The sequence below is a fragment of the Streptomyces lateritius genome (assembly GCF_014649715.1).
Classification (GTDB): Bacteria; Actinomycetota; Actinomycetes; order Streptomycetales; family Streptomycetaceae; genus Streptomyces; species Streptomyces lateritius.
In genome coordinates, this window is sequence record NZ_BMTO01000005.1 from 291,383 (window position 1) to 396,213 (window position 104,831).

The following is a 104,831-nucleotide window of genomic DNA, read 5'->3' on the forward strand; positions in this document are numbered from 1 at the left end:
GAAGGGCTGCAGGTCGGACGGCTTGCGCGAGGTGATGAGCCGGTAGCCACCGGACTCGTCGACCACGACATTCCGGTCGACCCAGGTTCCGCCCGCGTTCGTCACGTCCGTACGGAGCGTCGGGTACGACGTCAGCTCCCGGTCACGCGCGAGTCCGCTGTCGATGAGCAGCCATGGCCCGTGGCAGATGGCGGCCACCGTCTTTCCGGCCTTGGCGAAGTCCGTCAACAGCCGCTGGGCCGTCGTGTCGACGCGAAGATGGTCCGCGTTGATGGTCCCGCCGGGGACGATCACCGCGTCGTACCGGTCGGCCGAGACCTCCGCGTACGTCGTCTCGGGCCGTATCGCCTCGCCCGGCCTCTCGTCCGAGACCAGTGTCCGGATCGGCTCGGGCTTCTTCGCGGCCACGGTGACCCGGGCGCCTGCCTCGCGCAGCGCCGCGACCGGCTTTTTCAGCTCCTCCTGCTCCGTGCCGTAGTTCGTCGTGATGACGAGGACGTTCTTTCCGTCGAGGGACACGGCCGCTCCTCCCTTTCCATGGCGTCGGTACCTCTCCAGGCGTCTCACCGGAGTGCGCGCCGCTAAACGGCCCTGCCGAACTCAACGGGCTCACGGAGGGGAACGCTCCGGAAATGGGTGGTGATCCGCCCTTCGTCGAGGACGTGAAAGGCGAGCGACGGTGCCATCTCGTCCCGGTAGACATGGTCGTTCGGGTGCTCGTACGGCTCCCAGGGGAGCTTCGACGACGAGATCACGCCGGGTGCCACCAGCAGCGGGCGGCCCGCGAACGTGGTCGCGGCGGCGGTGTGGGCGTGCCCGCAGAGGAACGCGGCGATGCCGGGCCTGCTTGCGGTCCGCTCGGCGAGCCGGTCCTCGCCGAACTGTCGGATGCCGTCGACGAACGGCATCCCCAGCGCGGTCGGCGGATGGTGGAACCCGACAAGGACGGGCACCCCGTCGGGCGTCTCGTCCAGCACGCCGTCCAGCCAGTCGAGCGTCTCGTCCGCCAGGAACCCCTCGTCCTCGCCAGGCACGGACGAGTCGCACAGCGCAAGGACGAAGCCGTCCCGGCGCAGCACCTGGTTCACGGGCGTGCCCGGCCGGGCGGCGGGGGGCGCGCCCAGGAGCACCTCGCGGAAGGCGTCGCGCCGGTCGTGGTTGCCGGGGCAGACCAGCAGCGGATGCCGGGTGCGCAGCAGCTCCCGTACCCGTGCGTACTCCGACTCCAGGCCGTGGTCGGCGATGTCGCCGGTCACCACGACCGCGTCCAGGTCCACGTGCAGCGATTCCAGATAGGCCATCACGGCCCTGGTCCGCTCGGCGCTGCGCGGCGAGCTGTCGATGTGGATGTCACTGAGATGCGCGATCACGATCACGGTGGTGAACCCCTCTCCGGCGCGGAGACGCGCGAGTCGGCGGACGGCCGCTCCGTCCCCGCGCGAACCTATGACGCGGCCCGCGGCCACCGCGCGGGCCACACACACTCCGGTGGCCTGCCCGGAAACCCGCCCTGGCGACGCGCCACCCGCGCTCGGCTCGGGCGCTACCATCGCGCGACGCACACCAAGTCCCCCGCCGGAGATGGGAGCATCACGATGCTGAAGGAATTCGCCGACCTCTCCACGCCCCTCGTCGCCGACGCCTGCGTGCGGCTCGGTGAACCCCTGAGGGCCGCTCCCGCCGGTGTCGCTCCCGTCGTCCCCGGGCAGCGCGTCGCCGGTCGCGTGCTGCCCGCCCGCCACTACGGCAGCGTCGACGTGTTCCTGGAGGCGTTCACCGGTGCCGAACCCGGTGACGTCCTCGTCATCGACAACGGCGGCCGCGTGGACGAGGCGTGCGTCGGCGACCTCGCCGTCCTGGAGGCGGAAGCCGCCGGTGTCACCGGCCTGGCCGTGTGGGGTCTGCACCGTGACACGCCCGATCTCGTGGAGATCGGGCTGCCCGTCTTCTCTTACGGCCGCCACGCGCCCGGCCCCGTCCGGGTGGACGCGCGCGGGCCGGAGGCGCTGCGCACCGCACGCTTCGGCGAGCACCTCGTCAGCTCCGCCGATGTCGTCTTCGGCGACGACGACGGTGTGCTTTTCGTGGCGGCGGACCGGGTCGACGCCGTCCTGGAGGCGGCGCACGCCATCCACCGTACGGAGCGCGAACAGGCCCGTCGGATCAGGGCCGGTGAGACGTTGCGCGCCCAGACGCGGTTCGACGACTACCTCGCCCGCCGGGACGCGGACCCGTCGTACACCTTCCGGCAGCACCTGCGCCGGATCGGCGGCGCCATCGAGGAGTGACCACGCTGCCGGAAGCGCACGACGGGTCCGGAGCCGGGGCTGGGGGGCTCAGCCGGCCCGGAAGCCGACCGTCCCGTCCGGGAGCACCGCCTCCACCGCCGCCCCGTGCTCGACCGTCCGGCTCACGGTGCAGAACTTCTCGTGCGTCAGCCGCACCCCGCGCGCGAAGACCTCAGCCGCCCGGGGATTGCTCTCGGGCAGCTCGAACTCGTAACTCACCCTGATCCGCCCCACCCGGCCGTCGTCCTCCGGCCCCGAGACCGACTCCACCACGATCTTCAGGTCCTCGTGCTCGACCGCACGGGCCGTACGGTCCACCACCATGCCCCCGCAGCCGCCCATCGCCGCGAGCAACAGCTCGACCGGAGTGAACGACGGCTGCGCGTCCGGGTCGTCCGCCGCCCCCATCCGCACCTCCGCGCCGCGATCGTTGCGGGCGGTCCACTGCCGGTAGCCGTTGCGGACGGTCTCGATGCGGTAGTCGGCCATGGCGACGGGGGCTCCTTCGTTCATCTGCGTACGGTGCGATCGACCCGATCCATGAGTATGGGGGACGGGCGGACTGAGTACCTCGTACGATGCCCGCGGCGGGCCGTTCCGGTGGAATGGTGACCATGACCTCGGACGCCCGGCGCAACCGCCGTATGCAGCACGTCACCACCACCGGCTCGGCGCTGGCAGTGGCGCTGTTCCCGCTCGTCGTCGGTGTGCTGCTGGCCAAGTCGGTGGGCGCCGACCCGATGGCCCCGGTGAACGCGCTGATCACCAGTGGGGGACAGCGAGCCCGTCTCTCCCGCTCCCAGCTGCGCACCTGCGGCGGCCGGGCGCTGCGCACCGCGCGGGTGCGTCGCGGCGTCCCCGCACGGTCCCTCGTCTCCCTCCCCGGCCTGCGTGGTCGGTGAAGATTTCCTCAACCTGAGTACAACTCTGCGCGCAGGCCTGCGTGTTGGGGTCACCATGCGTAGCCTTGAGGGGTGGGAGTCGGCTGGGCGGGGGTGGGGCGTGTGACTGCTGGAGCCAGGGCGGGCCGGCGGGTGCGGGGGCCGGCGGGGAGGCGGGCCGCACTGTGGGCGGCGCTCCTGTCGTCGGTGCTGGTCGCGGTGCCGGCCGCCGCCGTGACGGCCGAACCGCCCACCGTCCGCGAGGAGACCGCCCGGCCCTTGGCAGCTCCGGCCGCCCGCGCGCCGTCCTGCGATCCGAGGCGGGCGAGTCCGCGCCCCTCGCGCGTGGACGGCCCGGCCGTGAGGCGCATCCGCGAACGGGGCCATCTCGTCGCCGGTGTCGACCTGAACAGCTACCTCTGGGGTTCGCGGGACCCGTACACCCGCGAACCGGTCGGCTTCGACGTCGATCTCGTCCGGGCGATCGCCCGCGACATCCTCGGCCCCGACGCCACCGTCCGCTTCGTCAGCATGCCACCCGGCCAGCGGATCGCCCGCCTGAAGGCCCGGCAGGTGGACGTCATCGTGCGCACCATGAGCATCACCTGCGAGCGCCTGACCGAGGTCGCCTTCTCCAGCGTCTACTTCGAGACCGGGCATCGACTCCTCGTGCCCGAAGGCTCACCGATCACGGGATTCGACGAGCGGCTGCGCGGTCGCCGGGTCTGTCTCGGCAAGGGCAGCTCGGCCGCCGAACTGCTGCGCACGTCCGGCACGGGCGCCCGGGCCGTCGAGACCGCGAGCCATCTCGACTGCCTCGTCGAGCTCCAGCAGGGGAAGGCCGACGCCATCCTCACCCACGCCACCCTCGCCGCCGGGCTCGCCGCACAGGACCCCACGGTGCGACTGGTCGGGCCACGCCTGGACACCGCGCTGTACGGGGTCGCCATGAACAAGGACGACACCGACCTGGTCCGCCGCGTCAACGCGGTCCTGGAGGACTACCGCGAGGGCGGCGGGCGCAGCCCGTGGATGATCTCGTACGACAAGTGGCTCGCACCGACCCTGGGGGCCCGCCCCCAGGCACCACCGCGCGCCCAGTACACCGATTGACACGGCGCCCACCGGCCGTGAGCGGCGCTCGATCGGGGGGCGTGCCCGTCCCAGTCGGCTCGTGGCGGAGCCGCTGGGGGGCTTGTGGGTCTTGTCGGGCTCGGCCTGATCCACAAGACACCCCTCGGTCGTGTCCGGAAAGTAGCGCCGTCTGCCCGCAGGCCAGGCGGGACTTTACGGACACGGCCTAGCCTCGGAAGGCCTCCAAGCGCTCCGGGGACGCGTCCGCAAGGGCGTTGGTGACCGCCTCGACACCGCCGCGCAGGCCGTAGACGGGGGTGCCGGGCTGCTGGCGCCAGGACTCGTCGATGCCGCCCGCGTCGACGGTGTCGAAGCCGAGCTCGTCGATGAGGTTCCGTACGGCCTTCTTGGCCACCTCGTCGTCGCCCGCCACCGGCAGGGCGATCCGCTCCGGGTCGCCGGCAGGGCGCGGCTTGTCGAGGATGTCGTCGGCGTAGGTGCCGTTGAAGGCCTTGATCACGGGGTGGCCCAGGTGCCGCTCGGTCCAGCGGCTCTCGGTGAGGCCGTCGTCCTCGATCGCGGCGATCCGGCCGTCGCGCTGACGGGGGTAGTAGTTCCCGGTGTCGATGACGGCGAAGCCCTCCGCCGCGCCGTCGAAGAGCCCGGACGGCAGGTCGGGGACCGCCTTCAGCGGGACGGTGACCACGACGATCTCGGCGCCGCGCGCCGCCTCGGAGACGGTGACCGGGGTGGCGCCGGTCTGCTCGGCCAGCGCGGCGAGGGTCTCGGGTCCGCGGGAGTTGGCGACGGAGACGTCGTGCCCGAGGGCCGTGAGACGGCGGGTGAGGTTGCCGCCGATGTTGCCTGCGCCGATGATGCCGATCTTCATGGGAGCTTCCTTCCGAGCGGGTGCGGCGGAGTGCCACGCCAGGGCAGAACTGCGGGCCCCCTGCACCTATTCCCGCGCGCCGCCGTCGGTGACGGTGAGAGCGGTCGTCGAGGCGCTGGCCAACTGCGCGGTCGCGGACGTACGGGAGGGCCCGGCCGAGATCCGGGCGAGCCCGCCGGTCGCGTCCCGCTCACCGCGTCCCGCTCACCGCGTCCCGCAGGACCCGGCACGCCTGCGTCATGTCGGCTCCCGCGAGCGACGGTAGCTCGCCGACTTCGGGGTCTGACAACGCGGTGTGGTGGGGACGCGGCCGCGCTCGCCGCGCGACGGTGGCCGCCCTTGCTCACCACCGAGGGGCGGTCAGGCGACCAGCGCCCGGATCGGCATGACGATGTAGAGGGTCAGCAGACCGAAGCCCGCCGTCACGAGGGGAACGGCGCCATGGGAGAACGTTCCCGAGAGGTAGGGCAGGGTCGCCAGCAACACGCCGGTGACGACGGTGGCGTGCACGGTCTGGGCGATCGGGGACCACGCCTGTTCCTGGAGGCTGTCCGCCTCCGCCCCGATCGCTGTCGGAAGCATGAGAGCAAGCACCAGGATCAAGGGCAACACCAGGACGGCCGCCCCGGTCAGCGTGAGTCCCCAGTCGCGGTCCGGGTAGCGGCCGAGGGGTTCGCCCGCCTTCACCACGCCGCCCAACTCGGGTGCGGTGGGTGCCCAGAGCGTCTTGACCCGGTCGCCGGGTTTCGGCCTGTTCTCCGTGTAGGCGCCCTGCGAGCGGATCCGGTTGCCGTCCGGGAGGGTCAGGGTCAGCGTGGCGTAGTGGCCCGTCACTTTGTCCTCGTCGTCGCGCATCACCGTGAGGTCGGCGACCTCGGCCACTGTGGCTGTCGAGTAGGCGGCTCCGGCCTGGACCACCGAGCGGACATACTGCGACGCGTGTGACTCGCCGAGCGCGCTCAGCGCCGCGAGGGAAACCAGCATCAGCAGCCAGACGGCGGCCTGCCGCGAGTACACCCAGGGCACGCTCTCGTACTCGTACGCCGCCGGCCGCCGGAGCACGGACATCCGCTGCCGACGTCCGTCGCCCGTGCCCTTCTCCAGGGAATCCGGCCGTGCCCCGGACCTCTTCGCGTCGGACCACTGATGCGGCATCCAGTAGTAGTTGTCGTCGGACCACCAGATCCAGAGCGCGACGACCCGCAGCCAGATCAGGCCGATCACGGTCCAGGCCGTTGCCACGAGCCCGGAAGCGGGCAGCGGGACGTCGGCCGGCAGCCCCGCGACCCACAGGCTCAGCGACGCTGCCCCCGTGAAGGCGAGCGCACTGGATATCCGTACCCCTCAGGTCAACACGTGACGCTCCCCCTCGAACGATGACGGCCGAGTATCGCAGGGGCCCGACGCCGGCGGCCACGCTTCCCCCGATTTAGCCCGCGCTTGCAAGTAAATGCGCGTGCAATTATGGTGGACGCAAGTAAAGCGCTCCCGCAACGAAGAGGTGCGCGCGACCCCACTCGTACGGAGAAGGTGGACCCCTCCATGCCTCTCGCCCTCCTCGCCCTCGCGATCGGAGCCTTCGGCATCGGCACCACGGAATTCGTGATCATGGGGCTGTTGCCCCAGGTCGCCGCCGAATACGGGGTGTCGATCCCCGCCGCCGGACTCCTGGTGACCGGCTACGCCCTGGGTGTCGTCATCGGCGCCCCGCTGATGTCCGTCCTCGGCACCAAGATCTCCCGCAAGCGGATGCTGATGCTGCTGATGGCGCTGTTCGTCGTCGGCAACGTGCTCTCGGCGCTCGCGCCAACCTTTGGGGTGATGCTCGCCGGCCGGGTCGTGGCCTCGCTCGCGCACGGCGCGTTCTTCGGCATCGGCTCCGTCGTGGCGGCGGAGCTCGTGGCGCCCGAGAAGAAGGCCGGGGCCATCGCGATGATGTTCACCGGGCTGACGGTCGCCAACGTCGTCGGTGTCCCGGGCGGCACGTTCGTCGGCCAGGCCGTCGGCTGGCGCGTGACCTTCCTGATCGTCGCCGCGCTCGGTGTCGTCGGACTGCTCGGCATCGCCAGGCTCGTCCCGGACCTGCCCCGCCCCGAGGGCGTGCGGCTGCGCCACGAGCTGGCCGCGTTCAAGAACGCCCAGGTACTGCTCGCCATGGCCATGACCGTGCTCGGCTTCGGCGGTGTCTTCGCCGCGATCACCTACATCACACCGATGATGACCGAGGTCGCCGGTTATGCCGAGCCCTCCGTGACCTGGCTGCTCGTCCTCTTCGGCCTCGGCATGGTCCTCGGCAACCTGATCGGCGGCCGGTACGCCGACCGCCGGCTGATGCCGATCCTCTACGTGTCCCTGGGCGCCCTCGCCCTTGTGCTCGGCCTCTTCACGGTCACCGCGCACCACAAGGTTCTCGCCGCCGTCACCGTCACCCTGATCGGCGCGCTCGGCTTCGCGACGGTGCCGCCGCTGCAGAAGCGGGTCCTGGACCAGGCCCTCGGCGCCCCGACGCTGGCGTCCGCGGTGAACATCGGCGCCTTCAACCTGGGCAACGCGCTCGCCGCCTGGCTCGGCGGCGTGGTCATCGCCGCCGGCCTCGGCTTCACCGCCCCGAACTGGGTGGGCGCCGTGCTCGCCGGCTCCGCACTGGTCCTGGCCGTGGTCTCGGCCGCTCTGGAGCGCCGCTCGGGCCCGGCCGGACAGGTGCCGGACGCACCGGCCGGCGGGGCGGTCGCCGAGCCCGCCCTGGCGGCCCGCGGCTGACGCCTTTCCCCTGCCCCCGGCTCCCCTGGAGAGGCCGCGCCACCCCACCCATCGGGCGGGGTGGCGTCGTACGGTCCGCGACTTCTGCCCCACCTACGTCTTGTGGTGGGCGCGACAACTCCTTACCGTCGGGTAAGTTGCCCTCGCTGGAGGGGCAGTTGAGGTCGAACGGTCTCCCGGAAGGAACAACGATGTCCGCTCCCCGGACGCGTATCGCGCGTCGACTCCTCCTCGGCTCGCTCACCGCCGCGCTCGCGCTCGCCCTCGGCAGCGGGGGGACGGTGACCGCGGCCCCGGCCCCGGCTCCGGCCCCGGCCGGGCTGCGAGAGGTGATGTTCGTGGGGAACAACTGGGACGGCACCGCCGACGTCATCGAGTCCACCGGCGACTTCTCCCGCATCGCCCGGATCGACGTCATCCCCGACCGCAACCGCCGCATGTGGGAGATCGGGCTCAACCCGGTGAAGCTCGCGTTCTTCCTCGGCATCCGTCAGGGCCCCGGCGAGGGGCACGACCAGTTCGTCGACGACATGTACGCCACGCCGGACGGCTCGGCCATCGTCGTCTCCCGCCCCAGCTTCGCCGACGTCGTCTCGATCGACCTGCGGACGGGCGCGCTCAACTGGCGCTTCCCCGTGTCGGGTTTCCGAGCCGACCACATGGCCGTCTCGCCCGACGGCACCCGTGTCGCCGTCTCGGCCTCCACCTCCAACACCGTCCACGTCCTCGACATCGCCACGGGCAAGGAGCTCGGCTCCTTCGCCACCGGGGACAAGCCGCACGAGAACGTCTTCACCGCCGACGGCCGGCACCTGTGGAACATGTCCATCGGTGAGGTCACCACGGCCCTCGACGCCCCCGCCCTCGACTGGACCAAGGGCGACCGCCGCATCACCGTCGTCGACGCCCGTACCTTCGAGCAGGTACGCGTCATCGACATGCGGGCGCGGCTCGACGCCTTCGGTCGCAAGGACCTGTCCGACGCCGTGCGGCCGGTCGCCTTCACCCCGGACGAGTCGACGCTCTACTTCCAGGTGTCGTTCTTCAACGGTTTCCTCGAGTACGACGTCGCCACCGACCGCATCACCCGCGTCAAGACGCTCCCGCAGAACCCGGCCACCGACCCCGACCGCACCACCTGGGTCAACGACTCCCGTCACCACGGCATGTCCATGAGCCCCGACGGGGAACGGCTCTGCGTCGCCGCCACGATGGACGACTACGCCACCGTCGTCGACCGCACCACGCTGCGGGAGGGGCCGCTGGTCCAGGCCGCGAAGCCTTACTGGGCCACGGTCAGCGGCGACGGCCGCGCGTGCGTCATCTCGGAGAGCGGCGCCGACCGAGTGACGGCGATCGACTTCGCCACCGGACGCGCCGTCGCCTCGGTCGCCGTCGGCGACCACCCCCAGCGCGTCCGCCTCGCCCACGTCCCGGCCGACTGGACCGGCCCCGCCGCGCGCTGAACCCGCCGCTCACGCCGCACATGCAGAACCCTTCCACCGCGAGCCCCTTCGCGCCGAGCCCGCCGCGTGGTGACGTCATCCCGCGGCGGGGGACTGTGCCACCAACTTCTCGCGTACCGCGTCCAGATACTCGGCCACCGCGTCACGGTTGCGGGTCAGGAACCGGATGCGCTCCGTCATCCGGTCCCGCTCGCTCTCCAGGGTGGCGAGCATCTCCGGGGTGGCGTCGGAGAAGTGGATGATCCGGGGTTTGTCGAGGCACGGCAGGATCTGCTTGATGATGCGTGTCGGCAGCCCCGCGTCGAGCAGGCCTCGGATCTGCAGGACCCGGTCCACGTTCGGCTCGTCGTAGGCGCGGTAGCCGTTCGGCGTGCGATCGGCGACGATGAGGCCCTGCTCCTCGTAGTAGCGCAGCAGCCTGCGCGGAGTTCCGGTGCGCTCCGACAGCTCTCCGATGCGCATGTGGTCCACCTCACGTGATGTCGCTTGACCTTCACATCAATGTGAAGGTTTCAGCATACGTGGCATGAGCAACCACACGGTACAGAAAGCCGGTTCCTCCGGACGCGCCGCGCGGGCCGCGGGCGCCGAGACCGTCCGGCCCGCCGGAAAACTGCCACTCCCCGCCCTCCTCGCCCTGGCAACGGCCGTCTTCACCACGAGCCTGACCGAGACCCTGCCCGCCGGCGTCCTGCCCGCGATGAGCGCCGATCTCGGCGTCGGCGAGGCGGCGATGGGCCAGTCGGTCACCATCTACGCCGTCGGGACCGCGCTCACCGCGATCCCGCTGGCCGCGGCCACGGCCGGCTGGCGCCGCAAGCGTCTGCTGCTCACGGCGGTCGCCGGCTTCGCGGTCGCCAACACGGTCACCGCCGTCTCCACCCACTACCCGCTGACGATGGCCGCCCGGTTCCTCGCCGGCGTCGCCGCCGGTCTGGCCTGGTCCCTGCTCGCCGGCTACGCCCGCCGCCTGGCGCCCGTGCACCTCCAGGGCAAGGCGATCGCCGTCGTCATGACCGGCATTCCGGTCGCCCTCGCCCTCGGCGTTCCCGCCGGGACCTTCCTCGGCGCCGCGCTGGGCTGGCAGGTGACGTTCCTCCTCATGACCGCCCTCGCCCTCGTGCTGATCGCCTGGATCGTGCTCACCGTCCCGGACCATCCCGGCGAGCCCAGGGGCGGCCGGGCACCGCTCCGGCGTACCCTCGCGCTCCCCGGCGTGGCAGCGGTCCTGTTCGTCACCCTCGTCCTCGTCCTGGCCCACACCGTCCTCTACACCTACGTCGCCGCCTTCCTCGACCACCTCGGCATGGGTGACTCCACCGGGCTCGTCCTCCTGGTCTTCGGCGGCGCCTCACTCGTCAGCATCTGGTTCACCGGCCTGCACATCGATCGCCGGCTGCGGGCCCTGACCCTCGCGGGCACGGTCCTCTTCGCCGTCGCGGCCGCCGTCCTGGCCGTACCGTCCGGCAACGGCGTCCTGGTGTACGGGGCGGCGCTGCTGTGGGGGCTCGGGTGGGGAGGAGCGCCGACGCTGTTGCAGACCGCCGTGGGAGACGCGGGCGGCGACGCGGCGGACACCGCCCAGACCATGCTGGTCAGTCTCTGGAACGCGGCCATGGCGGGCGGCGGAGTGGCCGGCGGGCTCCTCCTCGACCGCCTCGGAGCGGGCGCCCTGCCGTGGAGTGTGCTCGTGCTCCTGCTGCCGGTCCTGATCGTGGTGACGGCCGCCCGTACCCATGCGTTTCCCGCGCGGCGACCCCGAGACGAGGGATGAGCCGAGCGGATGCGGCCAGGGCGTGAGCCGAGGGACGAGCCGCGGGATACGGCGAGCGGCCACGGCCCGTCCTCGAGGACGAGCCGTGGCCGCTCCCCGCTCATGTCAGACGGCCGGCGGTACCCGGGAAGGGCGCCCGGAGCCGCGGGTCAGCGCGTGCCCGCCGATCCCGGCCAGTGCGCCGAGCACACCGCCCACCGCCGTCCAGACCCAGCGGTCCGACCACCAGCCGGAGGACCAGCCGTCCTCAGGAGCCCGCGCCTCGACCGCCGACGGCGTCGAGGCACCGGCCTCCGCCTCCGCCGCGTCCTCGGTCGTGGCACCGGGCACCAGCGGCGCGGCGAGCGAGCCGCCGCCCGCGTACGCGCCACCCTGGTCGACGGAGACCGCGCCGATCCTGGCCGCGAACGGCTGGCCGAGATCCTCCTCCGGAAGTCCCGTCACCGTCAGCCGTACGTAATAGCTGCCCGGCAGTGCGTCGTTGTCCCACGCGTCGGCCCAGGGGCGGACCGTACGCAGCGTGCAGGACAGCTCCACGGCCGGCGCCTCCTTCGGCACGGTCCGCGACTGCATCCCGTACATACAGGGCTGACGGCGGCGCAGACCGTCGTAGACGTCGATCCGCCAGGTCGAGGAGCCGTGGCGGGCGGCGGCCTCGGGCAGGGTGACCGAGGCCGACACGGTGGGGCGCTGTCCGGTGTCCGCGGGGAAGACCCAGTAGAGGTAGTCGCCCGTCGACGCCTCGGCGGTGGCCTGCCGGCCCTGCCGGAAGGCGGCGGCGGTACGGAAGGTGGTCCCCGCCTCCGTCGGCCCCGCGGCCGCTTCCGCGGCGGTGCTCGCGCTGCCGCTCGGGGAGGGCGTGTCGGCGAGCGCGGGAACGGCCGGGCCGAGCAGCCCGGCTCCCGTCAGGAGACCGGCTCCTGCCAGCAGTGCGGCGGTCAGCGCGCGTACGGTACGCATCAGTTGGTCCTCCAGACGGCGACGCGCCAGCGGGACAGCCAGCCCCACAGCAGACCGCCCACGAAACCGGCCAGTACCAGCACGGCCAGCAGCCACCAGCCGCGGCCGAGACCGAAGGCGGCCACGTCGGAGGCCTCCTCGGGCGCGTCGACGAGGTCGACGGCGAGCTCGATCGGCATGCCGGGAGTCGTCTTGACACCGGGCGGCGCGGAGAACGAGTTGCTGACCTGGAGGCAGACGGTCTCCGCGGCCGGCTTCGCGTCCCCGTCGGCGTCGTCGAGCGGCGGCTTGGGGTAGCGCAGCCCGGTCGAGATCACGTCCGTGCGGCCGTGGCCCGCCTCGGAACCCCGGACGATCTCCCGGCCGCGCACGGTCACCGCGCGCAGCAGGACGCCGTAGTCGTCGTTGACGGCGCGGTCGGCCGACACGCTCACCGAGGCCCGCAGCTCCTGCCCGGGCAGGACGTCCACCCGGTACCAGCGGTGCTGGCCGAAGGTCTCCCGGTCGGTGAAGAGACCGGGCTTGAGCTGCGGGGCGTCGGTGCACCGGTCCGTACCCTCGGTGGCCACCGGGGTGACGACCGGGTCCGCCGCGCGTTCCACCAACTGGCGTACTCGCTTGGAGAGTTCCTCGGTGTGGCGGACGGAGGTGTAGGTGCCGCCGGTCGCCTCCGCGATGCACGTCAGCTGCTGCCGGATCTTGGCGTTCGGCACCAGGCCCAGCGTGTCGATGGTGAGGTGGATGCCGCGAGCGGCGATGTCACGCGCCACTTCGCAGGGGTCGAGCGGGGCGCACGTGTCCTCCCCGTCCGTGATGAGCACGATCCGGCGGGTGGCATCACCGCCCTTGAGGTCCTCCGCCGCCCCCAGCAGGGCCGGGCCGATCGGGGTCCAGCCGGTGGGCGCCAGCGTGGCGACTGCGGTCTTCGCCTCGGTCCGGTCGAGCGGGCCGACCGGATACAGCTGCCGGGTGTCCTTGCACCCCTTCTGCCGGTCCTGCCCGGGGTAGTCGGCGCCGAGGGTGCGTATGCCGAGCTGAACCTCTTCGGGCACCGCGTCCAGCACCTCGTTGAACGCCTGCTTGGCGGCAGCCATCCGGGACTGGCCGTCGATGTCCCGCGCCCGCATCGAGCCGCTGACGTCGAGGACCAGTTCCACCTTGGGAGATTCCTTGGCCGCCGGTTCGTCGGCGGCCGCGCCGGTGGGGAAGAGCCCGGCGGCCAGGGCGGCGAGCAGGGCGCATGCTCCGGTCGCCAGCCGTTTTCTCGTGATCATCTGCCGGATCGTAGGGATGATCGTCCGACAATCCAAAACGGTGTCCAGCAGCGGGACGGATGTACGCGCCGGCGCCCGTTCGGGTGGGCGGTCGGCCGGACGGTCGCGACAGCGTCCGTGTCAGCGGTGTTCGGGGTTCGGGAAGTCGGCACGGCAGCCCGCGTCCCAGGCGGTGCGCTGATTCCCGTGCGCCGGAACGCCACCCGCCCGCTTGAGCATCGCCGCCAGATGCATCAGGTTCCACGCCATGAAGGAGGTGTTGCGGTTGGTGAAGTCGTTCTCGGGGCCTCCGGAGCCGGGATCGAGATACGACGGCCCCGGCCCGGCCTCGCCGATCCAGCCCGCGTCCGCCTGCGGCGGGATGACATAGCCGAGATGCTGCAGGCTGTAGAGCACGTTCATCGAGCAGTGCTTGACCCCGTCCTCGTTCCCGGTGATCAGACACCCGCCGGCCCGGCCGTAATAGGCGTACTGACCCCGGCTGTTGAGGAGGCTGGAGCACGCGTACAGCCGTTCGATCACCTGCTTCATCACCGAGCTGTTGTCACCGAGCCAGATCGGACCGCAGAGCACCAGGATGTCGGCCGCCATCACCTGCTCGTACAGCGCGGGCCAGGCGTCCGACGCCCACCCGTGCTCGGTCATGTCGGGCCACACCCCGGTCGCGATGTCGAGGTCGACGGCCCGCACCAGCGAGGTCCGCACGCCCTGCCGCTCCATCACGGACCTGCTGCGCTCGATCAGCCCCTCCGTGTTGCTGACCTCGGGGGAGCGCTTGAGGGTGCAGTTGAGGTAGAGGGCGCTCAGGTCGTCATAGCGGTACGCGGTCGCGGACATCGGCCGTCTCCTGGCGGGTGGGGCGGGCGGGGGCGGGAGCGCGGAGCGCATCTTCAGCCTCCGTGCGACCGCCCGGCCGGGCCACCGGGGGGCACCCGAAGGCATGAGCCCCGGACAGCGGTCTCAGACGCGGCCAGGGAACCGGACGTGCGCGGCCACGGGCAGGTGGTCGCTCCCCGTGGCAGGCAGGGCCCAGGTCGCGGTGACCTCCGCGCCGCGCGCCAGGACGTGGTCGATACGCGCCAGCGGCACGCCGGCCGGCCAGCTGAAGGCCCACTCCTCGCGGTTGCCGCGCACCTGGGACAGGACGGGAGCCAGCCCGCGGTCGTCGACGGTGCCGTTGAGGTCACCGAGGACCAGTACCGCGCGGGACCGTTCCTTCTCCAGCGCCCGCCCCAGCAGCGCAGCGCTCTCGTCCCGCCGCCCCGTGGCGTACCCCTGGGTCGGCCGTATCCGGACCGACGGCAGGTGCGCCACGTACGTCGCCACCTCCCCCCGCGGGCCGCGTACGACCGCCCGCAGGCCGCGGTCCCAGCCGGTGCCGACCGACCGCGGCCGGAGATCGACGCGGCCGATGTCCGTCAGCGGGTACGCCGACCACAGCCCCACCGTCCCCACGGTGGCGTGATGCGGATGGGTCCGGCCCAGCTCCAGGCGGTAGGCGGGCAGGCTCGTCGGCGTCAGTTCCTCCAGGGCGACGACATCGGGGTCGGCGGCCAGGAGGATCCGGGCGACGCGGGACGGGCTGGTGTTCTCGTCGCTCACGTTGTGCTGGACGACGGTCAATCCCCAGGGGTCGCGGGAGGCTGCCGCCCGGGGCGGCAGCACCTCCCGGAAGGCAACCGCCCAGACCGCGGCGACCACCACGCACGCCACGGCGACGACGGCCGACCGGCGGACCGCGGCCACGACGAGCCCGGCCGGCACCACCAGGCCGAGCCAGGGGAGGAAGGTCTCGAGGAACCCGACCGCGTTCCCCGGCAGACGGGGCCACATGTGGTGCGTGAGGAGCAGCCAGCCGACGGCCGCGACGGCGGACGCGACCGCTCCGGTCAGCGGACCTCGTCGCCGAGGCGTCCGCGAAGAACCGTCACTCCGCTCGCTCATGCCTGCCCCCTCGCGGCTCTGGGATCTCCGACTCCAAGCGCGCCGGACCATGTGGTGGGGACGCCGGAGAGGGAGATCCAGTTCCCCGTCATCCGGTCGGGGCCGGCGCCAGGACCGTGATGCCGAGAGGACGGTCACCGGCGGCGAGGCGGTGGGCCGTTCCGAGGCTGGGTGCTCGCCCACCCCGGGAGGGCTTCCGGCTCGCCCACGGCGACCCCGTGCCCGGCCACCGCGCACCCGAGGGGGAGCCGCCCCTGAGGCCGCCCGCCGCGTCCGCACCGGCCCGGCCGGCCTCGCCGACGCGGCCTGGCCGTACGCGAAGGGCTCCACGCGGACGGCGCGTTCGACTGGTCCGACTTCGAGGGCGGCCTGCTCGACAAGGTCCGGCCCGCCTTCCCGGACCTCCCGCCCGCCGGTGTGGCGCCGGCTCCGCGGATCTGGGGCCACCTGCACGGACTGGTCTCCCTGGAGGTCTACGGTCACCTCCGGTCCCAGACCGTCCGCCCCGACAAGCGCTTCGACCAGAAACCGACCGCTCTCGTCCGCTCGTTGAACGTCCCCCACGAACTGAAGCGATCGCGGCCGAGCGCGGCCCGGGAAAAGCAGTGTTCCCCCGGACCTCCGGCAGGTGACAATGAGTCACCAAGACCAGGAGGAACCCATGAGCCAGGCGTACCTGACTCTCCAGGAGCTGCTGCCCCCGCGGGAACTGGCGGCGGCGCTCGACGCCGGCCACGTCACCCGCAAGTCGCACCCCGAGCTGCCGCTGTCCCTCTACACCTACACGCGGGCGTGCCAGTACGAGCGGATCTGGAATCAGGTCACCACCCGGTGCCGTGGACTCGTCGCCGACGACACCACCGGAAGGATCGTCGCACTCCCGCTGCCGAAGTTCTTCAACGTCGGGGAGCACGAGGCCGGTCAGCCGTACGCTCCCGCCCTGCCGGACGAGCCCTTCGAGGTCTACGACAAGGTCGACGGCAGCCTGGCCGTGATCTTCCACTACGCGGGCCGCTGGCAGGTCGCGTCCAAGGGATCCTTCACCAGCGCCCAGGCGACCTGGGCCCAGCGCCGACTCGCCGCCAGGGACACCCGCGCCCTGACCCCCGGCGTCACCTACCTCGCCGAGATTCTGTACCCGCAGAATCGTATCGTCGTCGACTACGGCGACCGCCGCGATTTGGTGCTCCTCGCCGCTTTCGGACAGGACGGCACGGAACTGCCGCTCGCCGAGGCCGCCCCGGACTGGGCGGAGATCGGCTCGGTCGTCCGCACCTGGCCCGCCATGCCGATGACCGAACTGCTCGCGCTCACCGAGTCGAACACGCTCCCCGGTGGCCGCGCCGCCACCGGCACCGACGCCGAGGGCTTCGTGCTGCGGTACGCCTCCGGGGTGCGCGCGAAGGCCAAGCTGGCTGAGTACGTACGGCTGCACAAGGTCCTGACCGGGGTCACCGAGCGGGACATCTGGCGCAGCCACGGCATCCAGCGCTTCGCCGGGACGTCCGCGAAGCGGCTCGCCCAGGGCCTGGGCTGCTCGCTCGCCGAACTGGGCGGCATCCGGGCCACCGGCGGGCGCCTCCTGGACGCCCTCCTCGAACAGGTACCGGACGAGTTCGACACATGGGTACGCGAGGTGATCGCGCGCCTGGAGGACGCGGCGGCGGCGCACGAGCGCGCCATCGACGAGGCGTACCGGAGCATCGTCCACCTGGCCGGCGACCGGGGCGCGTTCGCCCGGGCCGTCAAGGCGCTGCCCGCCGACGACACCGTCCGCTCGGCCATGTTCCTGCGGCTCGACGGGCGCCCCACCGACCTCGTCGTCTGGCGCGCCGTCCGTCCCGAGGCGTCCGACCCGTTCACGACCGATGTGGAGAACTGACCCCGTGCCCGTAGTACACGTCATGACGGGACTCCCCGCCTCGGGGAAGACCACCGCCGCCCGGCGGCTGCAGGCGGACTCCGAGGGGCGCTTGCGCCGCGTCAACCTCGACGACCTGCGCACCATGCTCGACGTCCCCGCCCCCGAGCGAGGCCGCTCGCACGCGCACGAACGGACCGTCCTCGACATCCAGGACGCGGCCGTCCGGTCGGCCGTCGAGGGCGGCTTCGACGTGGTCGTCGACAACACGCACCTGACCCCGCACATTCCCAAGCGTCTCAAGGCCGCCGTCACCGGCCTCGGCGCGAGCTTCGTCGTGCACGACTTCACCGGTGTGCCGGTGGAGGAGTGCGTACGGCGCGACGCCGCGCGCGAGCGGTCCGTCGGCGAGGAGATCATCCGGATCCTCGCCGACAAGCACGCGAAGGCCACCCGGGGCGGCTGGCGGCTGACGGCCGAGTGGCTGGGCGCCCAGCCGGCCGCCGAGCCCTACGTGGCCGACCCGGCCCTGCCCTCGGCCGTCATGTGCGACATCGACGGCACCCTCGCCCTGCGCGGCGATCGGGGACCGTACGACTTCACCCGCTGCGACCTCGACCTGCTCAACGTCTCGGTGCGGCAGGCCCTGCGGGCGTTCCGCGCGGCCGAGAACGACACGATCGTGCTGCTGTCGGGGCGCAGCGAGGACCACCGGCGGATCACGGAGGAGTGGCTCGCCCGGCACGAAGTGCCGTACGACGAGCTGTGGATGCGGGCCTCTGACGACGGCCGAAGCGACGACATCGTGAAGGCCGAGCTCTTCGACGCCCATGTCCGCCACCGCTACGCGGTCCGCGTCTCGCTCGACGACCGCGACCGGGTGGTCGCCGTCTGGCGCCGCATGGGCCTGCCCACCTGGCAGGTCAACTACGGCAACTTCTAGACCGAGTCGAGGCCGGCCGCCTCCCACCCCCACCGGGAGCCGGCCGGTACCTCGGGACCATGGGCATCCCGGCCATGTGTCGTCACGCCCCCGGCGACGCCGCATCCAGGAGGACGCGGGCCAGCTCGCGCGGCCGGGAGAACATAGGCCAGTGTCCGGTCTCCATCGTGACCAGCCGCCAGCGCTCGCTCTTCAGCAGCACGGCCACGTCGCCGTTCGGCTCGGCGCCGTCGAGCAGACACTTGACGTACGTCACCGGCAGCTCACCGAGCGGTCCGGCCAGCACGGCCGGCTCCGTCAGCGTGGCGCCCGGGTGCGGGGTCGATCCGCCGACGATCCGGGCGATCTGTTCCTCGTCCAGGCCCTGGCCCTGGAAGTCGTCCGCCGCGAGCGGCGCCCAGAAACCGCCGTTCGCGGCGATCGAGGCCTCCACCGTCGCCCGGCCGTCGGGCCAGGCGGAGACGAACGACTCACCGTCGGCCGGAACGTTGGAGTCCACGAAGACCACGCGGGACAGCCGGTCGCCGATCCGCTCGGCGGCCTGACCGACCGGGATCCCGGCGTAACTGTGCCCGACGAGGACGACATCGCGCAGATCGAGGCGCTCGACCACGTCCACGACGTCCTGAACGTGCGTCTGCTGCCCTGCCGCCACGCCCTGCCTCTCGGCGAGCCCGGAGAGCGAGACCGCGTGGGCGCCGTGCCCGGCCGCCCGCAACTCCGGCACCACCTCGTCCCACGCCCACGAGCCGAGCCACGCGCCTGCCACGAGTACGAAATCCGTCATGCCGGCAACGTATCCGAGGGGTCTGACATTGATACTCGTAGCGGGTTCCGGTGGTCGTGGCTCAGGGTCTGACTGACGCCCTGCTGGGCTGTCCTGCGACTGTTCTGTCCGTCCGCCGGGACCCGTTCTCCATGGCTCCGGCCAGGTGGAACATGACCTGATAGGAGCTTGGCCAGAGGCCCCCTCAATGTCCTGTCTGACCCACCCGGCCGGCGTCACCGCAGACCAGGGAAGGCAGCTGACAGGATGACAGTGACGATCACGCCCACCACCGAACTGGATGCGGTGTTCGGCGGAGTGGACTCCCACGCGGACACGATCCACGTCGCTGTCATCACCGACCGGGGCGGCCACGTCGCCGACGCCGAGTTCCCCACCACGGCAGCCGGATACGCCGCGGCGATCGCGTTCCTGAACGCCCACGGCACGGTGACCGCCGTCGGCGTCGAGGGAACCTCCTCCTACGGCCTCGGGTTCACCCGCGCTGCCCGCCGCGCGGGCCTCACCGTGGTCGAGGTCAACCGGCCCGACAAGGCCGAACGGCGCCGGATCGGCAAGTCGGATCCCATCGACGCCTATGCGGCCGCCCGCGCCGCCCTGTCCGGCCGCGCATCGGTGATCCCGAAGGACGACACCGTCAGCGGCATACGCGCGTTACACAACGCCGCCCGGTCCGCCGTCAAGGCCCGCACCGCAACCCTGAACCAGATCGCACACATCCTCATCACCGCCCCGGACGACATCCGCGTCAAGTACACCGCCCTGCGCGGCAAGACACAGGTCGATGCCCTCTCCCGGCTTCGTCCCACTGGCGACGGACCGCGCGTCGCCCTCCTGACCGCGCTGAAAACCCCCGCCCGCCGGGTCCAGGCCCTGACCGCAGAACACGACACCCTCACCGCCGCCCTGGACGCCGCCGCCACCGAGAACAACCCCGGCCTTCGCGCGGCGTTCGGTGTCGGTCCGGACACTGCGGCTCAGCTCCTGGTCACCGCCGGAGGCAACCCCGACCGCCTGCGCACGGAGGCATCCTTCGCGGCCCTCTGCGGCGTCGCACCCGTCCCCGCCTCCAGCGGCAGGACCAACCGTCACCGCCTTTCCCGCGGCGGCGACCGCAGAGCCAACGCCGCCCTCTACCGGGTCGCCCTCGTCCGTATGTCCAGCGACGCCCGCACCCGCGACTACGTCGCCCGGCAGACCGCCGCCGGACGCACGAAGAAGGAGATCATCCGCCTGCTCAAGCGGGCGATCGCCCGGGAGATCTTCCGCTACCTCACCACACCGGTCAGCGTCCCGGACGTCTCCGACCTCCGCCCGGCACGCCAGGCCAAGAACATCACCCTCACCACCGTCGCCGAACACTTCGGCGTCTGGCCAGCCGTGATCTCCTGCATCGAACGCGGCACACGCCGCGACGACGACCTCGCAGACGCCTACCGAGACTGGCTCACCGCGGCCTGACCGCTCCAGAAGTGGATTCACTCATAGACGGTGGCGGCCTGAAGGGCTCTGGCCAGGAAGGTCCAATCCCCTTGTTCCGGAAGCTCCTTCCCGAAGTTTCGGTACCAGCCCGGCGAGGCATCCATCCACGCCGCCAGGGCTTCCAGGAAGTGATCGAGGCTCTGGTTCTCCCATTCGTTCCCCCGGCGGAGGTAGTCCTGATGCAGTTCTCGGACGAAGGCGACCAGCTCGTCGCGGCTGCTGACCTCGCTGTCGGGAGTGAGTGACATGGAGTGAAGGTACCTCCCATCCGGCAAGCGCCCCCACGCTTGACGACCAATAGGAGCATCAGCGGGGCGGGCGACGTACCCCCTCAGGGCAGGTGGAAGACCTCGCCGAGAGACTTCATCGCCTCGTCGGGCCGCGTGCCGTCGAGGGACTCGAAGAACGGTGCCATCTCCTTCTGCCAGCGGGCGTTGACCTCGGTGGCCTCCATCGCGCGCCGGCTCCTCTCGAAGTCCTCCGTCTCCAGATAGCCGACGAGCAGGCCGTCCTCGCGCAGGAAGAGGGAGTAGTTGTGCCAGCCCGAGGCGGAGAGCGCGTCGAGCATCTCGGGCCAGACGGTGGCGTGCCGGACCCGGTACTCGGCGACGCGGTCCGCACGCACCTTGAGCAGAAAACACACGCGCTGCATCGATGCCGCCTCCGAGTCCTTGATGAAAGGTTTCATACGCACACTCCGGCGACGCTAAACGCCTCATCGAGGGCGGGTCAATGGGGTTGACAGGGGTGTGGGCGACTCATAACTTCTGGCGTCTGAATCGTTTCACACGCTGCTGTCGCCGTAGGAGCCCGCATGACCGACGCCCTTCCCGCAGTGAAGGACGCCCTGAGGACCCAGGCCGTGGAGACGCCGTCGTGGGCGTACGGGAACTCCGGCACGCGTTTCAAGGTGTTCGCCCAGCCGGGAGTTCCCCGCACCCCGCGCGAGAAGCTGGACGACGCGGCGAAGGTGCACGAGTTCACCGGCGTGACCCCGACGGTCTCGCTGCACATCCCCTGGGACCGGGTGGAGGACTACGCGGCGCTCGCCGCGTACGCCGGGGAGCGCGGCCTGAAGCTCGGCGCGATCAACTCCAACACCTTCCAGGACGACGACTACCGTCTGGGCAGCATCTGCCACCCGGACGCGAAAGTGCGCCGCAAGGCGCTCGACCACCTGCTCGAGTGCGTCGACATCATGGACGCGACGGGCTCGCGCGACCTGAAGCTGTGGTTCGCGGACGGCACCAACTACCCGGGCCAGGACGACATCCGGGCGCGCCAGGACCGCCTCGCCGAGGCCCTGAGCGCGGTGTACGGCCGGCTCGGCGACGAGCAGCGGATGCTGCTCGAGTACAAGTTCTTCGAGCCCGCCTTCTACACCACCGACGTGCCCGACTGGGGCACGGCGTACGCGCACTGCCTCACCCTGGGGCAGAAGGCGCGGGTCGTGGTGGACACCGGACACCACGCGCCGGGCACCAACATCGAGTTCATCGTCGCCACACTGCTGCGGGCGGGGAAGCTCGGCGCCTTCGACTTCAACTCCCGCTTCTACGCGGACGACGACCTGATGGTGGGCGCCGCCGACCCCTTCCAGCTGTTCAGGATCATGTACGAGGTCATCCGGGGCGGTGGCTTCACCCCGGACACCGCCTTCATGCTCGACCAGTGCCACAACATCGAGGCGAAGATCCCGGCGGTCATCCGCTCGGTGATGAACGTGCAGGAGGCCACCGCCAAGGCCCTGCTCGTCGACCGGGAGACCCTCGCCGCCGCCCAGCGGTCCGGTGACGTGCTCGAGGCGAACGCGGTCCTCATGGACGCGTACAACACCGACGTACGGCCGCTGCTGGCCGAGGTCCGCGAGGACCAGGGCCTGGACCCCGACCCTGTCGCCGCCTACCACCGCTCCGGCTGGGCACGGAAGATCGCCGACGAGCGTGTCGGCGGACAGCAGGCCGGCTGGGGCGCGTAACCCCGCCCACCCGCCCCGCCTCGCCGCTGCCCGCCCGGCACCCGCCCCGCCTGCGACCCGCCACGACCACCCCCGAAGGACTTCCCATGCCCTCCGCCCTTCCTCCCGAAGCGGCCGCCCTGCTCGCCCGCTCCCACCGCCTCGGCGCCGACCCGCGCACCACCAACTTCGCGGGCGGCAACACGTCCGCGAAGGGCAGCGGTCCCGATCCCGTGACCGGCCGGGACGTCGAGCTGATGTGGGTCAAGGGATCCGGCGGCGACCTCGGCACCCTCGGCGCGGACGGGCTCGCCGTCCTGCGCCTGGACCGCCTGCGCGCCCTGAGGGACGTCTACCCCGGCGTCGAGCGCGAGGACGAGATGGTCGCCGCGTTCGACCACTGCCTGCACGGCAAGGGCGGCGCCGCCCCCTCCATCGACACCGCCATGCACGGCCTCGTCGACGCCCCGCACGTCGACCATCTCCACCCCGACTCCGGTATCGCCCTCGCCTGCGCCGCCGACGGTGAGAAGCTGACCGCCGACTGCTTCGGCGACAGCGTCGTCTGGGTCCCCTGGCGCCGCCCCGGTTTCCAGCTCGGTCTGGACATCGCCGCGGTCAAGGCCGCCCACCCGCAGGCGATCGGCTGCGTCCTCGGCGGCCACGGCATCACCGCCTGGGGCGCCACCTCCGAGGAATGCGAGGCCAACTCCCTCCACATCGTCCGCACGGCCGAGACCTTCCTCGCCGAGCGGGGACGGCCCGAGCCGTTCGGGCCGGTCGTCGAGGGGTACGAGCCGCTGCCCGAGGCCGAGCGCCGCGCGCGGGCCGCCGCGCTCGCCCCGCACATCCGGGCGCTCGCCTCCCAGGACCGCCCCCAGGTCGGCCACTTCGACGACTCCGCGCCAGTCCTCGACTTCCTCGCCCGCGCCGAACACCAGCGCCTCGCGGCCCTCGGCACCTCCTGTCCCGACCACTTCCTCCGGACGAAAATCCGGCCGCTCGTCCTCGACCTGCCGTCCACCGCCCCCGTCGGCGAGGCCGTCGCACGGCTGCGGGTGCTGCACGACGCGTACCGGGAGGAGTACTCCGCCTACTACGCCAGGCACGCCCGGCCCGACTCGCCCGCCATGCGCGGCGCCGACCCGGCGATCGTCCTGATCCCGGGCGTGGGCATGTTCTCCTTCGGCAAGGACAAGCAGACGGCCCGGGTGGCCGGCGAGTTCTACGTCAACGCCATCCACGTGATGCGGGGCGCCGAGGCCGTCTCCACGTACACGCCGATCGAGGAGTCGGAGAAGTTCCGCATCGAATACTGGGAGTTGGAGGAGGCCAAGCTCCGTCGCATGCCCGCGCCCAAGCCGCTCGCGACCCGGGTCGCACTGGTGACGGGCGCGGGCAGCGGGATCGGCAGGGCGATCGCGCACCGGCTGGCCGCCGAGGGCGCCTGCGTCGTCGTCGCCGACCTCGACGGGGAGAAGGCCGCCGCCGTGGCGGAGGAACTCGGCGGGCCGGACAAGGCCGTCGCGGTCACCGTCGACGTCACCGACGAGGAGCGCGTCGCCGCCGCCCTCGACGCGACGGTCCTCGCCTTCGGCGGCGTCGACCTCGTCGTCAACAACGCGGGCATCTCCCTGTCCAAGCCGCTCCTGGAGACCACCGCGCGCGACTGGGACGTCCAGCACGCCGTCATGGCACGGGGCTCCTTCCTCGTCTCCCGCGAAGCGGCCCGCATCATGATCGATCAGGGCCTGGGCGGCGACATCGTCTACATCGCCTCCAAGAACGCCGTCTACGCCGGCCCGAACAACATCGCCTACTCCGCCACCAAGGCCGACCAGGCCCACCAGGTGCGCCTGCTGGCCGCCGAGCTCGGCGCCCACGGCATCCGCGTCAACGGCGTCAACCCCGACGGCGTCGTCCGCGGCTCGGGCATCTTCGCCGGAGGCTGGGGAGCCCAGCGCGCGGCCACGTACGGCATCGAGGAGGAGAAGCTCGGCGAGTTCTACGCCCAGCGCACCCTCCTCAAGCGGGAAGTCCTTCCCGAGCACGTCGCGAACGCCGTCTTCGCCCTCACCGGCGGCGATCTCACCCACACCACCGGCCTCCACGTCCCCGTCGACGCCGGCGTCGCCGCGGCCTTCCTGCGATGAGCCGACGCGCCGAGGCGTTCGCCGCGGTCGACCTGGGCGCCTCCAGCGGGCGGGTCATGGTCGGCCGCGTCGGCCCCGACACGCTGGAACTCACCCAGGCCCACCGCTTCCCCAACCGCCCCGTCCTTCTCCCCGAAGGCCTGCGCTGGGACGCCCTCGCCCTCTACACCGGCGTCCTCGACGGACTGCGCGCGGCGGGCCGGGTGGCGTCCGTCGGCATCGACAGCTGGGCCGTCGACTACGGCCTCCTCGACACCGACGGGAACCTGCTCGGCAACCCCGTCCACTACCGCGACGACCGCACCCGGGGCATCGCCGAGAAGGTCCGGGCGACGATTCCCGCCGAGGAGCTCTACGCCACCACCGGACTGCAGCACGCCCCCTTCAACACCCTCTATCAGCTCGTCGCCGCCCAGGGCACGGCCCCACTCGCCGCGGCCCGGCGCCTGCTGCTGATCCCCGACCTCATCGCGTACTGGCTGACCGGTGAGCAGGGCACCGAACTCACCAACGCCTCCACCACCCAGCTCATCGACCCGCGCACCCGCGACTGGGCGCGCCCCCTCGCCGACCGCCTCGGCGTCGACCTCTCGATCTTCCCGGCACTGCGCCGGCCCGGCGACCCGGCCGGGTTCCTGTCGCCCGCCGTGCTGGAGGCGACCGGACTGACCGGCCCCGTCCCGGTCACCACCGTCGCCTCGCACGACACGGCGTCCGCCGTGGCCGCCGTCCCCGCGACGAACGGTGAGCGGTTCGCGTACATCTGCACCGGCACCTGGTCCCTGGCCGGCCTCGAACTCGACGCGCCGGTCCTCACCGAGGAGAGCCGCGCCGCCAACTTCACCAACGAACTCGGCATCGACGGCACCGTCCGCTACCTGCGCAACATCATGGGTCTCTGGCTGCTCCAGGAGTGCCTGCGCGACTGGGGCGACCCCGACCTGCCGGCGCTGCTGCGCGAAGCGGCCTCGATCCCCGGGCCGCGCGCGGTCGTCGACGCCGCCCACCCCGCCTTCCTCGCCCCGGGCCGCATGCCGGAGCGCATCGCGGAAGCGTGCCGCACCACCGGGCAGCAGCCGCCGTCGACACGCGCCGGCCTCACCCGCTGCATCCTCGACTCCCTCGCCCTCGCCCACCGCCGAGCGATCGAGGAAGCCCAGCGTCTCGCCGACCACCCGGTCGACGTCGTCCACGTGGTCGGCGGCGGCGCCCGCAACGAGCTGCTGTGCCAACTCACGGCCGACGCCTGCGGGTTGCCGGTCGTCGCCGGGCCGGCGGAGGCGTCGGCGCTCGGCAACGTCCTCGTGCAGGCCCGCGCCCAGGGATTCGTCGGCGAACGCCCCGCGGCGCGGCAACTGCTCTCCCGGACCCAGTCGCTCCCGCGCTACGAACCGCGCGGTGACCGGGCGCCCTGGGACGTAGCCGCCGCACGGCTCGCCGTGTGATGATCGACCGGCGCCGGGCGGACGGGGACCACACGCCCCGGCACACCGGCGCGCCGACCGCCCGATACGAAGGAGCCGCTATGCGTGTCGCTCTCTTCCTCACCTGTGTCAACGACACGCTCTTCCCCGACACCGGACGTGCCGTGGTCACGCTGCTCAATCGGCTCGGCGTCGACGTCGACTTCCCGATGGGACAGACGTGTTGCGGGCAGCCGCAGTACAACACCGGCTACCGGCACCAGGCCGAACCGCTCGCCCGCCGCTTCGCGGACGTCTTCGGGGAGTACGACGCGATCGTGACGCCCTCCGGCTCGTGCGGGTCGATGGTGCGCGAGCTGTACCCGCGCATGGGAGCCCGGGCGCGGGCGGAAGGCCGCGGCGACTCGCTCGCCCGGGCCGTCGCCCCCGTCGTGCCGAAGACCTTCGAGCTGACGGAGTTCCTCGTCGACGTCCTGGGCGTCACGGACGTCGGCGCGTACTACCCGCACACGGTCACCTACCACCCCACCTGCCATGGTCTGCGCGGACTCCGCCTGGCCGACCGGCCGCTCCGGCTCCTCCAGGCCGTCAAGGGACTCGAACTGCGCGAGCTGCCCGGCGCCGAGGAGTGCTGCGGCTTCGGCGGCACCTTCGCCGTGAAGAACGCCGACGTGTCGGCCGCGATGGGTGCCGACAAGGTACGACACGCCGTGTCGACCGGCGCCGAGGTGCTGTGCGCGGCCGACAACTCCTGCCTGACCCACATCGGCGGCACGATGAGCCGGCTCAGGGTCGGCATGCGGCCGGTGCACCTCGCGGAGATCCTGGCGAGCACGGAAGCAGAGCCCCTGCCATGGGAGACCCAGCCACAGGAGAGCCGGTCATGAGTGACGAGAAGGCGCCCCCGCCGACGCACGCCGACGCGCCCCCGCCCGCGCTCGCCGAGGCGCCGACGCCCGCGCCCATGCCGGGCGACGCCCCCGCCTTCGTCGGCATGCCGTCGTTCCCCCGGGCGGCACGCGACGCCGTGCGCGACACCACGCTCCGCGCGAACCTGCGGCACGCCACCCACACCATCCGCGACAAGCGTGCCGTGGCCGTCGCCGAACTCGACGACTGGGCCGCGCTGCGCGAGGCGGGACGGCAGATCAAGGACCACACCCTGCGCCACCTGGACCGCTACCTGGAACAGCTGGAGGCTTCGGTGACCGCCGCGGGCGGCACCGTCCACTGGGCCATCGACGCCGAGGAGGCCAACCGCATCGTCGCGGATCTCGTCAAGGCCACCGGCGAGACAGAAGTCGTCAAGGTCAAGTCGATGGCCACCCAGGAGATCGGCCTCAACGAGGCCCTGGCCGACGAAGGCATCCACGCCTACGAGACCGACCTCGCCGAACTCATCGTGCAGCTCGGCAAGGACCGCCCCTCGCACATCCTCGTCCCGGCCATCCACCGAAACCGCGACGAGATCCGCGACATCTTCGCCCGCGAGATGAGCGCGTGGGGGAGGCCCGCCCCCGAGGACCTCACCGACGCACCCGCCGCCCTCGCCGAGGCCGCGCGCCTGCACCTGCGGGAGAAGTTCCTGCGAGCGAAGGTCGGGGTCTCCGGCGCCAACTTCATGGTCGCCGAGACCGGCACCCTCGTCGTCCTGGAGTCCGAAGGCAACGGCCGCATGTGCCTGACCCTCCCCGAGACGCTGATCTCGGTCGTCGGCATCGAGAAGATCGTGCCCACCTGGCGCGACCTGGAGGTGTTCCTGCAGACCCTGCCCCGCTCCTCCACGGCCGAGCGCATGAACCCGTACACCTCCATGTGGACCGGCATCACCGACGAGGACGGCCCACGGTCCTTCCATCTGGTGCTGATCGACAACGGCCGTACCGACACGCTCGCCGACGAGGTCGGCCGCCAGGCCCTGCGCTGCATCCGCTGTTCGGCCTGCCTCAACATCTGCCCGGTGTACGAACGGGCCGGCGGCCACGCCTACGGATCCGTCTACCCCGGCCCCATCGGCGCGATCCTCAGCCCCCAACTCCGGGGCACTGGCAGCGAGATCGACGCCTCCCTCCCGTACGCCTCCTCGCTCTGCGGCGCCTGCTACGACGTGTGCCCGGTGGCCATCGACATCCCCGAGGTGCTCGTCCACCTGCGCGAGCGGGTGGTCGAGGGCGGCCCGGTGACCCGCGGCGGTACGAAGACGGTGATCAGGCCCGCGCGGGGGCACGCGGCCGAGCGGGCGGCGATGCGCGCGGCCCGCTGGGCCTCCACCCACCCCGGTGTCCTGCGCGCGGGCCAGCGGCTGGCTTCGCGGACCCGGCGGCTGCACCCGCGCACGCTGCCAGGGCCGGGGAAGGCGTGGACCGCGACCAGAGACCTGCCGCCGATGCCCCCGGAACCGTTCCGGGACTGGTGGCAGCGGACGAACGGCGGAAAGGACGGCCTGCGGTGAGCAGCAGGGACCTGATTCTCGGCCGGGTGCGCGCGGCCCTGACCGACGTACCCGCCGACGACCTTCCGTACGAGCGGGCGGTCCAGCGCGGCTACCGGCAGGAGCACGGCGAGCGGACCCTCGCCGACACCGTCGACCTGCTGGCCGAGAACCTCGCCGACTACCGCGCGATCGTGCACCGCACCGACGAGGCCGGACTCCCGGAGCTGCTCGCCCGCCTCCTCGCCGAGCACGGCACGCGCTCCGTGCTGGTCCCGAGGGGCCTGCCGCCCCACTGGCTCGCGGCGAGCGCGGCCGAGCAGATCCAGGACCGGGCCGAGGACACCCCGCGAGAGCTGGACCGGATCGCCAGTGTGGTCACCGGCTGCGCGGTGGCCGTCGCCGAGACCGGCACCCTCGTCCTCGACGGAGGTCCTGACCAGGGCCGCCGCCGCATCACCCTCGTCCCCGACCACCACATCTGCGTCGTACGCGTTCCCGAGCAGGTCGTCTCCTCCGTGCCGCAGGCACTCGGCCGAATCGACCCCACCCGGCCCCTCACGTGGATCTCCGGGCCCTCCGCGACCAGCGACATCGAGCTCGACCGGGTCGAGGGAGTGCACGGCCCGCGCCGGCTGGAGGTGATCCTGGCCGGGTGAACGCCCGAGGGGCACCGGCCCGGTGCGCGTTCCGCCCCGGGCCCGCGTCCTACCCTGGGTGTATGGGCAGTGACCCGGTCGGACTGTTCCTCTGCGGAGACGTGATGCTCGGCCGTGGGGTGGACCAGATCCTTCCCCATCCGGGGGATCCCGCTCTGCGTGAGCGCTTCGTGCACGACGCCCGGAGCTACGTGGCCCTCGCGGAGTCGGTCAGCGGCCCGATTCCCCACCGCGTCGACTACGCCTACCCGTGGGGTGTCGCGCTCGGCGCTCTGGCCGAGGCCGCACCCGACGTCCGGATCGTCAACCTGGAGACGGCCGTGACCGTGAACCACGAGTTCGCGCCAGGCAAGGCGGTGCATTACCGGATGCACCCGGACAATCTGCCGAGTCTGGCGGCCGTCCGTCCCGATGTGACGGTCCTGGCCAACAACCACGTACTGGACCACGGCCGGCGCGGCCTCGACGACACCCTCGCCGCGCTGCACGGCGTCGCGCCGACCGACACGGGGCCGGGGACGGGCATGGGACCGGGTCTGCGTACGGTCGGCGCGGGGCGGGACGCGCAGGAGGCGGAGCGGCCCGCGGTCGTGGACCTCCCCGGCGGCGTTCGCGTCGTCGTGTACGCCATCGGAATGGCATCCAGCGGCATCCCGCGCGACTGGGCCGCCACCGCACGGCGCGGCGGAGTCCACTTCGCCGCCTCGCCGACCGGCACCACGGCCGCCCGCCTCGCCGCCCGCGTGCGGGAGGCCAAGAAACCGGGCGACATCGTCGTGGTCTCGGTCCACTGGGGTTCGAACTGGGGCTATGCCCTCTCACGCGCCGACGTCGACTTCGCCCACACCCTGATCGACAACGGCGCCGACATCGTGCACGGACACTCCTCGCACCACCCCCGGCCACTGGAGGTCTACCGGGGCCGGCTCGTCCTGCACGGCTGCGGCGACCTGATCAACGACTACGAGGGCATCACGGGGTACGAGCAGTACCGCGACGACCTGCGTCTGCTGTACCTCCCCACGGTGACCCCCGACGGCACACTCCAGGAGGTACGCATCATTCCCCTGCGCGCCCGCCGCATGAGGCTGGAGCACGCCTCCCGCCGGGACGCGCGGTGGCTGCACGACGTTCTCGGCCGGCACAGCCGGCCCTACGGCGCGCACGTCGACCTCGACGAGGACGGAACCCTCGTCGCCTCGCCCGCCTAGCGGGACGACACGACCCGGGCCCGGCGGTGCGCCCCTTGCGGAGCAGGGAGACGAGCGGGACATGTACTTCACCGATCGCACGGACGCCGGACGGCAGCTCGCCGCCCGCCTGGAACATCTCAGGGACCAGGACGTGGTGGTCCTCGGACTGCCCCGCGGAGGCGTGCCGGTGGCCGAACAGGTCGCCGACCGCCTCGGCGCTCCCCTGGACATCTGTCTCGTACGCAAGCTGGGTGTGCCCTATCAGCCCGAGCTGGCCATGGGTGCCATCGGCGAGGGCGGCGTACGGGTCGTCAACGACCGGGTCCTGCGGGAGACCGGAGTCTCCGACCGTGATGTCGCGGCCGTCGAGGAGCGGGAACAGGGGGTGCTACGGGAGCGTGTGGGGCGCTATCGCGGGGCGCGGCGGCCGGTCCCGCTCGACGGCCGCACGGCCGTGGTGGTGGACGACGGCCTGGCCACCGGGGCGACCGCGCTCGCCGCCTGCCGGGTGGTCCGCGCGCGGGGGGCCGCGCGGATCGTGCTCGCGGTGCCGGTCGCGCCCCACGGCTGGCCGGCCCGGCTGGGCGGAGAGGTGGACGAGGCCGTGGCCGTGCGGGAGCCGGAGTTCTTCTACGCGATCGGCCAGTTCTACACGGACTTCTCCCAGACCGCGGACGAGGAGGTCATCGCCTGCCTGGACCGCGGTCACGCCGCGCACGGCGGCGCGGCACGCCAGGCCGACGAGGACCCGCGGGGCTGAACGCCACAGGTCCTCGCCGGCAGGTGAACGCCGTGGGGGTTTAGTACGGCCCGTTGACGTTGTCGATGGAGCCGTACCGGTCCGCGGCGTAGTTGCACGCGGCGGTGATGTTGGCGACCGGGTCGAAGAGGTCCATCGAGGTGCCGGGCACGTGGTAGGCGAGGAACGTCGGCTCGATGACCTGGAGGAGACCCTTGGAGGGGGTGCCCTTGACGGCGTTGGAGTCCCAGAGGTTGATGGCCTGGGGGTTGCCGGACGACTCGCGCATGATGTTGCGGTGGATTCCCTCGTACGAACCGGGGATGCCGTACCGCGCCATGACGTCCAGCGACTCCCGGATCCAGCCGTCGAGGTCGTTGGTGTAGCTCTTCGCGGCGGCCGGAGCGGCGGCCGGAGCCGCGGGGGCGGTCCGCTGCTGCGAGCGGCTGGCCCGGTCGGTGGTGGTGCCGGTGTCCTTCGACGCCTTGGCCTTCGGCTTCGCCGTGGTCTTCGTCTTCGGCTTCGCGGCGGGCTTCGGGTCCGTCTTCGGAGCGGTGACGGTCAGCGGGCGGATCGTCAGTTCGAGACCGGGGTGGATAAGTGACGGGTTGTCACCGACGACACTTCGATTGGCCCGGTACAAAGCCTTCCAGCCACCCCGCAGACGCTGTTCCTGAGCGATCGCGGAAAGCGAGTCACCGGATACGACGGTGTACGTCTTGCGGACCGAATCCCGCCCGGCGGGAATTGCACTCTTGATCTTTTCCACCGTGTTGACGACGGTCTTCTCCGTGGCGACCGCGGGAGCCTTCGCGGGGGTGGCGTGGGCGGCGGCCGTGGCGACCAGGGGCAGGGCGAGGGCGGCGCCACCCGTGCTCGCCAGGGCGATTCCGCGGCTGAGCGGACGGGGACGGGTCTTGGGGCGCCGGTGCTTACCGTGTGCGGGCATGTGGGATTCCTCTCCGGCGCCTGCGGGGTGAGCTGTCGGGTTCGGGCTGGAGATGCCCGGCCGCACACGTGCGACTTCACCCCGAGCCGCTCCGGGGAATCCGGACCGGCGGAATACCTGGGTCCCCCGCTCCTGCCGACGGGTGTAATGATCGGGTTTTCGGACGGTGGCAGGATTCGGCGATCCGTCCGAATGAAGGTGACCGTAGGCGAGAAATGCCGACGGAAACAAGACACGGTGAGTGGCTGTTATTCACGTCCCGCTTTCCCTGGCTCCGAACTTCCTTGAGGTGCAAGGGGGTGCGGTCGGGTGAGGGCCTCGGATTGACCTGAGGGTGATTCATGTCACCGGCAGGGAATGTCGGTCATCGTCATGCATCACCACTGATGGGCGATATGGAGAAGGAAGGGTTAGGAGGAGCGCATCTGTCCTATTTGGTGAGTTGTGCCTGATTTGCCTTCGAGTTTTTCCCCGCGGATCTCAGCCCCGCTCGGGGCGTCCGTCTCGATGGGGCCGGTGCGGCGCCGGGACCAAGTGCGCGGCGCGGGAAGCGGTTCGGGCCCCCTCATCGAGATGTCGTACCTCCCCGGCCCCCCGCCCCGGGCCGCCCCGGGTCCACGGGGGACATGACGATCATGGGGACACGGAAGCCGAGGCCGACCGGCACGCCGTCGATGTACTCGTCCGGGAGGCCGGGAGGCGCGGCGGGCGGCGGGCGGGACGTGGTCGAAGAACCCGTCGTTCCGCCGTGGCTTTCCCGCCCGGACCGCCCCGGCTCTCGTCCGGTCGGCCCTCCTGGCCGGCAGGGATGCCGCCGTCGCGGGGCGCGGCTAGGCTGCGTCGAGGCAGCTGCCCGCTGACGCCGACTGCGAGGCGCGATGACACAGCGTGGAGAGCACGCGGGACACGGCGGCCGCGGCGCGCGCGAAGGGCCCGGCGCGGGCCCCCTCGCCGTCCTCGACGAGCGGGGCGTGGTCCTCGAATGGAGCCGTACGGCCGAGCGGCTGCTGGGCGTGGACCGCGCCCGCATCGTCGGCCGCCCCGTGACGGACCTTTTCGCGCGGGTGGACTCCCGCACCCTGCGGGAGGGAGTGACCGTCGGGCCGGTACGGGCCGAGGGCGGGCCCGGACGCTGGGGCCTGTGGGCGGCCGGACCCCTGCCCGGAGGTATGCGCTCCGGCGTCCTGGAAGCCGTGTTCACCCAGTCCCCGGTCGGCCTGCACGTTCTCGACACGGACCTGCGCGTCCTGCGGGTCAATTCGGTGGCCGTCGGGATGCGGGGCATCCCCGAGGAGCGGATCGTCGGCCGCCCGCTCCACGAGATCTACGCCCGCTACGATCCCCTGTCCATCGAGAGCACGGCCCGCGACGTCCTGGCCACGGGGGTCCCGGTCTTCGACAAGCAGCTCCGGGGTCACCCGCTCGCCGACCCGCGGCGCGAGCACGTCTTCTCCGCGTCCGTGTTCCGTCTGGAGGACGCCACCGGCCGGCCCCTCGGCCTGGTCGCCGCCGCCGTCGACGTCACCGCCCGCGAACGCGCCCAGCAGCGCCTCGCCGTCCTGCACCGCGCCCACGAACGCATCGGACGCAGTCTGGACCCCCTGAAGTGTGCCCAGGAACTCACCCGGACCGCCGTGCCCTCGCTCGGCGACGTCGCGGCGGTCGCCCTCAGCGACGCCGTCCTGCGCGGCCCGGACTCGGAGACGCACCCCGAGCGCGACCCGACGATGCGGTGCTCCGCCGTCTTGCCGGAGGACTCCGAGGACCTCCCGGCGGTGGGCGCCGTCTTCGACCCGGACATGTTCGGGGGCCCGGCCGACCGGCTCGCGGCACGGCTCGTACCCGCCGGGGCGGCGGGCCCCGCGCTCGTCGTGCCCCTCGCCGTCCGGGGAGTCCTCCTGGGTGTCGCCTGTTTCGCCCGGCCCCGTCGGACGGACCCCTTCGAGGAGGACGACATGCGGTTGGCGAAGGACCTCGCCGCCCACACGGCCGTCTGCGTCGACAACGCCCGACGGTACGAACACGCCCATGCGGTGGCGCTCGCCCTGCAGGGGAACCTGCTCCGGCCCGCGCCCCGCGACCGGAGCGACGGACAACTCGCCGCCCTGGAGACCGCCCACCGCTATCTGCCCACCGGTCGCGGCAGGGGCGCCTGGTTCGACGTCATCCCCCTGGCGTGCGCGCGCGTCGCCCTCACGGTCGGACAGGTCGACGGCCGCGGCCCGGAAGCCACCGCGGCCATGGTGCAACTCCGGGCGGCCGTCCACGCCCTGTCGGCGCTCGACCTCGATCCGCACGAGCTCCTCGCCCGGCTGGACGACACGACCCACCGCCTCAACGAGGAACGCACGACGTTCGGGGAGGAGGGGCGGCTGACCGCCCAGTGCGTGTACGCCGTCCACGATCCGGTGACGGAGACCTGCGCGATGGCCCGGGCCGGTCGTCAGAGCCTCCTCGTCGGCCTGCCCGACGGGTCCTGGCGGCCCTCGCCGCTGGAGGAGTCCGCCGTACTGGGCGCGGAGGGACCGCCGTTCGCGGCGGACGAGTTCCCGCTGCCGCTCGGCAGCACGCTGCTTCTCCTCTCGGGCAGCCTGCCCGAGGACGCCACGGTGTCGGGGGCGCCCGGTGAGCTACGGCTGGACGAACTGCCCCTCTATCAACTGCCCCTCGACCAGGCGGCCGTGCTCGTGGCGCGCACGAGAGCGCTCGACCCGGACGACGTGGCGTCGTGGGAGATCACGCCCGAACTCAGCTCCGTCTCCGGAGCGCGCCGCCGCACCACCCACCGCCTCGAACAGTGGGGCATAGGAGTCGACCTTCGCCGCCGAACTCATCGTCAGTGAGCTGGTGACGAACGCGATCAAGTACGGCACACCACCGATCCGCCTCCGGCTCATCCGTAACCGGGCCGATCAGACCCTGACCTGCGAGATCTCCGACGCCGGCTCCACCGCCCCGCACCTGCGCCACGCCCGCGCCGGGGACGAGGGCGGTCGCGGTCTCTTCATCTCGGGAGAACTGTCCGAACGGTGGGGCGTGCGCTGGGCGGACCAGGGCAAGACGGTGTGGGCCGAGACCTCGCTCGACGACTGACGCGCGGCCCGCCCGCCGCCGGTCAGCGGCGGCCGCGCGGCCTGCCCACCGTCCCGGTCCTCCCGGCCGGTCCGACCGCTCCCGTACGGGAGTCGTCCCGCGCCCACAGGGAGCGCACGTGGCTGAGATGGCGGACCATGCAGGCCTCGGCGCCCATCGCGTCGCCGGCCAGCATGAGGTCGAGCAGCTCCAGGTGCTCCTCGGCGGAGGGCAGCAGCTCTCCGCGCTCGTCCAGCGCGGTCAGACCGTAGAGCCGGGAGCGCTTGCGCAGATCGCCGACGGTCTCGACCAGACGCTCGTTGCCGGAGAGGCCGAGCAGCGTGAGGTGGAAGCGCCGGTCGGACTCCAGGTAGCCGATGAGGTCGTGGGCTCGGGCCGCCGCCACGATCTCCTCGGCGATCGGCCGCAGCGCGCGCAGCTCCGCGCGGTCCGCCGTGAGCGTGACCCGGCCCACCGTCGGCACCTCGATGAGCAGCCGGATGTCCGTGTACTGGTCGAGATCGCGTTCGTCGACCTCGGTGACCCGGAAACCCTTGTTGCGCACCGGCTCGACCAGGCCCTCGCGGGCGAGGTCGAGCATGGCCTCGCGTACCGGGGTCGCGGAGATCCCGAAGTCCTCGGCCAGGCCGGGCGCCGAGTACACCTCGCCGGGCTTGAGTTCGCCGGAGATCAGTGCGGCCCGCAGGGCGTGGGCCACCTGGTCGCGCAGCCGCTCGCGGGTGGTGATGAGATGACTCTGCTTCAGGTGGCCCATGTGCCGTTCTCCGACTTCCGCTTGTCACGCCGCCCGGCTGCCGCGGGAAGGCGCCGCCGCACCAGCGTACAATTTCACGTTTTCACGGCGGGAGACAGTGCCGGGGACGTACGGCGGGACACGAGGTGGGCTTCGCGTCGCGATGGCCGGCGGGACCCGCGCCGGCCGTGCGGCGTCACAGCAGGAACCCGCCGGGGAACGGGTCGTCCGGGTCCAGGAAGTACTGCGCCGTACCGGTGATCCACGCCCGGCCCGTGATCGTCGGCACCACGGCCGGTACCCCGCCCACCTCGGTCTCGCCGACCAGTCGGCCGGTGAAGCGGGTGCCGATGAACGACTCGTTGACGAAGTCCTGGTGCAGCGGAAGCAGTCCCCGCGCGTGCAGTTGCGCCATCCTGGCCGACGTCCCGGTGCCGCACGGGGAGCGGTCGAACCAGCCGGGGTGGATGGCCATGGCGTGCCGTGAGTGGCGCGCGTCCGAGCCGGGCGCGGTGAGATGGACGTGTTTGACGCCGCCGATCTCCGGCCGGTCCGGGTGGACCGGCCGGTCGTCCGCGTTGATGGCCTCCATGATCGCGAGACCCGCCTTGAGCAGGTCGTCCTTGCGGTCCTGGTCGAACGGGAGCCCGAGCGCGTCCAGTTCGACAAAGGCGTAGAAGTTCCCGCCGAAGGCCAGGTCGTAGGGGACCGTGCCGTACCCCGGCACCTTCACCTCCCGGTCCAGGGCGGCGCAGAACGCGGGGACGTTGGTGAGGGTCACCGCCTTCGCGGCACCGTCCTCGACCCGTACCTCCACCCGCACCAGACCGGCGGGGGTGTCGAGGCGGACGGTGGTCACCGGCTCGGTCACCGGGACCATCCCGGTCTCCACCAGTACGGTCGCCACCCCGATCGTGCCGTGCCCGCACATCGGCAGCAGCCCGGACACCTCGATGAACAGGACGCCGACGTCCGCGTCCGGCCGGGTCGGGGGCTGCAGGATCGCGCCGCTCATGGAGGCGTGGCCGCGGGGCTCGTACATCAACAGCGTGCGGACGTGGTCCATGTGCTCGATCACGTGCAGACGGCGTTCGGCCATGGTGGCCCCCGGGATCACCCCCACGCCGCCGGTCACGACACGGGTGGGCATCCCCTCGGTGTGCGAGTCGACGGCGTGGAACACATGACGGGTGCGCACGGTGGGCTCCTCTCAGCGCCGGCCGTCGGCGACGGCCTTCTCGGTGGCCGCCCGGACCTCGGCCTCGACGGCACCGGTGAGCGGGAGGCGCGGCGGGCGGCAGGGGCCGCCGCGGCGGCCTGCGATGTCCATGGACAGCTTGATGGACTGGACGAACTCCGTCTTGGAGTCCCAGCGCAGGAGCGAATGCAGGCCGCGGTACAGGGGCAGGGCCCGGTCGAGATCGCCGGAGACCGCGGCCCGGTACAGCTCCGCGCACGAGGCCGGGAAGGCGTTCGGGTAGCCGGCGACCCAGCCGACCGCGCCCGCCACGGCCAGTTCGAGCAGCACGTCGTCGGCGCCGATCAACAGGTCCAGCTCCGGGGCGAGTTCGGCGATCTCGTACGCCCTGCGGACGTCACCGCTGAACTCCTTCACCGCCACGACGTGGCCGTCCGCGTGCAGTGCGGCGAGAAGGGCTGGGGTGAGATCCACCTTGGTGTCGTGCGGATTGTTGTACGCGACGACCGGTAGGCCGGCGGCGGCCACCTCGGCGTAGTGGGCGCGTACGGCGGAGGCGTCCGCGCGGTAGGCGTTCGGCGGGAGGAGGAGGACCGAGCCGCAGCCCGCCTCGGCGGCCTGGTCGGCCCAGCGGCGCGACTCGGTGCTCCCGTAGGCCGCGACTCCCGCCATGACCCGTGCGCCGTCCCCCGCCGCCTCCACGGCCGTACGGACGACCCGGGCGCGCTCCTCGGCGGTGAGCGTCTGGTATTCGCCGAGCGAGCCGTTGGGCACCACGCCGTCGCAGCCGTTGTCGATCAGCCACCGGACGTGCTCGGCATAGGCGTCGTGATCGACCGAGAGGTCGTGGTCCCGGAAGGGGAGGGCGGTGGCGACCATGATGCCGCGCCAGGGGCGGGCAGCGGTCCACTGGGCGGGGGGAGGAATGGAGGTCACGTCGAGCCCTTCGTGAGTGAGGTGTGACATGGCACTGATGGTTGGTCGGATATGCGGTACGCCGACGGAGTCAGTCCTCGCCGGGGTCCGGATCGAGCGCGGCCAGGGTGCTCAGCCGTACCGGAACGGCCGGTGACCGGCGCTCGGGGGAGGCGGGCAGCGGACGCTGTTCCGCGCCGCGCCCGCCGCGCGTCGCGAGGCAGGCGACGGCCGGCCCGCAGACTCGCCCCTGGCACCAGCCCATGCCCGCGCGGGTCAGCAGCTTCACGGTGCGGGCGTCGCCCGCACCCAGGTCCTCCACGGCTTCGCCGATCCGGCCCGCGGTGACCTCCTCGCAGCGGCAGACCTCCGTGTCGTCGTCGAGCCACGCCGGCCACCCGTCGCCCGGCCGGTGCGCGGCGGCCATCAGATCCGCGAAGGCCCGCAGCCGCGCCCGGGTGCGCAGCAGTGAGCGGGTCCGGGCGGAGGGACGCGCGACCGACACGCCGCGCAGCCGCGCCGCCACCGCCGTCCCCGCCAACTCGCCCTCGGTCATGGCGAGCAGGGCGCCACCGACCCCGGCCGTCTCGCCCGCCGACCACAGACCGGGAACCGAGGTCCGCTGGGCGGGGTCGACGACGAGCGCCACCGCGCCGTCCACCGTGCGGCGCGTTTCGCAGCCGAGCGCGGTGGCCAGGTCGATCCGGGGCACGAGGCCGTGTCCCACGGCCACCGCGTCGCAGGGGACCCGCCGCTCGGTACCGGGTACCGGCCGCCAGTCGCCGTCCAGGCGGGCGACCGTCACCGCCTCCACGCGCTCCGTGCCGTGCGCGCGGACCACCGCGTGGCGCGGATACGGCCGCGCCCCCCGGCCGAGGAGGCGCGTCACGAGCCCGGCCGCCTCCACCAGTTTCCCCGGACCGGTGGCGAGGACGTCCGGGCGCCGCGCGTAGCCGAGATATCCGGACGCCTCGACCAGGGCGGGCACCCGGGCCCCCGCCGTGACCATCGAGGACGCGACGGCGAGCAGCAGAGGTCCGCTGCCCGCGACGACGACCCGCCCGCCGGGCAGCACGAGCCCGGACTTCAGCATCGCCTGGGCGCCACCCGCCCCGATCACCCCGGGCAGGGTCCAGCCGGGGAAGGGGAGATGACGCTCGGCCGCACCGGTCGCCAGGAGGACCGCCCTGCCCCGTACCGCCACGGACCGCTCGTCGTCCCCGTCCGGGCCGGTGACCGCGTGCACCACCCACGACGCGCCGTCCGCGCCGGCCCCCGGCGTGGCGGCCCGCTCGCCCGCCACGGTCCACACGTGGTGCTGCGGCAGATGGACGCCGCCGCTCCCCTCCCATCGGCGGCGCAGGGCGTCGAAGGCCGCCCATCCGTGGTGGAGCGCCTCGGGTGCGGCGGCTCCCAGACCCGGGGCGGGGTGGCGGTAGAACTGGCCGCCGAGCTGGGCGTCGCCGTCGAGCAGCGCCACCGAGAGACCACGTTCGGCCGCTGCCACGGCGCCCGCGAGGCCCGCCGGACCGGCTCCGACGACCACGAGGTCGTACGACTCCGTCCTGCCGGCGGGGGCGCCGGGGTCATTGGGGGTCGAGAGCGGCACGGCCGTGTCCCTCCTGCGTGGTGACGACGTCTCCGGGAGCGGCCGGGACGAGACAGGCCCGCCGGTTGGGGCGGCCGTTGACCGTGATCAGGCAGTCGAAGCACTGGCCGATCCCGCAGAACGCCCCGCGCGGACGCCCGCCCCCACGTGTGGTGCGCCAGGAGGTGATGCCCGCCGCCCACAGCGCGGCGGCGAGCGACTGCCCCGGGAGCGCGGTGAGGGCCCGTCCGTCGAAGGTGAACTCGACCGGCGGTCCCGGCCGCGCGTCGACGAGGGAGAGCGGTGCGGGAGGGCGGGGATCGGTGGACCTGCCCAGGCGACGCGGCATGTTCTCTCCCGGCTGGAGGCGGACGGTGTACGGGATGTTCCTGGTCACGCCGTCTCTCCGAGGAGCTCTGGCGAGAACCGCTCCGGCCGGAAGGGACGGATGTCGAGGCCGGGCGCGGTCCCGGTCAGGAACCGGGAGACCAACAGCCCGGTGGCCGGGGCCAGTCCGATCCCGGCCCCTTCGTGGCCGCAGGCGTGGAGGAGCCCGGGAACGCGGGGATCGGGTCCGATCGCGGGCAGATGGTCCGGCAGGTACGGGCGGAAGCCGGCGTAGGCGCGCATCACCCGCACGCCGGCGAGCACCGGGAAGAGCCGCGCGGCCCCCAGCGCGAGCCGGCGCAGCGCCTCGGTCGAGGGCGTCCGGTCGAAGCCCACCCGCTCCCGGGTGGCGCCGATCAGCACCGGGCCCGCCGGCGTGCCCTCGACCACGGCGGAGGTCTGCAGCGCGGCCGAGTCGCTGGCCACGTCGGCGACGTAGTCCGCCGCGTACACCTTGTGGCGCACCAGGCGCGGCAGCGGCTCGGTGACCAGGACGAAGCCGCGGCGGGGGAGGACCGGCAGCTCCGTGCCCGCGAGCCGGGCGAACGCGCCGCCCCAGGTTCCGGCGGCGTTCACGACCCTGGGCGCGTGCAGGCGGGAGCCGTTGGCCGTGCGGACACCGCGCACGGCCCCGTCAGGGCCGGTGAGCAGCGCGGTGACCTCCTCGCCGAGGCGGAGGCGGGCGCCGGCGGCGCGCAACAGGTGCGAGGCGGCGAGCGCCGGCTGCACCTGGGCGTCCTGCGGGTAGTGGAAGGCGCCGGCGAGACCCTCGGCGAGACGCGGCTCCAGATCGTGAAGCCGGTCGCCGGGGATCTCGACGGTCACGACGCCCGCGTCGCCCTGGGCCTTCGCGAACCGGCGCAGGGCGTCGAGGCGTGTCTCGTCCGAGGCGACCACCAGGCCGCCCTTGGGCTCGAACTCGGCCTCCGCCCGCAGTGCGGGGGCGAGTTCGAGCCACAGGCGGTGTGACAGCAGGGCGAGGTCGAGTTCCGGTCCCGGCTCCTTGTCGGAGACCAGGAGGTTGCCCTCGCCCGCCCCGGTCGTCCCGCCCGCGACGGGACCGCGGTCGAGGACGGTGACGGAGAGGCCCGCGCGTGACGCGTAGTAGGCGCAGGCGGCGCCGATCATTCCGGCGCCGACGACGATGACGTCGGACGCCGCTGTGGGGTGTCTCGTGGGCACGGCGGTAATATTTCACATGACACTGTGCTTGCCAAGAGGCCCAACATGCCTGGCCGCAAGCGGACTTCAATGGTCCAGTTCACCCCGTGAGTCCCTCGTGGTCAGCCGTCCAGCAGGGCGCCCATCCACGACTCGATCGCCTCCGGAGTGCGCGGGAGCGCCCCGGACATCAGCCGGGCCCCTTCCTCCGTGATCACGAGGTCGTCCTCGATCCGCACGCCGATCCCGCGCAGTTCGGCGGGCAGGGTCTCGTCGTCCGGCTGGAAGTACAGCCCCGGCTCGACCGTGAGGACATGGCCCTCCGCAAGGGCCCCGTCCACATAGGCGTCGGACCGCGCCTGGGCGCAGTCGTGCACGTCGAGGCCGAGCATGTGCCCGCTGCCGCAGAGGGTGTAGCGCCGGTGCAGGTCGCCTTCAAGACTCTTGAGGACGCCCCAGTCGGCGAGCCCCTCGGCGATGACCTTCATGCCCGCCCGGTGGAAGTCCCGGAAGGAGGCGCCGGGGCGCAGGGCCGCGATCCCGGCCTCCTGCGCGGCCAGGACCAGCTCGTACACCTGGCGCTGTACCGGCGAGAAGCGGCCGGAGAGCGGCAGGGTGCGGGTGATGTCGGCGGTGTAGAGGGTGTCCGTCTCCACGCCCGCGTCCAGGAGCAGCAGGTCGTCCCGGTCGAGCCGCCCGTCGTTGCGCGTCCAGTGCAGGACACAGGCGTGCGCCCCGGACGCCGCGATGGTCTCGTACCCGGTCCCGTTGCCCTCGGCCCGGGCCCGCAGATCGAAGACGCCTTCGATCCACCGCTCGCCCCGCGGGTGGGTGAGGGCGCGGGGAAGGGCCCGTACCACGTCCTCGAAACCGGTCGTGGTGTGATCCACCGCCGCCTGGAGCTGCGAGACCTCCCAGACGTCCTTGACCAGCCGCAACTCGCTCAGTGCCGAGGCGAGTTCTGCGTCGTGTGCCGCGTCGCGCCCGGGCGGGAGCCGCCTGAGGTCGTCGAGGTGGACACAGCGGATGCCGGTCAGCCGCTCGGCCTCGGCGAGGTCGGGGCGGCGACCCACCCAGAACTCGCCGTATCGGCGGTCGCGGTAGAACTCCTCACCGCCGTCGCGCGCCGAGCGCGGCCGCAGGAAGAGCACGGCCTCGTGTCCCCGCGTCCCGTCCGGCTCCAGGACCAGGACGTGACCGGCCTGCTCCTCGCCGGTCAGACCGGTGAGCCAGGCATACGCGCTGTGCGGGCGGAAGCGGTGGTCGCAGTCGTTGGAGCGGACGCGCGGTTCACCGGCCGGGACAATCAGCCGCTCACCGGGGAAGCGGGCGGACAGCCGGGCCCGCCGGGCGGGGGTGAGGCCGGACCCGGGGACCCGGGCGTCGTGCGGAAGCGGCGAGGGCGCCCAGCCGCTCGCCATGAACGCGGCGAGCTCCGGGGAGACCGGCAGGTCATGGCTGCTGGTGCGGGGACGTACGGACACCTCGGTCATGAGGACTCCGGAAGGGGAGAAGGGGCGTGGGGTGAGTGCGCGGGCGAAGCCGCAGAGGCCGAACGGCCGGCCCGTGTAAGGAAACTGATGGCGCACGAGGCTTCTCAGTGCAATTTCACATTGCTATGTTACACGGCATGCCTCGAGCAGGGGCAGCTCAACGCCCTTGCGGCCAGAGGCTGTTCACACCCCGGTTTCCTTCGACCGGAACCGTCCCGCCTCTCACCAACCCCCCATACCAGGAGACTTCGTGTCCCAGCACAGAGCCGTGCGCACGACCCTTCTCGCCGTGGCGCTCGCCGCCACCCTCACGGCGCCCCTCGTTTCCACGGCCCAGGCCGCCACCCCCGGTACCGTGCCGGCCACCTTCGCCTCCCCGAAGACAGGCGCGACCGCCCCCACGCCGCTCGTCGCGAATCCGCGCGACGAGGTCGAGCGCCTCGCCGAGGCGCCGGCCGTGCGGACCGGCCCCGCCACCGCACCCCGCGGCGTCATCGCGGGCCGCGTCCCCGGCCCCCAGAGCGCCGCCGTCACCGGCGACCGGGCGCGGTCCGCGGCCGCCGCCACCACCCTGGCCGGCGTCGACTGCACCCTCGACGGCATCACGAAACTGTCCCCCACCCAGCTCGCCGACTTCCTCGCCGACCCCGCCGTCCAGGCCGACGGATGCCTGCGCGGACTCATCTGGACCTGGGACGCCCGCCTCGCCCCCGTGATGTCGGACGCCCACGTTCAGGCCGTCGCCCAGCGGATCACCCACCTCGCGGCCGGCCACGACGGCAGGAACTCCACCCATCTCCTGGAGATGTTCACCTACCTCCACGCGGTCGCCTACCACGACTTCGGCCGCTCCGAGATAGACATCACCGACGCCCCCACCGTCGCGGCGATACGGGCGGCCACCAGCGCCTACGCCACCGCCTCACGCACCTTCGACGTCACCCCGCAGAACGCCCAGACCCTCCGCGAGGCCCTGTACACCGGCAGCGCGCCCGGCCTGCGGCAGCACCAGCTCGGCCTGATCGTCAAGGTCCTCGCCCGGATGGGCGCCGACCACCCGGCGACCGCCGGTGATCCCGGCTGGGCCGGCGCGGCCCTGGCCGCCCTCTCCGTGAACTACCTCGGCGTCTACCCCGGCAACCAGGACCGGGCCTTCCACGCGGCCGTAGCCCAGGACCCCGCCTACCGCGCCGCCTTCAAGGTCTTCTCCGGCCACACGCATCTCAAGAACACCGCCAACGCCTGGGTCGTCCGCGACGCCCTCGCCGAATACGGCCGATTCGGCCAGATCGACGGTCTGCGCTCAGGCGTCGTCGCCGACCTCGGCGCGCTGCTCGCCCCCGTGGAGCGGGACTTCGGCACGGGAAGCGCCCCGTGGGCCTCCCTCGTCAACTGGCTCAACCACTACGACGCCTGCGCCGCCTACGGGGTCTGCAAGGCCGACATCGAGGCGCGGATCTTCCCCCACACGTACACCTACGACAACGGGGCGATCAAGGTCCGCACCGGACTCGACCGGGCCACCGTCGACCAGCTCTACTACGCGAGCAAGCAGGTCAAGGCACAGTTCCACCGGGTCCTCGGCACCGAGCAGCCACTCGCCGGAGACCCCAACACCGTCCTCACCGTCGTCCTCTACGCCTCCCGGAAGGACTACGAGACCTACCACCCCATCCTGACCGGCATGGGCACCGAGAACGGCGGCATCTACATCGAGCGCGGGGCCACCTTCTACACGTACCAGCGGCGCGTCCCGCAGGACTCCAGCCTCACCCTCGAAGAACTCTTCCGCCACGAGTACGTCCACTACCTCAACGGCCGCTACGCCGTCCCCGGCTTCTTCGGCGAGGGCCCCTGGTACGAGAACGACCGCACCACCGCCATGGACGAGGGCACCGCGGAGTTCTTCGACGGCGCCACCCGGGACAACGGGATCGCCGTACGCAAGTCACTGGTGCAGAGCGTCATCCGGGACACCGCGTCGGGCGGCCCCCGCATGACCGTCGACCAGATCCTGCACGCCACCTACGACGGGGACGGCTTCCGCTTCTACGCGTACGCCGGAACCTTCTTCGAGTACCTCTGGACCGAACGCCCGGCCCTGCTGCGCGCCATGTACGGCTACCTCCGGGCGGGTGACGTCCGCGGCTACGACACCTGGCGCGACATGATCGGCAAGGACCCTGGCACCCAGCGCGCCTACGACGCCTTCCTCGACCGGCAGATCGCCCAGGTGGACGACCTCTTCGTGCCCGCCACCACCCACCAGCCGACCGCGACCCTGCGGCACGCCACCCCGGCGCAGATACGCGCCGCTTTCGCCGGCGCCACGAGCAACACCCCCACCTGCACCGGCAGCGGCGGCACCGATCTGCCGCGCTTCGTCTGCACCGGCAGGATCACCGCCGGCCTCGCCGACGCCACCGACCCCGACCAGGTCTTCAAGGACATGTCCGAGACCGTCGACTACTTCGTCCTCGACCGCAGCCTGACCGGCGGTAACAACTTCAACGACATGAACTGCTCCTTCGGCACGGTACAGATCTGGTCCGGAGGCCGTGCCGGAACGTCCACGTTCAGCTGCGAGGGCCCGCTGCGCCGCTGAGCGGCCGGCCCCCCGTTCGCGCGGGCCCGGACAACGCAAACGCCGGCCTCCCCCTCGATCGGGGAGGCCGGCCGTACGCGAGCGAGACGAGACGTCTGGCGGTCAGATGCCGCTGCCGGTCATACCGCCCTGCTGCTCGCTCTGGTCCCGCAGCTTGCGTGCCTTCTCCTGCAGGCGCTGACGCTCCTGCGGATCAGAGGCACGCTCGGCCTCCTCCTGCAGCTGCTTCGCCTTGTCGCGCATCTGCTGGGCCCGGCCGCGCATTTCATCGGACATGCTCATGGTCACTCCTTGTCATTGGGGGAGGGTGGGACCTCCTTCAGAGAACCAGTACGGCCGCGGCTTCGCATCTCGAACCGTCACGCTCTGTGGTCGATGGGGGGCAGGCGTCGCGGGCAAGGAGGGACCTCACGGACACGGCCTAGTCCGGGGGCTCCGTGACCGGCTCCGACGGGCCGCCGGGCCCGGGATCCGACTCCGGCTCCGGAGTGGGGGTGGTGCGCGGATCGCGCGGTACGGGATCGGGCGTGGTCGGGACGGGGCCGGGGCCCTCAGGCTCCGGCTCGGTGGGTGTGGACTCGTCGGTCATGCGTCTCCCCTCCGTTCTGTGTCGTGGGCCGGACGGCCTCCGCCGGCCACCGCTGCGTGCGGATCTTCTTCTCGCTCCTCCAGGGGGCGTGTGGCCGGCCCCTGCAGGACGCTGCCGTCGGCCGCGAAACGTGAGCCGTGGCAGGGGCACTCCCAGGTGTTCTCGGCGTCGTTGAAGCCGAGTTCACACCCCATGTGCGTGCACCGTGGCGGGTGCCGGGCGAGCACGTGCCGTGCCACCTGGGCCTGCGACCTGACCACGTCGGGGATGTCCCGCAGCGGCAGATGACGACGCGGATCGAAGAGTTCGGTCCAGTCGGGCCGCGGCGCGCCGTTCACGTGCGCGGCGAGCAGACGGCCGGCCATCACTCCGTTGCTCATGCCCCAGCCCCCGAAACCCGTGGCCACGAAGACGTGTTGGGTGTCGGGGTGCTCATGGCCGACGTACGGAAGACGGTCGGCGGACATCACGTCCTGCGCCGCCCACCGGAAGACGGTCCCCGCCTCCCCGAACCCGGGAAACCACCGGGCGGCCCACGCGGTGAGCCGTTGGAGCCGCTCTCGAGCGTGGCCCGCTCCCGGCTCGAAGGCCTCGCCGGTGACGATCAGCAGCCGGTGGCCGTCGTCGTAGGGGGCGGTGCGCACCGAGCGGGTGCGGTCCTCCGGCGTGAGGTACATGCCCTCGGGCGCGGCAGCGGTGGCCACCGGAGCGGCGACCACCAGTTCCCGGCGCACGCTCAGCCGGGTCAGGAGCGAGGCGTGGGTCGTGAGCGGGAAGTTCGTGGCGATGACGACGTCCTCGGCCCGTACCGTCGCGCCGCCCCCGGTTCGCAGCCGGCAGTGCGCGTGTTCGCGCAGCGAGGTGACGCGGGTGTGCTCATGGATCCTGCCGCCTCGCGCGACGAGATCATCGGCGAGAGCGAGGAGGAACTTACGCGGATGGAACAGCAGTTGCTCCTCCACGCGCACGGCGGCGGCGACGGGGAAGGGCAGGTCCGTCCGTGTCACGAGGGCGGCGTCGAGCCCCGCCTCCCGGGCGGCCGCGTACTCGGCGTGGACCTCCTCCGCCCGTCGTTCGTCCACGACGTACGTGAAGGCCGGGGCTCGCTCCAGTTCCGCGTCGACGCCGGTCTCGCCGCACAGTGCGACCACCCGCTCCAGCGCCTCCTGCTGGGCGCGGGCGTACCGGGCGGCCGCGAAGGGTCCCTGAGTCTCACGGAGGTCGGCGTAGAGCAGGCCGTGCAGCGAGGTGAGCTTGCCCGTGGTGTGCCCGCTCACCCCGCGGGCGATGAGGTCGGCTTCGAGCACCACGACCTCGCGCCCGGCCCGGACCAGCTCGTCCGCGGCGCACAGACCCGCGATGCCCCCGCCGATCACGACGACGTCGGCGGTGAGGTCGCCGTCGAGAGGGGCGTGGTCGGGGGAGGGGGTGCCCCGCATCCAGTACGAACCGTCACTGATCGCGGCGCGGACCGTGTCCGTCGGCATGGCGCGCTCCTTCCGGCGGGCTGCTGCCTCGCGCATGCCCGTGCGACCCGGGACTATGCGCGTCGGCCCACGCCCTTGCCCCTCACGCGATCGATTGAGCCGACCGGGGTGTGAGGGCCCGCAACGCCGGCAGCCGACGGGTCACCCGCGAGGCCACCGAGGCGAAGACCACGCCGACCAGCAAGGCGGCGGGGAGGGCGAGCAGAGGGTACGCCTCCAGGCGGGGGAAGACCTGCCAGTGCGTGACGTAGATGTAGAGGGAGCTGCCCGCCAGCACGCCCGCGAGGCGGTTGACGGAACCGAGGCTCGGCAGCTTCCGCACCCAGATCAGCAGCACGAGCCCGCCCACGACGACCGCCTCACGTGCGGGCTGCCCGAACAGGCCGGGGACGGTGAGCAGCAGGACGGCCGTGACCGCGAGCCGTTGCGCCGTGCCGCCGGCCCGGGCGGCCGCCCAGCCCAGAGCGAAGAGCCAGAAGAGGGTGGCGGCGAGCGGGACATGGCCGCGCGCGTCGAGACCGAACAGGTCGTAACGGCCGACGAGTCCGGCACCGGCCAGGGCCAACGGGAAGGCGAAGGGGAAGCGGCGTTCGGCGCGGTCGGTCCCCGGCAACGCCAGGAGCGCCGTGACCAGCAGCAGGATGTAGACGAGGGCCTCCAGGAACCAGAAACCGTCGTTCGGGCCGAGCAGGCTGGTCAGCAGGAAGACCGTGAGCACGCCGTAGTCGTCGGTGAGCAGCATCATCAGCGCCAGCCACGCCGAGCAGGGCAGGACGATGCGCAGGAGGCTCCGGCCGATGCCCCGCAGCCGGTCCGCGCGGGGCGCCGGAGTGAGGTGGAAGCGGGCGAAGTTGTACCCGGCCACACCGAGCAGCACGTGGGCGCCGCCCTTGACGGTGAAGAGCTGGATGTGCGACCCCACGATCAGGACGATGGCGACGGCGCGCAGCGCGATCCCGGTCTCCACGGCCCTGGTCCGCGCACGGACGCGGGAGAGACGGCCGGCCGGACGGGGGCCGGCCGTACCGCCCGGGCCGCCGTCGCCGCCCCTGCCGCTGCCGCCGCGTGAGGACGCGGCGGTGCCCAGCTCACGGATCGGCAGGAGGTGCCAGTCGTCCGGCAGCGAGCCGAGGCACTCCTCCAGGTTGAGGGACATCTCGACGTAGCTGAGCGAGTCCCCGCCGAGGCCGACGAAACTGCTGTCCAGGGTCACGTCGTCCCGGTCGAGAACCGTCGCGTAGAGACGCAGCAGGTCGTCGTCGGACGAACCGCCCGCGAGGGGAGCGGGCACCGTCGCCTGCGCGCCCGGTTCCGGGTGCGGTTCCGGTTCCCGCAGGGACTCACGTACCGTCTCCCGTACCGCTCCGTAGTCGATCTTGCCGGTGGCGAGCCGCGGCAGCGCGGGCAGCACCGCGACGCGTACGGCGCGCGCCGGCAGTCCGCACAGACCGGTGACCCGCCGCCGTACCGCACTCGCGTCGCGGGCCTCGGAGGTCCCGGGGGCCCCTTCGACGGCGACGAGGAGTTCGTCGTCCGCGCCCGCACAGGCGGCCGTGACCCCCTCCGCGCTCAGCACGGACTCGACCTGCTGCGGGTCGATGCGCAGGCCGAGGATCTTCGCGAAGCTGCTCGCGCGTCCGATCACCTCGTACAGTCCGTCGGCGGCGCGTCGGGCGACGTCCCCCGTGCGCAGCTCGCTCACGGTGCGGCCCAGGGCGAGGTCCCGGGGGCTCTCCGCGTAACCGAGCATCACGTTCGGGCCGGAGTAGACGAGTTCGCCGGTGTCCCCGCCGGGCCAGTCGGGCAGCGGCCGGAGCCGGAAGGTGCCGCCGGGTATGGGGACGCCCACCGCCTCGGGCCGGCTCTCGGCGAGGGCCGGCGGGAGGTAGGCCATTCGCGCGGTCGCCTCGGTCTGCCCGTACATGACGGTCAGGTCCCAGCCCCGGGCTCGGCCGAGCGCCGCGTAGTGCGCGACCCGGTCGGGAGCGAGCCGCCCACCCGCCTGGGTGATGTACCGCAGGTGGGGCAGATCCATCGAGGCGAAGCCGACGCGGTCGAGCAGGTCGAAGGTGTACGGGACGCCGGCGAACGTGGTCGCGCGGGCGGCCCGGAAGCGGTCCCAGAAGCAGGAGTCGGACACGGAGAGGCCGGTGAGGAGCAGGCCGGCGCCCCGCAGCAGGTGGCTGTGGACGACGGAGAGGCCGTAGCAGTAGTGCAGCGGCAGGGTGGTCGCGGCGACGTCCGTGGCGCGGATGTCGAGGTAGTCGGCGATCGACGCGGCGTTGGACTGCAGGTTGTCGTGCGAGAGACGGACCAGCTTGGGTGAGCCGGTGGATCCGGAGGTGCTCAGGAGCAGCGCCAGATCGGGGTGGAGGTCGTGCGCGGAGGTGGCGCGGCGCTCGTCGAGCACCCAGCCGGAACCCGTGTCCCCTTCGGCCTCGTCGCCGTCGGCCGGTCGGGCGACGACGTCCGGGTCGTACGCCTCCACGAGCGCCCGCGCCGCCTCGGGGTGGTCCCCGGGCACGAGGAGCAGCGGATGGCCGGAGGAGAGCGCGGCCAGATGGACGACGAGGGCGTCGAGCGTGTTGGCGGCCACGAGGAGGACCAGGCGGCGGGCGGGCCCGAGCCGCGCGGCGACGGCCCCGACGCGGGCGGCGAGCTCGCGGTACGACACCGCCGCGTCGGCCGTGAGGACCGCGGTGCGGTCGCCGTGGGACGCGAGGTCTGCGGCGAACGGGACGGCCCGGGTGCCGGGGAGGAGGAGCGGTGGTGCTGTCACGGACGCATCGTAGGAAAGCCTTACCTCATTGCCCAGTCACAGAAGCATCACAGGTGATCCACAGGCTGCGCAAACGTGTCATCGCGCCTCAGGCGTCTCACGGCCCGGTCTCGATGTCGTCTCACCTGCGGGACATCGCCCCCGATCTACTTGACCTTTAGGTTAGCTTTACCTTATTCCTAAGGCGTTCCGTAGATTTTCGGCCGCGGACGGCAGGCCTTCGCGGCCCTGTGCGTGGCACCGGTAGGAAGGCCCCCTGATGCGACGCCCCCTGATTCGACGTCTCACCGCGTTCGCCGCGGCGGCGCTGCTCGTGCCCACGCTCGCGAGCTGCGGCAGTGACGAGGACGACGCCGGGCTCGTCATCTACTCGGGGCGCAACGAGAACCTCGTCAAGCCGCTCCTCGACGAGCTGGAGGAGGCCGTCGGCACCACCGTCGCCGTCCGCTACGGAGACAGCGCGGAGCTCTCCGCGCAGATCCTCGAAGAGGGCGACAGGACGAAGGCGGGCCTCTTCTTCTCGCAGGACGCCGGAGCGCTCGGCGCTCTCTCCAAGCAGGGCCGGCTGCAGAAGCTCCCCCCGGCCACCCTCAACCAGGTGGAGCCCGCCTTCCGTGGCTCGAACGGTGACTGGGTCGGTACCTCGGGCCGTGTGCGGGTGCTCGCGTACGACCCGAAGCAGGTCACGAAGGTGCCCGACAGCGTGCACGAGCTGGTGAAGCCGGAGTGGAAGGGCCGGATCGGCTTCGTCCCGACCAACGCCTCCTTCCAGTCGTTCGTCACCGGCATGCGCGTCCTGGAGGGCGACGAGGCCACCCGCACCTGGCTCAAGGGCCTCAAGGCCAACGAGCCGAAGGCCTACGAGAACAACCTCAAGGTCATGGACGCCGTCGGGTCCGGCGAGGTCGCCCTCGGCCTGGTGAACCACTACTACTGGTACGAGCAGGTCGCCGAGAAGGGCGAGGACAAGGTCGGCGCGAAGATCCACTTCCTGCCGGGCGGCGACCCGGGCGCGCTCGTCAACACCGCCGGCGTAGGCATCGTCAAGGGCAGCGACCAGGCCGACGTAGCCCAGAAGGCCGTGGACTTCCTGCTCTCCAAGAAGGCGCAGACGTACTTCGCCGACGAGACGAAGGAGTACCCGCTCGCCGCAGGCGTCACCACCACGACGAAGGGCCTGCCGCCCCTGAAGTCCCTGGACGCGCCCAAGATCGACCTCGGCAAGCTGGAGTCCCTTCAGGAGACGCTGAAGATGCTCCAGGACGTCGGACTGGTCTGAGGGGAATGAGACCCGAGCCCTCGAAGGAGCGCGACGGCCGCCGCCCGGCCGGCCTCGCGGCGACGGACCCCGGGACGGCCGCCGCCGAGGCGGCCGTCCCCGGACCGCCCCTCGGCCCGCCCGGTGCACGGACGCGGGGCGCACGGACGCAGGCGGGACGGGGCGTCCGGCGCCCGCCCGCGGTACTCGTCGTCCCGGCCTGCCTCGCCGCGCTCCTCGCGCTCCTGCCCCTCGGCTATCTGGCGGTCCGCGCCCTCGAGCGAGGCCCCGGCTTCGCCTGGGACGTCGTCGTCGGCGACCGCAGCGCCCAGCTGCTCGGCCGCAGCCTCGGGCTCGCCGCACTCGTCGTCGCCGTCTGCCTCGTCCTCGGCGTCTCCCTGGCCTGGCTGACCGTCCGCACGGCGCTCCCCGGCGCCCGCGCCTGGTCCGTCCTCGCGACCCTGCCGCTCGCCGTGCCCAGCTACGTGGCGGCGTTCACCTGGCTGTCCGCGTTCCCTGGACTCGCCGGCTTCTGGGGCGCCGCGCTCGCCCTGACCCTGGTGAGCTTCCCGTACGTCTATCTCCCCGTCACCGCCGCCCTGCGCGGCATCGATCCGGCGCAGGAGGAGGTGGCGCGCTCGCTCGGCCTCGGCCCGGTGCGGACCTTCGTACGGGTGATCCTGCCGCAGCTGCGGCACGCCGCCGCGGGCGGCGCGGTCCTGGTCGCGCTGTACGTGTTCTCCGACTTCGGCGCCGTTTCCCTGATGCGGTACGACACCTTCACCCGCGGCATCTACACCTCGTACCGCGCCAGCTTCGACCGCACCCCGGCCGCCGCGCTCAGCGTCGTCCTCGTCGTCATGACCGTGGCCCTCGTCTGGGCGGAGGGCCGCACGCGCGGTCGCGCCGGACAGGCGAGGACCGGGGCGGGCACGGCACGGCCCGCCGTGCCCCTGCCGCTCGGCCGTGGAACAGCACCGGCCCTGATCTGGTGCGCGGCGGTCGTCACCGTCGCCGTCGCCGCCCCGCTGGGCACCCTCGGCTACTGGCTGGCCGTCGGTTCGTCAGCCACCTGGGACCCGGCCGCCCTCGCCGACATCGCCGCCACCACGCTCGGCGTCGCCGCCGCGGGCGCCGCGCTGACCACCCTGCTCGCCCTGCCCGTCGGGGTGATCGCCGCCCGCCACCAGGGCCGGCTCGCCCGGCTCCTGGAACAGTCCGCGTACGCGGGTCACGCTCTGCCCGGCATCACCGTCGCGCTCTCCCTCGTCTTCTTCGCGGTCCGCTACGCCGAGCCCGTCTACCAGGAGCTGCCCCTGCTGGTCTGCGCGTACGCGGTGCTCTTCCTGCCCGTCGCGGTGGCGGCGACCCGGGCCGCCGTCCTCCAGGCGCCGCCCGTCCTGGAGGACGTGGCGCGCTCGCTCGGCCGCTCCCCGCTGCGGGTCCTGCGCGAAGTGACGGTCCCGCTGGCCGCGCCGGGCGTGGCGGCCGGCGCCGCGCTCACCTTCGTGGTGTGTATGAAGGAGCTGCCGGCGACGCTGCTGCTGCGCCCCACCGGCATGGACACCCTCGCCACCCGGCTGTGGACCGAGACCGGTTCCGGTTCGTTCGCCGCGGCCGCGCCCTACGCCGCCACGCTGATCCTGCTCGCCGCCGTCCCCTCGTACCTCCTCGGGAGACACCGCACATGACCGACCTGCAGATCTCCGGGGTGTCGAAGGCGTACGGCTCCACGACCGGCGCCCCCCGCGTCCTGGACGGGCTCGACCTGAGCGTGCCGGGCGGCTCGTTCGCCGCGCTGCTCGGCCCCTCCGGTTGCGGCAAGACGACACTCCTGCGGATCGTCGCCGGGTTCCTGCGCCCGGACGCGGGCACGGTCACGGTCGGCGGGCGCACCCTGGCCGGCCCTGGCACGCACGTGCCGCCCGAGCGCCGGCGCGTCGGCATCGTCCCCCAGGAGGGCGCGCTCTTCCCGCACCTCAGCGTCGCCCGGAACGTGGCCTTCGGGCTCTTTGGACAAGGACACGGAGAGGGACGCGGACAGGACCGGGCAGGCCGCCGCGACCGTACGGAGCGGATGCTGGAGCTCGTCGGGCTCGGCGGCTACGGCGACCGGATGCCGCACGAACTCTCCGGCGGCCAGCAGCAGCGGGTCGCTCTCGCCAGGGCCCTCGCGCCGGGGCCCCAGCTGGTGCTGCTCGACGAGCCGTTCAACGCCCTCGACAGCGCCCTGCGCGCGGGCGTGCGCGCGGACGTCCGCGCGGCGCTGAAGGCCACCGGAGCCACCGCCCTGCTGGTCACCCACGACCAGCAGGAGGCACTCTCGACCGCCGACCTCGTCGCGGTCGTCCGCGACGGCCGGGTGGCCCAGTGCGCCACCCCGCAGGAGCTCTACCGACACCCCGCCGACCCCTGGGTCGCCGGTTTCGTCGGTGACGCGGTCCTCCTGCCCGGCACGGTCGCCGACGGCGCCGCCGACACCGCCCTCGGCCGCCTCCCGCTGGCCGGCGAACACGCCCCGGCCCGGGGGACGGTGCTCCTCCGCCCCGAACAACTGCGACTCGTGGCGCCGGAATCGGCACCCGCGCACGGCACCGTGACAGAGGTCAGCTTCCACGGTCACGACGCCATGGTCACCGTCGCCGTCGACGGCGTGGCCACCCCGGTCGACGTCCGCGTCGCCGGCACCGTCACGGTGCGACCCGGCGACCGTACCGGCGTGGCCGTCACGGGCGCGGCGACGCTGCATCCCTGAACACCACTACTTCGACCCGCGGGGCCCGGGCCGGGACGGCTCGTACACGGCCCGGTGCGCGCCGAGCGCCGGAGCACCGCCCGCCGGTCACGCCCTCGCCGCCGCCTCTGCTGTCGCCGCCGCGTAGTCGGCGAGGGTGCGGTGCGCCGTCCACCCCTGGGCCTGCGCCCTGGACACGTCGAGGACGACGGTGTGGGCGAGCTGGTCGACGGCGTACCGGGTCAGCGGCGGCTCGGCGTACGGCCGTAGGCGGGACAGGGCCTCCGTCGCCACGGCGGCGGTCCGCGCCACGGACAGGGGGAGGTGGCCGAGCCGCGCCCGCACCCCATGGGCCCGCAGAACCGTCCGTACCGCCTCGTCACGCTGGTACGGCACCGGGTCGGCGATGTTGTACGCCCCTGGCGGCCAGCCCCCGGCCGCCAGGCAGGCGTCCGCCAGGTTCTCCACGGCGGTCAGGCTCAGCCGGACGTCACGGCCCGGCAGCAGCAACACGCCCCCGCGGACCCGCGCCAGCAGCCGGGGCACCAGGTGCGGATCGCCGGGCCCGTAGACCGCGCGGGGGCGGATCACCACCGCCCCGGCCGCGAGCGCGAGCGCCTCGCCCGCCGCCTTCGTACGGCCGTAGGCGTTCAACTGCCCGCGCACCGGATGCTCCTCGGTGATCCGGGCGCGGCCGGGGCCGGGGGCGTACACACTCGCGCTGCTCACCCAGACGACCGGGCGGCCCGCGGCCGCCTTCAGCAACCGTGCGGTGCCGTCGACGTTCACGGCCCGCATCGTGGCCTCGGCCGGTGACCCGGGGACCGGATCGCCGACGGCCGCCGCGCAGTGCACGACGAGGTCGGCGCCCGCCAGCTCCGGCACGGCGCTCCCGGCGTCCCAGGGGATGTGCCGGCCCACCGGCCCGGGCCGGCGCCCCACGCACAGCACCTGCGCGCCGCGCGCCGCGGCGAGCGCGGCGACATGGGAGCCGCAGAAGCCACTGGCGCCGGTCACGGCGATGGTCCTCATGCACCTCTCCGTCCGTATCCGGATCCGTCATCGGCGCCCGTCCGGTCGGCGGCCGCGCGGAGTGTCAGGCTGCGCCAGCCCGGCAGCGCCGCCCGCCGGTCCACGCGGGCCCGGACCACGACCGGGCGGTACGGGGCGAGTGCGGCGAGCACGTCGTCCAGTTGCGCGCGCGCCAGCGCCGCGCCGGGGCAGGCGTGCGGACCCGCTCCGAAGACGAGGTGGGCGACCGAGGGCGGCGCCGGACGCCGGGCGTCCGGCGCATCGCGGTACGCCCCCACGGCGTGGCGTGCCACCAGCAACAACCGGTCACCCGCCCGCACCCGGCAGCCGCCGAGCCCGGAGTCGGCGGCGGCCACGCGTGGCAGCAGCGGCGAGGGCGCGGTGACCCGGAACAGTTCCGAGACGAGGGACGGCCGCAGGCGTTCGTCCTCGGCCTGCTCCCACCACCCGGCGTCCGCGCACCAGGCCGCGGCGCGCGGCAGCGCGGCGACCGTCGTGTTGACCGCGGCGACGACGAGCATGGCCCGCAGCCCCGCCTCCTCACCGCTCGCGCCGGTCTCCCCGCCTGCGAGCAGGGCCTCCAGCCGGGCCGTGGCCTCGGCAGCGTGCCGCGCGGAGCCGGGCGGGCGGGGGCCGGGCAGATGGTCCCGGACGGCGGCCGCCGCCGCATCGCCGGCCGCCCGTGCGACGGCGACCGGATCGGCCGTCGTGTCCAGCAACGCGCACACGGTCTCCCCCGCCAACTCCCGCGCAAGCGGTACGAGATCGACGGCACGGCCCTCGCCGAGCGGCGCGAGCCCCCGGGCGAGCACCGACCGCCAGACCGGACGCAGCCGCGTCACCCCGGCGGCGCCCAGGTCTCCCGCGACGGCCCGCCGGCTCTCACGGTGACCGGCTCCGTCCTGGTCGAACAGCATGCCGCCACCGCCCAGTTCGCGAGCCGCGCCCCCGGTGGTCCCGGCGGCGGTCCGGTCCAGGGGGATGCGGGTGAGCGCCCGGCGGTACGGCTCGGAGCCGCTCACCAGCACCGTGCGCCCGATGCGGACCACGGGCCGACGGCGCACCGCGGCGAGCAGCGCGAACAGCAGCGGATGCGACCGCGTGTACACGCGCCGGTCCCGGCGGCGTGCCGCACGGACGGCGGGCGTCATCGGACGCACGGGCAGCGGGCCGGGCACCGGCACAGGCGTCGGCTCCTCCGTCACTTCATCGGTCACGGGCTCCGCGGGGCGGGGAGAGAGGGCTCTCGCGGAGGCGGAGCCACAGCCGCCCACGGACGCCGAACCCGCCCCGGTTCCCGGCCTGGATCCCGGCCCGGTTCCCGCCGCGGGCGTCGTGGTTCCCGCCCCGGATCCCGCCCCGGGTCGTTCCGCGGGGCAGCCGGTGGTGGCGTCGGCGCCGGCAGGCGGCACCGCTGCCGGCGACGCTGTGCTCGAAGGCAAGCGCGGAGCCGTACTCGGATCAGAGGTCATCGGCCCCGGCCTCCCGCCCGCTCCGCCGTTAGCCGCACGGCCGCCAGGGCCGCCGTGGCCGCGCGATCCGGCTTCAGCGAGCGGCCCGAGAGCGGGATGTCGGCGAACAGCAGCGCGTCCGGCCGGGCGCCGCCCATGCGCTCCAGCGGTGCGGCGAGCGCTGCGCGCACCCGGGCGCGGTCCGCTCCCCGGCGCGGCTGGACGACGGCGACCAGCCGTTCGTCACCGTCCCCCGCGGGAACCCCCACCAGCAGCGCCAGTTCGACGCCGGCCACGTGCAGGGCGGGTTCGTACAGACCCGGGTAGATGTTCTCCGCCCGCCTGAGCACCATGTCCTTGCAGCGTCCCTCGAGCACGATCCGCCCGTTCTCCAGGCGCGCCCGGTCGCCGGTGTCGACCCAGGGATCGGCCGCCTCTCCGAGGTAGCGGTCCCGGACCGCCGGGCCCGACAGCAGCAGTTGGCCCGCCGGCCCGGTCTTGGCCTCGACGCCGGGCAGGGGCGCGCCGACCAGGTCGCCGTCCGAGGCGAAGGCGGCCTTGTCCGCCTGTTCGACGGCGGCGGCGGGGAACAGTTCGGTGAGCGCGTACACCCCCCACGCCTCGTCCGCTCCCGCCTCCTTGACCCGGGTGAGCAGGCCGGCGCTCGCCGGGGCGGAGCCGGTCCACACGCGCCCGGTGAACCGGGCGTTCTCGGCCAGCGCCGCACGGAGGTGAGGTGGTGTCAGATACGTGGCTTGAGGGGAAAGCCGGCGCATCTGCCTCGCCAGGACGCGGGGCGAGCGGGCGGGCAACGCGACCGGCGCGCCGCTCGCCAGGGAGGGGACGAGGACGAAGAACGTCCCGCCGAGGACCGGTCGTCCCGGCTCGGGCCGCACCAGATCCGTCACTGTGGCCATGCCGGCGGCGAGCGAGGACCGGGTGTGGACCACGGCACGCGGCAGCGAGGTGGTGCCCGAGGTGAAGACGATGACCGCGTCGCCGTCCTCGTCCACCGGACGCGGCAGCCCCAAGGCTCCGGACGCGAGCCCAGCCCCGCGGCCGCCCCCGGACAAGGACCTCGTCCTCGCCCCGGCCTCCAGCGCGGGCGCGGAACCGGGCAGCCTCCGCCCCACCGTGGCCACCGGGCCGCCCAGTTCCCCGAGGTCCGGCAGCGCGAGGCGGACCCGGCGAGCGAGCGGCCGGGCCCAGCCGGCGACCGCCTGTGCCGCGGCGTCGGCCAGGACGAGGTCCGGGCGCGCCAGCGCGAGCCGGGCGCGCAGCACATCGGGGCCCGCCCCGGGGTCGAGGACCGCGACCCGCACACCGAGCCGGTGCGCGGCCAGCATCACGGCCAGCGCCCGCGGCCCCGGCCGGACCGCGACCCCGACCGTGGCACCGCGCTCGACGCCGCGCGCGTGCAGGGCGACCGCGTACCGGTCGGCGAGATCCGCGAGTTCGCCGCAGGTCGCCCTGGTACGTACGGCGCCGGTGCGGGTGGTGCCGAGGACGGCGGGGCGGCCGGGGATCGACCGCAGGGTGTGGGCGAGAGCGTCGAGCATCAGCGCGGGTCCTCCCCGTGACGCCCCGGGCCCTTGTCGAGGTACCAGCGGGCGGTTCCGACGATTCCGTAGGCGCGCAGGCGCCGGGTCGAGTTCTCCACGACCATGTCCCGCGCGTGCGTGATGGCGGTGGTGTGGCGCCGCACCCGGTTCAGGAAGAGCCGGTCGGTGGGGGAGGGGCGGCGGGGCATCCCGCCGACCGCCTCGTACAGACGGGCCGTGATCGCCATGTTGTTGCCCGCGTGCATCCGGTACGGAGCGAGGTAACCGTGCCGACGCCGGTGCGCGGGGCGGATCCGCCCGAAGAACGCGGCGGTGGCGACGAGCGTACGGAACACGGCGCGGCCGAGCGGGCCGTGCTCGTCGCGGCGGGCGTCGATCCGCCCGCACACGAGGCCCGCCCCGCCGTGCAGCGCGGCGCGGGCCGCCGCCGTCCAGCCAGGGCGCGGCAGACAGTCGGCGTCGGTGCGGGCGAGCAGCGTGGCCCCGCGCCCGATCGCGTACCGGAAGCCGGTGTCGACTGCGCACCCCACCCCCTTGTCCCGCTCGTCGAGCACATGCACCGGGAACGGAGCGCGCTCCGCGAACGCGCGGGCGATTCCGGCGGTGTCGTCCTCCGACGCGTTGTCCACCACGACGAGGTGGAAGTCACGGTCCCGCTGCGCGGCGAGCGCCTCCAGGGTGTCGCCGATCCGCGCGGCCTCCTGGTGGGCCGGCACCACCACCCACAGCGCGCTCATGCCTTCTCCCAGACCATCGTCATGATGCTGACACCGCCGCCGAGGCCGACGAACAGCACCCGGTCGCCGGAGTCCAACGTGTCATGTATGCGGTCGAGTTGTACGCCCAGGCTGGCGCTGGCGACATTGCCGAGCTCGGGGACGGTGACGACCAGCCGGTCCTCGGGCACGCCGGTGATCTCCACGAACCGTTCCAGGTACGGCACGGTGACCTGGTGCACCAGGACGTACCGGAAGTCGGTCCAGTCGAGCCCCGTGCGGTGCCGCACCCGGTCGAGGACCGAGGTGCCTACCTTCTCGAACACCTCGCGCAACTCGCCGCCGTCGCCGTGGAAGTAGGTGTGCTCGTCGCCGCGGGGGTGACGCGAGCCGCCGCCGGATATCCCCCCGACGCTCCAGTGCTCGGAGTGCGTCTGGCTGTCCACGTCGAGGATCCCGCCGCGGTCCACCTCTGCAAGGACGACCGCCGCCCCCGCGTCCCCGAAGGTGTAGCCGGCGAAGCCGTCCCGGAACTGGGCCAGATCGGCGGGATCGTGCCGCACGGCCCGGCTCGGCGTCTCCCCGGTGACGACGAGGGCCCGCCGGGCGCGCCCCGCGAGGATCACGGAGCGGGCGAGATCCATGCCGTTGACGAAGCTGTTGCAGGCGTTCGTCACGTCCAGGGCGTGCGCCCTGGAACCCAGTTCGGCCTGGACGATGTGCGCGGTGGCCGGTTCGACCATGTCGCGCGACGCGGAGGCGAACACGAGAAGGTCGATGTCCAGCGGGTCGGCGCCGGCCCGTGCCAGCGCGCCGCGCGCGGCGCCCACCGCCAGGGTGGAGGCGTACTGGTCCGGCCGGGCGATCCGGCGGGTGAGGATGCCGGTGGCCCGCTCGAACACTCCGGCCGGCAGCGCGAACCCGCCGGCCTCGGACACCCGCTGACGCAGCCGCTCCGAGCCCATGACCCGCTCCGGCAGGCAGGCGCCCACCCCGGTGATCCCGACGCGCACGGAGCCGTCGACGACGGCGTTCTGACTCTTCATGGCTGGGAGACTACGGTCGGACAGGGCTCAGGGCCTGAGCGCCGGTACTCAGCCGCACTGAGCGAAAGCCCCCGTGCGCGCCTGCTCGCCGGCCGGCGCCGGGGGGGCCGCCGGAGAGACGCTACGGTGGTCGGGAGATCGTTCCGGACGGAAGTGACGGGGACATGCGACCGATGCAGGATGTGCTGCTGCGCACCGATGGGCGAGCGGGCTTCGTCACCCTGAACCGGCCGAAGGCCATCAACGCCCTCACCCATGCCATGGTGCGCCGCATCGACGAGGCGCTGACCGCGTGGGCGGACGATCCCGCCGTCGAGACCGTCGTCCTCGAGGGCGCGGGTGAGCGCGGGCTGTGCGCCGGCGGTGACATCCGGGCCATCCACGACGACGCCCGGGCCGGCCGCACCGCCTCCGTCGACTTCTGGCGCGACGAGTACCGCCTCAACGCCAGGATCGCCCGCTACCCCAAGCCGTACGTGGCCTTCATGGACGGGATCGTCATGGGTGGCGGTGTCGGCGTCTCGGCCCACGGCTCCGTCCGGATCGTCACCGAGCGCTCCCGCGTGGCGATGCCCGAGACGGGGATCGGCTTCGTCCCCGACGTCGGCGGTACGTACCTCCTGGGCAGGGCCCCAGGCGAACTGGGTACTCATCTGGCCCTCACCGGCGAAGGGGTGGGCGCCGCCGACGCCCTGCTGACCGGCCTCGCCGACCACTTCGTCCCCTCCGAGGACCTGCCGCGCCTGGCCCTGGAGCTGACCCGGGCGCCCGCGCGCGAGGTGCTGCCCCGCTTCGCGCGGCCGGCCCCGGCCGGCGACCTGGCCGCGCGGCGCGCGTGGATCGACGCCTGCTACACGGCGGACACGGTCGAGGACATCGTCGACCGGCTCCTCGACTCCGGTGTGCCCGAGGCCAAGGAGGCCGCCACCACCCTCCTGGCCAAATCGCCCACCGCGCTGAAGGTCACCCTGGCCGCGATCCGGCGCGCCCGGCTCCTCGACTCCCTGGAGACCGTCCTGAACATGGAGTTCCGGCTCTCCTGCGCCGCGCTCTCCTCCGCCGACCTCGTCGAGGGCATCCGCGCCCAGGTCGTCGACAAGGACCGCACTCCCCATTGGTCCCCGGCCACGCTCCCCGAGGTGACGGCCGACGCCGTCACCCGGTACTTCGCCGCGCCCGCCACCGCGGAGCCCTTCAGGTCCTGAGTCCGGCCCCCTTCACCCGGTCCGAGGCGCGGTAAATCGGTGTCGCGATCCCGACAGGGCTCCCTAGACTCGCCGCGCGCGCCGACGACGTTCCGGCGCGCCGATCGACCGACTGACCGACCGACGAGGGGGGAGCCCGACCGTGCGTTGCCGTACCGCTGTCGTCGCTCCCCGGTCCCCCCGGTCCCGGTTCGACGTGATCCTGATGTCCCGCGCCGCCCGATGCCGGCTGCGCGGCCGCCATCGGATGCCCGTGACGCATTCCTGACCCCTGCCCGCCCGATGTGCCGGCGGGGCGCCGCGTCCGGAAATCGCGCCGCCCTCTCCCGTACACGTCGAAAGGCCCTGGGCCGTGCGTACCCACCTCCAGCTTCCCCCGACCACCCCGCTCGACCGCGTCCGTAACCTCGGCATCCTCGCCCACGTGGACGCGGGCAAGACCACCGTGACCGAGCGGATGCTGTACCTCACCGGCGCCACCCACAAACGCGGCGAGGTCCACGACGGTACGACCGTCACGGACTTCGACCCACAGGAACGTGACCGCGGGATCACCATCTTCGCGGCGGCGGTCAGCTGTGACTGGGACGGTCACCGGATCAACCTGATCGACACCCCCGGCCACGTCGACTTCTCCGACGAGGTGGAGCGCTCGCTCCGTGTCCTCGACGGCGCCGTCGCGGTGTTCGACGCGGTCGCGGGTGTCGAGCCGCAGAGCGAGACGGTCTGGCGGCAGGCCGACCGGCACCGGGTCCCGCGGATCGCCTTCGTCAACAAGATGGACCGCGCCGGCGCCGACCTCGACACCGCCGTGGCATCGATCAGGGACCGGCTGCACACCGCCCCGCTCGTCGTCCAGCTGCCGATCGGTCAGGAGGACGGCTTCACCGGAGTGGTGGACCTGGTCCGTATGCGCGCCCTGATCTGGGCCGCCGGTCACGACACGTTCACCGACGTGCCGGTGCCTCAGGCCCTGCGCGAGGAGGCACGACGGCGCCGCCGAGCCCTGGAGGAGGCCGTCGCCGAACTCCATCCGCGCGCCCTGGAGGAGTTCTGCGCCCGGCCGGCCTCCGACGGGTCCCGGGACCCCGACGGCTCGCCGGCCCTGGGGGAGCGCACGCTGACCGCGGCGCTGCGCGATCTGACCCGCAGTGGTGACGGTGTGGTCGTGCTGTGCGGATCCGCCTACCGCGACCGGGGGATGGAGCCGCTGCTCGACGCCGTCGTCTCGTACCTGCCCTCGCCGCTCGACGCACCCCCCGTGCGCGGCACCGAGGACGGTGAGGAGCGGGAACGGGCCGCCGACCCGGAAGCGCCGTTCGCCGCCCTGGCCTTCAAGGTGCACTCCACCGCCACCGGACGACTCACCTATCTCCGGGTGTACTCCGGAACGATCGAGAAGGGAGACGTCGTGCTCGACGTGGCCGCACGGCGCACCGAGCGGATCGGCCGCATCCTGCGGGTGCGGGCCGACCGGAACACCGAGGTGGACCGGGCACGGGCCGGGGACATCGTCGCCGTGGTCGGACCGAAGACCGCCCGCCCCGGCGCCACGCTGTGCGTGCCCTCGGCGCCCCTGCTGCTCGAACCGCCCGCGGCGGCCACCCCGGTGGTCTCCGTCGCGGTCGAGGCCCGCAGAAGCCTGGACAGCGACCGGCTGGCGTCGGCGCTGGCACGACTCGTCGAGGAGGACCCCTCCCTCGCGGTCCGTACCGACCCCGAAACCGGTCAGACGGTGCTGTCGGGGATGGGCGAACTGCACCTGGAGGTCGCGGTGGAGAAGATCCGCCGGGCCCAGGGTCTGGACATCGGTGTCGGCAGACCGCAGGTGGCCTACCGCGAGACGGTCGTCCGCGGCGTGTCCGGTCATATCCACCGGCACGTCAAACAGGACGGCGGCGCGGGCCAGTTCGCCCATGTCGTGATCGACGTCGAGCCACTCGGCGTCGGACCACTCGGCACCGGCGCGGCCATGGGCGGGGACGGGGAGTTCGCCTTCTCCTCCACCGTCACCGGCGGCCGCGTGCCGCAGGAGTACGTCCGAGCGGTGGAGGCCGGCTGCCGGGACGCCCTGGCGGAGGGCCCGCTCGGCGGCCACCCGGTGACGGGCGTGCGGGTGACGCTCACCGACGGAGCCACCCACTCCAAGGACTCCTCGGAGATGGCGTTCCGTACGGCGGGCCGCTCCGCGCTGCGCGAGGCGCTGCGTGCCAGTGCGATGACGCTGCTCGAACCGGTCGTCGAGATCACGGTCACGGTGCCCGACAGCGCCGTGGGCGGTGTGCTCGGCGACCTGGCGGCCCGTCGTGGCCGGGTTCACGGCTCGACCTCCCGGGCCGGTACGGCGGTGATCACCGCGACCGTGCCGCTGGCCGAACTCTTCGGCTACGCGTCCCGGCTGCGCGGTCGCACCCAGGGCCGCGGCACCTTCACGACCCGGCCCGCCGGTTACGCCCCCGCACCGGCCGGCGCGACCGGAGGAACGCCGACCCGGTAGCGACGGCCTCCGTACGACCGGCCCGGTAGCGACGGAAGCGGTACGACGACGGGCCCGCCCCACCTCCGGGGCGGGCCCGTCCCGGCCGCACCGCCGGACGCCCGGTCAGGCCCCGGCGGCCGACCGGCCGCCGGGGCCGTGCGGCAGGCACACCGCACGCGGCCGTGCAGCGCTACCGGGCCGAGATCAGCCCGGCCCGTCGACCGCGCTGCCCCTCGCACACCGGGCTGTTCCACGTACGCCGTCCAGGCCCTGCGGCGCCAGGGCGCGCTGGGCGGCGTGCAGCCGGTCCTGGGCCGGTCGCCGCGGTGTACGCGGGACGCGGCGCGCCGTCGTGAATACCCGGGACCCCGTCCCGGACCGAGGGAACGACGGCGCGTCAGCGGACCCTCTCGCTGAGCACCGCGAAGGCGCCGCGCCGCTCCCGGCCCTCCGGAGTGCGCCAGCCCGCGACGACCCCTCCCAGAGCCCCGGCGGACACGCCGTCGGCTTCGGACCCGTCCGCGCGCAGGACCCGCGTCACCGTGAGGGTGAGCGGGGACGCCGCCGACTCCGGGCCGCCCGTCGCGTCCACGAGCAGGTCGGTCGCGTCCGGCCCTTCCGCGACGGTCGCCGGCGCGCTCAGGCCTCCGCGGCCGCTGAAATGGCGGGTGACGGTCGGGTCGGGCGTACCGGACTCACTCTGCGCCTGCGGCTCGGCACGTCCCTCGACCAGCGCGAGCAGCTGCGCCACGAGCACCGGGTCGTGGGTCCCGTCGTACACCCACCGCCGTCCCAGCACACCGTGTTCGGAGGTGCCGACCAGGGCGTGCTCCGCACCGGCGAGCGGCGCCCCTCGGTAACTGAGCGGCAGGTGGTAAGCGACGGCGTCGTCACCCGGGCCGTCCGTGACCACCATGAACTCCATGCCCACCTCTCCTTGGGGGTCGTCGAGCCGGAAGCCTCCGGCCTTGGCGAGCTCCGGCCCCCGCTCCGTGGGGACGTACCAAGGCCGGGAGGGGAGCCAGGAGGTGAGAAGGTCCAGCTTGCCGGGGTTCATGGTGGTGCGGTGAATGACAGCCATGCCTGCCCAACTTCCCTCACCCGTGTTCGGTTCCCACCCGGGCCCGGGGGAGGGGCGCGCGGCACCGAACGGCACAATGAGGATCATGCTGCTGTCGTTCCAACCCGTCCTCGAGCGCATCGCCGAGGAGATCGGGGACCTCGTCGGCCGGGGCCGGCCCGCCGACTACATCCCGGCGCTCGCCGCAGGCGACCCGGGCCGCTTCGGCATGGCCGTCGCCGAACTCGACGGCACCGTCTACGGCGTGGGGGAGTGGCAGCAGCCCTTCTCCACCCAGTCCGTCACCAAGGTGTTCACCCTCGCCCTCGCCCTTGCCCGCGAGGGCGACACGCTCTGGGAACACGTCGGACGGGAGCCGTCGGGCAACCCGTTCAACTCGCTGGTGCAGCTGGAGTACGAGAACGGCATCCCCCGCAACCCGTTCATCAACGCCGGCGCGCTGGTCGTCACGGACCGGCTGCACGGCCTGACCGGGGACGCCTCGGGCACACTGCTCGACCTGCTCCGGGCCGAGAGCGGCAACCCGGACCTCGACTTCGACCGGGACGTGGCCGCGTCGGAGACCGCGCACGGGGACCGCAACGCCGCGCTGGCCCACTTCATGGCCTCGTACCGGAACATCTCCACCCCCGTGCCGACCCTTCTGCGCGAGTACTTCCGGCAGTGCTCGGTCGAGGCGTCCTGCGCCGATCTCGCGCTCGCCACCGGGTTCCTCGCCCGCCACGGCATACGGGCCGACGGCTCACGGCTGCTCACCCGGAGCCAGGCCAAGCAGATCAACGCGGTCATGCTCACCTGCGGGACGTACGACGCGGCCGGCGACTTCGCCTACCGCGTGGGGCTGCCCGGCAAGAGCGGGGTCGGCGGCGGCATCATCGCCGTCGTCCCGGGCCGCTGCACCCTCTGCGTCTGGAGCCCCGGTCTGGACGAGCGCGGCAACTCGGTCGCGGGCGTCGCGGCCCTGGACCGCTTCACCACGATCACCGGCCTCTCCGTCTTCTGAACCGACGGCCCCCCCGACGAACCCTGAACGGCGTTCAGCCGCGCACCGCGTTCAGCCGCCACCGCGCGCCGCGTTCAGCCGTCACCGCGCACCGCGTTCAGCGGTCCGCGGCCGGAAGGAACGGAACCAGCGCGTCCCACCGCCCGATCTCGCACCCGTTCTCCCGCGTGAAGTCCGCGTTCACCGGCCGCCCGGCCCAGGTCCCCTCGACGTGCGCGACGGCGGGACCGCCGTGCTGCATCGTGCACAGCGCGTCTTCGGGCACGGGCGCGAAGGGGCCGGGGCCGCCCCAGACGGTCAGCGCGTCGAGCCTCTCGCAGGCCGCCCGCGCTTGGGGGTGATCTCCGTCGGCGGGGTGGCAGTACAGCTCGTACGTGCCGTCACGGGCCGGATCTCCGGACTCCGAGACCATCACCGTCAGACGGTCGCCCCGGTCCGTCCGGTCGCCGGGCACCGATGGCGCGGCTGTCGCCGTCCCGCAGAGAACGGCGGCGCTGAGCGCTGTGACGAGCGCCGTGGTGAGGGCGGTGGCGCGGGCGGGACGACGACAGAGCATGGAGCGATCCGTTCGGAGAGGAGGGCGCGGGCAGGCGGAGCCGGCCGACAGACCAACGCGGCACAGCGCGGAACGTCACCCTGACATCCCCCGAACGCACGCGGACCCGGGGGACCTCCACCGGAGATCACGGGACGTCCGCGCACTCTCCGAGGCGCCCGCGAGCCACGGCGCGGATAATGGGGCTCATGGTTCCGCCCGGGCCACGCCGGTCCGTGAGGGCGGAGCGGAGCAGAGGGGCTCTGACGGCTGGAGGTGCCTCGTGACCAGCACGGCCCGTCCGGGCGAGGGCGCCGACGAGCTGGACGCCGCGCTCGCGGAGACCGTGCGGCGGACCGGCGCCTCCATCGGCGCCGTCTACCTCCTGGCACCGGACGAGCCCGTGCTGCTGCTCGAGGCGCTGTACGGGGCGCCGGCGGATGTCGCCGCACCGTGGTCGAGGGTGCCGCTCGCCGCGCCGGCCCCGGTGGCCGAAGCCGTCCGCGACGAGCGCCTGATCTGGGTGGGCAGCCAGGAAGAGATGGCCCGTTCGTACCCCCGTACGGCCGTCGCGCTTCCCTACCCGCTCGCGCTCGCCGCCGCACCCGTCGTCGGCAACCGGTGCTGGGGGTCGCTGCTGCTGATGTGGCCCGCCACGCGGCCCTCTCGCATGACCCGGCGCGAGCACGGCCACGTCGCCGCCTGCTGCCGGCGACTGGCCCGGCTCCTGGAGGAGGCCGCCGAGGCCGGCCGGCCCCTGGTCACCGCGGACCGGCCCCGGGTCCTTCCCCCCGCCACCGGCGACCGGCAGGCCGGCCCGGCCGGGGCCGCCGCCGACTTCGCCGAGCGTCTGCCGGGCGGCTGCTGCTCCCTGGACCTGGAGGGGCGCATCACCTACCTGACCTCCGGCGGCGCGGAGCTGCTGGGACGGGACGCGGGCCGCCTGCTCGGAACCCTGCCGTGGCAGTCCCTGCCCTGGCTCGACGACCCCACGTACGAGGACCGCTACCGCGCGGCCGTGCTCAGCCGTGAGCCCGTCTCCTTCACGGCCTGCCGCCCGCCGGACCAGTGGCTGGAATTCCATCTCTACCCGGACGCCAGCGGCATCAGCGTCCGCATCGTGCCCACCGGCGCGCTGCCTCCGCCGGCCCCGGCGCCCCGCAGAGCGCCGGGCAGCACCACCACGCCGGCCCGCGCGGGGCAGCTCTACCAGCTCATGCATCTGGCGGCCGGGCTCACCGAGGTCGTCGGCGTACAGGACGTCGTCGACCTGGTCGCCGACCAGATCATGCCCGCCTTCGGCGCCCATGGCCTGGTCCTCTCCATGGTCGACTCCGGCAGGCTGCGGATCACCGGCCACCGCGGCTACCCCGCCGAGGTGATCGAGCGCTTCGACGGACTGCCGCTCGACACCACCTTCACCCCCGCCGGGCAGGCGCTCAGCAGCGGCATCCCTTCCTTCTTCGGCGATCCGGAGGAGATGCGGCGCATCTACCCCGAGGCCCCGCTGGTCAGCGGAAAGCAGGCATGGGCGTTCCTGCCGCTGATCATCTCCGGCCGGCCGGTCGGCTGCTGCGTCCTGTCCTACGAACGGCCTCGTAACTTTTCGGCCGAGGAACGCGCGGTCATGACGTCGCTCGCCGGTCTCGTCGCGCAGGCCCTCGACCGGGCCCGTCTGTACGACACCAAGCACCTGCTCGCCCACGGGCTCCAGCAGGCACTGCTGCCGCACAGCCTCCCGGCCGTCGCCGGCCTCGACGTCGCCGCCCGCTATCTGCCCGCCACCGCCGGCATGGACATCGGCGGCGACTTCTACGACCTGATCCGGCTCGGGGACACCGGTGCCGCGGCCGTGATCGGCGACGTCCAGGGGCACAACGTGGCCGCCGCCGCACTGATGGGCCAGGTCCGCACAGCCGTCCACGCCCACGCGACCCTCGCCACGCCCCCGGACAGAGTGCTCGCCGCGGCCAACCGGCTCGTCTCGGACCTCGATCCCGGCCTGTTCACCAGCTGCCTCTACGTCCGCCTGGACATCGCCCACCGGCGGGTGACCCTCGCGAGCGCGGGCCACCCGCCGCCGCTCGTACGCCAGCGCGACGGCCGCACCGCACCCCTCGACGTCACCCCGGGGCCCCTGCTCGGCATCGACCCGGACGCCGAGTACCCCGTCACCGAGACCGACCTCACCCCCGGACTGATGCTCCTGCTCTACACCGACGGGCTCGTCGAGACACCCGGCACCGACTACGACGACTCCGTGTCCGACCTGGCGCGCCATCTCGCCGAGGCCGACGACCGGGACCTGAGCCTCCTCATCGACTCCCTGCTGCGCAAGGCGCGGCCGGCCCGGCTGCGGACGGACGACATCGCCGTCCTCGTCCTGAAGGCCGCCTCCGGCCCCTCCTGACAGCCCTCTCCCGCCTGCCGGCCCCCTTCTCCCCGCCGTGTGCTGCCGCTCGGCTCGACGACGGCCGTCAGACGGCGTCGGGGGACTCGTCCAGGGTGAACAGCGCGCCCTCCGGATCCCGCAGGGTGACCTGGCGGTGGCGGCCGCCGCCCCACTCGGGTTCCGGCACGGTGTGGCCGCCGTTCTCGACGGCCAGCGCCGTGGCCGCCTCGAGGTCGCGGACCTTGAAGTGGACCAGCCAGCGGGGCCGCAGCTGCGGCTTCGACGCCGCCTCCTCCACAGGCCCGCTGTTCAGCCGTGCCACCGGCTCGCCCGCGCGCCGCAGGACGACCTGATCGTCCTCGTAGGAGACCTCGCAGCAGCTCCCGCCGTCGGTGTCCCACTCCAGCACCTCGCCGTAGAAGACGGCGGCGTCGAATGCGTTACGGGTGTGCAGTTCCAGCCACGCGGGCGCCTTCCCCTCGCCGACGCTCCACTCGGAGAGCACCCCGCCCTCCCAGATGCCGAACGTGGCCCCCTCCCGGTCGGCGACCAGGGCGGCGCGGCCTCGGGGAGGGTACGAGACCGGCCCCACGCCGACCGTCCCTCCGCGCTCCCGAACCCCGGCCACCGCCTGATCCGCGTCCCCGACGGCGAAGTACGCCGTCCAGGCCACCGGCACGGCCAGCTCCCCTGCGACCGCGCCGATGCCCGCGACGGGCACCCCGTTCCGTTCGGCGACGGAGAAGGCCCGCCCGAATCCGCCCGGCCGGAACGTCCAGCCGAGCACCGAGCCGTAGAAGCGCTGCGCCGCCGCGAGATCGCGCGCCACGAGACTCAGCCAGCACGGCGCTCCCAGCACATCCGCTGCCACCAGCACCACGGCTGCCTCCTTACCGCTGTCCGCCTTGTCGCGGTCCGTACCGCGGTCCGCCGTCGTCGATCTCGGGCCCCGGGATCGTGCTCTGCCTGTTCCCATCCCAGGGGCGCCCATGCGCCGGGCGGCGGACGGAGCGCGCGCGGGTCAGGATGGAACGGTCGCCACGACAAGGAGACGTCATGCTCGCTCACGACGCGGCCTCGGGACCAGCTCGCCGCCGCAGTTGGGGCAGATGTCCCGCAGGGACTCACCGCAGGGCACACAGAACGTGCACTCGTACGAACAGATGCGGGCCGGTCCGTCCTGCGGCAGGGCCGCGGTCTCGCAGCGCTCGCAGCGATCACGCATCTCCAGAGCCATCCGTCTTCCTCACCTTGTGTCCAGGATCCACGGGCACGGGCCACCGGCCGGCCTCCCGCCCAGCCTCCCGTCGGCCCTCTCCCCTCCACCAGCGCGCGCAGAGCCAAAGATCAACACGATCGGGTCCGGTCGTGCCGGCGCCCGTAGCCGAGGAACCGCATCATGACCGTCACCCGTGAGCTGCTGATCGGCGGCCGGAACGTACCCGCGGCCTCGGGGCGAACCGCCGAGGACGTCGACCCCTTCACCGGCGAGGTGTACGCGCGCGTGGCCGCCGCCGGCCCCGAGGACGTCGCCCGGGCGGTCGAGGCCGCCGACGAGGCCTTCCCCGCATGGGCCGCCTTCGCCCCGTTCGCCCGCCGGGAGGTCTTCCTCAGGGCCGCCGACCTCCTCGACTCCCGGGCCGAGCAGGCCGTCGCCGTCATGGCCCGTGAGACGGGGGCCACCCGTGCCTGGTCCCTCTTCAACGTGTCGCTCGCCGCGAACATCCTGCGCGAGGCCGCCGCGGCGGTCACCGCACCGCGCGGCTCGGTGCTCACCGCTCAGGAGGAAGGCGCGCTCGGCCTCGCGGTCAGCGAACCGCTGGGTGTCGTCGCCGCCTTCGCGCCCTGGAACGCGCCGCTCATCCTCGGCGTCCGAGCCGTGGCCTCGCCCCTCGCCGCGGGCGACACGGTCGTGGCCAAGCCGAGCGAGAACGCGCCGATCGCCGCCGGACTGTTCGTCGCCGACGTCCTGCGCGAGGCCGGGCTGCCCGCCGGGGTCCTGAACGTGGTGACCAACGCGGTGGAGGACGCGGCCGGGACCGCGGAGGCCCTCGTCACCCATCCACGGGTGGCCGCCGTCAACTTCACCGGATCCACCCGGGTCGGCCGGGTCGTCGGAGCGCTGGCGGCGCGGCACCTCAAGCCCGCCGTCCTGGAACTGGGCGGAAAGAACGCCGTGGTGGTCCTCGACGACGCCGACGTGGACTACGCCGTCGACGCCGCCACGTTCGGGGTCTTCATGAACTCCGGCCAGATCTGTATGTCGGGCGACCGGATCCTCGTCCACGAGTCCCTCGCCGACACGTTCACGCGGAAGTTCACCGCCAAGGTGGCCTCGCTCCCGGCCGGCGACCCGGGCCACCCGCACACCGTGATCGGCCCTTTGGTGAGCGCCGAGGCCGCCCAGCGGGTCGCCTCCCTCGTGCGGGACGCGGTCGACGCGGGCGCCACCGTGCTGGTGGGCGGCGGATCTCCGAAGGGCGCGGTGCACCCGGCCACCGTGCTCAGTGGTGTCACCGCGGAGATGGAGCTCCACTACGCCGAGGCGTTCGGACCGGTCTGCGTGATCGACACCTTCGGTGACGACGAGGCCGCCGTCACCCTGGTCAACGACACGGAGAGCGGCCTCACCTGCGGCATCATCACGGAGAACGCCACCCACGGCCTCGCGGTCGCCCGCCGGGTCCACTCCGGCATCGTCCACATCAACAACCAGTCCGTCGCCGACGAGCCCCACGCCCCCTTCGGCGGCGTGAAGGGGTCCGGCTACGGCCGCTTCGGCGGGCGTTGGGGCATCGAGGCCTTCTCCCACACCCGTTGGGTGACGATCGCCACGCAGCGGGCCCGCTTCCCCTTCTGACCGGGGGCCCACGCCTCTCCGTGGCCACGGCAGGGGCCCCCGGGGCGGAGCGACCAGGGTGGGGGACTGGTCCGCGCGCCGCAGCGCATCGGCGACGAAACCGTCGGACTTCAGCTCCTCGACGACGTCGCGCAGGAACGCGACGGTCTCGGGCCGCCGCGACCGCGTCGTCCCCACCGCCTGCCGGACCTCCATGAACCGCTCGTCGATCAGCCGGAGTTCGGGATGGGCCGCGACGAACTCGGGCATCGGCTGCCGGATCCGGCCGCGACCTCCAAACTCTCGGCGAGGAACGTGTCGGCCCCTTCGTCCCCGCGCACGACCGTCGCGTGCCGCAGGTGCGGGAGAGGAAGAGGCCGTAGGCGGACCCACGCTTCACGCCGATCCGTACGCCCGGACGGTCGACGTCGGCGACGGAGGTGCGGAGTTCAGGACACGCTCCCGACCCGGCGAGGCGGGGCGATCAGGCGTGCGCGGCACGGCGGGCGATCAGGCGCCCGGCACGAAGAAGTTGTGCACCTGGGACATCTTCGGCATCGGTCCCTCCGGGAAGCCGACCTCCGCGGCGAGCGGCATCACGGTGTCGGCGAAGCGCCGCATGTGCTCCTCGGACTCCCACAGGTCGAAGATCCGCAGGCCCGAGCCGGTCGGGACGGCCGCATGGGACAGACAACCCTCGAAGGGGTTGCCGGGTAGCTGCTGGAGCCTGGCGTTGAGTGCGTCGTACTGCGCGGTCGTCACGCCTTCGAGCTCGGCCTGGACGAAGATCGCCACGGCGTCTCCCTGCTGTTGAGTCCGGTTCCCCCTCCACCGCCACGTGTGACGGCCCGTCGGTCGAGCCCAGCAGACCACGCCGACCTGCCGACGGCATCCCGCCCGGGCCGTACGGGCGAGGTTCGACGGAGCCGATCTGGGCATGCCCATGTCATCGCGCTCCCACCTCCCACGCACGGTCACCCAGGAGGACGCAGTTGAAGACGAGTTCGCGGATCCGCAGGGCTCCGCTCAGTGCCTCTCTCAGGGCCTCGTTCAGGGCCTCGATCGTCACCGTCGGCAGCATCGTGCTGGTCGTCGCCCTTCCGGGCAGCGCGCTCGCCGCGCCGCCGACGGCGTTGCCCGCCCTCGCCGACGGGCTTGAACGGACTTTCCAGCCCGCCTACGACTACGACACGGACGGCTGCTACCCCACGCCCGCCATCGGCCCGGACGGCACCGTCAACACCGGCCTCAAACCGTCCGGCGCCCTCAACGGGCAGTGCCGCGACTCATGGGACCTGGACAACACCAACGGCTACGCGCGCTACAAGTGCAACAACGGCTGGTGCGCGATCCTCTACGGCCTCTACTTCGAGAAGGACCAGGCGCTGGCCGGCAGCGGGCTCGGCGGCCACCGTCACGACTGGGAACACGTCGTGGTCTGGGTCCAGAACAACGAGGCGCGGTACGTCTCCACGTCCGCCCACGGCAAGTTCGACGTCCACGGCCGCGACCGGATCCGCTGGGACGGGACGCACCCCAAGATCGTCTATCACAAGGACGGCTTGAGCACGCACTGCTTCCGCCCCGCCAACTCCAACGACGAGCCGCCGGAGAACCACGACCACCAGTGGCAGTTCCCCGCACTCGTCGGCTGGAACGGCTACCCCGCCGGCATCCGCGACAAGCTGACCCGAGCGGACTTCGGCAGCGCCGTCTTCGGTCTCAAGGACGGCAACTTCGCCTCCCACCTCGAGAAGGCCAAGCCCGCCGGCATCCCCTTCGACCCCCACGCCTGACGCACGCCCGGCCTTCGAACCCTCGTAGCGAGGGACCGAAGGCCGGACCACCCCGCGCACCACCGCGTACGCCCAGGAATTCGCCGACCCGAACCACCCCCGTAACCGAGCTTCCGCGGTCACGCGGGGCCGGCCGGGTCAGCGGGGTGCGCCCGCGAGGGCCGCGGCCAGGGCGGCGAGGACCGTGACGGCCGCCAGTCCGGCCATCACGAGACGCACCACGGACAGGAACCGGCCCGACCCCGCTCGTCCCCGGCCCGGGCACCGCGGACAGGTGCCGTGATCGTCTCGGGCGGGTTCCAGCCAGTAGGCGCCGAGGAGGGCCGCGGGATGGGTGTGACCTTGGGTTCCGTCGAGGCAGCTCACGCCCGGATCAACGCCGCGCACGCCGGTGCGGCACGTCTCCCGCCCGGAGCGTGACCGGATCGACACCTTCTCCGAGATCACTTGACCCGACCCGGGGGCGGCGACGGACAGTGCCGACACTGATCACGTGAGAGAGGTAAGTCCTGTGGCTCTGCCCTGCGTCGTTCTCGACATAGGTGGCGTACTGGAGATGACACCCGAGACGGGATGGGTGCCACGCTGGGAACGGCACCTCACGCTCCCACCGGGAACCGTCCACGCGCGGTCGGGAGATATCTGGCGGGCCGGAAGTGTCGCGGCGGCATCGGCGAGGACGAGGTCCGAGCGCGCGTCGCGACCGACCTCGGCCTCGACGCGTCGCAGGTCGACGCCTTCATGGCCGACCTGTGGCACGAACACCTCGGAACCCCCAACGACGAACTCATCGGCTATGTGCGCGGACTGCGCCGGCGATGCACGCCCGGCATTCCGAGCAACAGCTTCGGCGGAGCCCGTGAGCGGGAGACGGCGTCGTACCACTTCGACGAACTCGTCGAACACATCGTCCACTCCCACGAGATCGGGATCAACAAGCCCGACCCGCGAGCGTTCCACCTCACGTGCGACCGCCTTGGCGTCCGCCCGGAGGACTGCCTCTTCATCGACGACGCCGAGGGTCAACGTCGAGGCGGCACGCGGGATGGGCATGCAGGGCCACCTCTTCGAAGGCAACGCCGAGACCGTCCGACGTATCGAGCGCCACCTGGAAGGCCGTCTCTGAGCCCCGGCCCGTATTCACCTCACCCCCTCGATGCCGAAACCGTCGTCGACGAGGTCGTCGACGACGTGGTCGTCTGGGCGCGGTAGCGGCCCGGTGTGGTGCCGAACTCCCGGCTGAAGGCGTGGGAGAGGGCGTACGGGCCGGCGTAGCCCACGCGGTGAGCGACGGTGGCGAGGGTGTCCTCGGTGGTGCGGAGGAAGGTGGCGGCGAGGGTCAGGCGCCACCAGGTGAGGTATGTCATGGGCGGACGGCCGGTCAGGGCGGTGAAGCGCCGGGCGAGGGTGGGTCGGGAGACGCCCGCCGTGGCGGCGAGACGGTCGTTGGTCCAGGGCGCGGCCGGGTCGGCGTGCAGAGCCCGCAGGGCGGTCGCCGTGACGGGGTCGCTGAGGGCGGCCGGCCAGGTGCCGGCGCTTCCCGCGGCGTTCCGGTCGATCCAGGACCGGAGCATGTAGACGAGGAGGAGGTCCAGGAGGTGGGGGAGCGCGACGGCCGTCCCGGGCCGATGCGCGTCGAGCTCGCTGCCGAGCAGCTCGATGGCGGCGCGCAGCTCTCCGCCGCCGACGCGGGCCGGCAGGTGGACGACTGCCGGAAGTTCGGCGAGGAGCGGGTGCACGCGACGGCTGTCGAGGCGGTACTTCCCGCACAGCACCTCCACCTCATCGCGCGCCGCAGGCGCGTGCGGGGGCCGCGACCGGGGACTCTCGGCCCATCGGTCGAACGGCACCGCCCGCGCGACGGCCGCCGCATCGACGGGCGTGTCGGCGATCACATGTCCGGCGCCGTGGGGCAGCAGGACCGCGTCCCCCGGACCGAGCGTGACCGGAGAACCGCCGTCCGGCAGCAGCCAGCAACTGCCCCTGAGGACCACATGGAAGCCCGCCCCGTCGTACGGGGCCAGCCTCGTGCACCAGCTCCCGCCGATCCTGAACCTGTCGGATGAGGGCCGTCCGATGCGCACGGTCGAGATCGCGTCGCTCACGACATCCATCGGCGCAGGTTACCCCGGTCGATCCGGCCACCGCGGCCTCCGACGCTGCCCCAGTGAGACGTACGCGCATCCACGTGAGCCGTACGCGCATCGAGACACTCACCCGCCATACCTAGGGTCGACTTCATGGAGAACCAGAACACCCAGCGCACGATGCTGGGAGAAGTCGAAGTCGTCCGGGTCCTCGAATGGCAGGGGTCGTTCGCGCCCGCCCGGGAACTCGTCCCCGAATCCCGCGCTGAGGTATGGAAGGACAACGAGGACTGGCTCGCCCCCGACCACTGGCACCCGGACAGCGACACCGCCGTGATGGCCCTGCAGACCTGGGTGCTGCGCAGCGGCGGACGCACGATCCTGATCGACACCGGCGTCGGCAACGGTCGCGAGCGCCCCGGCATGCCCCACTTCCACCATTGGCAGGGCGACTTCCTTGGTCACCTGGCTCGGGCCGGCGTCCCGCCGGAGGACGTCGACATCGTGGTCAACACACACATCCATGCCGACCATGTGGGCTGGAACACCATGGATGTCGACGGCCGGTGGGTCCCGACCTTCCCGAACGCCCAGTACCTCATCCCGGCCGCGGACGACCTCCACTTCGGAACTCCGCGCGCCGGCGCGCCCGGCGACGGCGGCCCGACGGACGACGACCTCGTCTACGCCGACAGCATCGCGCCCGTCCACCGGTCCGGGCAGGCCGTCCTGTGGGACGGTGAGCACCGCATCGACGACCATCTCACCCTGGAGTCCGCCCCCGGCCACACGCCCGGCTCCAGCGTCCTGCGGCTGGCCTCCGGCGACGACCGGGCGGTCTTCGTGGGTGACCTGCTCCACAGCCCGGTACAGATCCTCGCCCCCGCCTGCAACAGCTGCTTCTGCCTGGACCCGGAACAGGCGGCCGCCAGCCGCCATCGCGTCCTCCGACGGGCCGCCACCGAACGAGAACTGATCATCCCGGCCCACTTCGCCGGCACCGGAGCCGTCCAAGTCCACCGGAACGGCGGCGCTCTGGCCCCGGGCCCCTGGCTCCCGCTCGGCGTCACTCCCTGAGAGCACCGGGCCCGGGGGGCGGTCAGGTGCCGGCGATGCGCGATCATGAGCGGTCACGTGCCGGAGACATCCGGCACCTCGAAGCACGGCCCGTACCGTGCGTCACCTCGCTCGAAGGAGAAGACGTGGGCCATGTCCTCGCCCGCCTCGCCGGGTTCGGAATGACGCTGACCCCTCGGCGGCCCTACAGCTTCGAGCGGGCGTCGGACACGCCGCCCGCGGTACGCGTGACCACGGGGGAGGGGGAGACCGCCCGCATCGCGTGCGTCACCGCGGTCACCGGCCCCCCGCGCGTCGAACTCACGAACGCGCGTGACGTGGACGACGTGGTCGACGTGCAGCCGGGGCCCGCCGAACCGCACTGGCGGATCGAGACCTCCGCCTACGCGTTGGCCTGGCCCGCGGGCTTCACCGTCGAATCCCCTCCCGCGGACGACTTCTCGCCGTTTCTCCTCTGGGGCCCCGACGACGCTCTCCTCCACGTCCAGGGTCCGGTGGACCGCGAACGGATCCCCCCGCCGCCCCAGCTCGCCGGCCCGGGCCAGAGGCTGGTCGACCACCGGGCGGACCCCGCGTTCGAGGCCGTCGAACTCGCCTACCGGCACGAGGGGGACGAGTGGCGGCAGTGGCACCACCTGGTGGCCCTGGACGAGAAGCAGGCCCTGGTCGTCACCTCCCAGTGCCCCGCCCGCCACGCCGAGCTCGTGCGCTCCGCGGCGGAGACCGTAGCCCGCTCCCTGACGACCTCCCCGGCTCACGGAGCGAGCCCGCCCGAAGCGGGCCGCGAGGTGACCGCCGAGGAGCACGAATGAGCGGCAGGTGCACCATGGTCGCGTGACGAAGACGAACAGTGGGCCGACCCTCGCCTCGCCCGAGACCGCCCTCGGCCTCTCCCCGTACCAGGAAGAGCTTCGGGCCCGGATGCTCGAAGCCCCCGTCGTCCGGGCGCCCGCGCCCTGGCGGCCGGTCTTCGGAAGTGGCGTCGCCGTCGGCGGGCTGCTCGGGATCGGGTTCGCCACCCACCCCGACACCGGCGACGACCTCGTCCTGGCCGTCTCCGGCAACGGGCACGGACTCTTCGACGCGGCCACCGGGGAGAGAATCGCTCGGGACCGGGAACCCGACCCCGAGGACGGCACACCGGACATGACGCCCGACCTCACCTGCCCCGGTCTGGGACCGATAGCCGGCAGCCGGATCCATGTGGCCGGCCTGTACGGCGGCGGATTGCACACCACGACCTCCGACGGGTGGACCCTGGAGGTCGTCAACCCCGCCTGGCCCCACGACAGGGTGCTGCTCTCCACCGACGGCGGCCTGCCCCACTCGGGCCCGTACGGCGAGAGGTGGTGGCACATCTTCCACTCCACCCACTCGGAGCTGCGCGCCACCGGCTTCTCGCCCTCGGGTCGTACCCTCGCGGTCGCGACGAGCAGCGACCTCGTCCTCTGGACGCGCCGCTAGGCGGCGTCCGTGAAGGGGAAACGTACATCGGTGAGCCGCTCCGAGATCTCCCACAGACGGTCTCCCGTCCCGGCGTCGGCGGCCGCAGGCGACAACTCCACCCGCGTCGGGTACCCGCGCAGCTCGCCCAGGCCAGCCGGCCCGATGAACTCCCCGCTCTCCACGTCCGGCGCCGTTGCCGCGTACAGCTGGGGCAGCGCGCCCCGCTCCGCTGACTGGGCGAGGGGGGCGAGGACGCGGCCGAACAGCAGCTTCACCATCCCCGTCGGCGCGCTCGTCTGGAGGTTGGTGGCGGTGTAGCCGGGGTGGGCGAGCAGGCTGCGCACCGGACTGCCGGCCGCGGTCAGCCGCCGGTGCAGCTCCCGGCCGAAGACGGCGTTGGCGAACTTGGACTGGTTGTAGAACTTCATGGGCGCGTACGAGCGCTCGCCGGCGAGGTCCTCGAAGAAGAGGCGTCCTTGACGATGGTTGGTCGAACTGACCGTGACCACACGGGGATCCCTCCCGAGCGCGAGCCGATCGAGCAGCAGCCCGGTCAGCGCGAAGTGGCCGAGATGGTTGCACGCGAACTGCAGCTCATGGCCCTGGGCGCTCAGCGAACGGGGCGGCGCCATCACCCCTGCGTTGTTGACGAGCACGTCCAGGCGCGGATGGTCGGACCGCAACCGGTCGGCGAAGGCGCGCACGGAGTCGAGGTCCGCCAGGTCGAGAGGGCGTACCTCAAGACGCGCGCCCGGCCGCTCGGCGCTGATCCGCGCGGCCGCCCGGCGCCCCTTCTCCTCGTCGCGCACCCCGAGAACCACGTGTCCGCCGGCGCGGGCGAGCGCCCGCGCGGTCGCGAGTCCCAGGCCGCTGTTGGCTCCGGTGACGACGAAGGTCCGCTCGCTCTGGTCCGCGATCCGCTCGGCGGTCCACCGCTCCCGCTCCTGATCCTGATGTCGTGTCATGCGGCAGACGTTGCCGTTCATGGCACTTGGTGTCAAGACGCATCCAAGTGTCACGCGGGGCATGGCGCGTTACCATGACCGGGTGACCACACCCCGACCGGACCTCTCCATGGCCCAGCGCAAGCGTCAGCTCGTCTCCGACGAACTGACGCGGTCCGCGCTGCAGTTGCTCGCCCTGAGGGGCTTCGACGCGGTCACCGTCGACGAGATCGTGAACGCCGCGGGCGTGTCCAAGCGGACGTTCTTCCGGTACTTCGCGTCCAAGGAGGACGTGGTCGTCCAGTTCCTGGCCGACATGGGCGCAGGCATCCACGCCGAGCTGGCGGCCCGGCCCGCAGGAGAGCGACCTTCCGTCGCCCTGTTGCACGCGGTCTCCGTCCCCCTCGCCGCGTGCGGCGACCATTCCGAGCGGGCGCTGCCCGTCGTCCAGCTGATCCTGCGTACGCCCGCCCTCCTGGCACGCTTCCTGGAACGCCAGGAGCAGTGGCGAAATGACCTGGCAGCGGAACTGGCCCACCGCCTGGGCCTCGACGCCCTCGCCGACCTGTACCCGCGGTTGGCGGCCGGGACGGCGCTGACCGCCTTCAACACCGTTCTGCAACGGTGGAGCGAAAGTGACGGCGCCCAGAACCCGGCCGAACTGACGGACCAGGCCTTCACCGTCGTCGCGCCGGCACTGGACGCCTTCGCGCTGGACGCCGTATAGCTGAGCCCCGAGTCCGGCCTGCCCCCTGCCGCTCACGGTCTTCCTCACCTCGCGCCGCGCGGATCGACCTCGCGGGAGGTGGCGAGGAGGGATTCCGCGACGGACGTACGGGCGTGCAGCACCGAGCGGCCGGCTCGATGGGCGCTCACCAGGCCCGCGTCGCGCAGCGCGGTCAGGTGCTGGGACACCCCGGCGGTCGACAGCCCTGTTCGCAGGGCGAGTCCGGTCGTGGAGGCCGGACTCTCCAGCTCCGTCAGCAACAGCGTCCGGGAGCGGCCGAGTACGGCAGCCAGCGCCCTGCTCCCGGTCGCGGCGCCCCGGGGCTGCCACAGGGAGCCGGTGCCACGCGCCGGATACGCCAGCTGCGGAGGCTCGGGCGGCGTCACGCGGGTGAAGGGACCCGGCCCCGTGAAGACCGAGGGAATCAGCACCAGCCCCGCCCCCGCCGCCCTCCGGGACGGCATCGGCGTACGGCCCGAGCAGGACGCGCTCGTCCGTACCTGCGGCGAGAAGGGAGTCGCGTTCGTGCCGTTCTACGCCCTCGCCGGCGCCGGGCGTGAGAGCGGCCCGACCGGAGTCGAGGACGAGGAGGTACGGGCCGTCGCACGGGCACACGGCGCGAGCGCGGCACAGGTGCGCCTCGCGTGGACGCTGCACCGAGGGCCGCACGTCCTGGCGATCCCCGGCACCGGCGACCCGGACCACCTCGCCGCCAACGTGGCCGCCGGCGCACTCCGCCTCTCGGAGGGCGAACTGGCGCTCCTTGACCGCCTCCACCAGAGCCGGAGCCGTACGTGACGCCGGACGGCGAAAAACAGCTCCTCGCGGTGTTGGACCCCGGGGCGGCGACAGGCGAGTGTGTTCAGGGCACACACGACCACGTACGCGAGGGGCGGCCGGCCCACGCCCCCGCCGCATACGCGTCCCGGAGGACCTCACGATGCACCACACCCGTGCCGCCCGGCGCACCCTGCTGGGCGCCCTCGCCACGCTCGCCCTCCTTCCCGTCGTGGCCTGCGGCCGGTCCGCCTCCCCACCCGCGTCGGCGCCGCCGGTGCCTTCCACCTCCTCGCCTTCTTCGGCGACGCGGCCCCATGCGTCGCCGAAGCCGTTCGCCGGCGAGTTCGCCGAGCTTGAGCGCACGTTCGACGCGCGGTTGGGCGTCTACGCCGTCGACACCGGCACCGGGCGCGAGGTGGCGTACCACGACGGCGAGCGGTTCCCCTACGCGTCCACGTTCAAGGCCTTGGCCGCCGGCGCCGTCCTGCGCACGTACTCCCTCGGTGGGATGGGACGAGTGGTCACGTACTCGACGAAGGACCTGGTCGCCCATTCGCCCGTGACCGAGAAGCACGTGAAGACCGGGATGACTCTCGACGCCCTGTGCGACGCCGCCGTCCGCTACAGCGACAACACCGCCGCCAACCTTCTCCTCGATCAGCTGGGCGGGCCCAAGGGTCTGGACGCCGTCCTCGAGGAACTGGGCGACGACGTCACCCATATGGAGCGCCGCGAGCCCGAGCTGAGCCGATGGACCCCCGGCTCCGCACCGGACACAACCACACCGAGGGCACTCGCCGGCGATCTGCGCGCGTTCGTCCTCGGAGACGTCCTCGGCCCGCCGGAGCGCGCCCGGCTGACGCACTGGCTGCGGACCAACACCACGGGCGACGAGACCATCAGGGCCGGGATCCCCAAGGGTTGGGCCGTCGGCGACAAGACGGGAACCGGCAGCGGCTACGGAGCCCGCAACGACATCGCCGTGGTGTGGCCCCCCGGACGCGCGCCCATCGTCATGGCGATCATGTCCCGCCGCGCCGAGGCGGGCGCCGAGCACGACGACAGACTGATCGCGCGGGCTGCGTCCGTCGCCGTCGCCACCCTGTCGTAGCGGCAGCAGACGCCTCCGCACCACACGGACTCCGGACAAGATCGGACGAGGGAGTGTAGATCTGGGGGCACCCGGGAAAGACTGCAGCGGGCGCTCGAGGAGGGCGCCACGACAGCTCGACCCTGGGCTGTTCGGTTGGATGGATACAGAGGGACAAGCATGGCCAGAGGCACAGTGAAGTGGTTCAACTCCGAAAAGGGCTTCGGATTCATCGCCCAGGACGGAGGCGGCCCGGACGTCTTCGCCCACTACTCCAACATCTCCGGCAACGGGTACCGGGAGCTGACGGAGGGCGAGACGGTGACCTTCGACATCACCCAGGGTCAGAAGGGCCCCCAGGCCGAGAACATCATCCGCGGCTGAGCCCGGCCACACTCTCGTCGGGGCGGCGCCCGCGCGATGCGGGCGCCGTCGGCGTGTGCGGCCCCTGCAGGGGGTGACGCGAACCCGTCCCCTCCCAGCCAGGGACGAACCGGCACCCGTTGCGGACGGCGGCCGGTTCGCGAAGCCGGCCGGACCTCCGAAGTGACTTCGCCAGGGCGCTCCGGGCGCGGCCCGGCCCGGACGGCATCGTGGTCCTGACCGACGGTCGGACACGCCGGCCGGCGACGCGGCCCCGTGCCGGAGCGGGGGCCGGTCTGTTTTCCCGGCACGGCGGAGTCGGTCGTGGGCCGAGGGCGATCCCGATGACGTCCCCCGGCCGCCCGTGTGGGCGCGCGTGGCCGCCATCGGGTCCGGGCCGCGAGCCGGTGAACCCCCTCGGGCCGTGGGCGTGGTCGGCGGACGCGTCCTCACCCGTCCACGGCGTCCACGGCGTCCAGGGCGTCGTCGGGCTCCGCCGCGTTCTCCGGTTCCCAGCGCAGCAGGTCTCCCGGCTGGCATTCGAGCGCCTCGCAGAGCGCGGCGAGGGTCGCGAAGCGCACCGCCTTGGCGCGACCGTTCTTGAGCACCGCCAGGTTCGCGGGCGTGATCCCGACGCGTTCCGCGAGCTCGCCCACGGACATCTTCCGCCTGGCCAGCATCACGTCGATGTCGACCGCGATCGGCATCAGATCACCTCGTCCAGTTCGGCCTTCATCTGCGCCGCCTCGACATCGCGCGCGACGGCCTGGGCCAGCAGCATCCGCAGGACCAGCACGATGAGCGCGACCCCCAGGATGGCGAGGACACCCCCGCCCATCAACAGGATGATGCCGGGCGGGACGGCTTCTCCCGGCGCCAGGAGGACCCCGAGCGTGAAGAGCAGGAGGGCGGCCGCCACCATCGCGCCGATCACGATGTGCACGTACCGGAACGCGCCGTGTGAGAACACGGTTCCGCGGCGCACCATCGTCACCAGCCGCCACACGGACACGAGGGTGACCTGGACGGTCAGGAGGCCCAGGACCGTGATCACGAGGATCGGGGTGCGCAGATGTGCGAGGTCCCCGTCGAGATCCTCCAAGTCGTTGGCGAGGAGTGCCACCATCACCGTCTGCACGAACACCGAACCGGCGAGCAGCACCACGAGCACGGCACGCAGTGCAAGCACCGTCACTTTCCCCATCGTCTCTCCTTCGATCGACCTGCGATGGAAATCTATCGAGATTCGATAGGTGTAGCAAGTGGGTAGTCCGCCGCTTCGACCTTCCACGGCCCAGCTCCCTCGCTGTGCGACGAAACATGCGTCGGCCCACCGTGGCCGCCCCCTTCAGCACGGTCCTGGCGGACACCGGCATGGGCGTGCAGGGCGAGCGGAGCACCCCCGACCCCCTGCGGATCAGGCAGGTGGCCGGAGGCAGGGGTCTACGGACGCCGCGCCGGTTCTGGGAGTCGCGCGGGCCGCAGTCGGGCGTGGCGTCAGAGGAGGCTGGCTCCCTGCGAACGGAGCTCCCGCTGAACAGCGCTCGCCGGGATGTCCTGGGGGAGCTTCCCCTGGGCCGCCGCGAGAGCCGCGCAGACGCCCGCCGCCTGCCCCGTGGCCATCGAGATCGGCATGACCCGGTACGAGGAGTGGGCCACGTGGTCGCCGGAGATGCAGCGGCCCGCGACCACCACCCGGTCCACGCCGCGCGGGAAGAGACAGCGCAGCGGGATGTCGTACGACTCGCCCTGGGGCAGTCGCCTCAGCGTGGTGCCCCGGCCGCTCGGGTTGTGGATGTCCACCGGGTACGCGCCCCGGGCCACGGCGTCGTCGAACTTACGGGCGGTCAGCACGTCCTCGCCCGTCAGCTGGTACTCGCCCACGATCCGGCGCGTCTCGCGGACGCCGACCTGGACGCCGCTCTGGACGACGTACGACTCGGCGAAGCCCGGCACGCGCTCCCGCAGGAAACGGGCGATCTGCGCCATCTGACGGTGCGCGGCGAACTCGGCGCGGGTGAGATCCCAGACACTGGTGCCCAGCACCTCCGTCACGCGCGTGGAGTTGACCGCGATCTCGCCGGTGTTCGGAGTGGCGAAGAAGAGGATGTCCTCACGAGGCAGGTCCAGTTCCCCGGCATCGGTGGCGGCGCGGACCAGGTCCCACAGCCCGTGCACACCCTTCCACTGGTCCGGGTGGGCGCGCGCGTAGGCGGCGAACCGGTCGTGGTCGAAGCCGACCATGCGGAACATCAGCGTCATGGGCTGGGTCCAGCCGTCCTCCGGCCGGCCGAGGTCGTACGCGGCCCCGGCCGCCGCGGCGACGTCACCGTCCCCGGTGCAGTCGACGATCACGTCCGCGTCGATGACGACCGGTCCCGACTTGGTCTCGAACACCGCCCGCGCCCGGTCGGGAAGCATCTGGACGTCGGAGGCGAACGCGTGCAGCAGCGTGCGGACCTCGTGGGTCTCCAGCAGGTCGTAGAGCACCAGCTTGAACAGCTCCGCGTCGAAGGGCACCGTGTAGCCGGTCTCGAGCGAAGGCCGGATCGCCGCTCGCGCCCGTACGAGCTGCTCCAGCAACACCCACAGCACCCCGGCGACGACCGGTTCGCCCTCCCCGTGGTCGGGTGGCAGCAGTCGTGCCGCATCGCCGGCCGCGGCCTGCTTGACCTCGTTGTGGAAACTCATCAGCGGCATCACCAGCGCCGCGGTGGCGTTGCCGCCGAGGAATCCGTACCGCTCGACCAGCACCACCTGGGCACCTGCGCTCGCGGCCCCCAACGCCGCCCCGATCCCGGCCGGTCCGCCACCGATCACCAGGACCTGCGCGGTGCCGGCGTGCAGTGCCTGACGCGGGGGCAACTCCACGTTGTGAGGCACACGAGGCGGCATCAGATAGGTCACGGTTCCTCCGTGGAGTCAGGGGCTCGTGCGGCGCGCGCGGCTCATGTGGTCAGCCGGTTCCGGACACCGACGCCGGCGCGGTGCTGTGGTCGAGCGGACGCGGAGCGGTGTAGTCGAGGAAGGTGAGCAGCCGATCGGCGGTCTCGGCCGCGCGCAGCTTCATCGACGCCGTACGCGTGGCGATGCGAGCCACCCGGGTGGGCCGCTCGTCCCACAGCCGGTCCACTTCGGCCAGGAGGGGGCCCGTGGCCTCCCTGACCACCCCGCGCAGGGCAGGGGCACCGATCTGCTGGGCGAAGTCGAAGACCTTTCCGGCGTACGGCAGTGGCAGCAGAGGGATCCCGGCGAGCGCGGCGAAGATCAGGAAGTGCAGCCTCATGCCGATGGCCAGGTCGAGCTGCTTCACGATGTCGAGCACCTGCTGCGGGCGGTACGCGCCGTGCAGCACGTGGCTCCGATCGGCGTTGATCATGTGTGACACCACCGCGTGCGCGTGCCGGATGTCGTCGCGTTCCATCGGGACGAAGACGACATGGGCGTCCAGCCGGTGGGCGAGGAAGTCGCCCACATTCGCGAGGAGGTGATGGTAGCCCTCCTCGTCGAGATGCTCGGCCGCGCGGCCGGGCTCACGCACGCTCATTCCCACGAGGCGCACTCCAGCCGGGACTCCTTCGGCGCGGAGCAGCTCGACGCCGGTGTCCCCGGGTTCGAGCAGCAGCGCCGGGTCGGCGGTGACGGAGACGGGCCGGGCAAGACCGGCCTCCTCCAGGACCAGCTGAGACTCCTCGTCACGGACCGTCACCTCGGCCGCGTCGGAGAGCGTCGTACGGATCCAGGCGCAGTCGGCCTCGTCGGTGAGGGGGCCGGCGCCGACGGCATAGACGAAGACGGGGACCCCGAGATCCTGCGCGGTCCGGACCAGCCGCAGGTAGCGACGTGCCTCGGTGTTGTAGAGGATCCCGCCACCGCCGAGCACGAGCGCGTTCAGCCGGCGCAGATGCTCGGAGATCCGGTCCCTGCACACACCTTCCCAGCCGACCACCTCGACGTCCGGATGCGCCTGGCGGCTGTAGGCGGGGTTGCGTGAGAACAGCAGCACGCGGACGTCGGGACGCCCGAGCCTGAGGCTGTCCAGCATGGCGGTGAGGATCGCCTCGTCGCCCACATTGCAGCCGCCGTACGAGCCCAGCACGCCGACGGTCACGTCGCTTCGGTCGCCCATGATCGACCCCCTGGCCCTTCCCACGCCTCACCGTGCCCGCACCATTCGCGCGCCTCTCCACCAGTTCACCCCATACGGGGCCTTTACGCCTCTCAAGGGGGAAGTCCCGGCCCGCCGTGCCGGAGCCCGCCGGCGGCCGCGGTGACCACGGTGCCCGGGCGGTCGTTGATCACCGCACCGGATCCCAGTCGGAGAGTGAGGACATCCTGTGAGTGACACGCAGCGCGACAATCGCACCGACCAGCACGACCAGCAGAACAGGCACGGCGGGCGCGGCGGCCGGTGGGCCTACATCGGTTCGTTCACGTCGGGCGGCGGCCGCGGCATCACCGTCGCGGCCGTGGATCCGACGACGGGGGCGCTGACGCCGCACACCACCGTCGATCCCTTCGTGAACCCCTCGTGCCTCGCCCTCGGCCGGGACACCGGCGTGCTCTACGCGGTGAGCGACACGGAACAGGGCGCGGCCGCCGCCTTCCGGACCGGCGCCGAGGGGAGCCTGACGGCTCTCGGTCCGCTCGTCGAGGTGGGCGCCTCCGGACCCGCGTACGTGAGCCTGGCCGGGAACCGGCTGCTCACCGCGAACTACGGCTCGGGCAGCGTCAGCAGCCTCCCGCTGGCGGACGACGGCAGCCTTTCGGGGGCGCCCGCGAGCGTCTTCGCGCACCGGGGCTCCGGCCCTGACGCCGAGAGGCAGGAAGGGCCGCACGCCCACCAGGTGCTGCCCGATCCCAGCGGCCGGTGGGTGGTCAGCGTGGACCTCGGGACCGATTCGCTACGGGTCTGCGCGCCGGACCCGGCCACCGGCGAGCTGGGGAGCCACGCCGAGATCGTGCTGCGCGCCGGATCCGGGCCGCGTCATCTCGCCTTCCACCCGGACGGCGAGACGGTCTACGTCCTGCACGAGCTCGAACCCCAGATGACCGTCTGCCACTGGGATCCGGCCACCGGACACCTCGTACCGCTCGCGGAGGTCGCGATCGACACCGACGGTGTGCCGGAGGACGTACGGGTCTACCCCTCGGTCGTCCGCGTCGCGCCCGGCGGGCGCTTCCTCTGGGCCGCGGTACGGGGCAGCGACACGATCCTCACCTACTCCCTGGCCGACGGCGCAGCCAAGCCACAGCTCACGGACGGGGTGTCCTGCGGTGGCAGCTGGCCGCGCGATCTCGTGACCGACCCCACGGGGCGCCGTCTGTACGTCGTCAACGAGTGGTCGGGGGACATCACCTGGTTCGACATCGACCCGCAGACCGGCCGGCTGCGACCCGCCGGCGCGCTGCCGGCACCGGCCGCCGCCTGCCTGGTCTTCTCCTGAACGGCATACGGGACGACCTGCGGCGGAACCCCATGGAACGGGGCGCCGCCGCACGAGCGGCCGCGCGGCCCGTCAGCTCAGCGACCAGCTGAAGTCTCCGGGCAGACCCCCCGCGCCGTCGCTGAGTGAGGTGAGGAAGGCCGACGCGTCGAAGAGCTCGCCCGCCGACGCGGCTCCCACGAACGCGGCTCCGGCGACCCGGCCGTTCCCGCTCTGTTCGTTCCCGCCCCGTCCGTCGCCGATCCGGCCGTCGAGGATGCGGGACACCGCCTCCACGGCCAGGGGAGCGCTGATCGCGTAGATGTCCCGGCCGCGGGCCACGGCACGCCGCTCCTGGTCGCCGGAGCGTACGACGACCTCGACCAGGAAGGTCTGGTCGGAGCGTCCGCGCTCGTCGACGGCCGCCGGGGGCGGCGTGTCCGCGGACACCAGGTCGCCGACCGCGTCGGCGGTCATGAACGTCCGGATCTCGTCCGTGCGCACATGACGCGGTACGGTCACGCTCTCCGCCATCGTGAACTCCCCGATCACGGCCCGCTCGCCGACCGGCTCGGGGAACGGCCAGCGGGACAGGGGCTGTTCCCCGGTGAGGAACTCCAGGCGCCCGTTCGTGTAGAGCCGACGGCGGCCGTCCCGGCGCTCCCGCGAGACCCGGCCCGCCGCCCGTGTGCCGGCCGTCGGGTGCCAGCTGCTCAGCGCGTAGGCCACGAGCACCTCGTTCACCTCCGGCAGGTCGCCCACGGCCGCGGCGACCAGAAGATCGCTCAGGCCGCCGTAGAACGCCATCGCGGGCACGATCACGGTCCCCGCCTCGCGGGCGCGGTCGGTGAAGCGGGCGAACGTGTCCGCGATGGCCTCCAGCTCCGCGGCCACGTCCACGTACGGGATCCGGGCGCGCAGCGCCGCCTCGATCACCGGAGCGGCCGTCGAGGCGAACGGGCCGGCACAGTTGACGACCGCCGCCGCACCGGACAGCGCGCGGTCGAGCGATGCGGGGTCGTCGATCGTCGCCGGCCGTACGTCGAGTCCGTGGTGTTCCTTGGAGAGCGTCCGGAGCCTGTCGGCGTCGCGGCCCGAGAGGACCGGTGTCCACCCCCGGTCCAGCAACTCCGCCACCACGAAGCGCCCGGTGTGCCCGTAGGCGCCGTAGACCACGACCTCACGGTCCGTACGCGCCGGACCCTTTCGCGACGATGTTTCGTTCATGCCGCCATCCTGTCGGCGCGAGGTGTGCGGCCGTGAGTGGCGGCAGTGCCATGGCTCGTACACTTTCGGACATGATCAGCGTCGCACTGGCCGTCACCGAAGGCGTCCCCCACTTCGAACTCGGGGCGGCCTTCGAGGTCTTCGGCGTCGACCGGTCCTACCTCGCCGACCCCTGGTACGACTTCATCGTGTGCGGCCCGGCCGCCGTACGGGTCGGCGACCGGTTCCGGCTCGAACCCGACCAGGGGCTCGACGGGATCGTCCACGCGGACACCGTGATCGTTCCGGCCTGCGCCGATCCCGACGAGGAACCGCCCGCCGACCTGGTCGAGGCCGTGCGCGCCGCGCACGAGGCGGGGGCGCGCGTGGCCTCGCTCTGCACGGGAGCGTTCGTGCTGGCCGCCGCGGGCCTGCTGGACGGACGACGGGCCACGACGCACTGGTGGCACGCCGAGGCGCTGGCCGCCCGGCACCCCCGGGTGCGGGTCGACCCCGACGTCCTCTACGTCGACGACGGCAGCGTCCTGACCTCCGCAGGCAAGGCGGCGGCGATGGACCTGTGCCTCCATCTGGTCCGGCTCGACCACGGTTCGGCGGTCGCCAACGCGATCGCCCGCCGCCTCGTCGTACCGCCCCACCGGGCGGGCGGCCAAGCCCAGTTCGTGACCACCCCCGTACCGGAGCCTCGCGGCAACTCCCTCGACGCGCTGTTCAGCTGGGCGTTGGCGCGGCTCGACCGGCCGTTGACGGTGGAGGACCTGGCCCGCCGGGCGAACATGAGCTCGCGCAACCTGGCGCGCCACTTCCACGCCGTCACCGGCACCACTCCGCTGCGCTGGCTCGCGACCCAGCGGATGCAACGGGCCCAGGAACTCCTGGAGACCACCGACGACGGCATCGACGCGATCGCGACAGCCACCGGCATGGGGACGGCGGCCACATTGCGCCGTCACTTCCACCGCACGCTCGGCGTCCCGCCGGACGCCTACCGGCGTACGTTCCGCAGCGCGCGCCCCGTCCAGACGGCCGAGTCCTGACGGCCGAGTCCTGACGGTCCCCGACACTCCTGACGGCCCTGGCCGACGTCGCCGGAGGCGCGGCATACGCTGAGGCGCATGCGGCTGCTGCTGACCTCCGACACGCATGTGCCCGCCCGGGCCACGAGTCTGCCCGGCGCACTACTGGCGGGCATCGACGAAGCCGATGTCGTGATCCACGCGGGGGACTGGACCGACGAGGCGACGCTCGACCTGTTCCAGTCCAGGACCCGCCGGCTGATCGGCGTCTTCGGCAACAACGACGGCCCGCCCCTGCGCCGGCGGCTCCCCGAAGTCGCGCGCGCGGAGCTGGCCGGGCTGCGGTTCGGCGTCGTGCATGAGACCGGAGCGGCCGGCGGACGCGAGCGGCGGTGCGCCGATCGCTTCCCGGACCTGGACGTCCTGGTCTTCGGCCACAGCCACATTCCGTGGGATTCCGTCGCGCCCGGCGGCCTCAGGCTGCTCAACCCCGGCTCTCCCACGGACCGCAGACGTCAGCCCTTCTGCACGTTCCTCACCCTGAACGTCTCGGACGGGGCCCTTCACGACGTGACGTTGCACAAGCTTCCGCCGAGACGCTGACCAGGGCCGACGGGGTGAGGGGACCGGTCAGGTCACCGGCCCCCTCGACCTCGGTGGCCCCGGTACCGCGCCATGCGTCAGCCGTCGGTGTCCAGTACGTGGCGCAGAGCCTTCGCGAACTCCTCCGGGGCGCCGTGCCGGCCGAACTCGCCCCCCAGGAAACCGCCGTGGTGACTGGGGAACACCGCGAGTCCGGTGCCGAGCGTGGCGGCGATCTCGGACGCGGCGCGGGCGGCGAACTCGCCCTCGGACTCCCGGCCGGCCGCGATGACGATGCGCGTCGACGCCGCACGCAGGGCGGCGAAGTCGGGCCGATAGCCGGTGCAGCCACGCATGTTCTGCCCCAGCAGCGGGTCGTCGCGCGAGCCGTCGTCCTCGGTCGGCAGGCCGAAGTCGGAAGGCGACGGCACAGGCTCGTTCGCCCAGGTCGCCGGGAAGGGTCCCTTCCGGCTCGTCACCGCGATGAACTTCGCCATCGCCGGCCCCATCCCGTCGCGAAGGTAGGTCGCGTGGATGTCCGCACACACCTCCAGCGCCGCTTCGCGGTCGGGGAGCACCTGAGCCGACGGCGGCTCGTGCGCGACGAGGGTGCGCACCAGGCCGCCGTGCCGCTCCACCAGAGCGAGCGCGTTGACAGCACCACCGCTGCTCGCGAACACGTCCACCGCTCGGGCACCGAGCGCCTCGATCACGCGCCGCAGGTCGTCGGCGTGCTCCTCGGGCGTCGTCTCGGCCGAACCGTCGGTCCGGGGGCTGCGGCCCACCCCCCGAGGGTCGTAGGTGACGACGGTCCGGTCCGTGAAGTGAGAGGCCAGGGTGGCGAACCCGCCGGCGTCCATGGGCGAACCGATCAGGAAAAGGACGTCCTCGGAGGTCTCTCCGTCGGTCGGGCTGCTGCGGATGTCGTAGCGAAGGGTGGCCCCGGTCGCGGCCAGTGTGCGGGTCTCCACCTGGGTCTCGGTCATCGCCGGCTCCTCGGTCGTCGCGTCGTTGTCGTCGAGGTGGACCGCCCGCACCACCGAAACTCATCGCTCATCGTGGCTTCGGTAAAGTCGCCTGCCCAGGCGCCGGGGAGGCTGCCGTACGTCCGGTCAGGCGAGCAGATTCACGGCGTGTTGGAAGAGGCCGGGGAACCGGGCCGCGGCCGGGGGGATCAGGGGTGCGAGCGGGGGCTGGTTACGGGCCCACAGCAGGGATCTCGTCAGCAGACGGTAGCTGCGGGACAGGCGGCACCACGCGCGTTCGTACGCCTGCGGGCGGCCCTCGCGGACGCAGCGCACCAGTTCGGCCGCCGCCGTCAGCGCGAGGGTGAGGCCCTCACCCGTCAGCGCGTCGACGTATCCCGCGGCGTCGCCCACGAGCAGAACGCGGCCGGACACCCGGGACCGGGCCTGCTGGCGCAGCGGCCCGGCGCCCCGGACCGGGGTGCCCTCCGCCGTACGGAGGCGGGAGGCCAGAAGGGGGAAGCGGGCCAGCTGAGCGTCGTAAGGGGCCTGCCGGGACGTGAGGACGGCGACGCCGACCTGACGTGGGCCCAACGGGGTGACGTACGCCTCGCAGTCGGCCGACCAGTGCACCTCCACCAGGTCGCTCCACGGCTCGACCGCGTAGTGCCGGCGCAATCCGTACCGCGGCTGCCGCCGGCCGGCCTGCCGCACGGTCAGGCCGAGCGCGCGCCGGATGGGCGAGTGCAGTCCGTCGGCCGCGACGAGGTAGCGGGCGGCCGTCCCGTCCGCGGTGACGTGCGTGTCGTACTGGCGCACCTGGAGAACACGGCGCGGGACGACCTCAACCCCGAGCTGGGCGGCCCGGGCGGTGAGCGCCTCGTGCAGCAGGGTGCGGCGCGCACCGAGGCCGTACCCCTCGCGGAAGAGTGCCTCGGCCTGCCGGGCGCCGAAGGAGTCCAGGTAGCGGATGCCTCGAAGAGGCAGCCCTGCCACGTCCACGTCGAGGTCGCGCAAGGCGCTCACCGCGCCGGGCATCAGTCCCTCTCCGCAGGCTTTGTCGACCGGCGCGGGCCGTGGTTCGGCGACCACGACGTCGAGACCGGCCCGCGCCGCGTGGATCGCCGTGGCCAGACCCGCGGGTCCACCGCCGACGACGAGGAGATCGATCACGGGGCCGCGCCGGGGGAGGAGAGGGAGCGTGCCGGTGCCAGCGCGTCGTTCTCGCAGCGGATACGTACGGTCAGCAGCGCGGCGTTGAGGAGCGAGAAACCCAGGGCGGTCACCCAGGCGGTATGGACCAGGGGAAGGGCCAGGCCCTCGACGACGACGGCCACGTAGTTGGGGTGGCGCAGGTACCGGTAGGGCCCGGAGGTGACCAACGGAAGGCCGGGCACGATCAGGACGCGGGTGTGCCACCGGGGGCCGAGGGTGCTGATGCACCACCAGCGCAACCCCTGGGCGGCGAGCGTGAGGACCAGCGCCGGCCAGCCGAGCAGGGGCAGGAAGGGACGGTCGGCCGCCCACGGCTCCACGAGGCAGCCGAGCAGGAGCGCGGCATGGAGGGCCACCATCGTCGGATAGTGCCCGCCGCCGTGTTCGAGGCCGCCCCGAGCTCGGCTCCACGCGCCGTTGCGGCGGGCCACGGCCAGCTCCGCGAACCGCTCGGCGATCACCAGCAGGACCAGGACGGCGTACGGCGTCATCACTCCACTCATCCCGTTCACCAGGCCAGCAGGACGAGTTCGGACGAGAAACCGGGCCCGAAGGCGAGCATCAGACCGATCGTTCCCGGCGGCGGTGCTTCGGTCCGCGTGTCGCGCAGGATCTGCAGCACCGAGGCGGAGGAGAGGTTTCCCGCCGCCGCCAGGGCCCGGCGGCTGGGGGCGAGGGCGGAGTCCGGCAGGCCGAGCTCCTCGGCGAGCGTGTCGAGAATCCTCGGGCCGCCCGGGTGGCAGATCCACGCCGTGACGTCCCGCGGCTTCAGGTCGTGTCCGGCGAGGAACGACTCGACCTCCTCGGTCACATGCAGCCTGACCAGCTCGGGGAGCTCCCGGCCGAGCACCATCCGGAACCCCCAGTCGCCGACGTCCCAGCCCAACAGGTCCTCGGTCCCGGGGTACAGGCGGCTGCGCGTGGCCACCACCGTCGGCCCGTGGCCGCCGGTCCCGCGTGATGCGGCGGAGCCGCTCCCGGGCGAGGTGGTCGGGACGGGTGACGGGGAAGCGTCGGGGGCGGCGCCGACGGCCACCAGGGCGGCGGCTCCGTCCCCGAACAGGCTGCCCGCCACCAGGTTCGCCGGTGAGGTGTCCGCGCGCTGCAGGGTGAGCGAGCACAGCTCGGTGGAGAGGAGCAGCGCGGTACGGCCGGGCCGGCCCGAGAGGTAGTCGTGGACGCGCGCGAGGCCGGCCGCTCCGGCGGCGCAGCCGAGTCCGAACAGCGGCAGGCGTTTGACGTCGGGCCGCAGGCCGACCCGCGCGGCCAGTCGGGCCTCCAGCGACGGGGCCGCGATGCCCGTCACGGTCGTCGAGACGACCAGGTCGACCTCCTCCGCCCGTACCCCCGCCTCCTCGAGAGCCCGCTCGACCGCTTCGGTGCCCAGGGCGACGGCCAGTTCGACGAAGAGACGGTTGGTCTCGCCGAAGGCGCCCAGCCCGCGATAGCGGTCGAGGGGCAGGACGAGATGACGGGTCTCCACCTGGGCCGCCGCGTGCATCCGGCGCAGGAGACCGCTGTCGGCCCCGGGCGCCAGGCAGGAGACGAGGGCTTCGGTGATCTCTTGCTGCATGTAGCGGTGCGGTGGGAAAGCCGTGCTCACCGCAAGGACGCGAGTCATTGCTCCAACATAGGGACAGCGGGACGCCGGGGCCCTGAACCGGGCCCCCACGGGCGCGCCGTCGCCTAGCGTGGTGCGATGCCCGCCACCACCGATGAAGGCCCCCACGCGCACCCGGCGCCCCCGGCCGGGTTCCCGGCAGCGGAACCGCCGGTCTTTGTCTCGCTGCTGAAGGCGAGTCACCCGTTGCCGGCGGCCGCTGTCACGGTCCTCACCGCGCTGCTGGCGGCCGCCGTCGGGCTGGGCCCCGGCGCCGGCGCCAAGGCGGTGGCGGCGGTCGCCGTCGGCCAGTTGTCGATCGGCTGGTGCAACGACCGGCTCGACGTCGGGCGTGACCGGGCGGCCGGACGCCGCGACAAGCCGCTGGCCGCCGGCACGGTACGGCCCGCGACGGTCGGTACGGCCGCGTGCGCGGCCCTGCTCGCCTGCGTCCCCCTGTCACTGGCCTGCGGGGTCCTGGCCGGCGGCGTCCACCTCGGCTGCGTCGCCGCCGCCTGGTCCTACAACCTCTGGCTCAAACACACGATCGCCTCCTGGCTGCCGTACGCCGTCGCCTTCGGCCTGCTTCCGGCCTTTCTGACGCTCGCTCTCCCCGGCAACCCGTGGCCGCCCCTCTGGTTGTCCGCGGCGGCGGCCCTGCTGGCCACCGGCGCCCACTTCGCCAACGTCCTGCCGGACATCGAGGGGGACCTCGCGAGCGGTGTGCTCGGACTGCCGCAGCGACTGGGGCGGCACCGATCGATCGCGGCGGCCGCGCTCCTGGCCTTCGCCTCCTGTGCGGTGCTGACCGTGGGGCCGACGGGACCCGTGACCGTGGGAGGCGGGGTGCTGCTCGCGGCGACGCTCGCCCTGTGCCTGCTGGCGGTCGCCGGGCCGGCCGCCCTCGCCCGCGGGCGCCTGCCCTTCGTGGTCGTCCTGGCCATGGCCGGAGTGGACGCCGTCCTGCTGGTGCTGGCCGGCCGCGCGCTCGCCCCGGGACACCTCTGAGCGTCGACGCCGAGGGGCGCCCCGGCCCTGCGGCCCCGGCCCCGCGGCCCCGGCCCCGCGGCCCGGGCGCCCCGGCCCGTCGCCGCCCGTGGGTCAGCCGTTCCGGCCGCTGTCCTCCAGGTACGCGAGGACCTCCCGTACCTGCTCGACCGGACGGTCTCCCACCGGGCGCAGCACGACGGTGTCCGCGCCCGCGTCCCAGAGTCCGCGCACCCGGTCGGCCGCCGTGCCGGCGGAGCCGGCGGCGAGGAAGACCTCGCCCGGCGGAACCTGAAGCCAGTTCGCGTACTCCTCGACGATCGGGGCGGTCGCCGCCGCGACCCTCGTCGCGTCGTCGCCGACGCACAGGTGGGTGAGGACGACCAGCTCGTGCGGGCGCGGCTCCGTGGCCGCCGCCCGGCCCCTGCCGATGTGCTCCAGCGCGGCGGTGACGGCTCGCGGCCCGTGCCCCTCCGCGACGACGGTCCCGTCGGCGGCCCGCCCCGACAGCTCCAGCGACCGGGGACGTACGACACCGGCGACGACCGGCGGGGCCTCGACCGGCGGATGGACCAGCCGTACACCGTCGATTCGGACGATCCGGCCGTCCACGTGCGTGGTGCGGCCGTGCAGCAAGTTGCGCACGGCCTCGATCGTCTCCTCGAGCAGCGCGAGCTTGTGAGGGGTCTCGGCCCCCACCTGCGCCATCCAGGGCGGCGCCCCGTGCCCGATCCCCGCGATGAGCCGCCCCGGGAACACCCGTGCCAGCATGGCCAGTTCCATGGCGAGCAGGGCCGGATTCCGCAGCGGGGCAGGCGCGATCCCGATACCCACGCGCACCCGCTCGGTCGCGGCCAGGGCGAGCGCCGCGGAGGCGATCGATCCCGCCCACGCGAGGTCCTCCACCACCCAGAGGTCGTCCGCACCGCACGCCTCCACCGCCTTCGCGAACCCGGCGAGCTCCTCGGGCCTGCGCTCCCTGTCGAACATCACGCCTATGCGGCGCCGTGAGGACGTACGGTCAGCTGACATGGCCTCATTCCTTCCGCGAAGGGACGGCTCGCCCCACCCGTAACGGCAGGTCTTACGGTCCCGGGTCATGAAGATCGTTGTACATGACACGGCGTCGGCCCTGCACGACATTCTCCGGAGCCCGCCGGAGCAACGACCCGACGCACTACGGGAGATGCTCAGTCCCCTGCAGGGCGTGCTGTCCCCGGAGGGCGTGGACACGGCCACGGCCCAGATGCGCCCCCGCCCGGGCCGAGCAGGCGGAAGAGCGCTGGGGCGGGAGCGCCCAAGGAGGCTTTCCCCCCGGCGTACGCGACGGCACGTACCAGGCCGCGAGGGGAGACGCAGGTCACATTCGTTCATGTCACGACGGGTGAGGGCCGTTCCGTCCAAGGGGTGGAAGCATCGACAACGACACAGGAGCCCACCATGGAAGCTCGGTTGAACCTCCACGCCAGCCCCGTCGCCGCCAAGTTCGCCAAGCACATCGTCGCCGCCGGGCGCGTGCTCGCGGACTCGACCCTGCCGCTCGCGACGCAGGAACTCGTGAAGTTGCGTGCCAGCCAGATCAACGGCTGCGGTTTCTGCACCGACATGCACACCAAGGACGCCGCGCACGCGGGGGAGTCCTCGGTGCGCCTCAACCTCGTCGCGGCGTGGCGCGAGGCCACGGTCTTCACCGACGCCGAGCGCGCCGCCCTGGAGCTGACCGAACAGGGCACCCGCATCGCCGACGCGGCCGGCGGCGTCACCGACGAGGCGTGGGAGAACGCCGCCAAGCACTACGACGAGGAGCAGCTCGCCGCTCTCGTGTGCACCATCGCCCTCATCAACGCCTTCAACCGCGGGAACGTCATCGTCCAGCAGCCCGCCGGCGACTACCAGCCCGGCCAGTTCGCGTAACCCGGAGCACCTCGCCGGGACACCTCACCGGAACCGCACACGCCCCGGGCACCCCTTTCGGGGGCCCGGGGCGTCCCTCCGTGCGTACGGTGACGAACTCAGCCGGTGGCAACGCCGAACCACTGCGGCAGCCGGCCGAGCAGGTCCTGCTGATCGTCACCGACCCAGGCCACATGGCCGTCCGGCCGCAGCAGCACGGCGGGCGCGTCCAGTTCCTCGCTGACGTCCACGACGTGGTCGACCCGGTCCGCCCACCCCTCCACCGAGAGCCGGCCGGTCTGGTCGAGCAGAAGCCCGCGGCCGCCGTGCATCCGCTCGTAGAGGCGACCCTGCTTCAGCTTCACGTCCCGCATCCGGCCGCCGAGCAGTTCGTGGCCCTCGCCGAAGTCGTAACGGACCCCGACCGCGGTGATCATCTCGGTCACATACCGGTTGACCTCCTCGAAGTCCATCAGCCTCGAGAACAGCTCCCGCAGCGCGGTCGCACCCGGATCGGTCCCGAGGAGCGTGATCTGCGCGCGGGTGTTGTCCAGCACGCGGGCCCCCACCGGGTGCCGCTCGGCGTGGTAGCTGTCCAACAACCCTTCCGGCGCCCAGCCGTTGACCTCGGCGGCCAGTTTCCAGCCGAGGTTGAAGGCGTCCTGGATGCCGAGGTTGAGTCCCTGCCCGCCGGTCGGCGGGTGGATGTGCGCCGCGTCACCGGCCAGCAGCACCCGGCCGACCCGGTAGCGCTCGGCCTGCCGCGTGGCGTCACCGAAGCGGGAGAGCCAGCGCGGCGCGTGGACACCGAAGTCGGTGCCCGCGAAGACCCGCAGCTGCCGCTTGAACTCCTCGAGGGTCGGCGCGGTCGTACGGTTTTCGGCCACGCCGTCGGCGGGCACGACGATGCGGTACGACCCGTCCGGGTTGCGCTGGGCACCGAACCGCAGTTGGGTCTTGCGGACTTCCGCGACGGCGGCGGCGATCTCCTCCGCCGACTCGGTCACCTCCATGTCGCCCAGCAGCGTCTCGACCTTGGCGGGCTCGCCGGGGAAGCCGACGCCCAGCAGCTTGCGCACCACACTGCGACCGCCGTCGCACCCGACGAGGTAGCGCGACCGCAGGCACGTGCCCTCCGCCAGCTCGACGGTCACGCCGTCCGCGTCCTGGCTCAGCCCGACCACTTCGCAGCCGCGCCGGATCTCGGTGCCGAGTTCGAGGGCACGCTCGTTGAGCAGCCGCTCGGTCACCGGCTGCGGGGTGGCGAGGCCGTACGGGTGCGCGGTGTCCAGCCGGTCCGGCCACGGCTTGGCGATCCCGCCGAAGAGACCGCCGACCTGGAACTTCTCGCTGACCGCGAGGAACCGGTCCAGCAGCCCGCGCTGGTCCATCATCTCGACGCTGCGGGCGTGCAGGCCCTGCCCGCGGGACTGCTCGGTCGGCTCGGTCAGCTTCTCCAGCACGACCACGCGCACACCGGCCAGCCGTAGCTCGGCGGCCAGCATCAGCCCGGTCGGTCCGCCGCCGGCAACGATCACATCAATCATCAACACGCCCATTTCCGCAGGTTCTGGCTTCGAGCGCTGATTCTGCGCCACCCCCGGGGCCTTGCCGCAAGCCCCCGGGTGCGCTATAAGTTGAGAGTGGCAAGGAGCCGGTGACCTCCTTGCCTTTCTCTTTTGCCGGCTTCCTCGTCGCGCGTGAGGGGGCGGGAAGCTGTCCCGCGACGATCGCGGCGAGCGAGAGACCGAACCCCACGAGTTGGACCGGTCCGAGCGTCTGGCCGAGCAGCACGGCGCCGAGAACCGCGGCGACCAGCGGCGAGAGCAGGACGAGAACCGCGACCGACGTGACGGGCAGTGCGGTGATGCCGCGGAACCACAGGACGAAGGCGATCAGGCCGCCGACCAGGCCGAGCCAGAGGTAGCCGAGGGCGGCGGGGAGGTCGATCGCCGGAGGCGCCCCCTCGACGAGGAAGGCGACGGGCAGCAGGAACAGGCCCCCGGCCGTGAGCTGCCACCCGGCGAAAGCGGTGGCACTCGCCCCGGCGGGACGCCCCCAGCGCTTGGTGAGTGTCACCCCGAGCGCCATCGTGGCCGCGCTGCCGAGCCCCGCCCCGATCCCGACGAGGTCGAGTCGCGCGTGCGGCCCGATCACCACCAGGCCGACACCGACCATGCCTGTCAGGCCCCAGACGAGGCGCCATGCGGAGAGGCGCTCGCGCAGCACCGACACCGCCAGGACGGCGACGACGAGCGGCTGGGCCGCCGCCAGGGTGGCGGCGACGCCTCCTGGGAGGCGTTCGGCCGCGACGGACAGCAGCGGGAAGAGCAGCCCGATGTTCAGCACGCCGAGCGTCGCGGCCTTCGCCCACCACCCTCCGCTCGGCAGCGTCCGGGCGATCGCGAGCGCGACCAGACCGGCGGGTAATGCCCGCAGGAGCCCCGCGAACACGGGATGGCCCGGCGGGAGCAGTTCGGTGGTCACCACATAGAACGTGCCCCAGGAGACGGGAGCGATCGCCGTCATGAGCGTAAGCGGCAGCCTCCCACGCGAAACACCACCGCTGCCGTTGCCCCTGCCACCGCCGACGCCTCCGGTGGGAACCCTCTGTACCGCTGGACTTGTCATGCTCGAAGTCTCGGTCGACGGCGATCGATGAGTCCAACACATGTTTGTCACCCCATCGATCTGAATCGAAGATGGATCCATGGAGCTCCAGCAGATGCGCTACGTCCTCGCCGTCGCCGAGACGAACAGCTTCACCCGGGCCGCCGAACGGTGCATGGTCGTCCAGTCCGCCCTCAGCCACCAGATCGCCCGTCTGGAAAGGGAATTGGGCGCACGACTCTTCGAGCGCACCAGCCGCCGGGTGCGACTGACACCGGCAGGTGCGGCGTTCCTCCCCGCCGCCCGTCAGTGTCTTGACGCCGCCGAGCGCGCGGCCGCCGAGGTCGCCGCGGCTGTCGGCGAGGTACGCGGACGGCTCAGCGTCGGCCTGATCCCCACCGTCGCCGCCGTCGACATCCCGAGTGCGCTGCGCGACTTCCGCCGCGCGTATCCGAACGTGCGCATCGGCCTGCGGGTCGGCGCGAGCGAGGAACTCGTCGAACAGGTCAGGGAAGGAGCCGTCGAACTGGCTTTCCTGGGGCTGCCGACCACGTCACGCCCGCACGGTGTCGCCGCCCACGAACTCGCCCATGACCGTCTCGTCGCCGTGGTCGCGCCGGACCATCCGCTCGCCGGAGAAGCGGCGGTCGACCTTCACAGACTCTCTTCCGAGGTGTTCGTGGACCTTCCGGCCGGGACAGCCGGACGCGTCCAGTCCGACCAGGCCTTCTCCGCCGCGGGACTCAGCCGAGACGTCGCCTTCGAAGTGACCAACGCGGACTTCCTGGCGCGACTCGTCGGCCAGGGCCTCGGCATCGCCATGCTCCCCTCCGCCTACGTACGTCAACTCAGCGGCGTCACCACGATCGAGGTCACCGACGCGCCGGCCCGCGTCGAGTACGTCATCTGGAGCCGGACCGGCCGCACGCCCGCGGCGACCGCCTTCCTCGCCCTGCTCGACGTCCCGGCAACGTGATGGGTCGGCGCCGCCGCCGACACCGAAGCGCCGGACCCTCCGGCCGTTCTGTCCCCGCACCACTCGGGTCGCGTCAGGTCGGACCGCTGGACAGTCAGTCCGCGTCGACCGCTGCGGCCTCCCCGCTGTCGCGGGGCTTCAGGAGCCCCCTCACCGCCCGCCGCCTCGGCTACGGATCCACCGACAGCATGAACCGCGTCGGCGCCCGACTCCTCACCGAACTGCGCACCCAGGGCCGGACCGGCCTCATCGGCCCCCGGAACCGCGCCCCCGGCAGTACCGCTGGGGACGCGCTCGCCCTCATCGACGCTACCATCCGCCGCGCCTCCCGAGCCGGGCAGTGAACGCGCACCGTCTCCGCCTGGCGGGGAGCCGCGAAGGAATCACACGGCCTCGTACATCTCCCCGCTCAAGATGTCCCGCACCGTGGACGGGTCACGACACGCCGCGTCTTGCCGCCCGCAGCCGGCTCCGGATACCCGGCAGGCAAACCCCACTGCACCCGCCCGCACGGGTGCAGGGAGTCGTCGGACACCCACGTGCTCACGACGGTGCACCAGGGACCGATCCCGCGACTGCGGGGAGCAGACCCTGATCCTGCGACAGCCCCGCCGGGCTGACCCCGACGGCCCAGCGCCACGGCGGCGAGCCCGCTGCCTGGCGGGATGCTCAGGAAGTGGTCACGGACACGGTGCCGACGACCGGCAGGTGATCGGACCACTCCTGGGTCGAGGTAACGACCTCGCAGGAAGCGAAGGAGTTCTTCGCGAACAGGTAGTCGTACTGCTGCGACTCGCGCTTGTACACCCAGGTCGACGGGCCGCCCGCAGGGTTCGTCTGCTCGGATCGACTCCACTTCGTCGGCGAGCCCTTGCGCGCGGTCGTGCCGAGCTGCTGGCACTCCCTGTACGTGGTGTACAGAGGCACGAGATTGGACGCCTCGCTCCCCGCCGCGCTGTCCCCCGGAGGCCGATTGTTGAGGTCACCTCCGAAGACGGTGTCGGTGCCGGTGCCGGTGATCTCCGTGAGGCGCTGGATCTGCGCGACGCGGTAGGAGAACCCGGCGCGCGCGTCCAGGTCTTCTCCGGGCGGCGTCAGATGTGTGGTGCAGAAGCGGACCGGCGTGTGCGACGTCCGCCGGACGCAGAGAGCCTTCAGCGAGATGCCGGCCTGCGGGGACGGGAGCTCGTACTCGTAGGGGTCGCCGAAGGTCCCCTTGACGGCGATGGCCATTCCCTGGACGCCTGGTATCAGCGAGCCGCGGCAGCGGAAGTTCGAGGTCGCGGGTGCGTTGTTGTGCTTGCGTACCGGGTATTCCCGGGTCACCGAGGGCTTCACCGTGATCGAGGCCCCCCACCTGTCCTGGGCGAGACGGTCGTAGGGGAGGAACGCGAGGTTCCAGTCCGCTCCCAGCGCGTCCAGCTGCTGCTCGACATGCGTGAGCAGGCTGTCCGCGTCCTCGGACTTATTGGCGTCGTAGCTCTTGTCGTTCTTGTACTCCTCGCCGCAGATCTCCTGGAGGAAGACGGCGTCGAGGCTCTTGGTTCTGGCCAGGTCGGCGACGGCCTTTGCCTGCCCGGCGGGATTCGTCTGGGCGTAGCAGTCACCCGCTTCGCCGCAGATGTTCCACGTCATCACCCGGACAGTGGCGGTGGTGGCGCCGACCGTGGGTTGCGGAGATCGCTCGGCGCTGTCGGAACCCGGTCTGATCACGCCGATGTACGCCAGTGCCGCAACGGCGACGACCGCCGCGGCCGCGCCGAGTTGGTGTCGCTTCACACGCCCTCCCTTGATCCTTGATACCGCTCGGGAGTATAGGCTGCGCGGCGAACGCATGAACGAATGGTGAAGGGGTGGGGGCAGTTGAGGCTCACTCGGCGTCGTACGCCGTGGATCGCGGCTCTGCTCGCGTGGTCGGCGATGTCGTCCATGCTGTCGGTGCCGGTCTCCTCCGCGGCGGCGGCGACCGCCGAGACGCGCGGACCCGATCTGAACGGCGACGGATGGGCCGACATCGTCACGTCCTCGTCGGCGCGGCTGACCCGCTGGCGCGACCCCCTGCGGGGTCCCGCCGATCTGGGTGGTTCGGTGTACGTGCTCCCCGGTGGTCCGACCGGGAGCCGTCCGGCCGCCGCGCTCCTCAATCAGGACAGCGCGAGCATCGCCGGGAGTTCGGAGCAGGAGGACACGTTCGGCCAAGTGGTCGCCACGGGTGACTTCGACAAGGACGGTCGCGCGGATGTCGCCCTGGGGAACGCGCACGAAGAGGTCGGCGGGTTTCTCGACGCCGGTGCCGTGACCGTCCAGTACGGGCAGAGTGCGGCCCCGTACGTGGAGGCCGGCAAGCCGGGGGCGCTCACCTTCATCGAGCAGGGCACCGTCGACGTGCCCGGTGACAACGAGATGGGTGACCTTTTCGGTACGAGTCTCGCCACGGGTGACTTCAACGGCGATTCCTTCGACGACCTGGCGATCGGCGCGCCCGGTGAGGCGGTCGGCACCTCCTTCGAGGCGGGGCGCGTCACCGTCCTCTACGGCGGCGCGAACGGCCTCACTGCCGCCGGCGCCCAGTCCTTCGACGGAACGGTCGCGGGCGCCGCCGAGCCCTTCGACCACTTCGGAGCCTCGCTCGCCGCCGCGAACCTGCGTGGCGACGGTCGCGACGACCTCGCTGTACTCGCCTCGGGCGAGTACCTGACGGGTGTGGACGGGGCCTGGGGTGCGGCCATGGTCCTCAAGGGCCAGGCCACCGGCCTCGACTCCGTCGCACCGACCGTGATCAACGTGAATCACACCGGCACCACGGGACATCTGCGCACCGTGACCGCCGGCCACTTCCAGGGCTCCACCTACGCCGGGCTCGCCTTCTTCGCCGACCAGGAGAAGGGCGCCGCACCGTTCTCGGGCGCGGTCGTGGTCGCCTCGGGCGGCTCTTCCGAGGTCTCCGCCACCGCCCTCACGCACCTCACCAGCGAGACGCCCTATGCCGACGCGTACTGGGGCGGCGCCCTCGCGGCGGGTGACATCGACGGTGACGGGACGGACGAGCTGGCTGTGGGAGCCCTGCGCGGGGCGCGCGGCAACGGCAGTGTCACGCTGTACCTCGGCGACACGGCCGGGCTCACAGTCCGGCCGAGGACGACCTTCACTGAGGAGACCCTCGGTGGGACGGGCAAGAACGGCGAGGGCTTCGGGTACGCCCTGTCCATCCAGGACAGCACCGGCGACGGCGTCGCCGAACTGATCGTGGGTGCTCCGTGGGAGGACGCGTCCGCGGCCCCGGTGGCCCAGACGTCCACCGTGGGATCGGCCTTGTACGAGCTGAGCCTGAGCATCCCGGCGGGCGGGCTGCCGACGCTCACCTCCTACCGCTCCACGACGGCCTCCGCGCCCTCGTCCTTCGGGCCGGGCGGCGTGGGTCTGGCCGGAGGCGTGACCGTCCTCGACAACTACGGTGTCGAGCCTTCCCCTTGGCTCGACCGACTGCCTCCGCTCGTGTCATAGCTCCGGTGGCTCTGTTCATGAGAACGGACAACAGGCGTTCACCGGCTGGCTCTGTTCGGTTCACACAACTTTGGCGGCACAGCTACTGGGGGTGGCCCTGATCGGCTGTCAGCCCTTTCTGCCAGCATGCTCGTGTGACAGCTACACGTGAACCGCGTCCGACCGAAGTCACTCTCGACTTCCTGCGCTCCGCGTTCCCGCCGGAATGGCGCGAGCCGGCGCTCGGCCGCGAAGCTGTCGCAGCGTGGGAGGCGGAGAACGGGGTGGTCCTTCCAGAGCCGTACAGGACCTTCATCGCGGAGATCAGCAATGGGTCGAGCCTTGGACCCGCCGGCGACGGTGGTCTCCAGCCACTTGGTTGGCTGCCTGACGCCTGGCCCGACCTCGGCTCGCGGCAGCCGGGGGAGTCGTTTCCTCTGCAGTCAGCCTGGTGCTGGGAAGACGACGAGGACGTCGACCCCGAGGACCCGCGGATCGATGCCGCTTTCAAGAACGGTTCTGTCGTTCTCGGTTCCGAGGACGGGCAGTCCTTCTGGCTTCTGCTGACCACCGGCCCCCGTCGCGGTGACGTCTGGATGGTCGCCGACGTCGGCGCCATCCCGGTGCCTGGTGACCACGCATGGGGTTTCGAGGAGTGGGTGCGTCGCTGGCACACCGGTGACGGCTGGTGGGACTGAACGCTCCGTCCTGCGGAGACGAAGCTCACGGTCCGAATCCGCAGACTTGCGGTGAAGAGTCCCCACGCTGACTTGCCGTCATGCTTCGTGGCTTGAGCGGCTGCGTTCGGCATTGGTCGAGGTGGGTCTCGCTTTGGCCGGCCGAGTCGGCGCCCGTCTGGCGGACGTCTTCGGCATGTCCATCAGCCGCAGCACGGTACTTCGGCCGGCCGGTGCGATATCTGACCCGGCACCGTCGGCTCCGCACGTGGTGGCATCGACGAGGACGCGATGCGCAAGGTCGTGTCTAGAGGCAGCCGCCGTCGCCGCCTGGCTTGCTGAGTGTCCTGAGGCTGAGGTGGTCCGGTACCCACTGCCGGCTTGCCTTGCACGGCCGGTCCCTGGATGCGCCGGTCGTGCCCGATCACACGAAAGCAGTCGACTCCGTCACGCGGCGGCGATCGCCTGGCAGGCGGTCAAGGCGGGTGAGCCGCTCACCGTGTTGTCACTCGAGCCCAGGCTGTATGCGGGAGGAACAAGCATCACTCCGCTGAAGCCCACCTGATCGCGTCGCCTCCACACGTCGGCGCCACCTCACAGGAACGGCGGGCGGTT

95 protein-coding genes, 3 pseudogenes and 1 riboswitch are annotated in these 104,831 nt (G+C 72.6%); of the genes and pseudogenes, 47 read left to right on the forward strand and 51 right to left on the reverse strand.

Features of this window, described 5'->3' with window-relative positions:
• On the reverse strand, nucleotides 1-519 hold a 519-nt coding region (locus tag IE136_RS12380), incomplete at its 3' end, for a type 1 glutamine amidotransferase domain-containing protein (protein ID WP_189600332.1).
• A 62-nt stretch (nucleotides 520-581) separates the two neighbouring features.
• Entirely contained in the window at nucleotides 582-1,376 is a 795-nt protein-coding gene (locus IE136_RS12385) for a metallophosphoesterase (RefSeq protein ID WP_158993901.1), read from the reverse strand.
• A gap of 219 nt (nucleotides 1,377-1,595) precedes the next feature.
• On the opposite strand from IE136_RS12385, the gene IE136_RS12390 reads away from it, so the two are divergent.
• Complete coding sequence (locus IE136_RS12390) at nucleotides 1,596-2,288, forward strand: RraA family protein (protein ID WP_189600333.1); 693 nt, start codon at nucleotides 1,596-1,598, stop codon at nucleotides 2,286-2,288.
• A 48-nt stretch (nucleotides 2,289-2,336) separates the two neighbouring features.
• Here the strand turns inward: IE136_RS12390 and IE136_RS12395 are convergent, their stop codons facing one another.
• Complete coding sequence (locus tag IE136_RS12395; protein ID WP_229818799.1) at nucleotides 2,337-2,801, reverse strand: OsmC family protein; 465 nt, start codon at nucleotides 2,799-2,801, stop codon at nucleotides 2,337-2,339.
• A gap of 101 nt (nucleotides 2,802-2,902) precedes the next feature.
• On the opposite strand from IE136_RS12395, the gene IE136_RS12400 reads away from it, so the two are divergent.
• Nucleotides 2,903-3,190, forward strand: coding sequence for a hypothetical protein (locus IE136_RS12400; protein ID WP_158984242.1), 288 nt, complete (start codon nucleotides 2,903-2,905; stop codon nucleotides 3,188-3,190).
• 102 nt (nucleotides 3,191-3,292) lie between these two features.
• Complete coding sequence (locus tag IE136_RS12405) at nucleotides 3,293-4,282, forward strand: glutamate ABC transporter substrate-binding protein (protein ID WP_229818800.1); 990 nt, start codon at nucleotides 3,293-3,295, stop codon at nucleotides 4,280-4,282.
• 187 nt (nucleotides 4,283-4,469) lie between these two features.
• Here IE136_RS12405 and IE136_RS12410 read toward each other — a convergent pair whose 3' ends face one another.
• Nucleotides 4,470-5,132: an NADPH-dependent F420 reductase gene (locus tag IE136_RS12410; protein WP_189600334.1), complete on the reverse strand. Its 663-nt coding sequence runs from the start codon at nucleotides 5,130-5,132 to the stop codon at nucleotides 4,470-4,472.
• On the opposite strand from IE136_RS12410, the gene IE136_RS12415 reads away from it, so the two are divergent.
• On the forward strand, nucleotides 5,131-5,397 hold the full coding sequence (locus IE136_RS12415; RefSeq protein WP_158984238.1) for a hypothetical protein: 267 nt from the start codon (nucleotides 5,131-5,133) through the stop codon (nucleotides 5,395-5,397). The two genes, IE136_RS12410 and IE136_RS12415, sit on opposite strands and share 2 nt — an antisense overlap.
• A 95-nt stretch (nucleotides 5,398-5,492) precedes the next feature.
• Here IE136_RS12415 and IE136_RS12420 read toward each other — a convergent pair whose 3' ends face one another.
• Nucleotides 5,493-6,374: a hypothetical protein gene (locus IE136_RS12420; protein ID WP_189600335.1), complete on the reverse strand. Its 882-nt coding sequence runs from the start codon at nucleotides 6,372-6,374 to the stop codon at nucleotides 5,493-5,495.
• 300 nt (nucleotides 6,375-6,674) lie between these two features.
• Between IE136_RS12420 and IE136_RS12425 the strand changes: the two genes are divergently transcribed.
• Nucleotides 6,675-7,892, forward strand: a complete 1,218-nt coding sequence (locus tag IE136_RS12425; RefSeq protein ID WP_189600336.1) for an MFS transporter — start codon at nucleotides 6,675-6,677, stop codon at nucleotides 7,890-7,892.
• A gap of 191 nt (nucleotides 7,893-8,083) precedes the next feature.
• Entirely contained in the window at nucleotides 8,084-9,358 is a 1,275-nt protein-coding gene (locus tag IE136_RS12430) for a YncE family protein (RefSeq protein WP_189600337.1), read from the forward strand.
• Nucleotides 9,359-9,433: 75 nt separating this feature from the next.
• Here IE136_RS12430 and IE136_RS12435 read toward each other — a convergent pair whose 3' ends face one another.
• On the reverse strand, nucleotides 9,434-9,820 hold the full coding sequence (locus tag IE136_RS12435; protein WP_189600338.1) for a MerR family transcriptional regulator: 387 nt from the start codon (nucleotides 9,818-9,820) through the stop codon (nucleotides 9,434-9,436).
• A gap of 64 nt (nucleotides 9,821-9,884) precedes the next feature.
• Here IE136_RS12435 and IE136_RS12440 point away from each other — a divergent pair, with 64 nt between their 5' ends.
• Nucleotides 9,885-11,132: an MFS transporter gene (locus IE136_RS12440; protein WP_189600339.1), complete on the forward strand. Its 1,248-nt coding sequence runs from the start codon at nucleotides 9,885-9,887 to the stop codon at nucleotides 11,130-11,132.
• 105 nt (nucleotides 11,133-11,237) lie between these two features.
• On the opposite strand, the gene IE136_RS12445 is transcribed toward IE136_RS12440, so the two are convergent.
• The 4 genes from IE136_RS12445 to IE136_RS12460 all read right to left on the reverse strand — a co-directional run bounded on the left by IE136_RS12445 (nucleotide 11,238) and on the right by IE136_RS12460 (nucleotide 15,310).
• Nucleotides 11,238-12,092: a hypothetical protein gene (locus IE136_RS12445; protein ID WP_158984226.1), complete on the reverse strand. Its 855-nt coding sequence runs from the start codon at nucleotides 12,090-12,092 to the stop codon at nucleotides 11,238-11,240.
• Nucleotides 12,092-13,366 (reverse strand): VWA domain-containing protein, encoded by a 1,275-nt coding sequence (locus IE136_RS12450; RefSeq protein WP_189600340.1) that lies wholly within the window; start codon nucleotides 13,364-13,366, stop codon nucleotides 12,092-12,094. Before IE136_RS12450 ends, IE136_RS12445 begins: the two co-directional genes overlap by 1 nt.
• 120 nt (nucleotides 13,367-13,486) lie before the next feature.
• Nucleotides 13,487-14,203 (reverse strand): flavodoxin family protein, encoded by a 717-nt coding sequence (locus tag IE136_RS12455; protein WP_158984222.1) that lies wholly within the window; start codon nucleotides 14,201-14,203, stop codon nucleotides 13,487-13,489.
• Between the two features lie 123 nt (nucleotides 14,204-14,326).
• The gene (locus tag IE136_RS12460) at nucleotides 14,327-15,310 is read right to left on the reverse strand and encodes an endonuclease/exonuclease/phosphatase family protein (RefSeq protein ID WP_158984220.1); all 984 of its coding nucleotides are present in this window, start codon (nucleotides 15,308-15,310) and stop codon (nucleotides 14,327-14,329) included.
• A gap of 661 nt (nucleotides 15,311-15,971) precedes the next feature.
• Here IE136_RS12460 and IE136_RS12465 point away from each other — a divergent pair.
• Both IE136_RS12465 and IE136_RS12470 read left to right on the forward strand, forming a co-directional pair.
• Entirely contained in the window at nucleotides 15,972-17,192 is a 1,221-nt protein-coding gene (locus tag IE136_RS12465; protein ID WP_189600341.1) for an RNA ligase, read from the forward strand.
• A gap of 22 nt (nucleotides 17,193-17,214) precedes the next feature.
• Complete coding sequence (locus IE136_RS12470; protein WP_229818801.1) at nucleotides 17,215-18,114, forward strand: phosphatase domain-containing protein; 900 nt, start codon at nucleotides 17,215-17,217, stop codon at nucleotides 18,112-18,114.
• An 82-nt stretch (nucleotides 18,115-18,196) separates the two neighbouring features.
• Here the strand turns inward: IE136_RS12470 and IE136_RS12475 are convergent, their stop codons facing one another.
• Complete coding sequence (locus IE136_RS12475) at nucleotides 18,197-18,901, reverse strand: alpha/beta fold hydrolase (protein WP_189600342.1); 705 nt, start codon at nucleotides 18,899-18,901, stop codon at nucleotides 18,197-18,199.
• A gap of 246 nt (nucleotides 18,902-19,147) precedes the next feature.
• Here IE136_RS12475 and IE136_RS12480 point away from each other — a divergent pair, with 246 nt between their 5' ends.
• Nucleotides 19,148-20,362 carry an IS110 family RNA-guided transposase gene (locus tag IE136_RS12480; RefSeq protein WP_189600343.1) on the forward strand — a complete coding sequence of 405 codons (1,215 nt, stop codon included), beginning with the start codon at nucleotides 19,148-19,150 and terminating at the stop codon, nucleotides 20,360-20,362.
• A gap of 17 nt (nucleotides 20,363-20,379) precedes the next feature.
• On the opposite strand, the gene IE136_RS12485 is transcribed toward IE136_RS12480, so the two are convergent.
• Nucleotides 20,380-20,631: a DUF7660 family protein gene (locus IE136_RS12485; RefSeq protein WP_189600344.1), complete on the reverse strand. Its 252-nt coding sequence runs from the start codon at nucleotides 20,629-20,631 to the stop codon at nucleotides 20,380-20,382.
• 83 nt (nucleotides 20,632-20,714) lie between these two features.
• Nucleotides 20,715-21,035 (reverse strand): L-rhamnose mutarotase, encoded by a 321-nt coding sequence (locus IE136_RS12490; RefSeq protein ID WP_189600417.1) that lies wholly within the window; start codon nucleotides 21,033-21,035, stop codon nucleotides 20,715-20,717.
• 162 nt (nucleotides 21,036-21,197) lie between these two features.
• Between IE136_RS12490 and rhaI the strand changes: the two genes are divergently transcribed.
• From rhaI to IE136_RS12530, 8 genes are all read left to right on the forward strand, one after another.
• The gene (gene rhaI / locus IE136_RS12495) at nucleotides 21,198-22,361 is read left to right on the forward strand and encodes an L-rhamnose isomerase (protein ID WP_158984212.1); all 1,164 of its coding nucleotides are present in this window, start codon (nucleotides 21,198-21,200) and stop codon (nucleotides 22,359-22,361) included.
• A gap of 86 nt (nucleotides 22,362-22,447) precedes the next feature.
• Nucleotides 22,448-24,493, forward strand: a complete 2,046-nt coding sequence (locus tag IE136_RS12500) for a bifunctional aldolase/short-chain dehydrogenase (RefSeq protein ID WP_189600345.1) — start codon at nucleotides 22,448-22,450, stop codon at nucleotides 24,491-24,493.
• Nucleotides 24,490-25,938, forward strand: a complete 1,449-nt coding sequence (locus IE136_RS12505; RefSeq protein WP_189600346.1) for a rhamnulokinase — start codon at nucleotides 24,490-24,492, stop codon at nucleotides 25,936-25,938. Before IE136_RS12500 ends, IE136_RS12505 begins: the two co-directional genes overlap by 4 nt.
• 80 nt (nucleotides 25,939-26,018) lie before the next feature.
• Complete coding sequence (locus IE136_RS12510; RefSeq protein ID WP_189600347.1) at nucleotides 26,019-26,804, forward strand: (Fe-S)-binding protein; 786 nt, start codon at nucleotides 26,019-26,021, stop codon at nucleotides 26,802-26,804.
• 107 nt (nucleotides 26,805-26,911) lie between these two features.
• Nucleotides 26,912-28,369, forward strand: a complete 1,458-nt coding sequence (locus tag IE136_RS12515; RefSeq protein WP_189600418.1) for a LutB/LldF family L-lactate oxidation iron-sulfur protein — start codon at nucleotides 26,912-26,914, stop codon at nucleotides 28,367-28,369.
• The gene (locus IE136_RS12520; protein WP_158984204.1) at nucleotides 28,366-29,007 is read left to right on the forward strand and encodes a LutC/YkgG family protein; all 642 of its coding nucleotides are present in this window, start codon (nucleotides 28,366-28,368) and stop codon (nucleotides 29,005-29,007) included. The genes IE136_RS12515 and IE136_RS12520 overlap by 4 nt, the downstream gene beginning before the upstream one ends.
• A gap of 62 nt (nucleotides 29,008-29,069) precedes the next feature.
• Nucleotides 29,070-30,218, forward strand: a complete 1,149-nt coding sequence (locus IE136_RS12525; RefSeq protein ID WP_189600348.1) for a CapA family protein — start codon at nucleotides 29,070-29,072, stop codon at nucleotides 30,216-30,218.
• Between the two features lie 61 nt (nucleotides 30,219-30,279).
• Nucleotides 30,280-30,960: a phosphoribosyltransferase gene (locus IE136_RS12530; RefSeq protein WP_189600349.1), complete on the forward strand. Its 681-nt coding sequence runs from the start codon at nucleotides 30,280-30,282 to the stop codon at nucleotides 30,958-30,960.
• Between the two features lie 40 nt (nucleotides 30,961-31,000).
• Here the strand turns inward: IE136_RS12530 and IE136_RS12535 are convergent, their stop codons facing one another.
• Nucleotides 31,001-31,888: a LysM peptidoglycan-binding domain-containing protein gene (locus IE136_RS12535; RefSeq protein WP_158984198.1), complete on the reverse strand. Its 888-nt coding sequence runs from the start codon at nucleotides 31,886-31,888 to the stop codon at nucleotides 31,001-31,003.
• A 4-nt stretch (nucleotides 31,889-31,892) separates the two neighbouring features.
• Nucleotides 31,893-32,080: riboswitch (cyclic di-AMP (ydaO/yuaA leader) on the reverse strand.
• Nucleotides 32,081-32,766: 686 nt separating this feature from the next.
• Between IE136_RS12535 and IE136_RS12540 the strand changes: the two genes are divergently transcribed.
• On the forward strand, nucleotides 32,767-34,731 hold the full coding sequence (locus IE136_RS12540) for a PAS domain-containing protein (protein WP_158984196.1): 1,965 nt from the start codon (nucleotides 32,767-32,769) through the stop codon (nucleotides 34,729-34,731).
• Nucleotides 34,732-34,735: 4 nt separating this feature from the next.
• Nucleotides 34,736-34,981 (forward strand): ATP-binding protein, encoded by a 246-nt coding sequence (locus IE136_RS12545; protein ID WP_158984194.1) that lies wholly within the window; start codon nucleotides 34,736-34,738, stop codon nucleotides 34,979-34,981.
• Between the two features lie 22 nt (nucleotides 34,982-35,003).
• On the opposite strand, the gene IE136_RS12550 is transcribed toward IE136_RS12545, so the two are convergent.
• The 7 genes from IE136_RS12550 to IE136_RS12580 all read right to left on the reverse strand — a co-directional run bounded on the left by IE136_RS12550 (nucleotide 35,004) and on the right by IE136_RS12580 (nucleotide 42,456).
• Nucleotides 35,004-35,735, reverse strand: a complete 732-nt coding sequence (locus IE136_RS12550) for a GntR family transcriptional regulator (protein ID WP_158984192.1) — start codon at nucleotides 35,733-35,735, stop codon at nucleotides 35,004-35,006.
• Nucleotides 35,736-35,910: 175 nt separating this feature from the next.
• Nucleotides 35,911-36,912, reverse strand: a complete 1,002-nt coding sequence (locus tag IE136_RS12555) for a proline racemase family protein (RefSeq protein ID WP_189600350.1) — start codon at nucleotides 36,910-36,912, stop codon at nucleotides 35,911-35,913.
• Nucleotides 36,913-36,924: 12 nt separating this feature from the next.
• Nucleotides 36,925-37,878 (reverse strand): dihydrodipicolinate synthase family protein, encoded by a 954-nt coding sequence (locus IE136_RS12560; RefSeq protein ID WP_158984188.1) that lies wholly within the window; start codon nucleotides 37,876-37,878, stop codon nucleotides 36,925-36,927.
• A 40-nt stretch (nucleotides 37,879-37,918) separates the two neighbouring features.
• Nucleotides 37,919-39,436 (reverse strand): FAD/NAD(P)-dependent oxidoreductase, encoded by a 1,518-nt coding sequence (locus IE136_RS12565; RefSeq protein WP_189600351.1) that lies wholly within the window; start codon nucleotides 39,434-39,436, stop codon nucleotides 37,919-37,921.
• The gene (locus tag IE136_RS12570) at nucleotides 39,414-39,764 is read right to left on the reverse strand and encodes a (2Fe-2S)-binding protein (RefSeq protein WP_189600419.1); all 351 of its coding nucleotides are present in this window, start codon (nucleotides 39,762-39,764) and stop codon (nucleotides 39,414-39,416) included. Before IE136_RS12570 ends, IE136_RS12565 begins: the two co-directional genes overlap by 23 nt.
• Nucleotides 39,765-39,808: 44 nt before the next feature.
• Nucleotides 39,809-40,984 carry an NAD(P)/FAD-dependent oxidoreductase gene (locus tag IE136_RS12575; protein ID WP_158984184.1) on the reverse strand — a complete coding sequence of 392 codons (1,176 nt, stop codon included), beginning with the start codon at nucleotides 40,982-40,984 and terminating at the stop codon, nucleotides 39,809-39,811.
• A gap of 101 nt (nucleotides 40,985-41,085) precedes the next feature.
• The gene (locus IE136_RS12580; protein WP_158984182.1) at nucleotides 41,086-42,456 is read right to left on the reverse strand and encodes an aminopeptidase P family protein; all 1,371 of its coding nucleotides are present in this window, start codon (nucleotides 42,454-42,456) and stop codon (nucleotides 41,086-41,088) included.
• A gap of 250 nt (nucleotides 42,457-42,706) precedes the next feature.
• Between IE136_RS12580 and IE136_RS12585 the strand changes: the two genes are divergently transcribed.
• The gene (locus IE136_RS12585; RefSeq protein ID WP_189600352.1) at nucleotides 42,707-45,061 is read left to right on the forward strand and encodes a collagenase; all 2,355 of its coding nucleotides are present in this window, start codon (nucleotides 42,707-42,709) and stop codon (nucleotides 45,059-45,061) included.
• Nucleotides 45,062-45,163: 102 nt separating this feature from the next.
• Here IE136_RS12585 and IE136_RS12590 read toward each other — a convergent pair whose 3' ends face one another.
• The 4 genes from IE136_RS12590 to IE136_RS12605 all read right to left on the reverse strand — a co-directional run bounded on the left by IE136_RS12590 (nucleotide 45,164) and on the right by IE136_RS12605 (nucleotide 49,916).
• Nucleotides 45,164-45,343, reverse strand: a complete 180-nt coding sequence (locus tag IE136_RS12590) for a DUF6381 family protein (protein WP_158984178.1) — start codon at nucleotides 45,341-45,343, stop codon at nucleotides 45,164-45,166.
• Between the two features lie 139 nt (nucleotides 45,344-45,482).
• Complete coding sequence (locus tag IE136_RS12595; RefSeq protein WP_189600353.1) at nucleotides 45,483-45,650, reverse strand: hypothetical protein; 168 nt, start codon at nucleotides 45,648-45,650, stop codon at nucleotides 45,483-45,485.
• On the reverse strand, nucleotides 45,647-47,137 hold the full coding sequence (locus IE136_RS12600; RefSeq protein ID WP_189600354.1) for an FAD-dependent oxidoreductase: 1,491 nt from the start codon (nucleotides 47,135-47,137) through the stop codon (nucleotides 45,647-45,649). Before IE136_RS12600 ends, IE136_RS12595 begins: the two co-directional genes overlap by 4 nt.
• Before the next feature lie 82 nt (nucleotides 47,138-47,219).
• Complete coding sequence (locus IE136_RS12605) at nucleotides 47,220-49,916, reverse strand: AMP-binding protein (protein WP_189600355.1); 2,697 nt, start codon at nucleotides 49,914-49,916, stop codon at nucleotides 47,220-47,222.
• 259 nt (nucleotides 49,917-50,175) lie between these two features.
• Between IE136_RS12605 and IE136_RS12610 the strand changes: the two genes are divergently transcribed.
• Genes IE136_RS12610 through IE136_RS12620 form a run of 3 tightly spaced genes read left to right on the forward strand, consistent with a single transcriptional unit; the run spans nucleotide 50,176 to nucleotide 53,929 of the window.
• Nucleotides 50,176-51,195 (forward strand): iron ABC transporter substrate-binding protein, encoded by a 1,020-nt coding sequence (locus IE136_RS12610; RefSeq protein WP_189600356.1) that lies wholly within the window; start codon nucleotides 50,176-50,178, stop codon nucleotides 51,193-51,195.
• Nucleotides 51,196-51,200: 5 nt separating this feature from the next.
• Complete coding sequence (locus IE136_RS12615) at nucleotides 51,201-52,865, forward strand: ABC transporter permease (protein ID WP_158984170.1); 1,665 nt, start codon at nucleotides 51,201-51,203, stop codon at nucleotides 52,863-52,865.
• Nucleotides 52,862-53,929 (forward strand): ABC transporter ATP-binding protein, encoded by a 1,068-nt coding sequence (locus tag IE136_RS12620; protein WP_189600357.1) that lies wholly within the window; start codon nucleotides 52,862-52,864, stop codon nucleotides 53,927-53,929. Before IE136_RS12615 ends, IE136_RS12620 begins: the two co-directional genes overlap by 4 nt.
• Nucleotides 53,930-54,016: 87 nt before the next feature.
• On the opposite strand, the gene IE136_RS12625 is transcribed toward IE136_RS12620, so the two are convergent.
• From IE136_RS12625 to IE136_RS12645, 5 genes are all read right to left on the reverse strand, one after another.
• Complete coding sequence (locus IE136_RS12625; protein WP_189600358.1) at nucleotides 54,017-54,940, reverse strand: NAD-dependent epimerase/dehydratase family protein; 924 nt, start codon at nucleotides 54,938-54,940, stop codon at nucleotides 54,017-54,019.
• Nucleotides 54,937-56,157, reverse strand: coding sequence for a cytochrome P450 (locus IE136_RS12630; RefSeq protein ID WP_229818802.1), 1,221 nt, complete (start codon nucleotides 56,155-56,157; stop codon nucleotides 54,937-54,939). Before IE136_RS12630 ends, IE136_RS12625 begins: the two co-directional genes overlap by 4 nt.
• 251 nt (nucleotides 56,158-56,408) lie before the next feature.
• Nucleotides 56,409-57,950 carry a class I adenylate-forming enzyme family protein gene (locus IE136_RS12635; protein ID WP_189600359.1) on the reverse strand — a complete coding sequence of 514 codons (1,542 nt, stop codon included), beginning with the start codon at nucleotides 57,948-57,950 and terminating at the stop codon, nucleotides 56,409-56,411.
• Complete coding sequence (locus IE136_RS12640) at nucleotides 57,950-58,690, reverse strand: glycosyltransferase family A protein (RefSeq protein WP_158984161.1); 741 nt, start codon at nucleotides 58,688-58,690, stop codon at nucleotides 57,950-57,952. The genes IE136_RS12635 and IE136_RS12640 overlap by 1 nt, the downstream gene beginning before the upstream one ends.
• Nucleotides 58,687-59,715, reverse strand: coding sequence for a 3-oxoacyl-ACP synthase III family protein (locus IE136_RS12645; RefSeq protein WP_158984159.1), 1,029 nt, complete (start codon nucleotides 59,713-59,715; stop codon nucleotides 58,687-58,689). The genes IE136_RS12640 and IE136_RS12645 overlap by 4 nt, the downstream gene beginning before the upstream one ends.
• 173 nt (nucleotides 59,716-59,888) lie before the next feature.
• On the opposite strand from IE136_RS12645, the gene IE136_RS12650 reads away from it, so the two are divergent.
• Both IE136_RS12650 and fusA read left to right on the forward strand, forming a co-directional pair.
• Entirely contained in the window at nucleotides 59,889-60,920 is a 1,032-nt protein-coding gene (locus IE136_RS12650) for an enoyl-CoA hydratase/isomerase family protein (protein ID WP_189600421.1), read from the forward strand.
• A 352-nt stretch (nucleotides 60,921-61,272) separates the two neighbouring features.
• Entirely contained in the window at nucleotides 61,273-63,417 is a 2,145-nt protein-coding gene (fusA, locus tag IE136_RS12655; RefSeq protein ID WP_158984157.1) for an elongation factor G, read from the forward strand.
• A gap of 379 nt (nucleotides 63,418-63,796) precedes the next feature.
• On the opposite strand, the gene IE136_RS12665 is transcribed toward fusA, so the two are convergent.
• Entirely contained in the window at nucleotides 63,797-64,480 is a 684-nt protein-coding gene (locus IE136_RS12665) for a maltokinase N-terminal cap-like domain-containing protein (RefSeq protein WP_158984153.1), read from the reverse strand.
• A gap of 76 nt (nucleotides 64,481-64,556) precedes the next feature.
• On the opposite strand from IE136_RS12665, the gene IE136_RS12670 reads away from it, so the two are divergent.
• On the forward strand, nucleotides 64,557-65,483 hold the full coding sequence (locus tag IE136_RS12670; protein ID WP_189600361.1) for a glutaminase: 927 nt from the start codon (nucleotides 64,557-64,559) through the stop codon (nucleotides 65,481-65,483).
• Between the two features lie 97 nt (nucleotides 65,484-65,580).
• Here IE136_RS12670 and IE136_RS12675 read toward each other — a convergent pair whose 3' ends face one another.
• Nucleotides 65,581-66,039 carry an SSI family serine proteinase inhibitor gene (locus IE136_RS12675; protein WP_189600362.1) on the reverse strand — a complete coding sequence of 153 codons (459 nt, stop codon included), beginning with the start codon at nucleotides 66,037-66,039 and terminating at the stop codon, nucleotides 65,581-65,583.
• Between the two features lie 262 nt (nucleotides 66,040-66,301).
• On the opposite strand from IE136_RS12675, the gene IE136_RS12680 reads away from it, so the two are divergent.
• On the forward strand, nucleotides 66,302-68,428 hold the full coding sequence (locus IE136_RS12680; protein WP_229818803.1) for a SpoIIE family protein phosphatase: 2,127 nt from the start codon (nucleotides 66,302-66,304) through the stop codon (nucleotides 68,426-68,428).
• Between the two features lie 67 nt (nucleotides 68,429-68,495).
• Here IE136_RS12680 and IE136_RS12685 read toward each other — a convergent pair whose 3' ends face one another.
• On the reverse strand, nucleotides 68,496-69,287 hold the full coding sequence (locus tag IE136_RS12685) for a VOC family protein (RefSeq protein ID WP_373309056.1): 792 nt from the start codon (nucleotides 69,285-69,287) through the stop codon (nucleotides 68,496-68,498).
• Nucleotides 69,288-69,464: 177 nt separating this feature from the next.
• Complete coding sequence (locus IE136_RS12690; protein WP_158984145.1) at nucleotides 69,465-69,647, reverse strand: DUF1272 domain-containing protein; 183 nt, start codon at nucleotides 69,645-69,647, stop codon at nucleotides 69,465-69,467.
• Nucleotides 69,648-69,809: 162 nt separating this feature from the next.
• On the opposite strand from IE136_RS12690, the gene IE136_RS12695 reads away from it, so the two are divergent.
• A complete protein-coding gene (locus tag IE136_RS12695) occupies nucleotides 69,810-71,270 on the forward strand; it encodes an aldehyde dehydrogenase family protein (RefSeq protein ID WP_158984143.1) in 1,461 nt (486 codons plus the stop codon).
• 489 nt (nucleotides 71,271-71,759) lie between these two features.
• Here IE136_RS12695 and IE136_RS12700 read toward each other — a convergent pair whose 3' ends face one another.
• Nucleotides 71,760-72,044, reverse strand: coding sequence for a hypothetical protein (locus IE136_RS12700; protein WP_158984141.1), 285 nt, complete (start codon nucleotides 72,042-72,044; stop codon nucleotides 71,760-71,762).
• A 197-nt stretch (nucleotides 72,045-72,241) separates the two neighbouring features.
• Here IE136_RS12700 and IE136_RS12705 point away from each other — a divergent pair, with 197 nt between their 5' ends.
• Nucleotides 72,242-73,045 carry an NPP1 family protein gene (locus IE136_RS12705; protein WP_373309054.1) on the forward strand — a complete coding sequence of 268 codons (804 nt, stop codon included), beginning with the start codon at nucleotides 72,242-72,244 and terminating at the stop codon, nucleotides 73,043-73,045.
• A gap of 556 nt (nucleotides 73,046-73,601) precedes the next feature.
• Nucleotides 73,602-74,171 (forward strand): annotated as a pseudogene (locus IE136_RS12715) (HAD-IA family hydrolase).
• A 19-nt stretch (nucleotides 74,172-74,190) separates the two neighbouring features.
• Here IE136_RS12715 and IE136_RS12720 read toward each other — a convergent pair.
• Nucleotides 74,191-75,159 (reverse strand): AraC family transcriptional regulator, encoded by a 969-nt coding sequence (locus tag IE136_RS12720; RefSeq protein WP_189600365.1) that lies wholly within the window; start codon nucleotides 75,157-75,159, stop codon nucleotides 74,191-74,193.
• Nucleotides 75,160-75,285: 126 nt separating this feature from the next.
• Between IE136_RS12720 and IE136_RS12725 the strand changes: the two genes are divergently transcribed.
• From IE136_RS12725 to IE136_RS12735, 3 genes are all read left to right on the forward strand, one after another.
• The gene (locus IE136_RS12725) at nucleotides 75,286-76,209 is read left to right on the forward strand and encodes an MBL fold metallo-hydrolase (protein WP_189600366.1); all 924 of its coding nucleotides are present in this window, start codon (nucleotides 75,286-75,288) and stop codon (nucleotides 76,207-76,209) included.
• 125 nt (nucleotides 76,210-76,334) lie between these two features.
• Nucleotides 76,335-77,021, forward strand: coding sequence for a hypothetical protein (locus IE136_RS12730; RefSeq protein ID WP_158984133.1), 687 nt, complete (start codon nucleotides 76,335-76,337; stop codon nucleotides 77,019-77,021).
• 109 nt (nucleotides 77,022-77,130) lie between these two features.
• Complete coding sequence (locus IE136_RS12735; protein WP_189600422.1) at nucleotides 77,131-77,673, forward strand: hypothetical protein; 543 nt, start codon at nucleotides 77,131-77,133, stop codon at nucleotides 77,671-77,673.
• Here IE136_RS12735 and IE136_RS12740 read toward each other — a convergent pair.
• On the reverse strand, nucleotides 77,670-78,620 hold the full coding sequence (locus IE136_RS12740) for an oxidoreductase (protein ID WP_229818805.1): 951 nt from the start codon (nucleotides 78,618-78,620) through the stop codon (nucleotides 77,670-77,672). The two genes, IE136_RS12735 and IE136_RS12740, sit on opposite strands and share 4 nt — an antisense overlap.
• Before the next feature lie 109 nt (nucleotides 78,621-78,729).
• On the opposite strand from IE136_RS12740, the gene IE136_RS12745 reads away from it, so the two are divergent.
• Entirely contained in the window at nucleotides 78,730-79,326 is a 597-nt protein-coding gene (locus IE136_RS12745; protein WP_229818822.1) for a TetR family transcriptional regulator, read from the forward strand.
• A gap of 44 nt (nucleotides 79,327-79,370) precedes the next feature.
• On the opposite strand, the pseudogene IE136_RS35555 reads toward IE136_RS12745, so the two are convergent.
• A pseudogene (locus IE136_RS35555) lies at nucleotides 79,371-79,784 on the reverse strand (ArsR/SmtB family transcription factor); the annotation flags it as partial.
• 1 nt (nucleotide 79,785) lies between these two features.
• Here IE136_RS35555 and IE136_RS35560 point away from each other — a divergent pair.
• The 3 genes and pseudogenes from IE136_RS35560 to IE136_RS12760 form a co-directional block, all read left to right on the forward strand.
• Nucleotides 79,786-80,124, forward strand: a pseudogene (locus IE136_RS35560) (aldo/keto reductase); the annotation flags it as partial.
• A gap of 142 nt (nucleotides 80,125-80,266) precedes the next feature.
• Nucleotides 80,267-81,217, forward strand: coding sequence for a class A beta-lactamase (bla, locus tag IE136_RS12755; RefSeq protein ID WP_158984123.1), 951 nt, complete (start codon nucleotides 80,267-80,269; stop codon nucleotides 81,215-81,217).
• A gap of 159 nt (nucleotides 81,218-81,376) precedes the next feature.
• Nucleotides 81,377-81,580 carry a cold-shock protein gene (locus tag IE136_RS12760; protein WP_158984121.1) on the forward strand — a complete coding sequence of 68 codons (204 nt, stop codon included), beginning with the start codon at nucleotides 81,377-81,379 and terminating at the stop codon, nucleotides 81,578-81,580.
• Between the two features lie 428 nt (nucleotides 81,581-82,008).
• On the opposite strand, the gene IE136_RS12765 is transcribed toward IE136_RS12760, so the two are convergent.
• The 4 genes from IE136_RS12765 to IE136_RS12780 form a co-directional block, all read right to left on the reverse strand.
• Nucleotides 82,009-82,266, reverse strand: coding sequence for a helix-turn-helix domain-containing protein (locus tag IE136_RS12765; RefSeq protein ID WP_189600368.1), 258 nt, complete (start codon nucleotides 82,264-82,266; stop codon nucleotides 82,009-82,011).
• A complete protein-coding gene (locus IE136_RS12770; RefSeq protein WP_189600369.1) occupies nucleotides 82,266-82,763 on the reverse strand; it encodes a DUF2975 domain-containing protein in 498 nt (165 codons plus the stop codon). Before IE136_RS12770 ends, IE136_RS12765 begins: the two co-directional genes overlap by 1 nt.
• A 293-nt stretch (nucleotides 82,764-83,056) precedes the next feature.
• On the reverse strand, nucleotides 83,057-84,466 hold the full coding sequence (locus IE136_RS12775) for an FAD-dependent oxidoreductase (protein ID WP_229818806.1): 1,410 nt from the start codon (nucleotides 84,464-84,466) through the stop codon (nucleotides 83,057-83,059).
• A 49-nt stretch (nucleotides 84,467-84,515) separates the two neighbouring features.
• A complete protein-coding gene (locus IE136_RS12780; protein WP_158984117.1) occupies nucleotides 84,516-85,688 on the reverse strand; it encodes a polysaccharide pyruvyl transferase family protein in 1,173 nt (390 codons plus the stop codon).
• Nucleotides 85,689-85,896: 208 nt separating this feature from the next.
• On the opposite strand from IE136_RS12780, the gene IE136_RS12785 reads away from it, so the two are divergent.
• A complete protein-coding gene (locus IE136_RS12785) occupies nucleotides 85,897-87,006 on the forward strand; it encodes a lactonase family protein (RefSeq protein ID WP_158984115.1) in 1,110 nt (369 codons plus the stop codon).
• Between the two features lie 72 nt (nucleotides 87,007-87,078).
• Here IE136_RS12785 and IE136_RS12790 read toward each other — a convergent pair whose 3' ends face one another.
• Complete coding sequence (locus IE136_RS12790) at nucleotides 87,079-88,212, reverse strand: saccharopine dehydrogenase family protein (protein WP_189600370.1); 1,134 nt, start codon at nucleotides 88,210-88,212, stop codon at nucleotides 87,079-87,081.
• Between the two features lie 71 nt (nucleotides 88,213-88,283).
• Between IE136_RS12790 and IE136_RS12795 the strand changes: the two genes are divergently transcribed.
• Both IE136_RS12795 and IE136_RS12800 read left to right on the forward strand, forming a co-directional pair.
• Nucleotides 88,284-89,249, forward strand: a complete 966-nt coding sequence (locus tag IE136_RS12795) for a helix-turn-helix domain-containing protein (protein WP_189600371.1) — start codon at nucleotides 88,284-88,286, stop codon at nucleotides 89,247-89,249.
• 78 nt (nucleotides 89,250-89,327) lie between these two features.
• Complete coding sequence (locus IE136_RS12800) at nucleotides 89,328-89,831, forward strand: metallophosphoesterase family protein (RefSeq protein WP_158984109.1); 504 nt, start codon at nucleotides 89,328-89,330, stop codon at nucleotides 89,829-89,831.
• Nucleotides 89,832-89,908: 77 nt separating this feature from the next.
• On the opposite strand, the gene IE136_RS12805 is transcribed toward IE136_RS12800, so the two are convergent.
• The 4 genes from IE136_RS12805 to IE136_RS12820 form a co-directional block, all read right to left on the reverse strand.
• A complete protein-coding gene (locus IE136_RS12805; protein ID WP_189600372.1) occupies nucleotides 89,909-90,796 on the reverse strand; it encodes an alpha/beta fold hydrolase in 888 nt (295 codons plus the stop codon).
• Between the two features lie 126 nt (nucleotides 90,797-90,922).
• Complete coding sequence (locus tag IE136_RS12810) at nucleotides 90,923-91,948, reverse strand: NAD(P)/FAD-dependent oxidoreductase (protein WP_189600373.1); 1,026 nt, start codon at nucleotides 91,946-91,948, stop codon at nucleotides 90,923-90,925.
• A complete protein-coding gene (locus IE136_RS12815; protein WP_158984105.1) occupies nucleotides 91,945-92,481 on the reverse strand; it encodes an isoprenylcysteine carboxyl methyltransferase family protein in 537 nt (178 codons plus the stop codon). The genes IE136_RS12810 and IE136_RS12815 overlap by 4 nt, the downstream gene beginning before the upstream one ends.
• A 17-nt stretch (nucleotides 92,482-92,498) precedes the next feature.
• Nucleotides 92,499-93,611, reverse strand: coding sequence for a type III polyketide synthase (locus tag IE136_RS12820; RefSeq protein ID WP_158984103.1), 1,113 nt, complete (start codon nucleotides 93,609-93,611; stop codon nucleotides 92,499-92,501).
• A 78-nt stretch (nucleotides 93,612-93,689) separates the two neighbouring features.
• Between IE136_RS12820 and IE136_RS12825 the strand changes: the two genes are divergently transcribed.
• Entirely contained in the window at nucleotides 93,690-94,598 is a 909-nt protein-coding gene (locus IE136_RS12825; protein WP_189600374.1) for a UbiA family prenyltransferase, read from the forward strand.
• Between the two features lie 93 nt (nucleotides 94,599-94,691).
• Here the strand turns inward: IE136_RS12825 and IE136_RS12830 are convergent, their stop codons facing one another.
• Nucleotides 94,692-95,609: an LLM class flavin-dependent oxidoreductase gene (locus tag IE136_RS12830; RefSeq protein ID WP_189600375.1), complete on the reverse strand. Its 918-nt coding sequence runs from the start codon at nucleotides 95,607-95,609 to the stop codon at nucleotides 94,692-94,694.
• A 408-nt stretch (nucleotides 95,610-96,017) separates the two neighbouring features.
• Between IE136_RS12830 and IE136_RS12835 the strand changes: the two genes are divergently transcribed.
• Nucleotides 96,018-96,491 (forward strand): carboxymuconolactone decarboxylase family protein, encoded by a 474-nt coding sequence (locus IE136_RS12835; protein WP_189600376.1) that lies wholly within the window; start codon nucleotides 96,018-96,020, stop codon nucleotides 96,489-96,491.
• 98 nt (nucleotides 96,492-96,589) lie between these two features.
• On the opposite strand, the gene rox is transcribed toward IE136_RS12835, so the two are convergent.
• Together rox and IE136_RS12845 are read right to left on the reverse strand one after the other, a co-directional pair.
• Nucleotides 96,590-98,017: a rifampin monooxygenase gene (gene rox / locus IE136_RS12840; RefSeq protein ID WP_189600377.1), complete on the reverse strand. Its 1,428-nt coding sequence runs from the start codon at nucleotides 98,015-98,017 to the stop codon at nucleotides 96,590-96,592.
• Nucleotides 98,010-98,999, reverse strand: coding sequence for an EamA family transporter (locus IE136_RS12845; RefSeq protein WP_189600378.1), 990 nt, complete (start codon nucleotides 98,997-98,999; stop codon nucleotides 98,010-98,012). The genes rox and IE136_RS12845 overlap by 8 nt, the downstream gene beginning before the upstream one ends.
• 181 nt (nucleotides 99,000-99,180) lie before the next feature.
• Between IE136_RS12845 and IE136_RS12850 the strand changes: the two genes are divergently transcribed.
• Both IE136_RS12850 and IE136_RS12855 read left to right on the forward strand, forming a co-directional pair.
• A complete protein-coding gene (locus IE136_RS12850; RefSeq protein WP_189600379.1) occupies nucleotides 99,181-100,056 on the forward strand; it encodes a LysR family transcriptional regulator in 876 nt (291 codons plus the stop codon).
• Between the two features lie 188 nt (nucleotides 100,057-100,244).
• Nucleotides 100,245-100,400, forward strand: coding sequence for a hypothetical protein (locus IE136_RS12855; protein WP_229818807.1), 156 nt, complete (start codon nucleotides 100,245-100,247; stop codon nucleotides 100,398-100,400).
• A 325-nt stretch (nucleotides 100,401-100,725) separates the two neighbouring features.
• Here the strand turns inward: IE136_RS12855 and IE136_RS12860 are convergent, their stop codons facing one another.
• A complete protein-coding gene (locus IE136_RS12860; RefSeq protein WP_158984089.1) occupies nucleotides 100,726-101,835 on the reverse strand; it encodes an endonuclease/exonuclease/phosphatase family protein in 1,110 nt (369 codons plus the stop codon).
• 84 nt (nucleotides 101,836-101,919) lie between these two features.
• Here IE136_RS12860 and IE136_RS12865 point away from each other — a divergent pair, with 84 nt between their 5' ends.
• Nucleotides 101,920-103,560 (forward strand): FG-GAP and VCBS repeat-containing protein, encoded by a 1,641-nt coding sequence (locus IE136_RS12865; RefSeq protein WP_189600380.1) that lies wholly within the window; start codon nucleotides 101,920-101,922, stop codon nucleotides 103,558-103,560.
• 134 nt (nucleotides 103,561-103,694) lie between these two features.
• Nucleotides 103,695-104,237: an SMI1/KNR4 family protein gene (locus IE136_RS12870; protein WP_158984085.1), complete on the forward strand. Its 543-nt coding sequence runs from the start codon at nucleotides 103,695-103,697 to the stop codon at nucleotides 104,235-104,237.
• The last annotated feature ends 594 nt before the right edge of the window (nucleotides 104,238-104,831 follow it).

Excerpts from the sequence above, each read along its gene's own strand:
- IE136_RS12390 (WP_189600333.1), top strand. The coding sequence starts at position 1,596 with ATGCTGAAGGAATTCGCCGACCTCTCCACGCCCCTCGTCGCCGACGCC.
- IE136_RS12395 (WP_229818799.1), bottom strand. The coding sequence starts at position 2,801 with ATGAACGAAGGAGCCCCCGTCGCCATGGCCGACTACCGCATCGAGACC.
- IE136_RS12400 (WP_158984242.1), top strand. The coding sequence starts at position 2,903 with ATGACCTCGGACGCCCGGCGCAACCGCCGTATGCAGCACGTCACCACC.
- IE136_RS12415 (WP_158984238.1), top strand. The coding sequence starts at position 5,131 with ATGGGAGCTTCCTTCCGAGCGGGTGCGGCGGAGTGCCACGCCAGGGCA.
- IE136_RS12410 (WP_189600334.1), bottom strand. The coding sequence starts at position 5,132 with ATGAAGATCGGCATCATCGGCGCAGGCAACATCGGCGGCAACCTCACC.
- IE136_RS12425 (WP_189600336.1), top strand. The coding sequence starts at position 6,675 with ATGCCTCTCGCCCTCCTCGCCCTCGCGATCGGAGCCTTCGGCATCGGC.
- IE136_RS12430 (WP_189600337.1), top strand. The coding sequence starts at position 8,084 with ATGTCCGCTCCCCGGACGCGTATCGCGCGTCGACTCCTCCTCGGCTCG.
- IE136_RS12435 (WP_189600338.1), bottom strand. The coding sequence starts at position 9,820 with ATGCGCATCGGAGAGCTGTCGGAGCGCACCGGAACTCCGCGCAGGCTG.
- IE136_RS12440 (WP_189600339.1), top strand. The coding sequence starts at position 9,885 with ATGAGCAACCACACGGTACAGAAAGCCGGTTCCTCCGGACGCGCCGCG.
- IE136_RS12445 (WP_158984226.1), bottom strand. The coding sequence starts at position 12,092 with ATGCGTACCGTACGCGCGCTGACCGCCGCACTGCTGGCAGGAGCCGGT.
- IE136_RS12450 (WP_189600340.1), bottom strand. The coding sequence starts at position 13,366 with ATGATCACGAGAAAACGGCTGGCGACCGGAGCATGCGCCCTGCTCGCC.
- IE136_RS12455 (WP_158984222.1), bottom strand. The coding sequence starts at position 14,203 with ATGTCCGCGACCGCGTACCGCTATGACGACCTGAGCGCCCTCTACCTC.
- IE136_RS12460 (WP_158984220.1), bottom strand. The coding sequence starts at position 15,310 with ATGAGCGAGCGGAGTGACGGTTCTTCGCGGACGCCTCGGCGACGAGGT.
- IE136_RS12465 (WP_189600341.1), top strand. The coding sequence starts at position 15,972 with ATGAGCCAGGCGTACCTGACTCTCCAGGAGCTGCTGCCCCCGCGGGAA.
- IE136_RS12470 (WP_229818801.1), top strand. The coding sequence starts at position 17,215 with ATGACGGGACTCCCCGCCTCGGGGAAGACCACCGCCGCCCGGCGGCTG.
- IE136_RS12475 (WP_189600342.1), bottom strand. The coding sequence starts at position 18,901 with ATGACGGATTTCGTACTCGTGGCAGGCGCGTGGCTCGGCTCGTGGGCG.
- IE136_RS12480 (WP_189600343.1), top strand. The coding sequence starts at position 19,148 with ATGACAGTGACGATCACGCCCACCACCGAACTGGATGCGGTGTTCGGC.
- IE136_RS12485 (WP_189600344.1), bottom strand. The coding sequence starts at position 20,631 with ATGTCACTCACTCCCGACAGCGAGGTCAGCAGCCGCGACGAGCTGGTC.
- IE136_RS12490 (WP_189600417.1), bottom strand. The coding sequence starts at position 21,035 with ATGCAGCGCGTGTGTTTTCTGCTCAAGGTGCGTGCGGACCGCGTCGCC.
- rhaI (WP_158984212.1), top strand. The coding sequence starts at position 21,198 with ATGACCGACGCCCTTCCCGCAGTGAAGGACGCCCTGAGGACCCAGGCC.
- IE136_RS12500 (WP_189600345.1), top strand. The coding sequence starts at position 22,448 with ATGCCCTCCGCCCTTCCTCCCGAAGCGGCCGCCCTGCTCGCCCGCTCC.
- IE136_RS12505 (WP_189600346.1), top strand. The coding sequence starts at position 24,490 with ATGAGCCGACGCGCCGAGGCGTTCGCCGCGGTCGACCTGGGCGCCTCC.
- IE136_RS12510 (WP_189600347.1), top strand. The coding sequence starts at position 26,019 with ATGCGTGTCGCTCTCTTCCTCACCTGTGTCAACGACACGCTCTTCCCC.
- IE136_RS12515 (WP_189600418.1), top strand. The coding sequence starts at position 26,912 with ATGCCGTCGTTCCCCCGGGCGGCACGCGACGCCGTGCGCGACACCACG.
- IE136_RS12525 (WP_189600348.1), top strand. The coding sequence starts at position 29,070 with ATGGGCAGTGACCCGGTCGGACTGTTCCTCTGCGGAGACGTGATGCTC.
- IE136_RS12530 (WP_189600349.1), top strand. The coding sequence starts at position 30,280 with ATGTACTTCACCGATCGCACGGACGCCGGACGGCAGCTCGCCGCCCGC.
- IE136_RS12535 (WP_158984198.1), bottom strand. The coding sequence starts at position 31,888 with ATGCCCGCACACGGTAAGCACCGGCGCCCCAAGACCCGTCCCCGTCCG.
- IE136_RS12540 (WP_158984196.1), top strand. The coding sequence starts at position 32,767 with ATGACACAGCGTGGAGAGCACGCGGGACACGGCGGCCGCGGCGCGCGC.
- IE136_RS12550 (WP_158984192.1), bottom strand. The coding sequence starts at position 35,735 with ATGGGCCACCTGAAGCAGAGTCATCTCATCACCACCCGCGAGCGGCTG.
- IE136_RS12560 (WP_158984188.1), bottom strand. The coding sequence starts at position 37,878 with ATGTCACACCTCACTCACGAAGGGCTCGACGTGACCTCCATTCCTCCC.
- IE136_RS12570 (WP_189600419.1), bottom strand. The coding sequence starts at position 39,764 with ATGCCGCGTCGCCTGGGCAGGTCCACCGATCCCCGCCCTCCCGCACCG.
- IE136_RS12580 (WP_158984182.1), bottom strand. The coding sequence starts at position 42,456 with ATGACCGAGGTGTCCGTACGTCCCCGCACCAGCAGCCATGACCTGCCG.
- IE136_RS12590 (WP_158984178.1), bottom strand. The coding sequence starts at position 45,343 with ATGAGCATGTCCGATGAAATGCGCGGCCGGGCCCAGCAGATGCGCGAC.
- IE136_RS12595 (WP_189600353.1), bottom strand. The coding sequence starts at position 45,650 with ATGACCGACGAGTCCACACCCACCGAGCCGGAGCCTGAGGGCCCCGGC.
- IE136_RS12600 (WP_189600354.1), bottom strand. The coding sequence starts at position 47,137 with ATGCCGACGGACACGGTCCGCGCCGCGATCAGTGACGGTTCGTACTGG.
- IE136_RS12610 (WP_189600356.1), top strand. The coding sequence starts at position 50,176 with ATGCGACGCCCCCTGATTCGACGTCTCACCGCGTTCGCCGCGGCGGCG.
- IE136_RS12615 (WP_158984170.1), top strand. The coding sequence starts at position 51,201 with ATGAGACCCGAGCCCTCGAAGGAGCGCGACGGCCGCCGCCCGGCCGGC.
- IE136_RS12620 (WP_189600357.1), top strand. The coding sequence starts at position 52,862 with ATGACCGACCTGCAGATCTCCGGGGTGTCGAAGGCGTACGGCTCCACG.
- IE136_RS12625 (WP_189600358.1), bottom strand. The coding sequence starts at position 54,940 with ATGAGGACCATCGCCGTGACCGGCGCCAGTGGCTTCTGCGGCTCCCAT.
- IE136_RS12635 (WP_189600359.1), bottom strand. The coding sequence starts at position 57,950 with ATGCTCGACGCTCTCGCCCACACCCTGCGGTCGATCCCCGGCCGCCCC.
- IE136_RS12640 (WP_158984161.1), bottom strand. The coding sequence starts at position 58,690 with ATGAGCGCGCTGTGGGTGGTGGTGCCGGCCCACCAGGAGGCCGCGCGG.
- IE136_RS12645 (WP_158984159.1), bottom strand. The coding sequence starts at position 59,715 with ATGAAGAGTCAGAACGCCGTCGTCGACGGCTCCGTGCGCGTCGGGATC.
- IE136_RS12650 (WP_189600421.1), top strand. The coding sequence starts at position 59,889 with ATGCAGGATGTGCTGCTGCGCACCGATGGGCGAGCGGGCTTCGTCACC.
- IE136_RS12665 (WP_158984153.1), bottom strand. The coding sequence starts at position 64,480 with ATGGCTGTCATTCACCGCACCACCATGAACCCCGGCAAGCTGGACCTT.
- IE136_RS12670 (WP_189600361.1), top strand. The coding sequence starts at position 64,557 with ATGAGGATCATGCTGCTGTCGTTCCAACCCGTCCTCGAGCGCATCGCC.
- IE136_RS12675 (WP_189600362.1), bottom strand. The coding sequence starts at position 66,039 with ATGCTCTGTCGTCGTCCCGCCCGCGCCACCGCCCTCACCACGGCGCTC.
- IE136_RS12690 (WP_158984145.1), bottom strand. The coding sequence starts at position 69,647 with ATGGCTCTGGAGATGCGTGATCGCTGCGAGCGCTGCGAGACCGCGGCC.
- IE136_RS12695 (WP_158984143.1), top strand. The coding sequence starts at position 69,810 with ATGACCGTCACCCGTGAGCTGCTGATCGGCGGCCGGAACGTACCCGCG.
- IE136_RS12720 (WP_189600365.1), bottom strand. The coding sequence starts at position 75,159 with ATGGATGTCGTGAGCGACGCGATCTCGACCGTGCGCATCGGACGGCCC.
- IE136_RS12725 (WP_189600366.1), top strand. The coding sequence starts at position 75,286 with ATGGAGAACCAGAACACCCAGCGCACGATGCTGGGAGAAGTCGAAGTC.
- IE136_RS12735 (WP_189600422.1), top strand. The coding sequence starts at position 77,131 with ATGCTCGAAGCCCCCGTCGTCCGGGCGCCCGCGCCCTGGCGGCCGGTC.
- IE136_RS12740 (WP_229818805.1), bottom strand. The coding sequence starts at position 78,620 with ATGACACGACATCAGGATCAGGAGCGGGAGCGGTGGACCGCCGAGCGG.
- IE136_RS12745 (WP_229818822.1), top strand. The coding sequence starts at position 78,730 with ATGGCCCAGCGCAAGCGTCAGCTCGTCTCCGACGAACTGACGCGGTCC.
- bla (WP_158984123.1), top strand. The coding sequence starts at position 80,267 with ATGCACCACACCCGTGCCGCCCGGCGCACCCTGCTGGGCGCCCTCGCC.
- IE136_RS12760 (WP_158984121.1), top strand. The coding sequence starts at position 81,377 with ATGGCCAGAGGCACAGTGAAGTGGTTCAACTCCGAAAAGGGCTTCGGA.
- IE136_RS12765 (WP_189600368.1), bottom strand. The coding sequence starts at position 82,266 with ATGCCGATCGCGGTCGACATCGACGTGATGCTGGCCAGGCGGAAGATG.
- IE136_RS12770 (WP_189600369.1), bottom strand. The coding sequence starts at position 82,763 with ATGGGGAAAGTGACGGTGCTTGCACTGCGTGCCGTGCTCGTGGTGCTG.
- IE136_RS12780 (WP_158984117.1), bottom strand. The coding sequence starts at position 85,688 with ATGGGCGACCGAAGCGACGTGACCGTCGGCGTGCTGGGCTCGTACGGC.
- IE136_RS12790 (WP_189600370.1), bottom strand. The coding sequence starts at position 88,212 with ATGAACGAAACATCGTCGCGAAAGGGTCCGGCGCGTACGGACCGTGAG.
- IE136_RS12795 (WP_189600371.1), top strand. The coding sequence starts at position 88,284 with ATGATCAGCGTCGCACTGGCCGTCACCGAAGGCGTCCCCCACTTCGAA.
- IE136_RS12800 (WP_158984109.1), top strand. The coding sequence starts at position 89,328 with ATGCGGCTGCTGCTGACCTCCGACACGCATGTGCCCGCCCGGGCCACG.
- IE136_RS12805 (WP_189600372.1), bottom strand. The coding sequence starts at position 90,796 with ATGACCGAGACCCAGGTGGAGACCCGCACACTGGCCGCGACCGGGGCC.
- IE136_RS12815 (WP_158984105.1), bottom strand. The coding sequence starts at position 92,481 with ATGACGCCGTACGCCGTCCTGGTCCTGCTGGTGATCGCCGAGCGGTTC.
- IE136_RS12820 (WP_158984103.1), bottom strand. The coding sequence starts at position 93,611 with ATGACTCGCGTCCTTGCGGTGAGCACGGCTTTCCCACCGCACCGCTAC.
- IE136_RS12825 (WP_189600374.1), top strand. The coding sequence starts at position 93,690 with ATGCCCGCCACCACCGATGAAGGCCCCCACGCGCACCCGGCGCCCCCG.
- IE136_RS12830 (WP_189600375.1), bottom strand. The coding sequence starts at position 95,609 with ATGTCAGCTGACCGTACGTCCTCACGGCGCCGCATAGGCGTGATGTTC.
- IE136_RS12835 (WP_189600376.1), top strand. The coding sequence starts at position 96,018 with ATGGAAGCTCGGTTGAACCTCCACGCCAGCCCCGTCGCCGCCAAGTTC.
- rox (WP_189600377.1), bottom strand. The coding sequence starts at position 98,017 with ATGATTGATGTGATCGTTGCCGGCGGCGGACCGACCGGGCTGATGCTG.
- IE136_RS12845 (WP_189600378.1), bottom strand. The coding sequence starts at position 98,999 with ATGACGGCGATCGCTCCCGTCTCCTGGGGCACGTTCTATGTGGTGACC.
- IE136_RS12850 (WP_189600379.1), top strand. The coding sequence starts at position 99,181 with ATGGAGCTCCAGCAGATGCGCTACGTCCTCGCCGTCGCCGAGACGAAC.
- IE136_RS12855 (WP_229818807.1), top strand. The coding sequence starts at position 100,245 with ATGAACCGCGTCGGCGCCCGACTCCTCACCGAACTGCGCACCCAGGGC.